Raw genomic sequence first — 112895 nt, 5'->3', positions numbered from 1 at the left:
TGATCGAGGTGCTGGGCGGCAGCAGCAGCGATGCGCCGGCGCGGCGCAAGGCCGCGTGGCTGGAGCCGCTGTAGCAGCGGGCTCGCCGGGAAGACGGGGCGGGCGCCGCCCCGGGTGATCGGGCGTGCCGCGCGGGCGGCACGCCGTCGTGCAGCAGCCGTTACGCCTCTTCCGCCCAGGACATCCCGTCGCGCGCGAGCAGCGCCGACGATGCCGCGGGCCCGAACGTGCCGGCCGTGTACAGCCGCGGCCGGTCGCCGAGCTGCTTCCAGCCGTCGAGGATCGGCTCGACCCACGACCATGCGGCTTCGAGCTCGTCGCGGCGCATGAAGTGCGTGAGGCGGCCGCGGATCACGTCGATCAGCAGCCGTTCGTACGCTTCCGCGCGCCGCTCCGGAATCGCCTGCTGCAGGTCGAGGTTCAGGTTGACCGGCACCATGTTCATCCCGCTGCCCGGTTCCTTCGCGAGCATCTGCAGCTGGATCGACTCTTCCGGCTGGAGCTGGATCACGAGGCGGTTGCTGTAGTGGCGCGGGCCGGTCGGGATGATCGAGAACGGCATGTCCGCGAACTCGATCACGATTTCCGACTGCCGGCGCTGCAGCCGCTTGCCCGTGCGCAGGAAGAACGGCACGTTCGCCCAGCGCCAGTTGTTGATGTGCGCGCGCAGCGCGACGAAGGTTTCCGCGCGGCTGTCGGCCGGCACGTTGTCTTCCTCGAGATAGCCTTTCACCGGCTGGCCGTCGACCGCGCCGGCCGTGTACTGGCCGCGCACGGTGTCGCGCGCGACGTCGGACAGCGACATCGGGCGCAGCGAGCGCAGCACCTTCAGCTTCTCGTCGCGCACCGCGTCCGGGTCGAGCGACACGGGCGGCTCCATCGCGACGATGCACAGCAGCTGCAGCAGGTGGTTCTGCACCATGTCGCGCAGCGCGCCCGTATGGTCGTAGAAGCCCGCGCGGCTGCCGACGCCCACCGTTTCCGCCACCGTGATCTGCACGCTGCGGATGCTCGGCGCCTGCCACAGCGGCCCGAAGATCGGGTTGCCGAAGCGCAGGACCATCAGGTTCTGCACGGTTTCCTTGCCGAGGTAGTGGTCGATCCGATAGATCTGCGATTCCTCGAAGTGCTTGCCGACCGCATTGTTGATCGCCTTCGCGGACGCGAGATCGTGGCCCAGCGGCTTTTCGAGGACGACGCGCGAGCGCGCGTCGACGAGGTGCGCGGCCGACAGGTTGTCGCAGATCGTCGTAAACAGCTCCGGCGACGTCGACAGGTAGAACACGCGGATCGCATCGCCGCGCGCCGCTTCGGCGAGCCGCAGGTAGTCTTCCGGCGCATTCACGTCGATCAGCACGTACTTGAAGAGATCGAGGAAGCGGCTCCACGCATCGGCGTCGAACGCCTTCTCGTCGATGAACGGGCGCGACTGCTCTTCCATGAACGTGCGATAGCCGTCGATGCCCCAGTCGCGGCGGCCGACGGCGATGATGCGCGTCTCGGACGGAAGGTTGCAGTGCAGGTGCGCCATGTACAGCGCGGGCAACAGCTTGCGGGCGGCCAGGTCGCCGCCGCCGCCGAAAATGATCATGTCGACGGGCCGGTCGGCCGCGGTCTGGGTAGGCTGATTCGTCATGGGAGGTTCGCGGTTTGAAACGGTGAACGTGAAACGAACGTCGAGGGCATCGGGCCAGGTTGCGCCGCCGCCGGTACGGCAAAACCCTAATAGTGCACCGTTTTGATGGATTGCGTATGCGTTCGGCCAGATGTAACAGCGCTTGCCTTTCACATGATCGCCTGATTATGATTGAGCGCTCACTCATTAAAGGAATCGAACGTGGCCCGACCGCGCAGTCCCGACAAGCACGATGCCATCCTCGCCGCCGCCGCCCGCGCGCTCGCGGAGGACGGCGCGACTGCGACGACCGCACGCATCGCCCGGCTCGCCGGCGTGGCGGAAGGCACGGTGTTCACGTACTTCGAGACCAAGGATGCGTTGCTGAACGCGCTGTATCTCAGCCTGAAGGCCGACATGCGCGAAGCGATGATGGCCGGGTTTCCGGAACACGCGCCGGTCGAGCAGGCCGTGCGGCATGCGTGGAACGGCTATGTGTCGTGGGGCGCCGCGAATCCGGACGGGCGGCGCGCGCTGCAGCAGCTCGGCGTGAGCGGGCGTATCGACGATGCGCATCGCGCGGCCGGCGCCGAAGGCTTCAGCGGGATCAGCACGCTGCTGCGCGAGCAGGTCGCCGCGACGGGCGCGCTGGACCGCGACGACGCGCATGCGTTCTGCTCGGCATTGTTCATGTCGATCGCGGAAACGGCGATGGAGTCGATCGCGCGCGATCCGGCGCGGGCCGATGCGTACCGGGAAGCCGGGTTTCGCGCGTTGTGGGCCGTGTTGCACGCGGTGTGAGTCAAGGATTGCCGTCGTGGCGGCGCGTGCGGTTGCGCGCGTCGCGACAGTGGCCGGCAGCGGGTGTCAGGCAGGGCGATGCAGGTCATGAACGACCGAATCGTCGTCCATATTAATGAGTGAGTAATCATTCATTTTTGTGATTTCACCATGATCAAGGAGTGGAAAATGTCGAAAGTCTGGTTGGTAACGGGGGCCGCGCGCGGCCTGGGGCGAGCGATTTCGGAAGCGGTGCTGGCGGCAGGCGACCGGCTGGTGGCCGGTGCACGCGATCCCGCACGGCTGGCCGATCTGGCCGAGCGGTACGGCGACCGGCTGCTGCCGGTCGCGCTCGACGTCACCGACGAAGCGGCGGCCGCGCAGGCCGTCGCGGCGGCACATGCGGCGTTCGGCCGTATCGACGTGCTGGTGAACAACGCGGGATACGGCCACACGGCGCCGTTCGAGCAGATGGGCACCAGCGATTTTCGCGATCAGATCGAAACGAACCTGTTCGGCGTGATCAACCTCACGCGTGCGGTGCTGCCGACGCTGCGCGCGCAGCGCGCGGGACACATCTTCCAGGTGTCGTCGGTCGGCGGCCGCACGTCGACGGCCGGGCTGTCCGCGTATCAGGCCGCGAAGTGGGCGGTCGGCGGGTTCAGCGACGTGCTCGCGAAGGAAGTCGCGCCGTTCGGCGTGCGCGTGTGCACGCTCGAGCCGGGCGGGATGCGCACCGAATGGGCCGCGCAGGCGAAGCGCGGCGTCGACGACTTGCTGCCCGACTATCAGCCGTCGGTCGGGAAGATTCTCGACCTGCTCGGTGCGTATGGCGGCCACGAGATCGGCGATCCCGCGCGGATTGCGGCGCTGATCGTCGACTTGTCACGCCGCGACGACGTGCCGATGCGCTTGCTGCTCGGCGGCGATGCACTGTTCGTCTGCGAGCAGGCGGAACAGCAGCGCGCGGAAGAAGCGGCGCGGTGGCGCGATGCGACGCTGTCGACGCAGTTTCCGGATGCGAAGCTGCCGGGCGGGCTGGATGCGCTGAAGGACATCGGGTAAGCGTGGCAGCCCGGATCGCACGGAAGGCCGGCGCGGCGATGTGCGCCGGCCTTCCGTCCCGATGGCGTCACGGTTTCCGCTGCCGGGCGCTCAGCGGCCCAGCGCGTAAAACTCGGCGTTGGGCCGCATGTTCGTCACGTTCGCGATGCGGTTGGACATCCCGAAGAACGCCGAGATTGCCGTAATGTCCCAGATGTCTTCTTCGGCGAAGCCGTGCGACTTCAGCGTGTCGAAGTCCGTCTCGCCCACCTGGTGCGCGGCCTGCGAAACCTTCATCGCGAAGTCCAGCATCGCCTTCTGCCGCGCGGTGATGTCGGCCTTGCGGTAGTTGGCGGCGACCTGGTCGGCGATCAGCGGATCCTTCGCGCGAATGCGCAGGATCGCCCCGTGCGCGATCACGCAGTACTGGCACTGGTTCACGCTGCTGGTGGCCACGACGATCATTTCGCGCTCGGCCTTGCTGAGATTGCCCGGCTTGTCCATCAGCGCGTCGTGGTACGCCATGAAGGCGCGGAACTCGTCCGGGCGATGCGCGAGGGTGAGGAACACGTTCGGGATGAAGCCCGACTTTTCCTGGACGGCCGCGATGCGTTCGCGAATGTCGTCGGGCAGGTCTTCGAGGGCCGGCACCGGGAAGCGGCTGACGGGTGCGTTGTCCGAAACAGTCATGAGGTCTCCTGAGAAAGTGACATGGCCGCCGTGGCGGGCGTCACGCGTTGACGTCGACGACGATGCGGCCGCGCACCTTGCCGTCGATCAGTTCCGCTGCCAGCGGGATGGCATCGGCCAGGCCGACCTGACGGCCGATGGCGCCCAGCTTTTCGACATCGAGATCGGATGCGAGCCGGCGCCATGCGTCCAGGCGGTCGGCGCGCGGGCACATCACGCTGTCGATGCCGACGAGCGTGACGCCGCGCAGGATGAAAGGTGCGACGGTGGCGGGGAAGTCCATGCCGGCGGCGAGGCCGCAGGCCGTCACCACACCGCGATAGCGCGTGGTCGCGCACACGTTGGCGAGCACATGGCCGCCCGCGACGTCGACCGCGCCGGCCCAGCGTTCCTTGCCGAGCGGCTTGCCGGGCGCGCTGAATTGCGCGCGATCGAGGATCTCCGCCGCACCGAGCTGCCGCAGGTAGTCGGCATCGGCCGGGCGGCCCGTCACGGCGGCGACGCGATAGCCGAGCCGCGCGAGGATCGCGATGGCGACGCTGCCGACACCGCCAGCCGCGCCGGTCACGACGATCTCGCCGTCGTCCGGGCGCACGCCATGCCGTTCCAGCGCCATCACGCACAGCATCGCGGTGTAGCCGGCCGTGCCGATGGCCATCGCCTGCTGCGGCGAAAAGGCAGACGGCAGCGGCACCAGCCAGTCGCCGTCGACACGCGCCTTCTGCGCGAGGCCGCCCCAGTGCGTTTCGCCGACGCCCCAGCCGTTGAGCACGACGCGGTCGCCGGGGCGGTAGTCCGGGTGCGTGCTGTGTTCGACTTCGCCGACCAGATCGATGCCCGGCACCATCGGGAACTTGCGCACCACCGGGATCCTGCCGGTGATCGCGAGCCCGTCCTTGTAGTTCAGCGTCGAATAGCCGACACGGATCGTCACGTTGCCGGCAGGCAACTGCGCGTCGTCCAGCGTCTGCAGCCGCGCGTGCTGGCCGGTTTCGTCCTTGTCGATCACGATGCCCTGGAACATCCGTCCTCCTTTTTAGACCGATCGTCTAGTCAATGGTAAAAAAACTCAGCGGCGAGGCAATCCATTGAAGAAAAACTGCGCGAACAGCGCGAGCGGCATGTCGTTGCGTTCGAGCTTCGCGCGCAGCACCGCGCCTTCCCAGCCGATCCAGAAGAACGCGGCCAGCGCGGCAGGGTCGGCCGATTCGGCCAGTTCGCCTGCCTGCTGCGCGGCGGCCAGGCATTCGGCCAGGCGGCGCTGCCAGTCTTCGAACGTGGCGCGCAGACGCGCGCGGAAACTTTCGGGCAGCGTGCCCATTTCCTGCCCGAGATTGCCGATCAGGCAGCCGCGGCTGTACGCGTAGCGGGCCATGGCGTCGCGGGCATCGTCGACGAAGGCACGCACGCGCGCCAGCGGCGCGTGCCCGGCCTGGCTGAAATGGCGGTCCAGCTTGCGGGCGAAGAACTCCGCGTAGCGGTCGATCAGCGCCAGGCCGAACGCTTCCTTGCTGTCGAAGTAGTGATAGAAGGAGCCCTTGGGCACGCCGGCGCGCCCGAGGATCTCGTCGAGCCCGGTGGCCGAAAAGCCTTTTTCGGTGAGGATCTCCAGCCCGGTGCGCAACAGCACGTCACGCGTGGCGACGAGATCGTCGTGCTGCTTGGGCGGCCTGCCGCGGCGACGCGGCGGATCGGTTCGAGTGTCCATGCGCGAATAATAGACCGTTCGTCTCAAAAATCAATGGCCGACATGCCGATCGCGTTGGGCGAGGTCGGTCCGGCAACTGTTGCCCGTATTAACCCTGATTAAAAAATCTTATCGCGGTGAAAAATTCCGCATCTTATTGAACCGATATCGGCTCGATATAGTGGCTCGCTTTCCCGCACGCGCCTTCGGCGTGCGCAGACAAACGGCAGGAGCCCCTTGATGACCACCGATACCCGATTCACCGAAGTCGAGGATCTGATGCCCGCCGCCGGCGGGCTGCGCGAGATCCGTCACCACATCCACCACCATCCCGAGCTGGCGTACGAAGAGCACGACACGGCCGCGCTCGTCGCGGACAAGCTCGAGCAATGGGGCTGGCAGGTGACGCGCGGGGTCGGCAAGACGGGCGTCGTCGGCACGCTGCGCGTGGGCGACGGCACGCGCAGTATCGGCATTCGCGCCGACATGGATGCGCTGCCGATCGTCGAGGCGACCGGCCTGCCGTATGCGAGCGGCACGCACGGCAAGATGCACGCGTGCGGCCACGACGGCCATACGACGATGCTGCTCGGCGCCGCGCAGCATCTCGCGAAAACGCGCCACTTCTCGGGCACCGTGCACCTGTATTTCCAGCCGGCGGAAGAGCACGGCGTCGACAGCGGCGCGAAGAAGATGATCGACGACGGCCTGTTCGAACGCTTCCCGTGCGACGCCGTGTTCGGCATGCACAACCATCCGGGCGCGGCGCCCGGCGTGTTCCTCACGCGGCGCGGCCCGTTCATGTCGGCCGGCGACAAGGCGATCATCACGATCGAAGGCGTCGGCGGCCATGCGGCGCGGCCGCATTTGACGGTCGACCCGGTCGTCGTCGCGGCGAGCATCGTGATGGCGCTGCAGACGATCGTCGCGCGCAACGTCGATCCCTCGCAGCCGGCGGTCGTCACGGTCGGCTCGATGCACGCGGGCACCGCGAACAACGTGATTCCGAACGGCGCGCGCCTCGAGCTGAGCGTGCGTTCGTTCAGCCCGGACGTGCGCGCGCTGCTCAAGCGCCGCATTACCGAGCTGGCCGAAACGCAGGCCGCGAGCTACGGCGCGACCGCCAATGTCGAGTACATCGAAGGCTATCCGGTCGTCGTCAATACGGATGCCGAAACGGATTTCGCCGCGCAGGTCGCGCGCGAGCTCGTCGGCGATGCGCACGTGGTCGAGCAGACCGACCTGCTGATGGGCAGCGAGGATTTCGCATTCATGCTGCAGCAGCGGCCGGGCTCGTTCGTGCGGCTCGGCAACGGCGAAGGCGAGGACGGCTGCATGGTGCACAACCCGAAATACGACTTCAACGATCGCAACCTGCCGATCGGCGCGGCGTTCTGGACGCGCCTCGTGGAGCGTTACCTCGGGCAGTGATCGTGGCGGTGGCGCGCGGCCGGCGCTTCCGGCCGCAATGAGAGGAGACGACAACGATGCAGAAAGACCATCTCGCGCTGCACCCCGCGTCGACGGGGGCCGCCGCAACCAGCGCGCCGGGCGCGCCTGCCGTCACGCGGCGCGGTGCGATCGCCGCGGCCGTGATCGGCAACTGGCTGGAGTTCTTCGATTTCACCGTGTACGGGTTCTTCGCGGTGCTGATCGGCAAGCTGTTCTTCCCGTCGAGCGACGCGACCACGTCGCTGCTGCTGTCGGTCGCGACGTTCGCCGCCGGCTTCTTCACGCGGCCGCTCGGCAGCGTCGTGCTCGGCGTCTATGCGGACCGCAAGGGACGCAAGGCCGCGCTGAACCTGACGATCATGCTGATGGCGCTCGGCACGGGCCTGATCGCGATCGCGCCGACCTATGCGCAGGTCGGCGTGGCCGCGCCGTTGCTCGTCGTGTTCGCGCGGCTGCTGCAGGGCTTCTCGCAGGGCGGCGAATTCGGCGCGGCGACGACGACGCTGCTCGAACAGGGCGGCACGTCGCGCCGCGCGTTCCGTGCCAGCTGGCAGCTCGCGACGCAGGGCGGCGCCGCGCTGATGGGCTCGGGCTTCGCGGCGCTGCTGTCGAACACCATGACGAAGGATGCGCTCGAAAGCTGGGGCTGGCGGCTGCCGTTCCTCGTCGGCGTGCTGATCGCGCCGGTCGGTATGTACCTGCGCCGCCGGCTCGCGGACGACGCGCCCGGCGAAAGCCATCACGGGATCGAGCGCGGCGTGCTGCACGAGCTGTTCTCGAAGCACGCGCGCACGGTGTTGCTGCTGATGCTCACGGTGATGGGCGGCACGGTGTCGACCTACATCCTGACGTTCTACATGCCGACCTACGCGATCCATACGCTCGGGCTGCCGATGAAGCTGTCGATGTTCGTCGGCGTCGCGTCGGGCTGCGTGATGCTGGTCACGTGCCCGCTGTTCGGCTGGCTGTCGGACACGCTCGGCAGCCGGCGCCTGCCGATCTTCGTCGGCCGCGGCGTGCTGGTCCTGCTGCTGTTCCCGGCGTTCTGGCTGATGAACCATCATCCGACGCTGTCGGTGATCCTGCCGCTGACCGCACTGATGCTGCTGTTCTATTCGCTCGGCTCGGCGTCGGAAATGGCGCTGATGTGCGAATCGCTGCCGCGCCACGTGCGGGCGACCGGCATCTCGATCGCGTATGCGCTCGCGGTGACGATCTTCGGCGGCACCGCGCAGCTGATCGCGACCTGGCTCGTGAAGACGACCGGCAGCAAGCTCGCGCCGGCCGGCTACGTGGCCGCGTGCGTGGTGCTGTCGCTGATCGCGGTCGCGATGCTGCGCGAGACGGCCCAGGAGTCGCTGGACTGACGCGTGATGCGGGCGGCGGGGCGCGCTCGTGCGCTTACCGCCCGCGCACCATCCTCAGGTATGACGCGAGCATCGTCGCGAGTTCCTGCGCGGCGGGCGTCAGCGGCACGGCCGCGCGTTGCAGCAGGCAAATGTCCTGCGATTCGGCCTGCTCGCGCACGGGCACCTTCGCGAGCGCGCCGGCGTACGGCCCGTGCCGCGTGATCGCTTCGGTTTCGAGCGCGAGGGAATCGGTCTGCGTGACGATCTGCAGCGTCTCGAACATCCCTTCGACGGTGGCGAGAATCTTCGGCGGCGGCTGGCCATGCGCATCGAAGTACGCGAGCAGCCGGTTGACGACCGGGTCGGCGCTCAGGTTCGGCGAGCGGGTGGACACCCATGCGTAACCGGCCAGCTCCGCGAGCGATTGCGCGTGCATTGCCGGATGCCCGTTGCGGCAGACGACCACCGGTGCCGACGCACGCAGCGGCGTGACCGTGAGATCGGTCGTGTCGGTCTGCTTCGCGACCAGCGCGATCGCGAAATCAACCGCGCTTTCGCGCAGCCAGCCGACCATCATCCGCGACGTGCCGGTGCGCAGGTGCACGTCGACCTTGTCGAAGCGCGCGCGAAACGCGGTCAGCACGGGCGCGAACGCATCGATCAGCGGTTCGGCCACGAGGCCGAGCGTGACGGTGCCTTCGTACGCGCCGCTCAACTGACGGATTTCCCGCTCGACCTGCTCGCATTCGCCGAGGATCGAACCGGAGCGCGCGAGCAGCCGCTGGCCGACGGCCGTCGGCACGATCCCGCGATTGGTGCGCGTGAACAGCGTCGCGCCGAGCGTCGCCTCGAGGCTCTGCAGCTGCTGCGTGACGCCGCTTTGCGCGAGATCGAGCGCGCGTGCGGCGGCGCGCAGGCTGCCGTGCTCGACGACGGCCTGGAAGATGCGGAGCTGGGACAGCGTGAACGCCATGGATGAGCGCGAAGCCGGTGATCGGAAATACCGATCATGATAAGGCAGTCGATGGTTCCGGCGGCGGCGCGTGCCGCCTACGATCGCAGGCAGTCCGGCTCATGCCGTTTGCCCTGCTTCCTGCCCTCCGTCGACCATGAAACGTTGCCTCGTCCCGCTGGTTTCCCTGTGCCTTGGCCTGGCGGCCACGTCCGCGTCTGCGCTCGACGCGCACGTGGTGCGCCTCGGCATCGATCCGACCTATCCGCCGATGGATGCGAAGGCGCCCGACGGCAGCCTGAAGGGCTTCGACGTCGATCTCGGCAACGAGATCTGCCGCCGCGCGCAGTTGCGCTGCCAGTGGGTCGAGCTCGAGTTCTCCGGGATGATCCCTGCGCTGCAGGCGCGCAAGATCGACGCGATCCTGTCGTCGATGGCGATCACGGAGAAGCGCGAGAAGCAGATCCTGTTCTCGTCGAAGCTGTTTCGCTTCAAGTCGCGGCTCGTCGCGCGGCCCGAGAGCCGGCTCGGCAGCACGACCGCGTCGCTGGCCGGCAAGCGCGTCGGCGTGCAGTCGGGCACGCAGTTCGAATCGTGGGCGCTCGCGCACTGGGCGCCGGCCGGCGTCAGCGTGGTGCCGTACAAGAGCCAGGACGACGTGTTCGCCGATCTCGTGAACGGCCGGCTCGACGCGGCGCTGCTCGGCACGGTGGAAGCCGACTACGGGTTCCTGCGCCAGCCGCGCGGCAAGGGCTTCGCATTCGTCGGCGCGCCGCTCGACATGGGCGATCGCGGCGTCGGCATCGGCATGCGGCAGTCGGATACGGCGCTGAAGGCGTCGATCGACGGCGCGATCGCATCGATGCTGAAGGACGGCACGTATGGCCGGATCGCGAAGCAGTACTTCGATTTCAATCCGTACGGCGACTGAGCGTCGTGCAGGCCGATTTCCCCGATTCCTCCGATTCCTCCGATTCACCCGATTCACCCGATTCACCCGATTCACCCGTTTTCATCCGTTCGAGACCGTCGATGCAGATTCGCACCACACCGCTCCTGTCGCCGTCGATCGGCACGCAGCGCACGCTGACGAGCTTTCATTTCGGGCCGGCCGATGCCGGCCGCAAGATCTACCTGCAGGCCGCGCTGCACGCGGACGAGACGCCCGCGATGCTCGCGGCGTTCGTGCTGAAGCAGCGTCTCGCGCAGCTCGATGCCGAAGGCCGGCTCACGGCCGAGATCGTGCTCGTGCCGGTGTCGAACCCGGTCGGCCTCAATCATCATCTGCTCGGGCAGTTCATCGGCCGCTTCGACCTGGCGAGCGGCCGCAACTTCAATCGCGGCTTCCTGCCGCTCGCGGAGATCGCCGCGCGCTCGCGCGACCGGCTCGGCGACGACGGCGAGCGCAATCGCGCGATCGTGCGCGAATGCGTCGGCGCGGCGCTCGACGATATCGCGCCGCGCACCGAATTCGATGCGCTGCAGCTTGCGCTGCTGAAGCTGTCGCACGACGCCGACGTCGTGATCGACCTGCATTGCTCGCTCGAAGCGGTGATGCATGTGTACACGAGCGCTACCGCCTGGCCGGACATCGAGCCGCTCGCGCGTTATCTCGGCGCGGAAGTATCGCTGCTCGCCGAGGATTCGGGCGGGCACGCATTCGACGATGCGCATCACCTGCTGTGGTCGCGGTTGCGGCAGCATCTGCCGGAAGGCACGCCGATGGCGGCCGGCGCCGTGGCCGTGACGGTCGAGTGCCGCGGCCAGCGCGACGTGACGTATGAACATGCGCAGCGCGATGCCGGCGCGCTCGTCGACTATCTCGTCTGGCGCGGCGCGGTGCAAGGCGAACGCACGCCGCTGCCGCCGCTGGCCGCGCCGGCCACGCCGCTCGCGGGCAGCGAGCAGTTCTACGCGCCGGTGAGCGGGATTCTCGTGCACCGCGCGGCGATCGGCGCGACGATCCGCGCCGGCGATCCGCTGTTCGACATCGTCGATCCGCTGACGGATGCGATCACGACGATCTCGAGCGCGACCGACGGCGTGTTCTACATGCGCCGTGCGATCCGCTTCGTGACCGCCGGCGCACCGCTCGGCCGCGTGACGGGCACGGTGCCGGTGCGCACGGGGATGTTACTTGGGGCGTGAGCGGCGCGCGTGGAACCTGACCCGTACGAAACCGGCGAGAAATGTCGGGTTCCTCAAATAATCAATCGCCGCATGATGTCGGCTTGCGCCGGGTCGGCCGATTTCCCGCAGCCGGCGAGGCGGGCTGCATTGTCGGTGGGGACAATCATGATCTGCCGCGATTCCCCGCCGCCCGCTTGCCGGCCTTGCCGCGCGCCGTTGTCCTGCCGTTGCGCCCGCCCGCGTTCGAAAACATCTTCATGTCCCGCAGGATGCCGCGCAGCAGCGTATCGGCTGCCACCCCGAGCGTGCGGCCGGCCTTGACCAGCAGCCGCGCGTTGGCTGCCTCGAGCAGCGGATGGGCGACGGGAAGGGCGACGAGTTCTCCCGCCTCCAGTTCCTGATACGCGGCGAACGCGGCGAGCAGCGTGACGCCGCTGTTGCGCTTGACGAAGTGGCGCAGCACGGCGAGCGAGTTGGTGGTGAGCGTCGGGTGGAGCTGGATGTTCTCCGCGTAGGCGAGCATCTGCACTGCCTGTCCGAGACCGAACGCCGGCGGCATCAGCGCGAGTGGATATTCGGCGAGTTCGCGTACCGCGACTGGCCGGCCCCGCACGGCGAGCGGGTGCCCGGGATGCACGAGCGCCACCACGGGCTGCGGCGCGGTGGCGACGTACTCGATATCCGGATGCGCCGGGGGATTGTAGGCGAGGCCGATATGCGCGCGGCTCTCGGCGACTTCCTGGAGCAATTTGCTGACCGGCAGGAGATCGACGGTGACGTCGAGCTTCGGATAGCGCGCGCAGAAATCGGTGAGCACCTCGTCCATCAGGCAGTCGATATAGCCTTCGCTGGTGGCGATGCGGATCTGGCCGTGTTGCAGGCCGTGCAGCGCCTGCAGGCGGTCTTCGAACAGTTCCTGCTGGGAGCGGCAGCCGTGCCAGTACTCGAGCAGGTGCGCCGCGGCTTCGGTCGGCTGCACGCCGCGAGGCTGGCGCTCGAACAACGGGGCCCCGATTTCTTCCTCGAGCAAGCGGATCTGCCGCGTGATGACGGACGGTGACGTGTTGATGCTGTCGGCCGCGCCGCGGATGGAGCCGTGCGTCAGGACTTCATGGAAATAGCGCAGGCGGCGCTGGTTCAGTTCGCGCATGGTGTCGGTCCGTTGGCCGGTGAAGTGTTGCTCGTTGAGCAACGATAACTCGCTTAGGTTGCTCTTGCGCTGCTTTTTCGTCTCCTCGACGATTCGAACGGAGTCGAACATCGATGCGGGATTTGAAGCAATACGCCCTAAAGGAGAGCGCATGTCCGCCATTCCATCCCCTCAAGCCCCGGTCGCGCCCGACAGCCCGGCGCATCAGGCCCTGTACCGCAAACTGAACTGGCGCCTGCTGCCTTTTCTGCTGCTCTGCTACACGTTCGCCTATCTCGATCGCGTGAATATCGGGTTCGCCAAGCTTTCGATGCAGAGCGACCTGGGTATTTCCGATGCGGTGTACGGGCTGGGCGCGGGCATCTTCTTTCTCGGCTATGTGCTGTTCGAGATTCCGAGCAACCTGCTGCTGCCGCGGATCGGCGCACGCAAGACCATCAGCCGGATCATGGTGCTGTGGGGCCTGACGTCGGCCGGCATGATGTTCGTCCATGACGAGACCACGTTCTACGCGATGCGCTTCCTGCTCGGCGTGTTCGAGGCCGGCTTCGCGCCCGGGATGATCTTTTACCTGACCTACTGGTATGGCCAGCGCCGCATGGCCGGCGTGATGGCGGTCGTCATGCTCGCCGGCCCGATCGGCGGCGCCTTCGGTTCGCCGCTGTCGGCATGGCTGATGACCGGGCTGGCCGGTGCCCACGGCCTGGCAGGCTGGCAGTGGATGTTCGTCGTCGAAGGCCTGCCGTGCGTGCTGTTCGGCGTGCTCGCACTCAAGGTCCTGTCCGACCGGCCGGCCGACGCGAAGTGGCTGACCGACGACGAGAAGCGGATGCTCGCCGCCGAGCTGCACACCCCCGGCGCCGGTCATCGCTCGTTCGGACAGGTGTTGCGCGACCCGCGCGTGTACCTGCTGGCGTTCGCCTATTTCACGATCATCTGCGGGATCTACGCGGTGAGTTTCTGGCTGCCGTCGATCCTCAAGGCCGACGGCGTGACCGATACGATGCAGATCGGGCTGTACTCGATGATCCCGTACGTCTGCGCCGCGATCGCGATGGTCGTCATCGGCCGCCGGTCGGACCGCCGCGGCGAGCGCCGTTTCCACAGCGCGGTGCCGGCCCTGATCGGCGCGATCGCGCTGGCCGTGGCGACGACGGCCAACGGCAATCTCGTCATTTCACTGGTCGGCATGACGATCGCCACGTCGATGATCTGGGCCGCGTACACGGTGTTCTGGGCGATTCCGTCGCAATACCTGAAGGGCGACGCCGCCGCGGGCGGCATCGCGTTGATCAATACGATCGGCCTGATCGGCGGCTTCCTGAGCCCGACCATCATCGGTGCGATCCACTCGGCGACGGGCAGCATGGCAGCCGGCCTGCTGGTCATGGTCGCGCTGCTGGTCGCGGGCGCCGCGGTGCTCGTGGCGAACCGGCTTCCCGCGCCGCACGACGCATTGGCGACGGCGTGACGTCGCGCTCGCGCAAGCGTCCGCGACATCCATCGCGGTGCGGGACTGACGGCGCTTTGTGCCGGTGCATTGACTCATTACTTCCGGAGACACGTTTTTGAACACGCGCATTTTAATCGCCGGCTTTCAGCATGAAACCAATACGTTCGCGCCGTCGAAAGCCGCTTACGCAAACTTCGAGCGCGGCGAGGGCTTCCCGGCCATGGTGCGGGGCGACGACGTGCTCGCGCTGCGCGACGTCAACATTCCCGCGGGCGGATTCATCGTCGCGGCGGAACGGCGCGGCTGGACCCTGCTGCCGGTCATCTGGGCGGGCGCAAGCCCGTCGGCCCACGTGACCGAGGACGCGTTCGAGCGCATTGCCGGCGAAATCCTTGCGGCGGTTCGCAACGGAGGCTACGACGCCGTGTACCTCGACCTGCACGGCGCGATGGTCGCGGAGCATGCCGACGACGGCGAAGGCACGTTGCTGGAGCGCGTGCGCGCCGCGGTCGGCCCGGCCGTGCCGGTGGTCGCGTCGCTCGACCTGCATGCCAACGTCACCGCGAGGATGCTGCACGAGGCCGACGCGCTGGTCGCCTTCCGCACCTATCCGCATGTCGACATGGCCGAGACCGGCGAACGCGCGGCCGTGCTGCTCGAGCGCCTGCTCGTCTCGCGGGCGGCGGGCGGTCGCCCGCTGCATCGCGCGGCGCGCCGGCTGCCGTTCCTGATCCCGATCAACGGCATGTGCACGCTGCTCGAACCTTCGCGCGGCATGTATGCGCAGCTCGCGGCGCTGGAAACCGGGGCCGTGGCGTCGTTGTCGTTTGCGCCGGGTTTTCCGGCGGCCGATTTCCCGGAATGCGGCCCGGTCATCTGGGGTTACGGCGACGACGCCGTGTCGGCCGAGGCAGCCGTGCAGGCACTCTACGATAGGATGCTGGCGGACGAGGCCGCGTGGCAGGTGCCGTTCCTGTCGCCCGATGCCGCCGTGCTCGAAGCGATGCGGCTTGCCGAGGGGGCCGGCAAGCCGGTCGTCATCGCCGATACGCAGGACAACCCCGGCGCGGGCGGCGACTCGAACACGACGGGCATGCTGCGGGCGTTGCTGCGCAACGGCGCACGCGATGCGGCGATCGGCCTGATCTGGGATCCGGCGGCCGCGGCGGCGGCCCATCGCGCCGGGGTCGGTGCGTTCATCGAGGTGGCGCTCGGCGGTGTCTCCGGCGTGCCCGGCGACGAGCCGTACCACGCGCGTTTCGAGGTCGTGAACCTGTCCGACGGCATCTGCCGGTATGACGGCCCGATGATGAACGGCATGCGCGCGGATATCGGGCCGGTTGCCTGCCTGTGGATCGATGGCGTGCTGATCGTGGTGAGCAGCGGCAAGGCGCAGATGCTCGACCGCAATCTCTATCGCGTGGGCGGCGTCGAGCCGGAAGCGATGCGCATCCTCGTCAACAAAAGCTCCGTGCACTTTCGCGCCGATTTCCAGGGCATCGCCCACGCGGTGCTCGTTGCCGCGGCGCCGGGCCCGATGACAGCCGATCCGGCCGAGTTGCCATGGACCCGGCTGGCTCCGGGCATCCGGATGAAGCCGGCAGGAGCGGCATTCACCGGCAACGGTTGAAGCGCGGCACGCCGTCGACGCGTGGCCGGGCGGGCGCGATGTGCGCACCCGGCCACGTCGCTCAACCGCGCCGTGCAACCAGCTCCGATACCGTCTGCGCGGCCTGCTGCAGCGGCCCGAGAAACTCCTTCACCATCTGCTTCGCGGTATGCCGCTGCGCGTTGCCGCTGATGTTCATCGCCGCGATGATCTGCCCGCGCCGGTTGCGGATCGGCGCGGACAGCGACATCAGGCCCACTTCGAGTTCCTGGTCGACCACGGCCCAGCCCTGCTGGCGCACCTGCGCGATGGTCGCCTTCAGCTCGCCGAGATCCGTGATCGTGCGCGGCGTATGCGCGCGGATGCCGCTCTGCGCGAGCGTTTCGTCGAGCGCCGCGTCGTCGAGCGCGGACAGCAGCACGCGGCCCATCGACGTGCAGTACGCGGGCAGCCGGCTGCCGATCGACAGGTTGATCGTCATGATCTTGTGCGTCGGCACGCGCAGCACGTAGACGATCTCGGTGCGGTCGAGCACGGCCGCCGAGCAGCTTTCGTGGATCTGTGCCGACAACTGCTCCATCACCGGATCGGCGAGATTCCAGAACGGCATCGACGTGAGATACGCGAAGCCGAGCTCGAGGATCTTCGGCGTGAGCCGGAACAGCCGGCCGTCGGCTTCGACGTAGCCGAGCGTCTGCAGCGTGAGCAGGATCCGGCGCGCGCCCGCGCGCGTGAGCCCGGTGGCCGATGCGACCTCGGTGAGTGTCTGCTCGGGGCGTGCCGCGTCGAACGCGCGGATCACCGCGAGGCCGCGTGCGAACGACTGTACATAGGAGTCGCCGGGTTTCGTCTGAGTGTCTTCGGTTGTCATGAGCGCCTGGAATGTCGTGCAGCCGAGAAGATAGCGCATGGGGCCTGACACGCCAACCGCGCGGCGGACCGCGCGCTTGACAGGTCGTCCCTGCACTCCCTATGATGCGTTGAACGTTCGATACACGATCTTATGTTCGTATATAGAACATTTAAGCGCATCCCGGCGGGCAATGCAAGGGGCGCGCCCTGTTCATTTCCCAGCCTTCATGGGACCGGAGACACTGATGACCGAAGCTTTTCTGTGTGATGCGATCCGTACGCCGATCGGGCGTTACGGCGGCGCACTGTCCGGCGTGCGCGCCGACGATCTGGGCGCGGTGCCGCTCAAGGCGCTCGTCGAGCGCAACCGCGACGTCGACTGGACGGCGATCGACGACGTGATCTACGGCTGCGCGAACCAGGCCGGCGAGGACAACCGTAACGTCGCGCGCATGTCGGCGCTGCTCGCGGGCCTGCCGCAGGGCGTGCCGGGTTCGACGATCAACCGCCTGTGCGGTTCCGGGATGGATGCGGTCGGCGTGGCCGCGCGCGCGATCAAGTCGGGTGAAGCCGCGCTGATGGTTGCGGGCGGTGTCGAGAGCATGACGCGCGCGCCGTTCGTGATGGGCAAGGCCGCCAGCGCGTTCGCGCGTCAGGCCGACATTTACGATACGACGATCGGCTGGCGCTTCGTCAATCCGCTGATGAAACAGCTGCACGGCGTCGACTCGATGCCGGAGACGGCCGAGAACGTCGCGGTCGACTACAACATCAGCCGTGCGGATCAGGACCTGTTCGCACTGCGCAGCCAGCAAAAGGCCGCGCGGGCGCAGCAGGACGGCACGCTGGCCGATGAAATCGTGTCGGTCACGATTCCGCAGAAGAAGGGCGACCCGGTGGTCGTGTCGCGCGACGAACATCCGCGCGAGACGTCGCTCGAGACGCTCGCGAAGCTGAAGGGCGTCGTGCGCCCGGACGGCTCGGTGACGGCCGGCAACGCGTCGGGCGTCAACGACGGCGCCGCCGCGCTGCTGCTCGCGAACGAAGAAACCGCGAAGCGCTTCGGCCTGACGCCGCGTGCACGCGTGCTCGGGATCGCGACGGCTGGTGTGGCACCGCGCGTGATGGGCATCGGCCCGGCGCCGGCCACGCAGAAGCTGCTCGCGCGGCTCGGGATGACGATCGACCAGTTCGACGTGATCGAGCTGAACGAGGCATTCGCGTCGCAGGGCCTCGCGGTGCTGCGCATGCTGGGTGTCGCCGACGACGATCCGCGCGTGAATCCGAACGGCGGCGCGATCGCGCTCGGCCATCCGCTCGGCGCATCGGGCGCGCGTCTCGTGACGACCGCGATGTACCAGCTGCATCGCACGAACGGCCGCTTTGCGCTGTGCACGATGTGCATCGGCGTGGGTCAGGGCATCGCGATCGCGATCGAACGCGTCTGATCAGTGTGACGAGGTGAAGCGGCCGGACCTGTGCCGCTTGACTGCTGTTGCGCTTCGCAACGATGGGCGGCACGAGGATTCCCGTGCCGCCCATCGTCGTTAACCGGCTTCCGATAGCTGCCCGAGGCGCGCGTCGAGCGCGCCGATCTCGGTGTCCGCGAACACCTCGATGCCATGCTCGCGCAGCAACGCCGCCGTGACCCCGGTGCCCGCATGCCGCCGGTTCCCGAAACTCCCGTCGTAAATGAACGTGCTGCCGCACGACGGACTGCCGTCTGCGAGGATCGCGAAGCGGCAATCGTGCGCCTGCGCGATGGCCAGCGCGGTGTGCGCGCCGGAAACGAACGGCGCCGTCACGTCGGTGCCGTTCACGTCGACGATGCGTGCCCTGCCCGACAGAACCTGCGCTCCCGATTCGCCGCCGGCGATTTCGGCGGGCGGGCGCGGCACGCTGAAGCCGCCCGCCAGTTCCGGGCAGACGGGCACGAGACGCCCTTCACGCTGCCACCGTTCGAGCGCGTCGTGCGCGGCGGTCTTCGCCGAGCCGTTGTAACGGACCGGATGGCCGATCACGCACATGCTGACGAGAATCTTCGGCGTGGCTTGCGGTTGCGGGTCGTTCTTCAATGTCGTGCTCCGTGATGGCGGATGGCGGTTGAGGCAGAGCGGGAAATTCTACGCTTCACCCGCGTGCCGGGCGGTCAGGCCGCCGGTCCTTCCAGATGAATGTCCTCGGGCTCGAGCGCGTAAAGCTCGGGGTCGGGCGCCGGGCTGACCGTGAAGCCGAGCCGCAGGTAGAAGTCGATCGTGCGCTGCGACGGCGTGGCCGACACGTACAGGCGTTCGGCGCCCATCGCGCGCGCCTGCGCCCGGGCCGCGTGATAGAGCTGTTCGCCGAGCCCGCAGCCGCGCCAGTCGTGGCTCACGTGCAGGAACTTCAGTTGCAGCATGTCGCGTCGCGGGCCGAGCGGCCGGCTGTCGACGACGACCGCCGCGACGAGCCTCGCGCCGTCGAACCTGCCGAGAAACCAGCCGCCGCGATCATGGCAGTCGAGCAGGATCGGCGTGTAGTGGTCGGCTTCGCCGTCGGGCCAGCCGGCTACGTCGTAGAACTCCGGCACGCGGCGCAGCGTGCCGTCGCGCAGCACGTACAGGTGCTCGATGATCTCGCGCCGGTCGATGGTCCACACGAGCGGCACGTCGTCGCGCGCAAGGAGGCGGGCGGACAGCGCGTCGCGTTCGGCGGCTGTGCGGCGCATCATGCGGCCACCCGGTGCGCGGCGATCGCGTACATCAGCGGCAGGCGCGGCATGCCGTCGGGCGGCACCATCCGGTGGCCTTCGAGCTCGCGCATGCCGTCGAAACCCTTCCAGCCGTTCGCGTACGGATATTCGTTCAGGCGGTCGATCGCGAGCCCGGCCGACACGAGCGCATTCACCACGTCGCCGATGCCCCACATGAACTCGTAGCTCGGATGCGGGTTCGCGAAATCGACGACGCCCGGATGGTCGTGCTGCGTGCCGAGCCCCGTGCCGGAAGCCGCGACGTAATCGCCGACACCTGCGGGCTCCTCGGTCGCGTCGCCCTTGAAGTAGTCGTAGTGCGGCTGCCAGTGTTCGTCGAAATACAGCGCGAAAGGATGGAACTCGACCATCGCGAAGCGGCCGCCCGGCGCGAGCAGCGCGGCGATGCCGCGCGCCCATGCGGCCAGGTCCGACAGCCAGCAGATCGCGCCGTACGACGTGAACACGCGATCGAAGCGCTCGCCGCGCGCGGCGGCGTCGGGCATCCAGTCGAGCACGTCGGCGCGCTCGAACCGTGCGGGCAGCCCCGCATCGGCCGACAGTTGCCGCGCGAACGCGATCGCCTCGTCGGAGATGTCGACGCCGGTTGCGTCCGCGCCGTCGCGCACGAGGCTCAGCGTGTCCTGTCCCGCGTTGCATTGCAGATGCAGGAGCCTCAGGCCCGCGAGATCGCCGAGCAGTTCGCGCTCTTCCGGAAACAGCGTCGAGCCGCCGTTGCGGAAAAACGCGGCCTGATCGCCTTTGTGGCTGTTATGCGCGACCGTCGCCGTATTCCAGGACAGCCGATTCAGTTCGTGCAATGCCTTTTTCATTGAATTCGAATTACGGTGGAATGGGGCCGGATAGGCCAAATTGTCTCGCCGCGTGCAACGGATGCCGGCATTGTCAAGCGGTACGGGGCTTTGTGACAAGCGGATAAACGCGCGCGGAGATTATCGCCGGATTATTTGATCGAAATCATGGCAATGGCCCGATTGCATATTTTATGCGCGACAGGATTAAGGTTTTCCGACGAATTGCCGACAGTAAGGACGAGACCGTCGTAAAGCGATCAACCGTTTTTCGGCTACTGAGCGTGATATCAACGCGGCGCGGACAACAGATCCGCCTTTCGGAGCCTTGCATGCGCAATAACCAGCCCGTTACCCAACAGGAATTCGATTTTCCCGACGACGTCACGCTGATGTCGACGACCGATGCCGACAGCTATATCACCTACGCGAACACGACGTTCGCGCAGGTAAGCGGCTTCTCGAACGAGGAGCTGGTCGGCCAGCCGCACAATGCCGTGCGCCACCCCGACATGCCGCGCGAGGCGTTCGCCGACATGTGGGCGACACTCAAGCGCGGCGAGCCGTGGACCGCGCTCGTGAAGAACCGCCGCAAGAACGGCGATCACTACTGGGTGCGTGCGAACGCGATTCCGGTGATGCGCAACGGCGAGCCGCAGGGCTACATGTCGGTGCGCACGAAGGCGCCGAGCGACGAGACCGCGGCCGCCGACGCGCTGTATCGCGCGTTTCGCGAAGGCAAGGCCGGCCAGCGCCGGTTTCACAAGGGGCTCGTGATCCGCACCGGGCTGCTGCGCATCGCGTCGCTGCCGCAGACGATGTCGGTGCGCGCGCGCATTCATTCGGCGCTGTGCGTGCTGGCGCCGGCGGTCGTCGGCGCGGGCTGGGCATGCGGGCTGTCCGGCGGCGGGCTCGCGGTGTTTGCCGGCGTGACGGCCGGCGTGGCGGCCGCAGCGGGCTGGTGGCTCGACGCGCAGATCGTGCAACCACTGAAGCGGCTGCACGAGCAGGCGCTGAACGTCGCGACGGGTGAAAGCCGGCGCGGCGTGCGGATGAACCGCGTCGACGAGATCGGCATGACGCTGCGCACGATCAACCAGCTCGGGCTGATGTTCCGCTGGCTTGTCGACGACGTCAGCGAACAGGTGCACAACGTGCAGCGCGCGAGCAACGAGATCGCGCAGGGCAACAACGACCTGAGCGCACGCACCGAGCAGGCCGCATCGAGCGTGCAGGAGACGGCCGCCTCGATGGCCGAGATGACGGCGACCGTGTCGAGCAATGCGGAGACGGCGCTGCAGGCGAATCAGCTGTCGGTTTCCGCGAGCGACGCGGCCGAGCGCGGCGGGCAGGTGGTGAGCGAGGTCGTCACGACGATGAGCGACATCACCGACAGCTCGCGCAGAATCGCCGACATCATCGGCGTGATAGACGGCATTGCATTCCAGACCAACATTCTTGCGCTGAACGCGGCGGTCGAAGCCGCGCGTGCGGGCGAGCAGGGGCGCGGTTTCGCGGTGGTCGCGGGCGAGGTGCGCGCGCTCGCGCAGCGCAGTGCGAACGCGGCGAAGGAGATCAAGACGCTAATCGGCGCGAGCGTCGAGCGGGTCGAGTCGGGCGCGCGGCGCGTGGACGAGGCGGGCAGGACGATGGAGGATATCGTCACGCAGGTGAAGCGCGTGTCGGACCTGATCGCGGAGATCAGCTCGTCGACGGCCGAGCAGAGCACGGGTGTCGCGCAGGTGGATCAGGCGGTCGTGCACCTGGACAACATCACGCAGCAGAACGCGGCGCTCGTCGAGCAGAGCACGGCGGCGTCGGAGAGCCTGAAGCAGCAGGCGACGCGGCTGGTGGATGCGGTGAACGTGTTTCGGTGAGGGTCGGGGCGCGCACGCAATGTGCGCGCCCGATCAATGCATCATGGTTGACGCGTGCGATGCGCGTTCAGGTTTTTCGATTCAATTGGAATGCGCCAACGGATCGACGTTCCTGTTTCGGATTTTGTATTCACGCATTGAATTGAATAGCCGGAACGGAACGCGATAAATGGCGAAAAGACCGGAAAGCTGTCACTCGACTCAATTTATCTGTAGATCGACTGATGAGAAAGGCGGTGCGCCGCGGAATCAACGTATCCGATTTCAAATCATTCACGCTTGTCATCGGTCACCTTGGAGTCGGTGCTATTGCGAGCAACCGGGTAGGGTGAATGCGAATACACGGTGCCCGGATCGCGAGCGCTACACCACATCGAAGCGTCATTCGTGCCGCACGGCCAGTGGGAGTCAGTTGGATCGCGACGCGAACCTCGCTAGGCAATTGCGGTTCGCGGCGCGTCAGGTACGGCGACACCAACCGGCTGCGAACTCCCGAGCAGCATCAAAGCCGCTGTCAGTGGCGTTGAAGGGCGAATCACAAGAGCTTGGACAAACCTAAGAGCACGGTTGAGCAGGCTAGCGCCATCTTTTTTTTGTCCTGTTCCGACTTCGCAATGGACATCCGCTTGTTGAGACTTAGGACAGGTCCAATTTTTGGTCTGCGCTAAATTCGATTCGACAAAAAAGATTAAATGCTTCGGTGGCGCTTTATGCTAAATAGTTTTCGAATCGTATCGTTAAACAATTTTTTGAATAAGATTTTTATCATAAAAATATTGTGTCACATAAGTTGTCAAATACTGTTTCTCGTGACGCCATTTTTCATCTCAATATATAAATTTCAGCATCAAGCTGAATGGGTTTGATATTCTTAGTGCGATAAATTTCGAATGAAATTATTTTTATTGAGATTTCGGTTGGGATGAAATTGAATTCGGGCCGAGAATAATGAGATTGCCGTCGTGCAGATAGCAGCAATACTTCGTACCTTTGCATCCGCTCCGGTCGACTGGAGCACGCGACCGGTCGCTTTTCATTTCGGGAAAGAGCAACGCGCAGCCGGTCGTCTGAAGGCTGTCCGTCTCGCTGACGTCCGTGAACGGATGATGGCGGGCACTTGCGATTCCACGCGTGACGATCCGTCGTCCCGGTTGTTTCTCGAACGGCCAGTGTCGGTGTGCCTTACGAGCGACACGACCGGCGAACTGCCGGCTGGCTATGCCGGCCAGTTCGACACGCTGGCGGTGCAGCTCATCGATGAGCATGGTTGAGACCATGACCGACTCGTTTCTCGATCCTCGGCCGGTAGCGGCTACGCACGCCGATGGCACGGCCACGACAGCCGGCGCTCCCGACGCAACGGCATCGCGGTCCGCCCCGCCGCCTATCATCGTTGGCCGAACCCAAGGGCCGACGTTGTTCGACAAGGACAAGCGGCTCATCTGCGTCAAGCAACTGCCTTTGCCCGGCGTCGTCATCTTCGTCCACGGCGTCAACTCCGAGGGCGAATGGTTCAAGGCGTCCGAAGAGGGATTGTGCAAAGGCCTGAATCGTCGGCTGGGACGACTGGACGACCAGATGAAGTATCACGGTGTCGACGCCGGGCAGTTGACGCCTGCGAGGTACACCGAGAGCGTGACGCCGGAGGGGTTTCTCAATCCGAAGCTTTGGGCGGGAAACTATGTCAAATCTGATCCATCGTTTTCGCCCGTCATCCATTTTCGGTGGGGCTACAAGGCGACGCTGGATGAACTGAAGGAATACGGCGACAAGATCTTTCTCAACGAGAAGGATTATTGGGGAGGTGGCCCGTTTACCAATGGCTGTTCGAGCTTGCCCGATCTTTGGCACGGCGGCCTCGACGATCGAGCCATGGGCTGGATAACCGTGCAGGGCATCAACCCGACCAACCGGCCGCTGTATCGCGCGCCGCCGCGTGCGTATGGCGTGCTTGCCGCATTGCGGCTTGCCAAACTGATCGAGTCGATTCGAAAGATGCGCGCCGACGTGCCGATCACCGTCGTGTGCCACAGCCAGGGGAATATCGTCGGCCTCACGGGCGCGTTCTTCGGTGACGCGTTACCGGAAGTGGAAGATCCATGTGGGTGCGAGGGGCGATGCGTCGCGGATGCCTATGTGCTGGCCAACGCTCCTTATAGCCTGGCGAATAGTGAAGGCCCGCACAAATCCGACACGTTCATGGATACCTGGTCGCAACGTGCGACGAAGGATGCTGCGGGCAATCGTGGTCGACAGACCTACGCGGCGCGCACTCAAACGCTCCGCACTTTCTTGTCCCTGATCGGCAATCGCGCTGCCCATGAACCGTCGCCCGACACGGTCGATGCCGACATGGCGAATCACCGGGTATCGCCGACGAGCAACAAGTCGTATACCGCACTGGCCGACCGTGCGCGCCACGGCCTGAACGGATCGACGTACGGGCGCGTCACTGCATATTGCTGTCCGCACGATCAGGTGATCTCGGCGATCACCGTGCAGGGTATCGGTTGGCGCGGCATCGGCAAGCACGAACTGACGGATATCGGCGTACACGGCGTCCTGACGCAACGCGTGTTCGCTTCCGGTTTCGATGTCGGTGTGCAGGAGCGCTACCGCTATTGGGAAGACGACTGGCGGTACGGCAAGAAAGGCACGAAGAGGGGCTTCTGGTATCCGCCCTCGCCGCCGGCGAAGTTCAATCTGGTCGGTGCGCTCAAGGGGAATGAGTCGGTCTGGGGGATGGCGGCAACGCTGTTCTCGGCGCCGATCATGTTCGTCGCGACCGGGTTCAGTTCGGCAATGAACATGTTTCGCGTGAACGCCGATCCGCCGAAGGGTTGGGAGGTATTGGCGGACGCACCGGCGCTGGACGAGACGTTTCCGCCACAGGCGTTGAGGTTCGACAAGCCGATTCTGACCGAGGATGGCGAAGCAACCAGTACCTTCAACGAAGGCAACGATCCACTATCCGCATGGCGCGATGCGAGCAAGGCCGATGCGGACAAACAGGCCGACGATCCTTACGACCAATACAAGGCGAAGACCATGGACGGCGACGCTCACGGCACGGCCGAAAGTGAAGCCGGGCAGCGTTACGAGGACCGCGCCCTGCTGCGGATGGAGGCTCGCCGAACGTTGAACACGGAGTGGGTCGACAGCGATGGTCACGTCATCGGTGAGGACGGCAAAAGCGCTCTATCTGAAGGCTACAAGGAATGGCGCGACAAGCAGATCGTGGATTGGCTTGATCGCGGTACGACGAACAGCCCGACGAACCACTCGACGACGATGACCAACCCGGAGCATGCGGAAAAAGCGCTGGCGTATGACGTGGCGATTGGTCCGTGTTACCTGACGCCTGAACAAATGAAAGCGCTTCGAATTGAGGCAGACTGGCGAATGGGCAAAGGGATTTCCGACGGCAGTCTGGTAAATAAGTACTACGACTATTTTTCGCGCGGCGATATTGACCAACTTCCTATGCACCAGTGGATTCATATCGAAAACAGTGAAGGAAAGATGCCCACTTCAATCGTGGACGACCGCGAAGGCCAGTTCTATCTCAAGGTTGGGGGTTCGGGATGAGAGCAATCATCGCAACATGGCCGCGACGCATTGCCGTCACGGTCGTGGCATGGATAATCGCGACCCTGCTGATGGCCACTCTAATGGCATATGTAGAACAACCGGACCCGGCACACTTGAAAACAGGAGATTGGATGAAACGATTCGTAGTCGTGCCCGGCTTACTAGCGCTAATGGTGTTTTTACTCACCACGGCCATGACGCGTACCGCGCAAGCGGTGCCGCCGCCCGCTGCAGCGACTACCGCAGTCACTCACTCTGAAGTACCCGCAAGACCCTTCGTTGCACAGGTCGTCGGCCTGATTTGGCTAAATCCGTTGCAACGCAAAGACTATTCAACAGAGTGGCAAACGCTGTGGACGCAAGGGCTTGTTGCACCAAACAAAAACGACGACATGATGCGTACCGACCCGAAGTCGTTTACGACACTCCAATCAGTCGCTGGGATTGCCGACGGAAATGAAGGTACGGAGACATTCAAGGGTTTCTATCACAAATATATGTACGAATTCCCGCTTCTGTTACGTTCACGCTATGCGACAAACCCGAAGTATTTCTACACAGTGAGCCCTGATGATCGAAAAGACTGGCGGGAGCTGGCCGGTATTCGCGTAGAGCTTGCCATTCCTGAGCGGCTTGACGCGTCTGATTCTCAAAGCTACTTGCAAGACTCGATTCGAAAGACGTTTTCCATCGGTAATCCACATTTTCCGAAGGTATGGAGCCACAGCACACCCCCAGATGTGCAGATCACGCAAGGCGGCGCAAGCGCTGGCTTCACGTCGCTGAACAACGCGCTGGACTACCTGCAGGCGAACCCCGACAAGAGCGTATGGGTGATGAATTGGGACGCGCCGAGTTTCCCGCCCACCGATGCCCAGATCAACGAGAACCTCGTCGTGTTGTTCCTCGCTGGTCCGACCTTCAACACCGAGCGCGAACCACTCGCGTGGATCGGCAGGACTGCGACCGGCAACACCGATGCGTTTTCGCAAAAGACCGGTACAACACGAACGGTGCAAGCATGGAAGGCAACCATCGACCAGGCAGCACGCAACGCAGGGATCGCGACCCCAGATATCAAGTACGTCGTTCATGACGCCGGTGCCGGCAGCGATGTCGCATCGGCTCGTCTTGTCGGACTGTCGCAGACATTGACTGAAATCCTGCCCGAATACGACCACAAGAATCAGACGTTCAACACGGCAGCATTGCTCGGCGACATGGGAACCGGTAGCGCATTGACGGACGTCGTGCTGGCGATCGGCCGGATCAATCACTTCGGCGGTAACGCGTTGGTTGCTGGCACGACGGACCCGAAACATCCAGTCGCTGTCGTAGTGACGCCCCCGTCGAAACTCACACCGATCGATCCGGACAAGGACTGGTTTCGCGCGCGCGGCGAAAACAACGCTTACCTGCCGTGGTGGGGGCGTCGTCACGACACCAACTACGGGATGCAGGGCTATTCGTGGTGATGGCGGGGGACGTCGCACACAGGTTGCGCGCGGACCGCTCCTGAACGGGATCGAAGCGAAACGCTCGATTCAGCAGCTTGCCGCGGAACGAGCAATGAGGCGTGAACGAAATTCGCGAACGGTGTGACGTTCCGCCTGGGCGGCAGCGAATTCGCATATGGGGAACCGGAAGACTTCGAAAGTAGCACTGCGAGATGACGCGGGCACAACGGAGAGGGACGCCGGCCCGCGTCGGACCGCCCGGTTCCGGCCGGGCGGTCAGGGCCTGTCGCCGAAGCGGCAGGCCCTGAACCGTCAGACGGCCAGGCAGAGGTACTTGATCACGACGTAGTCGTCGATGCCGTAGTGCGAGCCTTCGCGGCCGAGGCCCGATTGCTTGACGCCGCCGAACGGCGCGACTTCGTTCGAGATCAGCCCCGTGTTCACGCCGACCATCCCGTATTCGAGCGCTTCCGCCACCTTCCACACGCGGCCGATGTCGCGGCTGAAGAAGTAGGCGGCCAGGCCGAACTCGGTGTCGTTCGCGAGACCGATCACTTCTTCGTCGCTGCCGAACTTGAACAGCGGCGCGAGCGGCCCGAACGTCTCTTCCTTCGCGACCTTCATCGCCGGCGTGACGCCCGTCAGCACGGTCGGCTCGAAGAAGCCGTGGCCGAGCGCGTGGCGCTTGCCGCCCGTCACGACGGTCGCACCCTTCGCGAGTGCATCCTCGATGTGCGCCTCGACCTTCAGCACGGCCGCTTCGTTGATCAGCGGTCCTTGCGTGACGCCCGGCTCCGTGCCGCGGCCGACCTTCAGCTGGCCGACGGCTGCCGCGAGCTTCTGCGCGAACTGGTCGTACACGGCTTCATGCACGTAGAAGCGGTTCGTGCACACGCAGGTCTGGCCGCTGTTGCGGTACTTCGACGCGATCGCGCCCTGCACGGCCGCATCGAGGTCGGCGTCGTCGAACACGATGAACGGCGCGTTGCCGCCGAGCTCCAGCGACACCTTCTTGACCGTCGCCGCGCATTGCGCCATCAGCAGGCGGCCGACCGGCGTCGAGCCGGTGAACGACAGCTTGCGCACGATCGGGTTCGACGTCAGTTCGCCGCCGATCGCCTTCGGGTCGCCCGTGACGACGCTGAACACGCCGGCCGGCACGCCCGCGCGCTCGGCCAGCACGGCCATCGCGAGTGCGGAGAACGGCGTCGCTTCCGCCGGCTTCACGACGATCGGGCAGCCTGCCGCGAGTGCCGGGCCGACCTTGCGCGTGATCATCGCCGCCGGGAAATTCCACGGCGTGATTGCCGCGCACACGCCGATCGCTTCCTTCGTCACGACGATGCGCTTGTCGCTCGCCGGCGTCGGGATCGTGTCGCCGTACACGCGCTTGCCTTCTTCCGCGAACCACTCGAGGAACGATGCGGCGTAGCCGATCTCGCCCTTCGCTTCGGCCAGCGACTTGCCTTGCTCGGTCGTCAGGATCAGCGCGAGGTCGTCGGCGTTTTCCATCATCAGGTCGTGCCACTTGCGCAGGATGACCGCGCGTTCCTTCGCGGTCTTCTTGCGCCACGCCGGCCATGCGGCGTTCGCGGCGTCGATCGCGTGACGCGTCTCGGCCGTGCCCATTGCCGGCACGGTGCCGAGCAGGCCGCCCGTCGCCGGGTTGCGGACTTCGAACGTCTCGCCGTTCGTTGCGCCTTGCCATTCGCCATTGACGTACGCCTGCTGGCGGAACAGCGACGGATCTTTCAGTGCCAGGGTTTCCTGAACGGTGCTCATATGCATCGCCTGCTTTGAAAAGGACGGATAAGGACGGAAGAAAACGGCCGCTGCCGTCTTCACGACGGCGGCGGCGCATTCAGTTGACGTGGACGGGAACTCAGGCCGGCACGCCGACCGTTTCCTTCAGCACTTCCTCGAGGACCACGAGCGCTTCGTCGAACACGGCCTGCGTGATCGTCAGCGGGAACAGGAAGCGCACGACGTTCGAGTACACGCCGCACACGAGCAGCAGCAGGCCGCGCTCGAGCGCACGCGTCTGCACACGCTTCGTGAACTCGGCATCCGGCTCGCCCGAACCCGGCTTCAGAAACTCGACCGCGATCATCGCGCCCGGGCCGCGCACGTCGGCGATCTGCGGCACGTCGGCCTGCAGCGAATTCAGCTTCGCCTTCAGCACGTCGCCGAGTTGCGTCGCGCGGTCGCACAGCTTCTCTTCGTCGATGATCTCGAGCACCGCATGTGCCGATGCGACGGCCAGCGGGTTGCCCGCGTACGTGCCGCCGAGGCCGCCGGGCGCTGCCGCGTCCATCACGTCCGCACGGCCGACGACGCCCGACAGCGGCATGCCGCCTGCCAGGCTCTTCGCCATCGTGATCAGGTCGGCCAGCACGTCGTAGTGCTGCATCGCGAACAGCTTGCCGGTACGCGCGAAGCCCGTCTGGACTTCGTCGGCGATCAGCAGGATGCCGTGTTCGTTACAGATCTTGCGCAGGGCGCGCACGAATTCGGCCGGCGCCGGGTTGAAGCCGCCTTCGCCCTGGACCGGTTCGAAGATGATCGCGGCAACGCGCTTCGGATCGATGTCGGCCTTGAACAGCATCTCGATCGCCTTGATCGAGTCGGCCGTCGTCACGCCGTGCACCGCGTTCGGGTACGGGGCGTGGAACACGTCGCCCGGGAACGGGCCGAAGTTCAGCTTGTACGGGGCGACCTTGCCGGTCAGCGCCATGCCCATCATCGTGCGGCCGTGGAAGCCGCCCGAGAACGCGATGACGCCCGGGCGGCCGGTCGCTGCACGCGCGATCTTGATCGCGTTCTCGACGGCTTCGGCGCCGGTCGTGAAGAACGCGGTCTTCTTCGGGAAGTCGCCCGGCGCGCGGTCGTTGATCTTCTCGGCCAGTTCGACGTACGACGCGTACGGGACGATCTGGTAAGCGGTGTGCGTGAAGTTGTTCAGTTGATCCGCGATCGCCTTGACGATCTTCGGGTGGCGGTGGCCCGTGTTCAGCACCGCGATGCCGGCGGCGAAATCGATGAAGCGGCGGCCTTCGACATCCCACAGTTCCGCGTTCTCGGCGCGGGCTGCGTAGAAATCGCACATCACGCCGACGCCGCGCGGGGTGGCGGCGTTCTTGCGGGCCTGCAGGTCGGCATTCTTCACGGTCATCTCCTTGATGTTCTTTCCGGTGAGTAGAAAATCGGGCGCCTTGGCAGCCCATGCAGGGGACTATAATCACATTTGGCTCTGACAATCAGAGCCATTTCAATAAATATTCAGGAGCCAATCATGCGCGCGAGCGTGTTGTCGGACTGGCTGGCGCAGCGCCTCGTGCGCGGCGGCGAGCAGCCGATCTACCGGCAGCTTCACCGGCTGCTGCAACAGGCGATCCTGTCGCGCGAACTGCCGGCCGGCACGCGCGTGCCGTCGTCGCGGCTGCTGGCCGCCGAGCTCGGAATCGCGCGCAACACGGTCACGCAGGTTTACGAACAGCTTGCGCTCGAAGGCTATGTGAACTCGGCGACCGGCCGCGGCACGTTCGTCGCCGACAGCGCGCCGGACGAGATCGTCGGCGCAACGCCCGACGCGGCGGCCGGCCCGGCCGTCGTGGTGCCGTCCACGCGGCGGCTGTCGGCGCGGGGTTCGCGGCTGGTCGACGGCGCCGGCGTATCGAAGCGCCAGGGCGGCGCGTTCATGCCGGGCGTGCCCGATGTGTCGCGATTTCCGGCACGCGTATGGACGCGGCTGCACAACAAGTACTGGCGGCGCCTGCGCCCCGACCTGCTGACCTACGCGCCGGGCGGCGGGCTCGCGCTGCTGCGCGAGACGCTGGCCGACTACCTGCGCACGTCGCGCTCGGTGCGCTGCACGCCCGAGCAGATCGTGATCACCACCGGCATCCACCAGTCGATCGACCTCGCGGTGCGGCTGCTGACCGATCCGGGCGACGCGATCTGGACCGAGGACCCGTGCTACTGGGGCGTGCGCAGCGTGCTGAACGTGTCGGGGCTGACCACGCGGCCGATTCCGGTCGACGACGAAGGCATTGCGCCGTCGGCCGCCGATCTCGCCGAACCGCCGAAGCTGATGCTCGTCACGCCGTCGCACCAGTATCCGCTCGGGATGGTGATGAGCCTCGCGCGGCGCCGGATGCTGCTCGAATACGCGCGCCAGCACGGCTGCTGGATCATCGAGGACGATTACGACAGCGAATTCCGCTACGGCAGCCGGCCGCTTGCGTCGCTGCAGGGCCTTGATACGGCCGGGCAGGTGATCTATGTCGGCAGTTTCGGCAAGACGCTGTTCCCGGGGCTGCGGGTCGGCTATCTCGTCGCGCCGGAGCCGCTCGCGGAAAGCTTCGCGACCGCGAGCGCCGAGCTGTATCGCGAAGGGCAGTTGCTGCAGCAGGCCGTGCTCGCCGAATTCATCGCGGAGGGGCACTTCGTGTCGCATATCCGCAAGATGCGCACGCTGTACGGGCAGCGCCGCGAGGTGCTGCTCGACGCGGTCGCGCACCGCTACGGCGACACGCTGCAGGCGCTCGGCAGCGATGCGGGGCTGCATCTCGTCACGCAGCTGCCGGAGGGCGTCGACGATCGCGCGGTTGCGCAGGCCGCGCTCGAACGCAACATCGTCGTGCGGCCGCTGTCCGGTTACTACGCGGATCGCGCGCGCGCGGCGTCGGGGTTGCTGCTCGGCTATGCGTGCGTGCCGGAGGACGAGATCGCGACCGCGTTTGCGACGCTCGCCGAGGCGATCGACGAGCGGGCGTTCGGCAAGGTGATCGAGGTGGCCTGAGCGGCACATGCCGCTGCCGTATCGCGCGGGTATGGCCGTCGTTGTACCCGGGCCGGGCCATGCGCTCCGCATCGCGGAGAGCATGTACGTGACGTAGCGCCGCCGAACCTCAATACCCGATCCACACCGCGAACGTCAGCGCGACGCACGACAGCGCGAGCAGGATCGCGAACAGCGGCAGCACGAAGCGGATCCACGCGCCGAAATCGACGCGCGCGGTCGCGAGATAGGCGAGCAGCATGCCGGACGTCGGCGTGACGAGATTCGTCAGCCCGCCGCCGAGCACGAACGCGAGCACCGACGTCTGGCCGCTCACACCGGACAGCTGCGCGATCGGCCCGATGATCGGCATGCTCACCGCGGCCTTGCCCGACACCGATGGAATGAACACGTCGAGCACCATCTGCACGCCCATCAGCCCGTTCGCGACCCACACCGGCGACTGCCCGTCCGCGAGCCGCGTGAAGAAATTGATCAGCGTGTCGAGCACGAGGCTGTTCTGCAGCAGCAGTTCGACCGACGCGGCGAGCCCCATCAGCAGCGCCGCGAGCATCATGTTCTTCATCCCGTCGACGAATGCATCGGCCGCGCTGCGCGAATCGAGCCGGCCGATCGCGGCCGTCGCGATGCTCACGGCCGCGTAGAACGCCGCGAGTTCGACGTTGCCCCATTTCAGTTCGCGCGTGCCGTAGATCAGCATCGCGACGGCCGCGGCGAACACGACGAGCGTCGCCTTGTGGCGCAGCGACAGCTTCGCGGCCGCGTGCGCGCTGTGACCGGCGGCCGTTTGCCCGGCGCGATAGCCGGTGTTGCGCACATGGCGCAGCAGGTACAGGATGCCGATCGTCAGGAATACGACGAATACGGCCGCGCGCAGCGCGACGCCGCTGAACAGCGGCACGCCGACGAGCGGTTGCGCGACGGCGAGCGCGAGCGGGTTCGTGACCGACGCGATGTAGCCGATCTTCGCGGCGAGCGCGACGAGCGCGACCGCGTACAGGTCGGAGAGCCCCAGGCGCCGCGCGATCACGACGACCATCGGAATGATCACGAGGTACTCGGAGATGAAGCCGAGCAGCGTGCTGCCGAGCCCGATCAGGATCATCAGCATCGGCGTCAGTAGGTACGCGTTGTTGCCGGTCAACTGCAGCAGCCGGTCGATGCCCGCATCGACGACGCCCGTGCGGCGCATCACGCCGAACATCCCGCCGACGAACATCACCATCACGATCAGCGGCGCGTTCTTCAGCAGCCCCTGAGGCACCACGACGAACGCGGATACGAGGCTCGCCGGCATGGCCTGTGCGGGCGTGCTGTGGCTGACGGCCGGCGCGACGAGCGTCGACAGGTCGGTCGTCTTCGGCACCACGTGATAGGTGCCCGGCACGACGAGCCGGCCGTTGCGCTCGAAGTGACCGGAGTCGACGATCCACGTGAGCGCGATCGCGGCGGCCAGTACCCACAGCATCATCACGACCGGGTGCAGCATCTTGCCGTGCGGATGCGGTGCGTGGCCGGCGGGGGCGGCCGGATCGTCGGCCGCGCGCGCGGCGGGGTCGGCGCCGTGCGCGCCGGCCGGGTTCGGGGAAGAGGCGGACATCGGATCCTCGTCGAAGAAGGAGCGGGCCGTCAGGCCGGTTGCAGCGCGGCGCGCGCCGGGACGTAGCCGAGTTCGGCGGAAATGGCGTGGCTGCACGCCTGCAGGCGTTCGAGATAGTCGGGGATGTCGGCGTGGCTCACGCGCACCTCGGGGCCCGTCACGCTGACGGATGCAACCGTCGCGCCCGTCAGGTCGCGCACCGGCACCGCGATCCCGACCGCGCCGGGCGTCACCTCGCCGCTGCTGACCGCGTAGCCCTTGCGCGCGACTGCGTCGAGTTCGCCGGCCAGCTTCGCCGGATCGTCGGCCTGCCCGTTCCGGCGCAGTTGCGCGAGATATTCGTCGCGCACGGCTTCCGGCGCGAACGCGAGCAACACCTTGCCCGACGCGCCGAAATTGACCGGCCGGCGGTTGCCGACCGCGCCGACGGTGCGCACCGCGTGCGTCGTTTCGCAGCGCGCGACGCATACCGATTCGAGCCCTTCGCGCACGCGCAGCACGATCGTTTCGTTGATCGCCTGGTTGAGCGCGAGCATGTGCCGGTGCGCGGCGCGCACGAGCGCGTTCTGCTGCGACGCGGCCACGCCGATCACGAACGCCTGCGGGCCGAGCGCATAGGTGGACGTGCGCGCGTCCTGCACGACGAAACGGTGCAGTTCGAGCGTGCACAGCATCCGGTACGTGCGCGATTTGTTGATGCCGAGCTGCGACGCCAGTTCGGTCACGCCGAGGTTCGGATGCTCGGCCACGTAGGTCAGCAGCTTCAGCGCGCTGTCGACGGCGTCGACGATGTAGGTCGTCATGCGGCGTCTCCCGGCGAGGCGATGCGTGCGCGCACGTAACCGGCGAGCGCGTCGAGGTATCCATCGACCGAGCGTTTCAGCGCGGCGAAGCCATCGTTTTTGGCGAACGCGGCTTCGTCCATGTACAGCGCACGGTTGAATTCGATCTGGATGCTGTGGCGCTGCTGCGCCGGGTCGGCAAGCGCGGTCAGCAGGTCGCCGCCCTGGTACGGGTCGTTGATCTGCACGCGGTAGCCGGCGCTGGCGAACCATTGCGCGGTCCACGCGGTGAACGCCGGGTCGGCGGTCGTGCCGCGCCGGTCGCTGACGACGACGTCCGGCCGCAGCGCACCCGCGTCGACGTTCATCGCGTTGCCGCGCGACTTCATCGAGTGGCAGTCGATGTGCCACAGCGCGCGGTGCGCGGCATGCAGCGGCGCGGCGATGCCGGCGAGCGCGCGGCGGTAAGGCAGGTAGTACGCGTCGATCCGGTGGCGCACTTCAGCGAGCGACAGCTTGCGGTCGTACAGCGGCACGCCGGGCAGCGCGTCGCGCCGGATCAACCCCATTCCGCGCTGCGTGTACGGCTGCGGCGCAAGCGGCGCGGGCCACGGCTCGGCGAGCAGCGTTTCGTCGATATCGGTTTCCGCACGGTTCGGATCGATGTAGGCGCGCGGGAACGTCGCGCCGAGCAGCGTGCCGCCGCGTGCGGGGGTGCCGGCCCACAGTTCGTCGATATACGCGTCCCACGTCGTGCGGATCGCGTCGTCGGGCGCGACGGTCGAGAAGTCGGGCGGATACGCGATGCCGCTGTGCGGCGAATCGACGACGATCGGCAGCGCGGGCGCCGTCGGTTGCGCGACGAAATACGCGGGCGGTGTGCCGGCGGCCGCGTTGTTGCAATTAAACGTCACCATGGGGATCAGGTTCTTTACCTAGTTTCTCGAAGTGTCTCGTTCGTTTGTTTTAATGATTAAAACAGCGTATCAATATTTCACAACGGCAGAAAATTGCGGTCAAGGGCTTTTTTCAAAGCCGGATCTGCATGCTCTGATCGGCCTGTAATGCCCGCCGTTATTGGATTTGTTTCATTCTTCGAAACGCCTTGAGAATCGGAGGATGTGACCTTCGCGTTCTATTTTTGGCATGACTTGACGCTGTAAATCGTCGAAATCAACAATTAATAAGACGATGTTTTATTCAATAAAACAAGTCATGGGCGATTTAAATCGCTCCCCATATTTAGTCGACAAAAAGGGGTCGGAGATGAAGCGGAAGGAAATGGCGGTCGCGCTGGCAGGCATCGCAATCGCGGCAGGCGCGACGCATGCGCACGCGCAATCGAGCGTGACGCTGTATGGCGTCGTCGATTCGGGGATCACCTACACGAACAACCAGAACGGTCATGCCGCGTGGCAGGCGACCGGCGGCAACGAGCAGGGCACGCGCTGGGGGCTGCTCGGCAAGGAGGATCTCGGCGGCGGCACGCGCGCGGTGTTCCGGCTCGAGAACGGCTTCAACATCGAGACCGGCACCGCGAGCCAGGGCGGCCGGCTGTTCGGGCGGCGCGCGTACGTGGGGCTGGACAACGACCGCTGGGGCACGCTGACGATGGGCCGCCAGTACAACGCGGCTCAGGAAGTGCTGGAGCCGCTGCAGATCGGTGCGACCACCGCGCTCACGCAGTACGCGCTGCATCCGTTCGACACCGACGACCTGAACAACACGTTCCGCACCAACAACGCGGTGCAGTACCAGACGCCCACGTGGTACGGGCTGCGCGCGGTCGGCCTGTACGGCTTCTCGAATTCGACGTCGTTCGCCGAAAACCGCGTGTGGAGCCTCGGCGCGAGCTACGAGAACGGGCCGCTGCAGCTTGGCGCCGCGTACGTGCGTGTCGATCATCCGGCACTCGACACGACCGGCGCGGCCGCGTCCGACAATTACTACACGTTCGTCAAGGGCGTGACGCGCCAGCAGATCTGGGGCGCGGGCGGCGCGTATGCGTGGGGCGCCGCGACCTTCGGGCTGCTGTACACCAGTTCGCTGTTCAACCTGCAGACGGGCGGTGCGATGCGCTTCAACAACTACGAGGGCAGCGTGCGCTACCTGATGACACCCGCGCTGCAGTTCGCGCTCGGCGAAACCTACACGCAGGTGCTCGCGTCGCAGGGGCCCAAGCCGAGTGCGCACTACCTGCAGACCAGCGCCGGTGCGCAGTATTTCCTGTCGAAGCGCACCGATATCTACGTGAATGCGTTCTACCAGCGCGCGTCGTCGAACGCCGTGGCCGCGATCGAAGGGATCTCGAATCCGTCGAGCACACGTACGCAGATCGTCGCGGTGACCGGCATCCGCCACAAGTTCTGACGCGGCGGCAGGCCGCGGGCGCGCGCTGTCCGCTTACAGCCGGATCAGCGCCGCGCCCGCAACCACCAGCGCGCACGCGGCGAGCCGCTGCACGCCCGGCCGCTCGCGCATCGCGAACCAGGCGATCGCGACCGCGAAGATCGAGCTCGTTTCGCGCAGCGCCGATACCGTCGCCACCGGCAGGTGCCGGTACGCAAGGATCACGATCCCGTAGGCGGCGAGCGAGATCGTGCCGGCGATCGCGCCCTGCACGAGCGCGGTGCGCGACGCGAACACCGCGCGCGGGCCGCCGCGCAGCGCGCAGACGAGCACGAGCTGCGGCACGCTCCACAGCAGGTACACCCACGCGATGTAGCCGAGCGCGCTGCCGGAGATGCGCGAGCCGATCCCGTCGCAGATCGAATACGCGGCGATGAACACGCCTGTGAGCAGCGCATACGGCACGCCTTCGCCGGAGAACCGGAAGCCGCGCCGCAGCGCGAGCGACATGATGCCGAACGACACGAGCGCGATGCCCGCGAAGCCGAACGGCGTCGGCCGCTCGTGCAGCAACGCGAGCGCCAGCACCGACACGAGCAGCGGCGAGATGCCGCGCGCGATCGGATAGATCTGCCCGAATTCGCCGCTGCGGTACGCACGCGCCAGCGTGAAGCAGTACGCGACCTCGAGCGCGGCCGATGCGGCGATGTACGGCCACGCGGCGGGCGCCGGCGCGGGCAGCAGCGCGGCGCCGGCGACGCCGAACGCGAGATACGGCAGCGACATCGTGCCGAGTTGCACGAGCCGGTCTTCACTGACGTGGAGGAAGGCATTCCAGATCGCGTGCAGCAGCGCGGAGCACAGCACGAGGCCGATGAACAGGTGATCCATGAACGGAAGTGAGGACGGGAGCGGGGGAGGAGCAGCGCCGTCAATTATGTGGGTATCCGGCGCGTTCGCGCGGAATTGTCGATAATGGAACGTTGTTATTCACCGGATGCCGACGATGACCGAAGCCACCCAAGCCCAGCCTGCCGTTCCGCGCCTCACGAGCCTGTCGCACGGGGGCGGCTGCGGCTGCAAGATCGCGCCGGGCGTACTGTCCGAGCTGCTGAAGCGCGCGACGCCGCCCGCGCTGTTCCCGGACCTGCTGGTCGGCACCGAGACGTCCGACGACGCGGCCGTCTACCGGCTCAACGACGAGCAGGCGATCGTCGCGACCACCGATTTCTTCATGCCGATCGTCGACGATCCGTTCGACTTCGGCCGCATCGCGGCGACCAACGCGCTGTCCGACGTCTATGCGATGGGCGGCAAGCCGATCCTCGCGCTCGCGCTGGTCGGCATGCCGATCAACGTGCTGCCGCACGAGACGATCGCGGCCGTGTTGCGCGGCGGCGAATCGGTGTGCGCGGATGCCGGCATTCCGGTCGCGGGCGGCCATTCGATCGATTCGGTCGAGCCGATCTACGGGCTCGCGGCGATCGGCGTCGTGCATCCGTCGCGCGTGAAGCGCAATGCGGCCGCGCGCGCGGGCGACGTGCTCGTGCTCGGCAAGCCGCTCGGCGTCGGCGTGCTGTCGGCCGCGCTGAAGAAGAACCAGCTCGATGCCGACGGTTACGCGCAGATGGTCGCGACGACCACCAAGCTGAACCGGCCGGGCGCCGAGCTGGCTGCGCTGCCGGGCGTGCATGCGCTGACCGACGTCACGGGCTTCGGGCTGCTCGGCCATGCGCTCGAGCTGGCGCGCGGCGCGCAGCTCACCGCGCGCGTGCACTATGCGTCGCTGCCGTGGCTTGCCGGTGTCGAGGCGTTCGTCACCGACGGCGTGTTCACCGGCGCGTCGGGCCGCAACTGGGCCGCATACGGCACCGACGTGCGGCTCGCCGACGGCCTGCCCCCCGTCGCGCAGGCGTTGCTGACCGATCCGCAGACGTCAGGCGGCTTGCTGGTTGCGTGCGCACCGGAAACCGTCGATGAAGTGCTCGCCTGCTTCCGTGCCGACGGTTTCGACCGCGCGGTCGTAATCGGCGAGATGGTTGACGGGCCCTCGCGCGTCGACGTCGCCTGACGCCGGATTCACACACCGGATCGTTTTGACGTCGCTAGAATCGATGCCTTCCATGAAGGCATCGACGACCGATGAACGACTTCCTGTTCGGGCTGATGATCGCGCTGTCGGTCGGGCCCGTCGCGCTGATGATCGCGAACTACGGCATGCGCGCCGGCACGGCGGCCGGCGTGCGCGCCGCAATCGGCGTGGCCGCGGCGGACGGCTGCTATGCAGTCGTCGCGTTCACGATCGGCGCGATGCTCGCGAGCACGCTCGCGTCGCATCTGTCGCTGTTCCGTATGGTTGGTGCATGCGTGTTGCTCGCAATGGGCATGCGGATGCTGTGGCAGGCGCTGCGTGACCGGCGCCGCACGCTCGACGGCGATGCCCTGCCGCCGCCGGGCGATCGCCCGTTCATGTCGATGTTCTTCGTCACGCTCGCGAACCCGCTGACGATCCTGCTGTTCTACGGCTATGCAACGGCTGCCGCCGGTGCACACCGGCACTGGTTGCCCGGTGCCGCGTGCGTGTTTGCGGGCAGCCTGGCGGGGCAGCTCGTGTTCGCGTTCGGCGGCAGCGCGATCGGTCGCTTCGTGAAGTCGCCGGGGTGGCTCGCGGCGAGCCATGCGGCCGCCGCGCTGGTCGTGCTCGGTTACGGCGTCGCGGGGTTGATGCGCGTGTAGTACCGCAGGAAACGACCGACGTTGCACGTGGCGACAAACCCGATAGCATTCCTGATGTTTGCAATGCAGCGGCGCATGCGCGAATTCCATCACGCAACACGCATCCATTCGCACGAAACACCGCTCGCCGTTTCGTAGCCGGGTTCCGCATTGCGTACGCCCGTTCTATACTCCCTCGCGCAGTCTCCGAGAGCCGTTCTCACCCAACATCACCGAAACAAGGAACGCCGATGCTGACTCGCTCCATTCTTTCCGCTGCTGCATTTTCGCTCGCAGCCTGCGCGACCGCGCCGTCGATCGCGCAGGACAACCGGGGCAACAACGCGGGCAACACTGCATTCTCCGAGACCGGTGCACAGGGCCGCCCGGTCAAGGTCATGATCATCACGATGTTCGGGCCGGAGGGCCAGGCATGGCTCGACCGGATCGGCCCGTGGCGCGACATCGCCGTGCCCGGCCTGTCGCCCGACTATCCGGCCGTTCACTGCAACAAGCAGGACGTGTGCGTGGTCACGACCGGCATGGGCTATGCGAATGCGTCGGCGACGATCATGGCGCTTACGTTCTCGCAGCGCTTCGATCTGCGCCGCACGTATTTCCTGATCTCCGGCATCGCGGGCGTCGACCCCGCGCAAGGCACGGTCGGTTCGGCCGCGTGGTCGAAATACCTCGTCGATTTCAGCCTGCAGTGGGAGCTCGATGCGCGCGAGATTCCGGCCGGCTGGAACACGGGCTTTCTCGGCATCAATACGAAGAGCCCGAACGACAAGCCGCCGCTCGACTATCGCACCGAAGTCTTCCAGCTCAATCCGCAGCTGACCGACGCCGCGGTCGCGTTGTCGCGCAACGTCGTGCTCGCCGACAGCGCGCAGGCGCAGGCCGCGCGCGCGAAGTTCACGTATGCGCCGGCGAACCGCCCGCCGACGGTGATCCAGTGCGACACGTCATCGGGCAACACGTGGTTCTCGGGCACGCTGATCGGCGAGCGCGCGCGCCAGTGGACGAAGATCCTGACCGACGGCAAGGGCACGTACTGCATGACCGCGCAGGAAGACAACGCGACGTATGAAGCGCTCAAGCGCGCGGCCGGCGTGAAGCGGGTCGACCTGTCGCGCGTCGCCGTGTTGCGTACGGGGTCCGATTTCGACCGGCCATACGCGGGGCAGACGAGTGCCGACAACCTGCTGAACTACGCGGACCAGGGCGGTTTCGCCCCGGCGACCGAAAACCTGTACCGCGCGGGCAATCCGCTCGTGCAGGACATCGTCACGCACTGGGGCGAATGGCGCGACGGCGTGCCGCGTCGTTGAGGGCCGGACGATGACTCAGCCGGCGCTCAATGCGAGTGCGGGGCCGAACGGAACGGCGTCCAGACCGGCGTGGTGTCGTCCCAGTGATCGAGCGGCGAAGGAAGGTGGTCGTTCATCATGTGCTCCTGCAGCTAACTGACTCAGCGAGTCGTCGATTGGTGTGTCGCGACGCCGCGCACGGGGCAACCCGCTGCGCGGCGTTGCGCGTTTACCGGCCCCCGCCGGCGAGTTGGTTGCTTTCCGGCATCGGGCGATACGGGCCTTGTGCGAGTTCGAGCCCTTGCGGATACGAATTCGCCTTGCGCAGGTACGCGAGCGTGCCGTCCTTGCGCGCTTGCTCGACTTCCGCGCTCACTTCGGCACGCGTACGCGGGCCGTAGTGCTGCGCGTACCACGACGTGTTGCCGTAGTCGCCGGCGTGCGGCGTGCCCGAATCGGCGAAGGCCGGTGCGGACACGGCGAGCGTGAGGGCCAGGGCGGAGAGAAGGTTGCGGCGGTTCATGACATAACTCCTGTGTCGATATGAGTTAGCGCTTCAGCGCTTACTCAGATCCCATGTCGGAGCTGGCGCTTCGGCGCTTACTCCGGTCCCGTCAGGCGGGATCTGTTCGATGCGCAACGAGGTGCGCGACAGGGTTTACTCTAGGTATCTGCTCCGTCGCGATAAATGCGGCAGACGCGAATTGATTTGTCGTCGCAAAGGAACAATCGACATCCGCATGGACGGCAGGGTTATGCGGAAATCGCCGGCAGCCCCGTGCGGCGGGGCTCGCACGGATGCGACAGCCACCCGCGACGGCGCACGCGGGCGATTGCTGCGCGCGGCACAAAGGTTTGCTGCGGAATCGGGAAGGATCGGAAGCGCCGCGCGGAACGGCGGCTTGAAGACGTGAGGAGGCGGGGAGACGCGCGGGCCTGGCGGCCCGCGCAGGCAGGTCAGACGATTACGCGACCCACTCGTTGATGACCGGCGTATCGAGCGCCGGCGCGCGTTCGGCTTCCTCGAACGTGCGCTTGCTGCACGTCGCGTCGAGGCTGCCCTTGCCGCTCAGCAGCGGGCAGCGGTCGAACACTTCGGCCACCCAGTCGACGAACACGCGCACCTTCGGCGACAGGTGACGGCTGTGCGGATACACGACCGAGATCGGCATCGGCAGCGGCTTGACGCCGGGCAGCACTTCCTTGAGCCGGCCTTCGCGCAGGTGCGGCAGCACCATGAACAGCGGCGGCTGAATCAGCCCGAAGCCTTCGATCCCGCAGGTCACGTACGCATCCGCGTCGTTCACCGACACGATGCTGTCCATCTTCACCTCGACTTCCTTGCCTTCGCTGAGGAACGTCCAGTCGATCGTGCGGCCGGTGCGGCTCGAGAAATAGTTGACGGCCTTGTGCTGGCCGAGATCCTCGATCGTCTGCGGCTCGCCGAAGCGTTCGAGATAGTCGGGCGCGGCGACCGTCACGCCTTCGAACAGGCCGACGCGGCGCGCGACGAGCGACGAATCCTGCAGCGCGCCGACGCGGATCACGCAGTCGACGCCTTCCTGCAGCAGGTCGACCGGCCGGTCGGACAAGCCGAGCTGCAGGTCGATGTCCGGATAGCGCGTATGAAATTCGCACAGCGACGGAATCACGAGCAGCCGCCCGATCGAGCCCGGCATGTCGATACGCAACTTTCCGTGCGGCTTCCGGTTGTTGGCCTGGAAGCTTGCTTCGGTTTCCTCGACGTCCGCGAGGATCCGCACGCATCGTTCGTAGTACGCGGCGCCGTCCGGCGTGAGCGACAGCCGGCGCGTGGTCCGGTGCATCAAACGCACGCCGAGGAAGGCTTCGAGATTCTGGATGATCGTCGTGACGGACGCCCGCGGCAAGCTGAGCGTTTCTGCTGCCTTGGTGAAGCTGCTTGTATCGACGACGCGAGTAAACACCTGCATGGCCTGAAGCCGGTCCATCACAACCTCCGCAATCTAATGAGCCTCCGGAACGACAAGGCTGCGCTACCTCGTGGGTAAACGCAGCCTCGGATTGTTCGGGGGCGTTGAATTGTGTTGCCGGATTATAGGCATTTATCCCAATGTCTGCCGGACCCAGAATTCGTTCCATCTCGAAATGGATGCTGCATCGTCATGGACGCTTCTGAATTCAGCAAATTCCTGAAAGCCGCGCTGCCCGCGCAAGCCTTGGCAGGCGCGGCGCTGACGGTCGCCGAAGTGGAAATTCCCGGCTACGCGCAGGACATCGTGCTGCGCCTCTACCGCCGCCCGGACAAGACCGGGTTGCCAGTAGTGCTTTATTTCCACGGCGGCGGTTTCGTCCGCGGTTCGCTCGAAGACGCGGATTTCGCCGCGCGTTTTTTAGCAGAACGCTTACCAGCTCTCGTAGTGTCGGTCGACTATTCGCTCGCGCCGGCCTTTCCTTTTCCGGCCGCGCCGGAGGATGCGTATCGCGCCGCCGTGTGGGCCGCGACACGCGCCCGCGCGTTCGGCGGCAACCCGAAGAAGATCGGGGTCGCGGGCCACGACGCGGGCGGCCAGCTCGCGAACTGTCTCGCCTTCATCGCACGTGACCGCGGTGAAGTGTCGATCGTCGCGCAGGCGCTGTTCGGGCCGATGCTCGACCCGAGCATGACGCGCATCGGCGACGCCGAACGTCTCGCCTCCGACATCACCGCGCGCGAATGCGCGGCCTGTTATCGCGCGTATCTGCCGCAGGCGGCGCAGCGCATCCACCCGTACGCGGCGCCGCTCGAATCGGTGCGCCTCGCGGGGCTGCCGCCGACGCTCGTCGTCACCGCGCAGAACGACGTGCTGCACGTCGAAGCGGAGAAATATGCGAGCTGCCTGATCTCGTCGGGCGTGCTCACGCAGGTGATCCGCTACCCGGACATCACGCACGCGACGCTCGCCACGCACGAAGCCGCATTCGAGGAAGCCGTGCGCTTCTTCCAGTGCCGCTTCCAGGCGCGCCAGCCGAACCCATAACCAAAACCAATCCACGTTTACTGGAGATCCACATGGCCATCCTACGCACCTCCCGTTCGCGAATCGCCACCGCGGCGATCGTGACGCTCGCCGTCGTCGGCCTCGGCACGTTCGGCGCGATGCGCGTCAATGCGAACGCGCCCGAGAAAGCGGCAGCGCCGCTGCCCGAAGTCGACGTCGCGACCGTCGTCCCGCAGACCGTGACCGACTGGCAAAGCTACTCGGGCCGCCTCGAGGCGGTCGAGAAAGTCGACGTGCGCCCGCAGGTATCGGGCACGATCGTCGCGGTGAACTTCAAGGACGGCGCGCTCGTGAAGAAGGGCGACGTGCTGTTCGTGATCGACCCGCGCCCGTACCAGGCCGAAACCGATCGCGCGGCCGCGCAGCTCGCCGCCGCCCAGGCGCGCAACGGCTATGCGCAGACGGATTGGCAGCGCGCGCAGCGGCTGATCGGCGACAACGCGATCGCGAAGCGCGACTACGACGAGAAGCAGAACGCGGCGCGTGAGGCGGCGGCGAACCTGAAGGCTGCTGACGCCGCGCTGGAAACGGCGCGCATCAACCTCGGCTATACGCGGATCACCGCGCCCGTGTCGGGCCGCGTGTCGCGCGCGGAAATCACGCTCGGCAACGTCGTGTCGGCCGGCGCGTCGGCCGCGCCGCTGACGACGCTGGTGTCGGTATCGCCGATCTACGCATCGTTCGACGCGGACGAACAGACCTATTTGCAATACATCAACGGCGCGCGCAGCGGCCGCAAGGTGCCGGTCGAGCTGGGCCTCGCGAACGAGACCGGCTATTCGCGCAGCGGCGAGATCGACTCGGTCGACAACCGGCTCGATACGTCGTCGGGCACGATCCGCGTGCGCGCACGCTTCGACAACGCCGACGGCGCGCTCGTCCCGGGCCTGTACGCACGCGTGAAGGTGGGCGGCAGCGCGCCGCACGAGGCATTGCTCGTCGACGATGCGGCGATCAACACCGACCAGGACAAGAAGTTCGTGTTCGTCGTCGACCAGCAGGGCCGCGTGTCGTACCGCGAAGTGCAGCAGGGGATGCAGCACGGCAACCGCCGCGTGATCGTGAGCGGGCTGGCGGCCGGCGATCGCGTGGTCGTGAACGGCACGCAGCGCGTGCGCCCTGGCGAGCAGGTGAAGCCGCACATGGTCCCGATGACGGGCGGCGATGCGCCGTCCGCGCCGCTCGCGAACAACGCGAAGCCGGCCGCACCGGCGAAGGCGGATTCGTAAGCGGCCCGCCGCTTCGCATCCGCGTTCAACCAGACAGAGCCACACATGAACATTTCCAAATTCTTTATCGACCGGCCGATCTTTGCAGGAGTCCTATCGGTGATCATCCTGCTCGGCGGGGTGATCGCGATGTTCCTGCTGCCGATTTCGGAATATCCGGAAGTCGTGCCGCCTTCCGTGATCGTGAAGGCGCAGTACCCGGGCGCGAACCCGAAAGTGATCGCCGAGACCGTCGCGTCGCCGCTCGAGGAGCAGATCAACGGCGTCGAGGACATGCTCTACATGCAGTCGCAGGCGAACAGCGACGGCAACATGACGATTACCGTCACGTTCAAGCTCGGCACCGATCCGGACAAGGCCACGCAGCTCGTGCAGAACCGCGTGAACCAGGCGCTGCCGCGCTTGCCGGAAGACGTGCAGCGGCTCGGCATCACGACGGTGAAGAGCTCGCCGACGCTGACGATGGTGGTCCACCTGATCTCGCCGGACAACCGCTACGACATGACCTACCTGCGCAACTACGCGCTGATCAACGTGAAGGATCGCCTGTCGCGGATCCAGGGCGTCGGCCAGGTGCAGCTGTGGGGTTCGGGCGACTACGCGATGCGCGTGTGGCTCGATCCGCAGAAGGTCGCGCAGCGCGGGCTGTCGGCCGAGGACGTGGTGCAGTCGATCCGCGAGCAGAACGTGCAGGTCGCGGCCGGCGTGATCGGCGCATCGCCGTCGCTGCCGGGCACGCCGCTGCAACTGTCGGTGAACGCGCGCGGCCGTCTGCAGACGGAAGACGAATTCGGCGACATCGTCGTGAAGACGACGCCGGACGGCGGCGTCACGCGCCTGCGCGACATCGCGCGGATCGAGCTCGATGCGTCCGAATACGGGCTGCGCTCGCTGCTCGACAACAAGCCGGCCGTCGCGATGGCGATCAACCAGTCGCCGGGCGCGAACTCGCTGCAGATTTCGGACGAAGTGCGCAAGACGATGGCCGAGCTGAAGCAGGACATGCCGGCGGGCATCGACTACAAGATCGTCTATGACCCGACGCAGTTCGTGCGCTCGTCGATCAAGGCCGTCGTGCACACGCTGCTCGAAGCGATCGCGCTGGTCGTGATCGTCGTGATCGTGTTCCTGCAGACCTGGCGTGCGTCGCTGATTCCGCTGATTGCGGTGCCGGTGTCGATCATCGGCACGTTCTCGCTGCTGCTGGCGTTCGGGTATTCGATCAACGCGTTGTCATTGTTCGGGATGGTGCTCGCGATCGGGATCGTGGTCGACGATGCGATCGTCGTGGTCGAGAACGTCGAGCGGAACATCGAGAGCGGGATGAACGCGCGGCAGGCCACCTACAAGGCGATGCAGGAAGTGAGCGGGCCGATCATCGCGATCGCGCTGACGCTCGTCGCCGTGTTCGTGCCGCTCGCGTTCATGTCGGGCCTGACCGGCCAGTTCTACAAGCAGTTCGCGATGACCATCGCGATCTCGACGGTGATCTCGGCGTTCAACTCGCTGACGCTGTCGCCGGCGCTGTCCGCGATCCTGCTGAAGGGCCATGGCGACAAGGAGGACTGGCTCACGCGCGTGATGAACCGCGTGCTCGGCGGTTTCTTCCGCGGCTTCAACAAGGTGTTCCATCGCGGCGCGGAGAACTACGGCCGCGGCGTGCGCGGCGTGCTGTCGCGCAAGACGCTGATGCTCGGCGTGTACCTCGTGCTGGTGGGCGCGACCGTGCTCGTGTCGAAGGTCGTGCCGGGCGGCTTCGTGCCCGCGCAGGACAAGGAATACCTGATCGCGTTCGCGCAGTTGCCGAACGGTGCATCGCTCGATCGCACCGAGAAGGTGATCCGCGACATGGGTTCGATCGCGCTGAAGCAGCCGGGCGTCGAGAGCGCGGTGGCGTTCCCGGGGCTGTCGGTGAACGGTTTCACCAACAGCTCGAGCGCGGGCATCGTGTTCGTCACGCTGAAGCCGTTCTCGGAACGGCATGGCAAGGCGCTGTCGGCCGGCGCGATCGCGGGTGCGCTGAACCAGCAGTACAGCACGATGAAGGACTCGTTCGTGGCGGTGTTCCCGCCGCCGCCGGTGCTGGGCCTCGGTACGCTCGGCGGGTTCAAGATGCAGATCGAGGATCGCGGTGCGGTCGGCTATGCGCGGCTCGCGGATGCGACCAACGACTTCATCAAGCGCGCGCAGCAGGCGCCTGAACTCGGCCCGCTGTTCACGAGTTACCAGATCAACGTGCCGCAGCTCAACGTCGATCTCGACCGCGTGAAGGCGAAGCAGCTCGGCGTGCCGGTCACGGACGTGTTCAACACGATGCAGGTGTATCTCGGCTCGCTGTACGTGAACGACTTCAACCGCTTCGGGCGCGTGTACCAGGTGCGCGTGCAGGCCGATGCGCCGTTCCGCCAGCGCGCGGACGACATCCTGCAACTGAAGACGCGCAACGACAAGGGCGAGATGGTGCCGCTGTCGTCGCTCGTCACGGTGACGCCGACGTTCGGCCCGGAAATGGTCGTGCGCTACAACGGCTACACGGCGGCCGACATCAACGGCGGACCGGCGCCGGGTTTCTCGTCGGGGCAGGCGCAGGCCGCGATCGAGCGCATCGCGCACGAAACGCTGCCGCGCGGCGTGCGGTTCGAGTGGACCGACCTCACGTACCAGCAGATTCTTGCGGGCGATTCGGCGATGTATGTGTTCCCGATCAGCGTGCTGCTCGTGTTCCTCGTGCTCGCCGCGCTGTATGAAAGCCTGACGCTGCCGCTCGCGGTGATCCTGATCGTGCCGATGAGCATTCTGTCGGCGCTGACGGGCGTGTGGCTCACGCAGGGCGACAACAACATCTTCACGCAGATCGGTCTGATGGTGCTGGTGGGGTTGTCGGCGAAGAACGCGATCCTGATCGTCGAATTCGCACGCGAGCTCGAACACGACGGCAGGACGCCGCTCGAGGCCGCGATCGAGGCGAGCCGGCTGCGGCTGCGCCCGATCCTGATGACGTCGATCGCGTTCATCATGGGTGTCGTGCCGCTCGTCACGTCGACGGGGGCCGGTTCGGAAATGCGCCATGCGATGGGTGTCGCGGTGTTCTTCGGGATGCTCGGCGTGACGCTGTTCGGGCTGATGCTGACGCCGGTGTTCTACGTCGTGCTGCGGACGCTCGCGGGCGGCAAGATCCACGTCGCCGGCAAGGACTCGGCGGGTTACGGCGTGACGACTCCGGGCGTGCCTGCATCGGATGCTTGAGGACAACAACATGAACAACTTGCACAACACGAACGGCCTGATGCGTTTCGCGAAGGTGGCGGCCGCGAGCACCCTGCTCGCGACGCTGCTCGCCGCGTGCGCGGTGGGCCCCGACTACAAGCGCCCGGATGCCGCGGCGCCGGCCGCGTTCAAGGAAGCGCCGACGCTCGCCGCCGGCGAGCAGGCCGGCACGTGGAAGACGGCCGAGCCCGCGGACAGCGAACATCGCGGCGAATGGTGGAAAGTGTTCGGCGACCCGGTGCTCGATTCGCTCGAGACGCAGGCGCTCGCCGCGAACCAGAACCTGAAGGCCGCGGCCGCGCGTGTCGAGGAAGCGCGTGCGGCGACGCGTACGGCGCGTTCGCAGTGGTTCCCGCAGGTCGGCGCCGGTTTCGGGCCGACGCGCCAGGGGCTGTCGTCGGCGTCGCAGTTCCAGCCGCAGGGCACGGGCCCGACCAACGCGACGCTGTGGCGTGCGCAGGGCACGGTGTCGTACGAGGCCGACCTGTTCGGCCGCGTCGGCCGCAACGTCGAGGCGTCGCGTGCCGACCAGGCGCAGAGCGAAGCGCTGTTCCGTTCGGTGCAGCTCGCGCTGCAGGCGGACGTCGCGCAGAACTACTTCGAACTGCGCCAGCTCGATTCGGACCAGGACCTATACCGCCGCACGGTGGAGCTGCGCGATCAGGCACTGAAGCTCGTGCAGCGCCGCTTCAACGAAGGCGACATCAGCGAGCTCGACGTATCGCGTGCGAAGAACGAGCTGGCGAGCGCACAGGCCGATGCGGTCGGCGTCGCGCGCCGGCGCGCGGCGTCCGAGCATGCGCTCGCGATCCTGCTCGGCAAGGCACCGGCGGATTTCGGGTTCAAGGAAACGCCGATCGTGCCGGTCGCGGTGAAGATTCCGCCGGGCCTGCCGTCCGCGTTGCTCGAACGCCGTCCGGACGTGTCGGCGGCCGAGCGGGCGATGGCGGCCGCGAACGCGCGGATCGGCCTCGCGAAGTCCGCGTACTTCCCGAAGCTCGATATCACCGGAGCGTTCGGCTATGAGGCGTCGACGCTCGGCAACCTGTTCCTGTGGTCGAGCCGCACGTTCCTGCTCGGGCCGTTCGCGGGCACCGCGCTGACGTTGCCGCTGTTCGACGGCGGGCGCCGGGCGGCCGGCGTGCAGCAGGCGCGCGCGCAGTACGACGAGCAGGTCGCGAACTACCGGCAGCAGGTACTCGTCGCGTTCCGCGAGGTCGAGGACAATCTTTCCGACCTGCGTCTGCTCGACGACCAGATCCGCGCGCAGGATGCAGCCGTCAATGCGTCGCGCCGTGCGGCGACGCTGTCGCGCACGCAGTACCAGGAAGGCGAGGTCGCCTATCTCGACGTGATCGACAGCGAGCGTTCGGTGCTGCAGTCGCAACTGCAGGCGAACCAGCTCACTGGCGCGCAGGCCGTGTCGACCGTCAACCTGATCCGCGCGCTCGGCGGCGGCTGGGGTGCGGCGCCGACGGCGGTCGGCGATGCGGCGGCCGTCAAGGCGGAGGTCGCCGCGCGCTGAAACAGCGGCCCGCCAAGGGCCGTTCACGCAGGTGGCCGAACGAAGCAGAACCCCGGTCCGTGGCAACGCGGATCGGGGTTTTTTATGGGCCGCTTGCTATGGCTGCTGCTCGGGCCGTACGTCCGTACGCTCGGCGATGACCACCGCATACCGGCCGACCGCATCGGCGATGCGCTGCGCCAGTTCGGGATCGCGCACCGCGCGTGCGAGCGTGACGCCGCCCGACAGCAGCGCGAGGAACGCGATCGCGCGGTCGTCGTCGGGCGTGTCGCCGAGCCCGGACGACACTTCGTCGACGATCTGCCGCAACGCCTTTGCGTATGCGTCGCGCGTGTCGTCGTCGGCGCGCATCACTTCGGGCGACAGGCTCGGCAGCGCACAGCTTTCGCCGAGTGCGCAGGTGCGCCGGGGCCCGAGGTAGAACGACACGAACGGGCGCCGCCAGCGCGCGCCATGCTCGGCCTTGAACGTCGCGACGCCTTGCCGGAGCTGGTCGAGGCCGTCGAGCACGACGTTGCGGAACGCCTCGCCTTTCGATTTGAAATGTCCGTAGAACGCGCCGTTGGTGACGCCGGCCGCCTTCGTCAGCGGACCGATGCCGGAGCCGCCATAGCCCTCCTGGCGGAACAGGCGGCTCGCGGCTTCGAGGATGCGCGTGCGGGTTTCGTGCTTGTGCTCGACGGAATAACGCATGACAGGCTCGCTTCAGAGCGATCGCTCTTTATTGCTTGCATAGAGAGCGATCGGTGTCTAATGTATAGAGAGTGACTGATATTTATATCACGTCACGATTCCGATGACCTGACCTGGAGAAAGTGCGATGCCGATTACGCTGACAGTATCCGAAGGGGTTTTCACGCCGGACGACGAGGGGCCGGTGTTTGCCGAGTTGACCGATGCGCTGCTGGACGTCGAGGGATTGGCCGGGAACGGCTTCCTGGCGCCGAACGTGGTGGGCACGCTCAACGTGCTGCCGCGTAACCGGACCTTCGTGCATGGGCGCGCGGAGCCTGCCGCGTTCGTCGAGCTGAAGCTGCCTGCGGTGGCGCTTGCGGCGCCCGACAAGCAGCGGCAATTCGTCGAACGGGCGACCGAGATCGTGCTGCATCGCGCGGGCGGGCGGCTGACGCCGGCGCAAGTGTGGGTGAATGTCGTGCATGCGGTCGACGGCGGATGGGGCATTGCCGGACGGCGATATGACAACGCTGCGCTGGTCGATTCGATTCAGGGTGCGGCGGCTGCCTCGCATTAACCGCAACTAACGGTCAAGCCGTCGGGCGTTGACCGACGGAGTGGCGGCGATTGCCGCCACTCCGGTTACTTGTCGTTGCCTGCAGCCCGCAGCGCGCGCGCCAGCTCGCTCGCGGCCTTGCCGAGCCCCGTGTGCTTCGGGCGGCGCAGATACACGGGCAGCGGCAGCCCGTTGCGGATATTCGCGAACACGAGCGGCGCAAGTTCGCCAGCGGCGACGTAGCGGCCGATCATCGATTCCGGCAAATTTGCCCAGCCATGCCCGGCTTTCACGAGCGCGATCGCGGTCGCCATGTCGGTCACCTTCCACGTGCGGTTACCGATCAGCGGCCGCACGTCGGTCAGCGGCCGTTCGGGATCGGCGATCACGATCTGCCGGAAGCCCGACAGGCGCTCGATCGCCTCGGGCTGTGCGCATTCGGCGATCGCCGGATGGCTCGGTGCGGCAACCGCGACGAGCGTTTCGGTCCACAGCGCATGAATCTGTTCCTGCGGATGCAGATCGAGCCCGCCGTACGCGACACAGAGATCGATGGCCGATCGATGCAGCGCGTCGACGATCACGTCCTGCGGCGCCGTGACGATGCTGATCGCGAGTGCCGGATATTTCGCGGCCACGGCTGTCAGCGCACGCGCGACCGGCGCACCGTCGAGTTCAGCGGCAAGCCCGAGCCGCAGCGTGTCCTCGACGCCTTCCGACAGGTGCTGCGCATGCGCACGCAGCGCGTGCAGCCGTTCGGCGATCGAGCGCGCGTCGGGCAGCAGCGCGGCCATCGCCGCGGTCGGCGTCGGTTCGCGCGTGCCGCGGTCGAACAGCACGAGGTCGAGTTCGGCCTCGAGGTTCGCGATCGCCATGCTGATGGCCGACGGCGTGCGGCCGAGCGCGCGCGCCGCGGCCGAGAACGAGCCCTTTTCGATGACGGTCAGCAGCATGTCGATGTGGTCGCTGGTCAGCATGCGGGGCCTCCTGTCAGAAAAATTGAAAGGACCTGACTTTTGCGGACAGAGGCCCGCTGATAGTCTCGCCACCTTGTTCGAGATGAAGGTGGATGGTCATGCAAGGGTGGAAGAGACGCATAGTGTATGTCGTGATGTTCGAGTTGCTCGGCATCCTGGTCGCGTCGTCGGTGCTCGGCATGCTGAGCGGCGCGAGCGCCGCGACGAGCGGCCTGCTGGGCGTGATGATCTCGACGACGGGCGTCGTCGTCAATTTTCTGTACAACCTCGCGTTCGAGGCATGGGAGCGACGCAGCGCGGCGACCACGCGCTCGGTCGGGCGCCGCGTGATGCATGCGATCGGATTCCAGGTCGCGCTCGTGACGTTCCTGATTCCGCTGATTGCGTGGTGGCTCGACGTGTCGTTGCGTCAGGCGTTCCTGTACGACGCGGTGCTGATCGTGTTCTTCCCGATCTTCACGTTCACGTACAACTGGGCGTTCGACAGCGTGTTCGGGTTGCCGGATTCGGTCACGCGCAACGCGCAGCCCGAGCCGGCCGTGTGGTAAGCCGCGCTGGCGGGAGGGTGTGACAACGAACGGCGGACGTCTATGCGTCCGCCGTTTTTCGTTGATGCGTCGCATGCCATCGATACCGGGCGCATGACGAAAGAAATTGTAGAGGACTTCTAATGTCGTAATCGTCTGGTTTTTTGTCGCATCTTAACAAAACTGTCCGATTTCCCTTTCTAGAATCCGACAGATCGATGACACGCGCGGCGGGCAGGAGGGGGCCGTCGACGCGCCGCGCGCCTGGTTCGGAACCGTATTGCGGCTCCGAGGCCGCGCATCGCCCGCACGCGGCGCATGCCGCCTGCATGACCATCCCCGTCCGGCCAGAAAAACGAGGAGGGATTGCCGATGTCGCGTATCGATCGCCGTACGTTCCTGACCCGCTCGGCGCAAGCGGCCGGCGCTGCCGCGCTCGCGGCGGCGTTGCCCGAAAGCATTCGCCGCGCGCTTGCCGTCGAGCCGGCCCGCGTGACCGGAACGATCCGGGACGTGGAGCACATCGTCGTGCTGATGCAGGAAAACCGCGCATTCGACCATTACTTCGGCACGTTCCCGGGCGTGCGCGGCTTCAACGATCCGCGCGCGGTCGCACGTCCCGACGGCAAGGCCGTCTGGTATCAGAACTACAAGGGGCGCGACTACGTGCCCTGGCACCTCGACACGTCGAAGACGTGGGCGCAGTGGATGATGCCGGAGAACCACGAGTGGGATGCGTTCCACAAGCTGTGGAACGAAGGGCGCAACGACCAGTGGATGGCCGTGCAGTGGCCCGATGCGATGGGCTACTTCAAGCGCGCCGACCTGCCGTACTACTACCCGCTCGCGAGCGCGTTCACGATCTGCGACGCGTACCACCAGTCGATGATGGGGCCGACCAATCCGAACCGGCTCTACCTGATGACGGGGCGCGCGTCGCCGAACGCGGACGGCAGCCAGGTCGCGATGTCGAACTGGATGGGCGACCGTTCGGGCACGGTGTCGTGGAAGACCTTCCCCGAGCGGCTGCAGCAGGCCGGCATCGACTGGCGCGTGTATCAGGAAGGCGGCGTCGGCTCGTTCAACGTCGCGTGGAATTTCCTGTCGAGCCGCTACTGGATCGACAACACCAACAACTACGACTGCAACGCGCTCGCGTGGTTTTCGCAGTACAAGTCGGCTTCGTCGAGCTCGCCGCTGAACCAGCGCGGGCTGACCGCGCGCGGCATCTCGTCGCTGCGCGACGACGTGCTCGCGAACCGGCTGCCGCAGGTGTCGTGGATCGTGCCGCCGTTCTCGTCGTCCGAGCATCCGTGGTGGGGGCCGTCGTTCGGCGAGGAATTCGTGTCGCGGATTCTCGATGCGCTCACGTCGAACCCCGACGTATGGGCGAAGACCGTATTCCTGATCTGCTACGACGAAGGCGACGGCCGCTTCGATCACGTGACGGCGCCCGTGCCGCCGTGGAAGGCCGGCAAGGGGCTGTCGACGGTCAGCGTCGAAGGCGAGATCGAGCAGCAGTCGGGCTTGCCGATCGGGCTCGGCACGCGCGTGCCGCTGCTCGCGATTTCGCCGTGGTCGAAGGGCGGGTGGACCTGCTCGGAAGTGTTCGATCACACGTCGGTGATCCGTTTCATCGAGAAGCGTTTCGGTGACGATCATCCGGACGTCTACGAATCGAACATCACGCCGTGGCGTCGCGCGGTGTGCGGCGACCTGACGTCGGCGTTCGACTTCGCGGGCGATGCGGATCGCACGGTGCCGCCGGCGGCGCTCGACCTGACCGCGACGAAGGCGCAGCTCGACAACGCGTACTGGGTGCAGTACTACCTCGCGAAGCCGAGCTATCCGTCGAGCTACCCGGCTGAGAACGCACCGCTGCCGGTGCAGGAACCGGGGCAGCGCAAGCTGCGCGCGGTACCGTACGAGCTGTTCGTCGAAGCCGCGCTCGATACGCGCGCGGGCGTGCTGAACGTGAGCTTCGCGAACAGCGGCAAGGCCGTGCCCGGCAACGCGGCCGGCACGTCGGCCGCGGTGTTCCATGTACACGACGCGATCGCGCAGAACGGCCCGCGCTTCTACACGATCCAGAGCGGCCGCGTGCTGAGCGACCAGTGGTGGCCGGTGCGCGACACGCAGGGGCGCTACGACCTCGCCGCGTATGGGCCGAACGGCTTTTTCCGCCACTTCAAGGGTGGCGCGACGACGAGCGCGCCGCTGCTCGACGTGACGGTCGCGTATCGCCCGGATGGCAATCTCGTCGTGCGGATGCGCAACGCGGGCCGCACGCCGCTGGTCGCGACGCTCGCGGATAACGGCTACGGCGCCGCGCCGCGTTCGGGCACGGTCGCGGCGGGCGCCACCGTCGACACGGTGCTGAACCTGTCGGCAAGCGGCGGCTGGTACGACTTCAGCGTGACGATCGATGCAGATGCCGGTTATCTGCGCACACTGGCCGGCCATGTCGAAACCGGTGCGGCGAGCGTGACCGATCCGCTCTTCGCGCACGTCACAGGAACCGCATGATGAACCGAACCGTCATCGTATGGGGCACGGTCGCACTGGCGGCAGGCGCCGTCGCGTCGGCCGTCGTGCTGTGGAGCGGCCGCCCGGGCGGCGCGCCGCACGCTTCTTCCACCGTTGTCAGCCAGGAATCCGCCATGACGAATCAAGCGGCCGCGTCGCCGGTCAATTTTCGCGCGCAGCTCGACGGCTATGCGCACGAACGCGATGCGCTGAATGCGGCCGACCGCCAGGTGCGCGCGCGTTCGTTGCTCGCGCAACTGCGTGCGGATGCCGATGCGGGCAAGCTCGATCCGCGCGAGGCGTCGGGCCTGGCGGACCTGCTGTTGCAGGATGCGGAACCGGACGCCGCCGCACGCCAGGCTGCGAGCGATGCGTTGCGCGAGCACCTGCGCGATCTTGCGATGGGCGAGCGGCCGGCTTCGCCCGCACGCGAGCGACAGGATGCCGACTATGTCGCGCAGAGCCGCAAGATCATCGACGAGGTGGTGCGTACGGTGCCGGACCGCGAGCAGCAGCGCGTGGCGCTCGAGACGCGGCTGGCGGAATTGCGCAGGCAGATCTACGGGACGGACGCGCCGGTGACACACGGCGGTTGACGAGACGCGATGCGGAGCGTATCCGCATCGTCGTTGAACAGCGAGGCGATCGGGCGGCGCGGAAGCCGCCCGGACACTTACGCGGCGATGAACGCGTGCACGTAGCGATTGAACACGGCGGGGCTTGCAGCGTTCATCCCGTGCGACGCGCCGGCGACGGTTTGCCGTTGCGCGTTGCCGATCCACTGCGACAGCGTATCGACGTTGTGGCGGAACATCTTCGGGCTGCGCTGGCCGTCGATCAGCAGCGTGCGGCATGCGATATCGCCGGCCGTGTGCTGCGAATACGCGGGCAGCGGGTCGCGCAGCTGCTTCGGCAGCGTGCTCGCGTTGTCGATCGCCATCGTACGGAAGCGCGACGTGCTTTTCTTCCATGCGCCCGGCAGGCTCACGGAATCGACGAACATTTCGAGGCCGGATTCGACGTCGCCTTGCCCGATCAGGTTCACGGCCTTCGTGCGCAGCGCGAGCGCGGCGGCCGGCAGCGCGGCTTCGCGCACGCCCGGCTGTTGCAGCGGGCCGCCCGGATCGGCGAGCGTCAGCGTATCGACGAGGTGCGGATGCCGGCGTGCGACGTTGAATGCGACGCTGCCGCCACGCGAATGGCCGACCAGATGCACGGGGCCGAGATCGAGTGCGTCGATGAATTCGGCGAGCTCGTCGACGTGGTTCTGCCAGCTGAATTCGTCCTGGATACCTGCTTCGACGGCCGGCCAGTAGTGGCTGAGGCTCGGTGCGATGCAGCGGTAGTGGGCCGACAGCGCGGCGAGTTGCGGATCCCAGTAGCGGTAGTCGCACAGCGAGCCGTGCACGAACACCATCGGCGCACCGCTGCCCCGCTCGACATACGGCAGGCTGATGCCTGACGAAAGCGTCGCAAATTGCAGGTCGGGGTTCGCGAGCACGGACGGCTCGATTCGCATGTTCATGGCTGAAAGACTCAAAGGTGCGTCAACACGACGCAACTATGCATCACGGCGACCTGCAAGGAAAACGCATAATTTTCATCGTGACGATCAATTTTATTGATGGCTGTGACGGAAACGCTTGTCGGAAGGAGGGCGGAGACCCCCATATGACCTTGATGCGCCGGCCAGCGGCACGCTTCCAGTGCTTCTTCAAGACGTGCAGCAGCGTCCGGCTCGACAATAGCAGTGCCGCCGGGCATGCCGCGAACTGGATGATCGCGGCTTACAAATGTGAAAGTCAGGCGTCGCCACCGGGAGCGCAGTGGCGGTCAGTCGTGCAATGGTGGCGAAATGAGGGGGCTTCATGGCGCGGCGCCTGGTCCGAGGGGCAGGGGTACAGTCGCCTGCACATCGTCCATTCGAGCTTTCGAGAAACCGGTCTGGCCCCCGGCCACACTGTTGATCGGTCGGGACGACATTCGCGCATGACGTGGCCTGCATGACAGACACGAAGCACGAGATTCTAGCGGTAGCTCGCCAACGTATGCAGATGCTCGCCTAGTTCGCCTGTCTGAGTTGCGGCATTGACGTGATGGAAGTAGCGATACCAACCGCTATCGTGGATGCCCTGGAGTAAAGCGTCCCGAGCGGTCGCATCGGGGAAGCGCCAGATGCCGACGAAACGGTGATGCGTAGAGCGTGGGACGTCGGGGTCGACTTCGCTCAACGCCAGCATCTCGATACCTAGCGTACCGAGTGCAGTCATGCCTTTGGCAATGCCGTCAAGGAATACACGACGGTGATCGCCTGACAAAATCTCCCAGGCCGGCGAGGGCGAATAAAGTTCCACCAGGTAATGCGACATGTGGAGCTCCCTATCAAATGCGTTGCCGACGCCCCGTTAGCTCGGTGTTGGTTTGGACGCCGGTGTTGCCCGAGATTTTCACAAGCAACGTGGCAAGTTGCTCGCGCTCCTTTAATGTCAGGTTGGCAAACAAGCTGCCGATCCACCGGCTGTGCTGATCAAATATTTTCGTGGCGAGCTGCTTGCCTTTGCGCGTTAAACGAATCAGAAGCGCGCGGCGATCCTTTAGGTCAGCCGTGCGTTCGATCAACGCATCTTTCTCCAATCCGTCAAGTAAGCCTGTCACGGTCGCACGCGTCACCCCTGCCTGTTCGGCCAGCACGTTGGGCGCCAGCCCGTCGCCTGCCGCATCAAGCAAGAAGAGGATTACAAAACGACCTTCGGACAGGCCATGAGGCGCGAGCAGCGACGCGCAGTCACGATCAATGGCCGTGGACAGAGAAAGCAACTGGAAGCACAAGCGAATTCCGTCAAGGTTCGGGACATTGCGGCGTGTCGCTTCATGCAACAGCGCCAGATATTTCTGTTCCATATATATGATGGTAGCGTGCCTTATTACAAGGTGCCTAACTTTATAGGGCGTGATGCAGGTGGTCAAGTTGTGAGGGGCATGTACGCGGTGGTTTGCTGCCGTAGGCACAGTCTCTGATGCTCGACGAATGTGCGCGCTCATTTGGGCATTCGCTGAAGACACAGAACTCGTCTTGTGAAGTCCACGCAGATCTTCAATAGACGCGGCGCTTGACAAGGTCGGGTACCGTTGAGAATATAGTTAGATGCCATACAATCTGTTGACGAACTATATGGCTCATAGAAAGCATGGAGACGCGATCCGCCTTCGTCGCCCGTTGGCACGGGTTGACGATCGACGCCTATCGATGGGCGGATTGCCGATGGAGTGGCTATTGGCCAGGAGGGCCAGGTGTTGCAATTGAAGAATGAGCGGGGTGCGGCTCGGCCGGACGTCAACGCATACATACGGAGAGACCGCGTCACGTCGCGACATACCTTGGTGCGTCGTTTGATTCCTGCGGGTATGTACCGCAGGGAGATGGTGCGACGATGGGTGATTGACGAGGCGGAGCTTGACGGCATCACGATTGGTCTTGCCGCGAATTTTCCGCAACGGGAGCAAGCGTTTCGCTTGGTGCACGACGCCTATGTGACGCGAGGCATCACGGTTCCCACGCAATCCGGGATGAAGTTCTCGCCCCATCATGTTTTGCCGGGTAAACATAAGCGTTAGCCAGTTATCAAGGAGATTGTCATCATGTCACTGTCGGCTCAAATCGATGTGCTCAAGGCCGGAATGGCCGATACGGTGCCAGCGGAGGCACTGCAGGCGATGGGTAAGGCCGCTGCGGATCTCGCAGCCTCGGGGATTGCGGAAACAGCATTGAAGGCAGGCGCGCGCGCCCCGGTCTTTGAACTCCCCGATGCTGAGGGTCGCGCTGTGCGATTGAACGAATTGCTCAAGGACGGACCGGTTGTCCTGACCTTCTACCGGGGACAATGGTGCCCGTTCTGCAACTTGACCTTGGCGGCGCTTCAGCGTGCGCTTCCGGAAATCCGGGAGGCAGGTGCAACCTTGGTCGCGGTTTCGCCGCAGACCCCGCACTCGACGGCGGCCACGGTGAAGGCAGGCGCGATCGCCTTTCCGGTGCTGAGCGATACGGGGAACCACATCGCGCGATCCTTCGGCCTTGTGTTTTCGCTTGCCTTCGACATACGGCCGATTTATCGGGATCTTGGCGTCGATCTGCCGGACTTCAATGGGGATGCGAGCTACGAGCTTCCACTTGCCGCAACGTATGTCATCGGCAAGGACGGAAGTGTCGCGTATGCCTTTGTCGACAGCGACTATACCCGCCGACTGGAACCTGCAGAGATCGTGCGCATCGTCAAGGCGCTCTGATCAATCGAGGGGGAACGCTTTCATTACCGCTATCAATAAAATAAGGACTCTTACATATGGCAAGAATCGTCATTATCGGTTCTGGCGTGTCTGGCAATCTGCCGTGCTGTTGGTCGTGCGCCCTGCAATGCGATATTGGCTTTCGCGCGTCCTGGCCGCGGAACGGCATTTAAGTACGGGGGCGATTGCCTGGATACTCCTGGCGCTACTCGTTTCGGCGTCGATCACGAGTAACCTGGGTATTTTCGCGATCATCGGCGGTTTTGTGATAGGTGTTGCACTGCATGACAACCGGCAATTTGTGACGCACTGGAACGAGCGGGTAAGCGGCTTCGTACACGTGTTTTTTATCCCCGTGTTCTTTGCTTATACGGGGCTGCGAACCGACGTGGGGTCCCTGGCGACACTGCATGACTGGGTGGTTTGTGGCTTGGTATGCCTGCTCGCGTTCGTTGCGAAGTTCGGTGGAACCTATATCGCTAGTCGAATCATGGGGGAAAGCCGACGGAGCGCGGCGGCGATCGGTGTTTCGATGAATACGCGTGCATTGATGGAGCTGATCGCGTTGAACATTGGTTACGACCTTGGCGTGCTCCCCAAGCAGACCTTCACGATGCTCGTCATCATGGCCATTACGAGTACCTTTATCGCGACGCCGTTGATACGTTGGCTGATGCAGGATCAACGACGTCCGGTTGACGATCGATCGACGACTGCGCTAGTAGCGGAAACGATCGCGCGTAACACCGGAAATGGTGACAGTGCCGGTTTAAGACGGCACCCTTGACGCGCGAGATCTTGGAAACCCTGACACATTGAATTTTGAGGCTGTAGCCAGCAGATGATGCAGGCAGAGACTGTCACGAGTGCCTCGTTTTGCTAGCGTTTCTAAACCACTGAGCGCTACCCGCATTTCAGCGCACCGTCAACGCGGGCGTGGTCTGAAGCTCGACGGGAAGGTCGTTGTCGGCGGCGAACTGCATCGCGAAGTCGAATGCGTCGGCGCACGCGTCGCGCAATTCGTCCGACACGAACAGGCATTTGACGTTGCCGTCGACGACGGGCATCGCGAGCCGCGACAGCGCGCACGGATAGCCGGGCCGCCGTTCGCCGACGAACAGCGTGATGACGCCCGCGAGGCGCTCGGGCCAGTCGCTCGGGCGGAAGGTTTTCTGCGCGCGCGTAACGCCGCGGATCAGGTGGCCCGTGATGCGGCCGTGTTCGGTGACTTCGATGCGATCCATGCTGTTGTGCGTATCCTCGTTCGCGTCATTCGCCGCCGTCGGCCGCTGTGTCGCCGCGCGCGGGAATCCGCAGGTTGCGCAGCTTGTGATAGAGCGTTTTCTTCGGCATCCCGAGCGCGACGCTTGCGTCCGCAACGTTGCCGTTGTGACGCTGCAGCATGTCCTCGATCAGCATCCGTTCGAAATACGCGAGCTGTTCCGCGAGCGTGTCGCCGACGGCCGGTGCATCGCCGGACGACAGCAGGCTGTCGCCGGTCAGCCCGAGCACGAAACGGTCGGCCACGTTCTGCAGTTCGCGCACGTTGCCGGGCCATGCATGCGTCATCAGTTCGGATACCTGCGCAGCCGTGACGACCGGCGCCGGCTGTCCGAAGCGCCGCGCGGCCGCGAGCACGAAGTGCTCGAACAGCAGCGGCACGTCCTCGCGCCGCTCGCGCAGCGGCGGCAGCTCGATCTGCGCGACGTTGAGGCGATACAAGAGGTCCGCGCGAAAGCGTCCGTCGGCCGCGAGTTCGGCGAGATCGGCCTTCGAGGCAGCCACCACGCGGCAGTCGACCGGAATCAGTTCGTTCGCACCCAGCCGCTCGACCACGCGCTCCTGCAGCACGCGCAGCATCTTGATCTGCAGCGAAACCGGCATCGTCTCGATTTCGTCGAGGAACAGCGTGCCGCCATCCGCCCATTCGACCTTGCCGATGCGCTTCTTGATCGCGCCGGTGAACGCGCCGGCTTCATGGCCGAACAGTTCGCTCTCGAAGACCTGCTCGGGCAGGCCGCCGCAGTTCAGCGCGACGAAATGCGCGTCGCGCCGGCCGCCGAAGTCGTGCAGGCTGCGTGCGATCAGCTCCTTGCCGGTGCCGGTTTCGCCGGTGATCAGCACCGACACCGACGTGTCGGCGAGGCGCAGGATCCGCTTGCGCACGTCGGCCATCGCGGGCGACTTGCCGAGCACGTACGCCTCGATGCCCTGCCAGTTGTTCAGCGCCGCGCGCAGCCCCTGCACCTCGAGCGTCAGGCGGCGCTTCTCGACCGCGCGCGCGACGCGGCCGGCGATCACGTCCGACGAAAACGGCTTCTCGATGAAGTCGTACGCGCCGACCTGCATTGCGCCGACGGCCGTCGAGATGTCCGCGTGGCCGCTGATCAGCACGACCGGGATCTGCGCATCGAGGGCCATCACGCGGTCGAGCAACTGCAGCCCGTCGATGCCCGGCATCCGCACGTCCGACACGATCACCACCGGCGCGCCGGGCGCGACGTGCGTGAGCGCGTCGGCAGCGGACGCGAAGGCGTCGACCGGGAACCCGGCGAGCGCGACGGCCTGCTCGACGCCGATCCGGACGTTTTCATCGTCCTCGACGACCAGCACGCGAATCTCATCTTCCATGCTCTATCCTTTGTTGCGGCGTCGCCGCCGCGAATTCGATACTGAACTGCGCGCCGCCTTCGTCGCGGTTCGTCGCGGCGATCTTCGCGCCGAACGCCTCGACGATGCGCGACGTGATCGCGAGGCCGAGCCCGAGACCCTGGCCGCGCGGCTTGGTCGTGACGAACGGCTCGAACAGGTGCGGCAGCACGTCGGGCGCGATGCCGGCGCCGCTGTCGGCCACCGTGAAGCGCACGCGGCCGACGTCGTCCGGCCCGCTGGCCGCGATGACGATGCGGCGCACCGGCGCGTCGTGCACCGCGTCGAGCGCATTGCCGAGCAGGTTCACGATCACCTGCTGCAACTGGCTCGATTCGGCCGAGACGGTCGTGCCGGGCGCGATGTTCACGTCGAGCCGCACGCTTTCGTCGCGGATCCGCGCGTCGTAGATCAATCGCGCATGCGCGACGGCCTCGTTCAGCGACACCGCGACGCGCTCGACATCGGGCTTGCGCGCGAAGGTCTTCAGCTCGCCGGTGAGCACGGCCATGCTGTCGACCAGCTTGCCGATCCGCTCGAGATTCGCGAGCGCCGGCGCCGGCTGCCCGCGCTCGAAGAACGTGCGCGCGTTGTCGCATAGCGTGCGGATCGCGACGAGCGGCTGGTTCAGCTCGTGCGTGAGGCCGGCGGCCATCTGCCCGAGCACCGCGAGCTTGCCCGCGTGCACGACTTCCTGTTGCGATGCGCGCAGCCGCTGTTCGGTGCGTTCGCGCTCGACGATCTCGCGCTGCATCCGCTCGTTCGCGGCCGTCAGCGCGGCCGTGCGCTGCTCGACGGTCAGTTCGAGCCGGTCGTTCGCGAGGCGCAGCGCGTCCTGCGCATTCAGCCGCGCGACGATCGCCCGGCGGCGCTGGATCGCGTAACCGGCCAGCAGCGCGGCGATCAGGAACGCGCCGGTGACGAACACGAACGCCGTCTGCTGCTGGCGCCGTGCGCCCGCGATGTCGAGCAGCACCATCAGCGAATCGCCGGCCTGCGGTGCGGGGCGCGACATCACGAGATAGCGCGTGGCGCGGCCGGCGTGGCGCAGATCGGGGAAGGTGCCGAACCACGCGGCCGAGCTGCGGTCGCCGATGCGGCGATACGGCAGCGCGTCGACGGTGCGGCCCGCGTATTGGCGCGACGCCTGGATGTCGCGCTGCTGCTGCGCGGTGATCGGGCGCAGCGCGGTGAATTTCCATGCGGGCTCGGTCGAGATCACGACCACGCCGTTGCTGTCGACGACCATTGCGGCGACGCCCGGCGCGCGCCACGCCGATTCGAGCGGATCGACGCTGATCTTCACGGCGGCCACGCCGATCGGCACGCCGTCGTCGCGCACGGCGCTTGCGAAGTAGACGCCCGGCACGCCGGTGTTGGTGCCGATCCCGAAGAAGCGGCCGCTGCCGCGCGCGAGCGCGTCCTTGAAGTACGGCCGGTACGACACGTTGGTGCCGACGAAGCTGATCGTCTCGTTCCAGTTGCTGGCGGCGATCACCTCGCCTTGCAGGTCGATCACGTCGACCGCGCCGCTGCCCGCGTCGCGGTTCACGGCTTCGAGGTAGGTGTTCACCGAGTGCACGAGTGCGGGCGCATCGTGCGGCGCGGCCTTCAGCATCGCGCGCACGCCGTCCTGGCGCGCGACGAGGCCGGGCAGGATCTCGAAGCGGCCGAGCTCGCTCTTGAGGCTCGACGCATACAGGTCGAGCCGGTGCGCGCCGGTTTCCTCGAGCGCGTCGATCGCGCGTTCCCACGCGAAATCGACGGCCGCACCGGCCACGCCGACATACAGCACGGCGGCCGATGCCCAGCCCCACCACGGGATTCCCTTGAAGCCTTTTTGCACGTTCGCCCTCATCGAAGCCCGCTGCCGCCTGTCCGCTATCGGCCGTCCGCTACCGGCCCTCCGCAACTGCTCGCCGTAACGATGCCCGCCGTAACGATGCGTGCCGTAACGATGCGCGCCGCGCGCCGGCAAGGCCGGCGGCGGCGCGTGCGAAGCAGCCTGCGCGACGGTGCGCGCGGCCGCGCATTATCCGAAGTGCGTGACCAGGATCAGCGTCACCGTGACGACGATTGCGCCGCCGATCCGCGTGGCGATCTGCGCGAACGGCATCAGCTGCATCCGGTTCGCGGCGGTCAGGATCGCGACGTCGCCGGTGCCGCCTTGCCCGCTGTGGCAGGCGTTCACGATTGCGGTGTCGATAGGGTACATCTTCAGCAGGCGGCCGACCACGAAACCGGTGCCCATCAGCGTCGCGACGGTCGACACGATCGTGACCACGTTGACGATCGTGAAGGCGGCGGTCAGCTTGTCCCACGGCGTCATCGCGACGCCGATCGCGAACAGCAGCGGATACGTGACGGCGGTCGAGAAGAACTTGTAGACGACGAATGCGCCTTCCTGCAGCGGCGGCGACACCGCGCGTGCGAGCTTCACCAGCACCGCGAGGAACAGCATCGCGACCGGTGCGGGCAGGCCGAACAGCTTGTGCGCCATCAGGCCGACGAGGTACAGCGTGATCGCCGTGATGCCGGCGCCCGCGATGTGCGTGACGTCGACGTGGCCGCGGATCTCTTCGTTCTCCGGCGTCATGTCGCCGCTTTCGCCGACCTGCAGGCGGCCGTTGCCGGTCAGGTGCGGCAGGCGCTTGCCGAGCATGTCGAGCGCGCCCGACAGGATGATCGCGGTCAGGCTGCCGAGCATCACCGGCGGCAGCACCATCGCGAACATCTCGCCCTGCGGCAGGTGCATCAGTTCCGAATAGCCGATCGACAGCGGAATCGCGCCTTCGCCGACGCCACCGGCCATGATCGGCACGACGATATACAACAGCGTGTGGCGTGCGCCGAGGCCGAGCGCGGTGCCGACGGCCGTGCCGACGATCGCCGCGGCGACCGAGCCGGCCGCGAGCGGGACGAAGATCTTCACGAAGCCCTGGATCAGTACGCGGCGATCCATGCTCAGGATGCTGCCGACGATGATCGACGCGATGAACAGGTACAGGAAGTTGGTCGACTTCGTGAATTCGACCGTCAGGTTCAGCACCGGCTTCGGCAGCACGTGGTAGTACGTGAGCGCCGACGGCACGAAGGTCGCGAAGATCGCGGCCGCGCCGATGTTGCGCAGGAGCGGCAGGCGCTTGCCGAGTTCGGCGCAGGTGAAGCCGAAGAACGCGAGCACGGCGATCGCCATCGAGATCTCGCCAGGTACCTTGCCCGTCACCGAGAAGCCGACGATCAGCGCGAACAGGATCACGTAGACCGGCAGCGGAATGATGCCGATGCGGATTTCCATGAGCTTCCACCAGCCTTCCGGCCAGAAGCGCTCGCGCGGGGTGGCGACGGCGTCGGAAACCGGCTCCGGATGGGACGGGGTATGGATAGAGGTCTGCAAGACGTGTCTCCTGATGTTGGAATGCCTGCTTTGCTTCGCGGCATCGTGTGCCGTCTATTACGCAACCCCCGTGCCAGGAATCCGGCCTGCCGGAATATTTTCAATGCCTTGATTTATAAGGGATTTGTTTCGTCTGCGGAAAGGATTGCCCGGCGGGATGGCCGAGATCTCGGAATTCGCCCGGTGCCCCGGGCCGAGATTTCGGCCAGACGGCCGGCCGGACGCCCGGTCTGGCCTCCGATTCGCCCGGCCGGCCGCTCGGACGCCCGCCATATCGCCGCGCGCGATTTTCTTCGCACAATCGCTTCGTAGACCGCCCCTGCGCCGCTCTCTATCATCGGCTGATCCTTTTCCGACGCGACGACGACTGTCCGGAGAACGCCTGCGCGTTCGCCGCGGCGTCGCTCATCCGTCGATACCGTCTTTGGACAGGAGAGTGGTTTCATGCTGCATCCCGTTTTTTCCGCCCGCTTTTCCGCCGGCCGCGCGGCCCGCGTGCTGATGGCCGCGCTGCTCGGCGTCGTGCTGCTGAACGGCGCGCGCGCCGACACCGCGCCGCTGAAGGTCGGCATCTCGACCAGCCCGCAGATCGAAGCACTGAAAATCGCCGCGAAGGAGGCGAAAGAGCAGGGGCTCGACGTCAAGATCGTCGAGTTCACCGACTGGAATACGCCGAACGCGGCGCTCGCGAACAAGGACATCGACGTCAACTACTTCCAGCACATCCCGTTTCTCGAGAACGCGAAGAAGCAGGGCGGCTACAACTTCATCTCGATCGCGCCCGGCACGATCATGAAGATCGGCCTCTATTCGAAGAAGGTGAAAAGCTTCGCCGAGCTGAAGGACGGCGCGCGCGTCGCGATCGCGAACGATCCGGTCAACGGCGGGCGCGGGCTGTTGCTGCTGCAGCGCGCGGGGCTCATCACGCTGAAGCCGGGCACCGATTACCGTGCGACCACGCACGACATCGTCGCCAACCCGAAGCACCTGAAGATCATCCCGCTCGAAGCGTCGCAGCTCGCGCGTTCGCTCGACGACGTCGATCTCGCGCAGGGCTACCCGAGCTTCATCAAGCTCGCCGGCACGACCGACCCGAACAGCGCACTGCTGTTCGACGGCACCGAGAACAAGAGCTTCGCGATCCAGTGGGTCGTGCGGCCCGAGAGCGCGAACGATCCGCGCATTCGCAAGTTCATCGCGATCTACCAGCACTCGCCGGCCGTGCGCCGTGCGCTCGACAACGCATTCGGCTCGCTGTACGCGATCGCGTGGTGACGGAGGCCAGCATGACGACGGCGAACCGCAAGAAGATCCTGCTCAACGCGTTCAACATGAACTGCGTCGGGCACATCAACCACGGGCTGTGGACGCATCCGCGCGACCGCTCCGCGCACTACACCGATCTCGACTACTGGGCCGATCTCGCGAAGACGCTCGAGCGCGGCAAGTTCGACGGGATCTTTCTCGCGGACATCGTCGGCGTGTACGACGTGTTCGGCGGCGGCCCCGATGCCGCGCTGCGCGAATCGGTGCAGGTGCCCGTCAACGATCCGCTGCTGCTCGTGCCCGCGATGGCGCAGGTCACGCGGCATCTCGGCTTCGGCGTGACCGCGAACCTGACCTACGAACCGCCTTACCTGTTCGCACGCCGCATGTCGACGCTCGATCATCTGACGAAAGGCCGCGTGGGCTGGAACATCGTCACCGGTTACCTCGACAGCGCCGCGCGCGGGATGGGCCTCGCGCAGCAGATCGGCCACGACGACCGCTACGAGCGCGCGGACGACTACATGGACGTCGTCTACAAGCTGTGGGAACTGAGCTGGGACGACGATGCGGTGATCCGCGACGCGCAGGCGCGCGTGTTCGCGCAGCCGGGCAAGGTGCGGCGCGTGAAGCACGACGGGCCGTTCTATTCGATCGACGCGATTCATCTCAGCGAGCCGTCGCTGCAGCGCACGCCGGTGCTGTACCAGGCCGGTTCGTCCGCGCGCGGCGTCGAGTTCGCGGGCCGTCATGCGGAATGCGTGTTCGTGAACGGGCAAAGCAAGGCGGCCGCACGCGCGGCAGCGCTCGACATTCGCGCGGCGGCTGCACGGCAGGGGCGCGACCCGGCATCGATCAAGATCTTCGCGGGCGTCAGCGTCGTGACGGCCGAGACCGAACGGCTCGCACGAGAGAAGTTCGACGAATACCGGCGCTATGCGAGCCCCGAAGCCGGCCTCGCGCATTTCGCGAGCTCGACCGGCATCGACTTTGCGCAGTACGGCCTGGACGAGCCGATTTCGTACGTGAAGACCGATTCGATCCAGTCGGCCGTCGACGCGATCTCGCGCAAGAGCACGACCGGTACGTGGACCGTGCGCCGGATGCTCGAACAGATGTCGCTCGGCGGCCGCTATGCGCCGATCGTCGGCTCGCCGTCACAGGTCGCGGACGAGCTGCAGTCGTGGATCGACGAGACCGGCATCGACGGCTTCAACCTGACGCGCACCGTGATGCCCGAGTCGTTCGCGGATTTCGTCGACTGGGTCGTGCCGGAACTGCAGAACCGCGGTGTCTACAAGGAAGACTACGATCCCGCGCCGACGCTGCGCGAGAAGCTGTTCGGCGCCGGCCCGCGCCTGCCTGCGTGGCACACCGGCGCGCAGCACCGGCCGGCAGCCGTATCCGAACCCGCGCATCCCGCGCATGCCTGAACGTGACGGAGCGAAGCGATGACGCAATTGTTCGATACGCTGGGTTTCATCGAGCCGTCGGCCGTGCTTGCCGGCGCCGCCGTAACGGCGCATGAGGAAGCGGGCGCGTTGGCCGCCGGCGGCGTGGCCGTGTCGCTGGAGCAGGTCGGCAAGGTATTCGCGACGCCGCGCGGCCAGGCCGCCGCACTGCGCGACGTGACGCTCGATGTGCGGCGCGGCGAGGTGTTCGGGATCATCGGCCGCAGCGGCGCCGGGAAATCGACGCTGCTGCGGCTCGTGAACGGGCTGGAGCGGCCGAGTTCGGGCCGCGTGCGCGTGCAGGGTGTCGACGTCGGCGCGCTCGACGAGGACGGGCTCGTTGCGCTGCGCCGCCGCACCGGCATGGTGTTCCAGCATTTCAACCTGCTGTCCGCGAAGACGGTGTTCGAAAATGTCGCGCTGCCGCTGAAGATCGCCGGCGTGCCGAAGGCCGAGCGCGTGCGCAAGGTCGAGGCGCTGCTCGATCTCGTCGGGCTCGCCGCGAAGCGCGACGCATACCCGGCGAGCCTGTCGGGCGGGCAGAAGCAGCGCGTCGGCATTGCCCGCGCGCTGGTGCACGATCCCGAGGTGCTGCTGTGCGACGAGGCGACGTCGGCGCTCGACCCCGAGACGACGCAATCGATCCTCGCGCTGCTCGCCGACATCAACCGCCGCCTCGGGCTGACGATCGTGCTGATCACGCACGAGATGGAAGTGATCCGTGCGGTGTGCGACACCGTTGCGGTCATCGAACAGGGTGAAGTCGTCGAAACGGGCCCCGTGTGGCGCGTGTTCGGCGATCCGCGCCACGGCGCGACGCGCGCGCTGCTCAGCACGCTGCAGCACGACCTGCCGGCCGAGCTGGCCGCGCGCGTGCAGCCGCTGCCCGAGCAGGCCGCGCTGCCGGACGGCGCGCAGGTCGTGCTCGACGTCCGCTATACGGGTGAAAGCGGCGGCGAGCCGGACGTCGGCGCGCTTGCGGCGGCGCTCGGCGGCTCGGTGCGATTCCTGCACGGCGGGATCGAGCGCATTCAAGGCCATGCGCAGGGGCGGCTCGTGATCGCGGCCGCGCCCGGTGTGGACGATACCGGCACGCAGCACGCGCGCGGCGCCGTTGCCGCGCTGCTCGATCGCGCACGCCGCCATGCGAATCACGCGGAGGTGCTCGGCTATGTTTGAGCTCTGGTGGCCCGAACTGCTCGACGCGATCCGCGACACGCTGTCGATGGTCGCCGCGTCGGCCGTGATCGCGGCGCTGATCGGCATCCCGCTCGCGGTGATCCTCGTCACCACCGCGCCGGGCGGCATCTACGCGCGGCGCGGCGTGAACGCGGTGCTCGGCGCGCTCGTCAACGTGTTCCGCTCGACGCCGTTCATCATCCTGCTCGTCGCGCTGCTGCCGTTCACGCGCGTGCTGATCGGCACGACGATCGGCGTGTGGGCGGCCGTCGTGCCGCTGTCGATCGCCGCGATCCCGTTCTTCGCGCGGATCGCCGAAGTGAGCCTGCGCGAAGTCGATCGCGGGCTGATCGAGGCCGCGCTCGCGATGGGCGCGAAGCGCCGCCACATCGTGTGGCACGTGCTGCTGCCGGAGGCGCTGCCCGGCATGCTCGGCGGCTTCACGATCACCGTCGTCGCGCTGATCGGCTCGACCGCGATGGCGGGCGCCGTCGGCGCGGGCGGGCTCGGCGATCTCGCGATCCGCTACGGCTATCAACGTTTCGACACCACCGTCATGGCGACCGTGATCGTGATCCTGATCGCGCTCGTCTCGGCCGTGCAAATCACGGGCGACCGCCTGGTCCGACGCGTGACCCGGCGCACCTGAGCGACGCCACGAGCGTCCGCTCGTTTCATTCCTGATCCTGAGAGAACGATACCCATGACCTTGCCCATCGGCGCGCCGCGCGAATGGACCGGAGAATTCGAGGAAGCGCTGTTTCTCGACGTGGCGCGACGCTATCGTCCGGGCTTCCCGGCCAAGCTCGCCACACCGCCGCGCGAGCCGCGCAACGACGACGAGCTGGCCGCCGTCGCCGACTACTACACGAAGATGGCGTCGCACGACCTGTTCATCGTGCAGGTCGTCGCGAAGGCGATCGACACGCTGTTCCGCGACGATCCGCATTTCCAGCTGATCCTGTCGCGCCAGCTCGGCGACGACGGCGCGCACGCCGTGATCGGCCGCGAACGCGTGACCGAACTGACGGGGCGCGATCCGCTGCCGGAAGTCGACCGGCTCGTCGCCGCGCACTGGGCGCGCATCGGCGACATCGCGGTGCGCGACCTCGCGGGTTTTCTCGCGTTCGAATGGCATTACGAGCTGCATATCCTCGCGAAGCTGTGGATCCAGCGCAAGACCGGCCGCATCGGCGACAGCGCGATGCGCGAGCACGGCGAGAACCGGATCCGGCCGGACGAGGAATGGCATCGCGTGCAGATCGTCCAGTGGTGGTTCGACACGCTGAAGGCGTTGCCGCCCGCCGAGCGCGACGCGCTGATCGATCGCGTGATCGCGGCCGAAGAGGAAACGCAGGCGCGGCTCGACGGGTATCTGCACGACGAGTACGCGCACACCGCGCACGTGTTCGGCGCGGATATCGCCGAATACCGCGCGATCTATGACGACTGGCGGCGCGAGATCCTGGCGCGGCTGACCGGCCGACGGATCGATGCGCTGGTGCCGCTGTCGGGCGAAACCGTTGAACAGGACGCTGTCGCATGAACGATCCCCGCGGCCCGGCGACCTTCGCGCCGGATCCCGACACACCGGCCGTCGATCGCGAGGCGCTGGCGCGCGCGATCGACGCGCTGCGCGTGACCGCCGCCGCGCGCGACCGCGCGGGCGGCCACGCGGCGCAGGAGAAACAGTGGCTTGCCGATGCGGGCCTGCTGACGCTCGCGGTGCCGCGCGCGTTCGGCGGGCAGGAAGCGGCGTGGCCCGCGATCTACGACGCGATCCGGCAGGTCGCGCGCGTCGACAGCGCGCTCGCGCATCTCGTCGGGTTCCAGTGCCTGCAGGTCGTGAGCGTCGACGTGTGGGGCAGCGCCGCGCAGCGCGAACGCTACCTGCGCGGCACCGTCGACGCGCGCTGGTGGTGGGGCAATGCGGTCAATCCGCTCGACACGCGGCTCGTGGCGACGGCGACGCCCGACGGCGGCTACCGGCTCGACGGCGTGAAGGGCTTCTGCTCCGGCACGCGCGGCTCGCAGCGGATGACGGTGTCCGCGCATGATCCGGCAACCGGTCGCACCGTGTTCGGCGTCGTGCCGACCGACCGTCCGGGGATCACGGTCAACGAGGACTGGGATCCGGTCGGCCAGCGCCAGACCGACAGCGGCAGCGTGCGCTTCGACGGCGTGACGCTCGCGCCGGACGAGGTGCTGCACCGGTCCGAGGCGCCGCCGACGCCGCGCGCGACGCTGCGCACGCTCGTGTCGCAACTCGTGCTGACGAACCTGTTCGTCGGGCTGGCGGAAGGCGCGCTGGCCGAGGCGCGCGATTACGTGCGGCAGCATGGCCGCCCGTGGATACACGCGGACGTCGCGCAGGCGGAAGACGATCCGTACACGCTGCAGCGCTTCGGCGACATGCGCGTGCGGGCGATTGCCGCGGCAGTATTGGCCGATCGCGCGGCCGAGGCGTTGCAGCGCGCGTGGTCGCGGCAGGACGCGCTGACGGCCGACGAACGCGCCGAAGTGGCGCTTGCGGTATCGGAAGCGAAGATCGTCGCGCAGCGCGCGGCGCTCGACAACGGCGAAGCGCTGTTCGATGCGTGCGGCGCGCGCGCGACGGCCGCGTCGCTCGGCCTCGACCGCTTCTGGCGCAATGCGCGCACGCATACGCTGCACGATCCGCTCGACTACCGGCTGCGCGATGTCGGCCGGTTTGCGCTGACCGCGGAACTACCGCCGGCGTCGCTCTATACGTAAGCGAGCGCGCGTTCCGTCATTGATCGCCGGGCGGCGGGCCGTCCGGCGCGACGGTAGCGGTAGCGGGCGCAGGCCCGGCGGCCAGCGGTGAGCTGCTGTCCGTCCCGGCGCGCTTGTACGACGCGAGTTCGTTCGAATAGCGTGCCGTCCGCACGCCGTTCGTGTCGTAGTACTCTTCGACCGACTTGACCCAGCGGCCGACCGCCGGCACGTACCAGAACGCCTTGTAGGTCTTGCCGGTCCCTTCCGCCGTCCCGTTGTTGTGGCTTTGCATCACGATCGTCGACCCGCCCGCGTTGCGGGACACGCCGGACGTGACCGACTGTCCCGGCGCGGCTTGCGCCTTCCACGTGCCTTCTGCCTCGATCTTGATCGCGTCGAACTTGCCGCCCGTCACGGTGACGGTTTCGGGGCCGACGACCTTGTAACGCGTGTCGTACGCTTCCGACGCATGCTGCGGATTCGGGTGCGATTCGCTGTACTTGATCGTCCAGGTCTTGCCGGCCGTCAGCGGAAACGCCAGCGGGCGGTTCACGACGGTTTCGGTGCCGTTGACGCTGCGCGAACGGCTCCAGTCCGAGTCAACGATCAGTTCGCGCGGCGCCTGCGTCGCGCCGCTTTGCTGCGTTTCGACGTAGATGTGGTCGGACGTGGTGCGCTGCACGGAAATCTGGTCGCGCGTCTGGCGCCAGCCGTTCGGGCCGATTTCGACGGTATTGATGTAGGTCCAGGTATCGCCCGGCTTCAGCGCCGGGGCCGCGATCGACTGGGCCAGCACGATGCCGGGCAGCATCGCGCAGAGTGACAACACGGCAAGGTTTTTCTTTTTCATGATGGGGTGTGGGCAGCCTGCGGTCTCGCCGCAGAGCTTATCAAGCACACCTTTCATTCGGCATGACATGCGCGGTGCCGCCGCCGCCTTCCGCTCGCGTCGAACCGGTGCCCGGCGGGATCGGGAATCGCGCGCCGTGCAAGCGGCATGCTGGACGCGCGGAATGATATGTTATATCGTTGCGATACAATATATCATTCTCTCCTCAACGTCCTCTTCCGGAATCGCCCGATGAGTACCGCACTGCCTCCCTCCACGCGGCTTCCCGTGACCGTCCTGTCCGGCTTCCTCGGCGCGGGCAAGACGACACTGCTCAACCACATCCTCAACAATCGCGAGGGCCGGCGCGTCGCGGTCATCGTCAACGACATGTCCGAGGTCAACATCGATGCCGCGCTCGTCCGCGACGGTGGCGCGGGCCTGTCGCGCACCGACGAGAAGCTGGTCGAGATGAGCAACGGCTGCATCTGCTGCACGCTGCGCGAGGATCTGCTGATCGAGGTCGATCGGCTCGCGCGCGAAGGGCGCTTCGACCAGCTCGTGATCGAATCGACCGGCATCTCGGAGCCGCTGCCGGTGGCCGAGACGTTCACGTTCGAAGGCGAGGACGGCCGCAGTCTCGGCGAAGTCGCGCGGCTCGACACGATGGTGACGGTGGTCGACGCATTCAATTTCCTGCGCGATTACGCGTCGCGCGACAGCCTGCAGTCGCGCGGCGAATCGATGGGCGACGAGGATGCGCGCACGGTCGTCGATCTGCTGATCGACCAGATCGAGTTCTGCGACGTGATCGTGGTCAACAAGATCGACCTGATCGACGCCAGTGCGCGCGAGCGGCTGATCGCGCTGCTGCGCGGGCTGAACCCGCGTGCGCGGATCGAGATCGCCGAATTCGGCAAGGTGCCGCTCGAGCGCGTGCTCGATACGGGCCTGTTCGATTTCGACGAGGCGTCGCGCGCGCCGGGCTGGTTGCGGGAGATGCGCGGCATGCATACGCCGGAAACCGACGAATACGGGATCCGCAGCTTCGTCTATCGCGCGCGGCGGCCGTTCCATCCGCAGCGCTTCTTCGATCTCGTCGAAAGCGAATGGCCGGGCGTCGTCCGCTCGAAAGGGTTCTTCTGGCTGGCCACGCATCCGACCGTCGCCGGGTCGTGGTCGCAGGCCGGCGCGGTCGCGCGGCACGGGCCGGCCGGCCACTGGTGGGCGGCCGTGCCGCCCGAGCGCTGGCCGCAGGACGCCGAAGCCGTCGCGCAGATCCGCGCGCGCTGGGACGAGCGCGTCGGCGACGCGCGCCAGGAGCTCGTGCTGATCGGCATGGACATGGACGAGCCCGCGCTGCGCGGGCGCTTCGACGCGTGTCTCCTGACCGACGCCGAGATGGCCACCGGCCCCGAGCACTGGACCACGTGGGACAGCCCGTTTCGCGACTGGCCCTGACCTGAACGCGCGCTTCCTGCATCGATCCGGATGGAGAAGGCGCGCCACCGGAATCCGAGCATGAATGCAGTCCTTCCCGATGTTTCCCTGACCGATGCGGCGCCGGGCCGCCGCCCGCTCGAATGGGTCGGCATGCAGGGCATCGACCTGCCCGTGACGGTGGCCGAACCCGGCTGCCGGCGCGACGTGCATGCGCGCGCCGACGTCCAGGTCGATCTGCCTGCGCCGGATGTGAAAGGCATTCACATGTCGCGGCTCTACTGGCTGCTCGACTGGCTCGCCGACGGCGAAGCGCTGTCACCGGCCGGTCTGCGGCGCGTGCTGCGTGCGATGGTCGACAGCCATCGCGACTGCGACACGCGCAGCGCGCGTGTGCGGCTGCGCTTCGATCTGCTGGCCCGCCGCACGGCGCTCGTGACCGAGGGGCTGGCCGGGTGGAAGGCGTACCCGGTTCAGGTCGATGCGACGCTTGCGGGCGACGCGTTCGAGTTGCGCGCGCAAGTGACGGTTGCCTATTCGTCGACGTGTCCGTGCTCGGCCGCGTTGTCGCGGCATTGGATCGAACAGGCGTTCCTGACGGCGTTCGAGCGCGAGGCTCGTGTCGAGCCGGCGGCGGTTGCCGCATGGCTGAAACAGCATGCGACGCTGGCCACGCCGCACAGCCAGCGCAGCGAAGCCGTCGTCAGCGTGGCGCTGCCCGCCGATGGCGCGACGCTGGGGCTGATCGACCTGATCGATCGCATCGAGCACGCGCTCGGCACGCCGGTGCAGACGGCCGTCAAGCGCGCGGACGAGCAGGCGTTCGCGGTGCTGAACGGCGGGAACCTGATGTTCGTCGAGGACGCCGCGCGCCGGGTACAGGCTGCGCTGGAAAGTCGTCACGCACACCCGCGCGTTCACGTGCGCCATCTGGAAAGCCTGCATCCGCACGATGCGGTGGCCTGGGCCGCACCGGTTCGCGAAGGCGCCGACGCATGCTGATCCGCAAGCTGTTCCGGTTCGAGAATGCGCACGTCGTGCGCGGCTGCAGCACGCGGCGCTGCTCGCATTCGATCCACGGTCATTCGTACCGCGTCGAGCTGCTGCTCGAAGCGCATGCGCTGGATCACGGGCAGATGATCTACGACTTCGGGCTGCTCAAGGGCGACGTGCGCGACCTGATCGATGCGTTCGACCATGCGGTGACGCTGTGGTCGAACGACGATCCGCGCTACGTCGAAAGCATGCGCAGGCATTCCGAACGCTGGGTGTCGCTGCCCGTGTCGCCGAGCGCCGAGCAGTTCTCGCGTGTGCTGTTCCGGCTCGTCGATGCCGCGTTGTCGTGCACCCGCATGTCGAACGGCGAAGCCGACGTGCGGCTGCATTCGGTCATCGTTCACGAGACCGAGACCGGCTACGCGCAGTGTTTCCGTGACGACGCATTCAACCCGCGCATGGGTCGCATCGACCTCGATGCGATCGTGTTCGCACCGGCCATCGTCGCGCAGTGGCGCGATCCGGGCCTGTTCGAGCGGCTCAGGCGCGGCCATCTCGTTTCCCAGAAGGAATCCTCATGATCCGCAAGAACCCGCGCGGCGACCTGCCGCAGATTCATCCGAACGCGTTCGTCGATCCGACCGCCATCCTGTGCGGGCTCGTGATCGTCGAGGAGAACGTGTTCATCGGTCCGTACGCGGTGATCCGCGCCGACGAAACGGATGCCGACGGCCAGATCGCGCCGATCGTGATCGGCGCGCATTCGAACATCCAGGACGGCGTCGTGATCCATTCGAAGTCGGGCGCGAGCGTGACGATCGGCCGTCATACGTCGATTGCGCATCGCGCGATCGTCCACGGGCCGTGCAAGGTCGGCGACGGCGTGTTCGTCGGGTTCAACAGCGTGCTGTTCAACTGCACGATCGACGACGGCTGCGTCGTGCGCTACAACGCGGTCGTCGACGGCTGTCACCTGCCGCCCGGCTTTTACGTGCGTTCGACCGAGCGCATCGGGCCGGAAACCGATCTTGCCGCGTTGCCGCAGGTCACGGCCGACGCGAGCGATTTCTCCGAGGACGTCGCGCGCACGAACAATGCGCTGGTGCTCGGCTACAAGCACATCCAGAACGAGTTCTGAGTCATGGGCGAGTGGATGCGACGTGAAGCAACCGACGTGCCGAAGCGCCGCCACGTCGACCTGCTCGTGCATGGCGGCGCGGTGATGACGCCCAACGGCGCCGAACGGATCGACGTCGCGTGCGCGGATGGCCGCGTCGTCGCGCTGGGTGCACTGCAGGGCACCTGGAGTGCCGACGTCGTGCTCGATGCGCGTGGACTGCATGTGCTGCCGGGCGTCGTCGACAGCCAGGTGCATTTTCGCGAACCGGGGCTGACGCACAAGGAGACCATCGAGGCCGGCACGCGCGGCGCGGTGCTCGGCGGCGTCACGACGATCTTCGAGATGCCCAACACGCATCCGCTGACGTTGAGCGGGCAGGATCTGCAGGCGAAGCTGGACCTTGCACGCGGCCGTGCGTGGTGCGACTACGCGTTCTACATCGGCGGCTCGGCCGTGAACGCCGAACGGCTGCCGGACCTCGAGCGCCTGCCCGGCTGCGCGGGCGTGAAGGTGTTCATGGGGAGTTCGTTCGGCGATCTGCTGGCCGACGACGAAACCGTGTTGCGCCGGATCCTGCGCAACGGGCGGCGGCGCATGGCCGTGCATGCGGAGGACGAGGCGCGGCTGCGCGAGCGCAAGGCGATCGTGGAAGCGAGCGGCGACGTGCGCGACCATCCGCGCTGGCGCGACGAGGAAAGCGCGCTGAGCGCGACGCGGCGCATCGTCGGGCTGGCTGCCGAGACCGGCCGCCGGCTGCACGTGCTGCATGTGTCCACGGCGGACGAGATGGCGTTTCTTGCGCAACATCGGCGGCGCGTGACGGTCGAAGTCACGCCGCACCACCTGAGCCTGCATGCGCCCGATTGCTACGAGCGGCTCGGCACGTTCGCGCAGATGAATCCGCCCGTGCGCGAACGGCATCATCGGGATGCGCTGTGGCGGGCCGTCCGCGATGGCGTGGTCGACGTGATCGGCAGCGATCATGCGCCGCATACGCGTGACGAAAAACGCCGCCCGTATCCGCAGTCGCCAAGCGGGATGACCGGCGTGCAGACGCTGTTGCCGCTGCTGCTCGACCACGTGCATGCGGGCCGGTTGAGCCTCGAACGGCTGGTCGACCTGACCAGCGCCGGGCCGGCGCGCATTTTCGGCATCGAAGGGAAGGGGCGCATCGCGCCGGGCTACGACGCCGATTTCAGCATCGTCGACCTGCGCGCGCGGCGGATCATTCGCGACGACTGGATCGCCAGCGTGAGCGGCTGGACGCCTTACGACGGATGCGCGGTCACGGGCTGGCCCGTGCATACGGTTGTGCGCGGGCAGGTCGTCGTGAGAGACGGTGCGCTGAACGGGCAGCCGGCCGGGGAGGCCGTGACGTTTCTGGACACCTAGATCGGCAGGCGAACCGTCTGCTTGATGCGCTTCAGCGGAATCTCGGTCTCGACGTTGCGGACGCCTTCGATCTGCGTGAGCGTCTCCATCTGGAAGCGTTGGTAATCGTCGAGATCCCGCGCGATCACGCGCAGCAGATAGTCGTAGCTGCCGGCCATCAGGTGGCATTCGAGCACTTCGGGCGCCTGCTCCATCTCGCGCGCGAAGCGTTCGACGGTCGTCTTGTCCTGGCGCTCGAGCGTGACGCGCACGAACGCGGTGAATCGCAGGTCGACGGCGGCGGGATTCAGCAGCGCGACATACGCGTCGATCACGCCCTGTTCCTCGAGCAGATGCACGCGGCGCAGGCAGGGGGTGGCCGACAGCCCGGCCTGTTGCGCGAGTTCGGCATTGGTCTGGCTCGAATTCTGTTGCAGCGCACGCAGAATGCGCCGGTCGATCGCGTCCAGTTTGGTTGACATTTTTGACTATCGAATCCGTTGATACTGGAGAATAGCTCCAAATCACCTATCTCAAGTAGCCAAATTCGCATCCAATCTCCACGGAAGGGCGCCGATAATCTGACCACCGGCCGGGCGATTCCCGCCCGTCGGCGATCCCGTTCAGGAGCTCTCCCATGTCGCATCTATCCTGGCTACCGTTCATCGCAACGTCGCTTCTGATCATCGTCACGCCGGGCCAGGACATGGTTCTCGTGATGTCGCGCACGCTGTCCGGCGGCACGCGCGCGGGCCTCGTGACGGCCGCGGGCGTCAGCGTCGGTCTGCTCGTGCATACGATGCTCGCGACGCTCGGGCTGGGCGCGCTGCTTCAGGCATCCGAATGGCTGTTTACGGCGCTGAAGGTGATCGGCGCGGTGTACCTGCTGTATCTCGGCATCACGCTGTTGCGCTCGTCGGGTGAACGGACGCTCGCGAGCAGCGGCAACGGCGGTGCGCAGGCATCGCGGCTTCGCACGTTCGCGCAAGGCGCGTTGTCCAACGTGTCGAATCCGAAGGTCGCGCTTTTCTATCTGGCGTTCCTGCCGCAATTCGTGCCGGCGGGCGCCGCACATCCGATGCTGTCGCTGTTCGTGCTGGGCGCGACGTTTGCCGGCCTGACGTTTCTCGTCAAGGGGCCCGTCGCGTTGTTCGCCGGCCTGCTGTCGGCGTCGATCCGCCGCAACCCGCGCATCCTGACGCGCATGCATCGCGTCAGCGGCGTGGTCCTGCTGGGGCTTGGTGTGAAGCTGGCGCTCGAGCGCCGCTGATCGCCGTTACCTCGACGCGTGCCGCCGGCGCGATGGCGCCGACAGCACGCGTTACTGTGCCGGCGATGCGTCCGCCAGCGCCCGCATCGCGTCCACCGTGTCCGGATTCGCCGGAAAGAACGCCTCGATCGCGAGTTCCGACAGCGTCACGTCGACCGGCGTGCCGAACACCGTCGTCGTGCTGAAGAACGTCAGTTCGCCGGCCGCGGTGCGCAGCCGCAGCGGCACGGCGATATCCGCGAAATCGGCGCGCGCCGGCGGGTCGTCGGGCTGGCCGGCCGGCGCCGGATACGCGGCGAGCTCGTCGCGCAGCGCATGCAACGTGCGGTCGCCGCTCGCATCGATCTGCCGTTGCAGCCGATGCAGGATGTGCGCGCGCCATTCATGCCAGTTGACGATCTGCGGCGCGAGGCCGTCCGGATGCAGGCTCAGCCGCAGCACGTTGACGGGCGGCTGCAGCAGCGCCGGATCGGCCTGCGCGACCAGCGCGCCGAGCATCCGGTTCGCGGCGAGTAGCGTCCAGTGGCGGTCCACTGCGAGCGCCGGGTACGGCTCGTGGCCGCGCAGCACCGCTTCGACCGCGTGGCGCGCGGCATCGAGCTGCGGGTCCGAAAACGGCCGTTCGCGAAACAGCGGCGCGAAACCGGCCGCGACGAGCAGCGCATTGCGTTCGCGCAGCGGCACGTCGAGGCGCTCGGCGAGATGCAGCACCATGTCGCGGCTCGGCTGCGCGCGACCCGATTCGACGAAGCTGAGGTGGCGCGCGGACACTTCCGCGTCGAGCGCGAGCGCCATCTGGCTCAGGCGCCGGCGTTGCCGCCACGTGCGCAGCAGCGGGCCGATGCCGGACGCGCGGCCGGCGGACGGAGTGGGCGAATGGAGGGCGGCGGTCGGGTTCATGATGCCGATGATAGGCAATCCCGCGCGCCTTGGGCATTACCTGCCAGGTAAGCATCGCGCTGCTCCCCGGGCGCGGGCGAGTCGCGGCGCTGCGTTACCATGACGACCGTGCCAACTGAGAGGCGGCACCGGGCCCGCGAGACCACGCATGGGCCGGTTGCCGTGCACATTCACAACAAGGCATTCCAGGGGAATCCAACAATGAAAAAACTTGCCGTCCGGCTCGCCTGCGTGGCGACGCTCGCACTTGCCGCGACCAGCGGCCACGCGCAGACCGAAGCTGCGCAGGTGGAAATGAGGGCCGCTGCCGCGGCTGCCAACGAAGCGGTCGTGAAAGGGCCGACCGACATCGACGTGAAACACGAAGCCGTGCTGAAGCTGAAGGCCGGCGAGTCGTTCGTGCCGGCCGCGGAAGCCGGCCGCTACCTGCGCTCGATGGGCAACTCGATCGACGAATCGAAACTGGTCGGCCTCGTGCTGCCCGACGACCCCGACGCCGACTGGATTTCCGTCGTGTCGTTCGAGCCGAGCGGCTATATCCGCGACGACGACGCAAAGGACTGGAAGCCCGACGAACTGCTGAAAAGCCTGCAGTCCGGCACCGAGGAAGACAACCCCGGGCGCAAGGAGCGCGGCCTGCCGGAAACCGAAGTGGTCGGCTGGGCGAAGGCTCCCGCGTACGACGCGGCCACGCACCGGCTCGTGTGGTCCGCGATCATCCGCGACAAGGGCGCGGCGCCGAACGCCGAGAACGACGGCGTGAACTACCGGACGCTCGTGCTCGGCCGCGACGGCTACCTGTCGCTGACGATGGCGTCGACGCTTGCCGACCTGCCGAAATACAAGGCGTCGGCCGACGACCTGCTGTCGAACATCCGCTTCAACGACGGCAAGCGCTACGCCGACTTCAACAAGTCGACCGACCACGTTGCCGAGTACGGCCTCGCGGCGCTGATCGTCGGCGTCGGCGCGAAGAAGCTCGGCCTGCTCGCGCTGATCGGCGCGTTCGCGGTGAAGTTCTTCAAGATCGGCGCGGTCGCGCTGCTGGCCGGCGGCGCGGCGCTCAAGCGCTTCTTCGGGCGCAAGCCGAAGCCGGCCGCGGTGCCGGCCGTCGCCGACGCGTCCGACGCAGCCGTCACGGAGCGCAAGGAATGACGAAGCTGTTGCTGCTGATCTTCGGCGGCCTCAAGCTTGGCAAGGTGCTCGTGTCGGCGGGCACCATGCTCGCGTCGATCGCGGTCTATGCGCTGTTCTACGGCTGGCGGTTCGCGGCCGGTTTCGTCGCGCTGCTGCTGGTGCACGAGGCCGGTCACTACATTGCCGCGCAGCGGCGCGGGCTCGACGTCGGGCTGCCGACCTTCATTCCGTTCGTCGGCGCGTGGATCCAGTTGAAGGAGCTGCCGCACGATGCGGAAACCGAGGCGTACGTCGGGCTGGCCGGGCCGTTTGTCGGCACGCTCGGCGCGCTGGCCTGCTACGCGGCCGCGCGCCACTACGACAGCAACCTGTTGCTCGCGCTGTCGTATACGGGTTTCTTCCTGAACCTGTTCAATATGATTCCGCTGTCGCCGTTCGACGGCGGACGGATCACTGCTGTGCTGTCGCCGCGCATCTGGTTCGCGGGCGTACCCGTGCTGATTGCGCTGTTCGTGTATCGCCCGAGCCCGCTGCTGATCGTGATGGCGATCCTCGCGCTGCCGCAACTGCGGCGCGCATGGCGCTTCGATCCCGACGCGCCGGAGAACCGCGTGTACTACGCGACGTCGGTCGAGACGAAGACGACCTACGCACTCTGCTACGTTGGCCTGCTCGCGTTTCTTGCGCTGATGACGTCCGGCGTGCACGACATGCTGAGCGTCGCGCATTCGTCGACCTGATGCAAGAACGGCGGCCGCGTGAAAGCGGCCGCCGTTCCTTGGGAGGTCGATCCTCAGGCGTCGCGATGACGCAATTCGACGCGTTTGATGTCCTTCACGATCACGAGATAGCTGAACACGGTGACGAGCGCATTCAGCCCGACGAACACGAGCGCGCCGTTGAACGAGCCGCTCGCGCCGACGAGGTAGCCGATCGCGATCGGCGCGACGATGCCCGCGGTATTGCCGAACATGTTGAACAGGCTGCCCGACAACCCGATCGCTTCCTTCGGCGCGGTGTCGGCGACGACGGCCCAGCCGAGCGAGCCGATTCCCTTGCCGAAGAACGACACGGCCATCAGCACGATCACGAGCACTTCGCTGTCGACATAGTTGCAGCCGATGATCGCCATCGACAGCGCCATCCCGCCGACGATCGGAATCTTGCGCGCGAGCGTCAGCGACACGCCGCGCCGGATCAAACCATCCGACAGCAACCCGCCGAGTACGCCGCCGAGGAACCCGCAGATCGCGGGCAGCGACGTCATGAAGCCCGCCTTCAGCAGCGACATCCCGCGTGCCTGCACGAGGTAGATCGGGAACCAGGTGAGGAAGAAGTACGTGAGCACGTTCACGCAGTACTGGCCGAGGTACACGCCGATCAGCATCCGGTTCGACAGCAACTGGCGCACGTAGTACCAGCCGGCGACGCGGCTGCCCTCCGCGCGCGTGCCGTCGGCGCCGCGCACCGTGGAGCGCACGAGCCCGCCGCCCTGTTCGATATGGTCGAGTTCCGCACGGTTCACGGCCGGATGGTCGGCCGGGTCTTTCATGACGCGCAGCCACAGGCACGCGAGCGCGATGCCGGCCAGGCCGAGCCACAGGTACACCTGGTGCCAGCCGTACGCATGCGTGAGCCATGCCATCAGCGGCGAGAACACGACGGCCGCGAAGTACTGCGCGGCATTGAAGATCGCCGACGCGGTGCCGCGCTCGGCGGTCGGGAACCAGTTTGCGACGACTTTTGCATTGGCGGGGAACGCGGGCGCTTCGGCGATGCCGACCGCGAAGCGCATCGCGAACAGCGCGGCGACCGCGAACGCGGCGCTGCCGCCGAGGCCGATCGTGCTTTGCAGCAGCGTGAACGCCGACCACAGGAAGATGCTCGCCGCGTACACGCGCCGCGCGCCGAAGCGGTCGAGCAGCCAGCCGCTCGGCAGTTGCGCGAGCACGTATGCCCAGCTGAACGCCGAGAAGATGTAGCCCATCGTCACCGGATCGATGCCGAATGCCTTGCGGATCGGCGTGCCGGTGATCGACAGCGTCGCGCGGTCCGCATAGTTGAGCGTCGTGACGACGAACAGCATCGCCAGGATCCAGTAACGCACGGCGGTCCGGCGCGCGGTGCGCGCGAGGTCGAGCGGAAGATCGCGAGGGGTGGTTTGATTAGGCACTTTAATGTACGTCGTCGTATGACATGAGCCGAAGTTTATGAGCAATGCCCGGACGCAGAAACCTCGGGTTTTCCCTCTGGAAGATCCCGTGAGACGGTTAATATTTCGCGGTTAGACTGACCGGGTAAGGATCTCGAGCCTATCGGCAGTTGCCCGGCCGGTGGTCCAAAACATGAAATGATGTCGGCAGACATCGTATCTGTTGGGCTACAATGGGCAATCCATTCCCGAACCACGGAGCACACCCCATGCAACTGACAGGAGAGATGCTGATCGGCGCCGACGCAGTGGCCGGCTCGGCCGGAACCTTGCGCGCGTTCGACCCGACGAAGGGCGCGCCGATCGACGCGCCGGCATTCGGCGTCGCGACGCAGGCCGATGTCGACCGCGCGTGCGAACTCGCGCGCGACGCGTTCGATGCGTACCGCGCGCAGCCGCTCGCGGCCCGCGCGGCGTTTCTCGACGCGATCGCCGATGAAATCGTCGCGCTCGGCGACGCGCTGATCGAGCGCGCGCACGCCGAAACGGGCCTGCCCGTCGCGCGGCTGCAGGGCGAGCGCGGCCGCACCGTCGGCCAGCTCCGGCTGTTCGCACGCGTCGTGCGCGACGGGCGCTTCCTCGCCGCGTCCATCGATCCCGCGCAGCCCGCGCGCACGCCGCTGCCGCGTTCGGACCTGCGCTTGCAGAAAGTCGCGCTCGGGCCCGTCGTCGTGTTCGGCGCGAGCAACTTCCCGCTCGCATTCTCGGTGGCCGGCGGCGATACCGCGTCGGCACTCGCGGCCGGCTGCCCGGTGATCGTGAAGGCGCACGAGGCGCACCTCGGCACGTCCGAACTGGTCGGCCGCGCGATTCGCGCCGCCGTCGCGAAAACCGGCATGCCGGCAGGCGTGTTCTCGCTGCTGGTGGGCCCCGGCCGCGTGATCGGCGCGGCACTCGTCAGCCATCCGGCGGTCCAGGCTGTCGGCTTCACCGGTTCGCGGCAGGGGGGCATGGCGCTTGTGCACCTCGCGAATGCGCGTCCGCAGCCGATTCCCGTCTACGCGGAAATGAGCAGCATCAACCCGGTCGTGCTGTTCCCGGCCGCGCTTGCCGCGCGCGGCGACGCGATCGCGACGGGCTTCGTCGATTCGCTGACGCTCGGCGTCGGCCAGTTCTGTACGAACCCGGGCCTCGTGCTGGCGATCGACGGCCCCGATCTCGACCGCTTCGAAACCGTCGCCGCGCAGGCGCTCGCGAAGAAGCCGGCCGGCGTGATGCTCACGCGCGGCATTGCCGATGCGTACCGCAACGGCCGCGGCAAGCTGGCCGAACTGGCGGGCGTGCGCGAAGTCGGCGCGGGCGAGGCGGCGCAGACCGAATGCCAGGCGGGCGGCGCGCTGTACGAAGTCGCCGCGCAGGCGTTCCTGGCCGAGCAGGCGTTCAGCCACGAGGTGTTCGGGCCGGCGTCGCTGATCGTGCGTTGCCGCGATCTCGACGAAGTCGCGCGCGTGCTCGACGCGCTCGAAGGCCAGCTGACCGCCACGCTGCAGATGGACGCCGACGACAAGCCGCTCGCACGCCGTCTGCTGCCGATCCTCGAACGCAAGGCCGGGCGTCTGCTCGTCAACGGCTATCCGACCGGCGTCGAGGTGTGCGATGCGATGGTGCATGGCGGCCCGTTCCCCGCGACGTCGAACCCGGCCGTCACGTCGGTCGGCGCAACGGCGATCGAGCGTTTCCTGCGGCCCGTGTGCTACCAGGATTTCCCGGACGACCTGCTGCCCGACGGGTTGCAGGACGGCAATCCGCTGGCGATTCCGCGTCTGCGGGACGGGAAGGCGGAATAACGGGAGGCAGCCCGTCGCCGAGCGCCGGGCTGCTCGCCGGATGAGCGAAAGCGGAGGCGGCCGGCAGGTCGCCTCCGCTTTTTTCAGGGTGCCTTTCGCGTCGCCGGAATTTCTCCTACAGTAGCGATGCCTCGGGCCGCCCGGCCCGCAGGCGAGCCTGAGAGACCGACAAAAGACAACGAGGGAACCCTCCAATGAACATCAACAAGCGTGGCGATCACCTGTTCGCGGCCGGATTGTGGAAAGCGATCGGCGACGTCGCGACATCCGTGCGCACCCAGATCGGCCAGTACAGCGAAGGGCGCGTGCTCGCGAACGCGCTGCAGGAATTCCAGCGCGACCTCGGCGGCAGCGAATTCGACGTAACGATCAACCAGGGGCGGCTCGTCATGGGCGCCGACGCGCATTCGCTCGTGTTCGGACAGGCTGTCCGCCGTTTCCGGCAGGACATGGAAGCGCTGGTGTTCGCGCTTCAGTACCGGCGCGGCATCGACGAACGCGACCCGGGCCTGCGCACCGAGGCGCTGATGCAGGCGAACAGCCAGCTCGCGACCGCGAAGCAGTCGGCGACGATCACGGTCGGCCGTTTCTTCGATGCGGTCGTCGACCGCGACGTGCTCGGGCAGATCCTCGACGGCGAATCGAAATCGCGCGCACGGACGGGCGCGCAGGGCCAGATCGCGGCGACACGGGTGAAGCTGGGGAACGTGCGCTACCGGATCGTCGGGATCATCGCGCAGATGTGACGGCGACGGCATGCATCGCGGCGGATGCGTGCGTCATTGCGGAAAAGAAAGGGAAGGCAACAAACGATCGCGGCCGGCGAGTGCCGGCCGCGATGCAGGATTGCCGGCCGCGCCGCCGGCGAACCTCGCTTACTGCGGGCCCATCTTCTTGATCAGCACGTCGAGCTCGGCCGCTTCCGCGTCGGTGAGGTCGATGAGCGGCGCACGCACCGGTCCCGCGTCGTGGCCGACGAGCTTCGCGCCCGCCTTGACGATGCTGACCGCATAGCCCGCGCGGCGGTTGCGGATCTTCAGGTACGGCAGGAAGAAATCGTCGATCAGGCGGCCGACCGTCGCGTGGTCGTCCTTTGCGATCGCTTCGTAGAATTCCATTGCCGTCTTCGGGATGAAGTTGAACACGGCCGACGAGTACACCGGCACGCCGAGCGCCTTGTACGCGGCGGCATAGACTTCCGCCGTCGGCAGGCCGCCGAGGTACGCGAACCGGTCGCCGAGGCGGCGGCGGATCGTGACCATGCTCTCGATCTCGCCGACGCCGTCCTTGAAGCCGATCAAGTTCGGGCAACGGTCGGCGAGGCGCTCGAGCATGTCGGCGTTCAGCTTCGAATTCGCGCGGTTGTACACCACCACACCGATCTTCAGCGCGCGGCACACCTGCTCGACGTGCTCGGCGATCCCTTCCTGGCTCGCTTCGGTCAGGTAGTGCGGCATCAGCAGCACGCCGCTTGCGCCGAGGCGCTCGGCTTCCTGCGCATATTCGATCGCGACGCGCGTCGCGCCGCCCGCGCCGGCGAGGATCGGCACCTTGCCCTTGCAGGTTTCCGTCGCGACGCGGATCACGTCCGAATACTCGCGCTGCGTGAGCGAGAAGAATTCGCCGGTGCCGCCGGCCGCGAACAGCGCGCTCGCGCCGTACGGCGCCAGCCATTCCAGGCGCTCGGCGTAGGTGGTCGGGCGGAAGCTGCCGTCGGCGTCGAAATCCGTCAGCGGAAACGACAGCAGGCCGTGGGAGATGATCTGTTTGAGTTCTTGCGGTGAAGTCATGGTTGGGGTCGTCCGTCTAGCGCGAGTGCTGGGTTCGTCGGGAACGGCATACGAGCCGAATTGGCGATGTCGTTGTATGTCATCGTACAACGAGGGGAAGGGTGGCGCAAGCGGTTTGCTGGCCGATCAAGGGTAGGGTCTTTCCGGATAAGGGTTTACGCAGCATCGCCGGTTGAGGTTGAATGTCGTATGATGACTAACAATATGGCCGATTGCCTTCAGGAATTGCAATGACTGCTTCCCCTCTCTACATCCGCGTGCACCCGGACGACAACGTTGCGATCGTCGTCAACGACGGCGGCCTGCCCGAAGGTGCGACGTTCGCCGACGGGCTGACGCTGTGCGAAGGCGTGCCGCAAGGGCACAAGGTCGCGCTCGTCGATCTCGCGGCCGGCGACCCGGTCGTCCGCTACAACGTGGTGATCGGCTACGCGCTGACCGACCTGCGGCGCGGCAGCTGGGTCAACGAGCGCACGATGCGCATGCCCGAGCCGCCGGGGCTCGACGACCTGCCGCTCGCGACGCGTGCCGCGCCGCCGCTCGAGCCGCTCGAAGGCTATACGTTCGAGGGCTTCCGCAACGCCGACGGCTCGGTCGGCACGCGCAACATCCTCGCGATCACGACGACCGTGCAGTGCGTGTCGGGCGTCGTCGAGCATGCGGTGAAGCGGATCAAGGACGAACTGCTGCCGCGCTACCCGAACGTCGACGATGTGGTCGGGCTCGAGCACACGTACGGCTGCGGCGTCGCGATCGACGCGCCCGACGCCGACATCCCGATCCGCACGCTGCGCAACATCAGCCTGAATCCGAACTTCGGCGGCGAAGTGATGACCGTGAGCCTCGGCTGCGAGAAGCTGCAGCCCGAGCGCCTGTTGCCGCCCGGCGCGATTCCGGTGACCGCCGACGGCGCGGCCGGCAACGGCGGCGTCGTGTGCCTGCAGGACGCCGCGCACGTCGGCTTCAACTCGATGATCGACTCGATCATGAAGATGGCCGAAGCGCATCTCGAGCGGCTGAACCGCCGCCGCCGCGAGACGTGCCCGGCGTCTGATCTCGTCGTCGGCGTGCAGTGCGGCGGCAGCGACGCGTTTTCGGGGCTCACCGCGAACCCGGCCGTCGGCTTCGCGGCCGACCTGCTCGTGCGGGCCGGCGCGACGATCATGTTCTCGGAAGTGACCGAAGTGCGCGACGGCGTCGCGCAGCTCACGTCGCGTGCGGCGAACGAGGACGTTGCGCGCGAGATCATCCGCGAGATGGACTGGTACGACCGCTACCTGCAGCGCGGCCGCGTCGACCGCAGCGCGAACACGACGCCCGGCAACAAGAAGGGCGGCCTGTCGAACATCGTCGAGAAGGCGATGGGGTCGATCGTGAAGTCGGGCAGCGCGCCGATCGCCGGCGTCGTGCGTCCCGGCGATCGCGCGCGGCAGAAGGGGCTGCTGTACGCGGCGACGCCCGCGAGCGATTTCATCTGCGGCACGCTGCAGCTCGCGGCCGGGATGAACCTGCACATCTTCACGACGGGCCGCGGCACGCCGTATGGCCTCGCGCAGGTACCGGTGATCAAGGTTGCGACGCGCAGCGATCTCGCGCGCCGCTGGCACGACCTGATGGATCTCGACGCGGGGCAGATCGCGACCGGCGCGGCGACGATCGAGGACACGGGCTGGGAACTGTTCCGGCTGATGCTCGACGTCGCGAGCGGCAAGCGCCGCACGTGGGCCGAGCAATGGAAGCTCGCGAATGCGCTGACGCTGTTCAATCCGGCGCCGGTGACCTGATACGCGCCGGCGTGGCAGCAGGACGGTGCGGGCGCCTTCGGGCGCCCGTTTTCATTGCGGCGCGCCGCCGCGGCCGCCGATCGTCACTCGATGCCGATCGGCAGCGACAGCCCCACCTTCACGCGCGACATCACCACCATCGTCTCGAAGTGACGGATGTTGTGGTGCTGCCGGAACACGCGCGTGGAAAATTCTTCGTAATGGTCGATGTCGCGCATCGCGATCATCAGCACGAAATCGGCGCGGCCCGTCACCACGTAGCACTGCATGACTTCCGGCAGCGATTTCAGGAACCGCTTGAATTCGTCGAGCAGGTCGACGCGTTCGCGCTCCACCTGGACGAGCACGAGCATGGTCAGCGGGAGGCCGACCTTGTTCGGATCGACGACGGAAACGTCCTGCTGGATATAGCGCTCGTCGCGCAGCCGCTTCACGCGGCGCAGGCACGCGGGCGGGCTCAGACCGATCTCGGCGGCGAGCGCCTGGTTGGTGATCTGGTTGTCGTGCTGGAGACGGGCGAGGATCCGCAGATCGAAGTCGTCGAGCGGCGCGGCAATGGAATTCATCGGATTTCCTTTCGGGAGAAAAAACGAAACAAATTCACGCATGGAGCCGTGTGATGTTTATCGGATTTCGTAGCGGCTGCCGATAATCGTAGCATCCGTCAACGACGAAGCTGCGAGGAAATCATCATGCGTTCCCGACGTCTGCTGCTGGCGCTTGCGCCGCTTGTGCTGGCCGTTCCCGCGTTCGGCGCGGATACGGTCGTGGTGGGTTTTGCCGGCGCGCTCACGGGCGCCCAGGCACATTTCGGCGAGGACAGCGCGCGGGGCATCCGGCTCGCGATCGACGAAATCAACGCGGGCCATCCAAGCGTCGCCGGGCATCCGGTCACGTTCGCGCTCGACGCGCAGGACGATCAGGCCGACCCGAAGGTCGCGACGACGGTTGCGCAGCGTTTCGTCGACACGCACGTCAGCGCCGTGATCGGCCACCAGAATTCGGGGACGTCGATCGCCGTCGCGCGGCTCTACGCGACGGCGAACATCGCGGAACTGACGCCGTCGGCGACCAATCCGGCGTTCACGCGTCTTGGCTATCGCACCACGTTCCGGTTGCTCGCGAACGACGACTTTCTCGGGCAGGCTGTCGCCCGCTATGCGGTCGGGCAGTTGCATGCGCGCCGCATCGGCGTCGTCGACGATCGAACGGCGTACGGGCAAGGCATCGCAGATGTCTTCGTCGGCGCGCTCGGAACCTCCGGCGCAACCGTCGTTGCGCGCGAATACACGACCGACAAGGCGTTCGACTTCGGCGCACCGCTGACGCTGCTCAAGGGCAACGCGCCCGATGCGATCTTCTTCGGCGGCATGGATACGCAGGGCGGTCCGATGCTCAGGCAGATGAGGAAGTTGCGGATGGCCGCGCCGCTGCTGGGCGGCGACGGCCTGTGCACGCACGAGATCCTGAAGCTGGCCGGCGACGCGCTCGACGGCAACCTCGTGTGCGCGGACGGCGGCCGGAGCCTTGCGAAGATGCCGGGCGGCCCGGCCTTCGCGGCACGCTTCACGCAGAAATACGGCGCCCCCGTGCAGCTTTACGCGCCCTATGCGTACGACGCGATGATGGCCGTCTACCACGCGGTCCTGCTCGCGCAGTCCACCGATCCCGCGAAGATCGTCGATGCGCTGCATCGTGTCGACTTCCAGGGCGTGACCGGCCGGATTGCATTCGACGCGAACGGCGAACTGCGCAATCCGGCGGCAACGATTTCGACGTTCAAAGGCGGCAACAAGGTGACTTTGTCGGAGGTAGTCAAATGAATACGCGAATTCTTCCCGTGGGGACGGCATCGTTGCGCGCCGTCGCACGGCCGGTCGACGACGTTGCCGCTCCCGCGGTGCGCGAAGCGGCAGGCGCACTGCGCGCCGCGCTGCGTGCGTTTCGCGACGAACACGGCTTCGGTCGCGCGGTGGCCGCGCCGCAGATCGGCATCGGGCAGCGGATGATCGCGCTCGCGCTGGATGGCTGGCCCGACGTGATCGTGAACCCCGAGATCGTGTGGCGCAGCGACGCGCGGATGACGCTGTGGGACGACTGCATGTGCTTTCCGGATCTGTTCGTGCGCGTCGAGCGCCATGCGTCGGTGAGCGTGCGCTACACGACACTGGACGGCGAGCCGCATCAGCGCGACGCACTGTCACCGGCCGAATCGGAGCTGATGCAGCACGAAATCGATCATCTCGACGGCAAGCTGTCGTTCGATCGTGCGGCCGGGCCGAATGCGGTCGTGCATCGCAGCGTGTTCGATGCCGATTCTCCGTCGTTCGCCGCGCAGGTCGACTACACGCCGAACGCTCCCGGGGAGACGCACATGGCACCGCATGGCATTCCGTCCGTCGAGGCTCCCGCGTTTCCGCAGGGCGCCGCCTACATGAACGGCCGCTTCATCCCGATCGCCGATGCGCGGGTATCGGTGCTCGACTGGGGTTTCCTGCATTCCGATGTCACGTACGACACCGTGCACGTATGGAACGGCCGCTTCTTCCGGCTCGACCAGCACATCGCGCGGTTCAGGCGCTCGCTTGCGAGGCTGCGGCTGAACGTGTCGCTGAGCGACGATGCGCTTCGCGACATCCTCGTCGAATGCGTGCGCCGCTCGGGCCTGCGCAATGCGTACGTCGAGATGCTGTGTACGCGCGGGGTATCGCCCACCTTCAGTCGCGACCCGCGCGACGCCGTGAACCAGTTCATCGCGTTCGCGGTGCCGTACGGTTCGGTTGCGAACGAGCGGCAACTGCGCGAGGGCCTGCACCTGCACCTGATCGACGACGTGCGGCGGATTCCCCCGGAATCGGTCGATCCGCAGATCAAGAATTACCACTGGCTCGACCTCGTCGCGGGGCTGCTGAAGGGCTATGACGCGGGTGCGGAGTCGGTCTTGCTGAGATGCACGGACGGCAGCATCGCGGAAGGGCCCGGGTTCAACGTGTTCGTCGTGCACGACGGCCGGCTGCGGACGCCCGACCGCGGCGTGCTGCACGGCATCACGCGGCAAAGCGTGTTCGAGCTGGCGGCGTCGATGGGCATCGACGCGCAGGCCGCGCGCATCGACGACGCGCAACTGCGCGACGCGGACGAAGTGTTCATCACATCGACGGCCGGCGGGATCATGCCCGTCACGCGGCTGAACGGCGCGGCGATCGGCGACGGCCGGCCGGGCCCGTTGACGCGCCGGCTGTTCGACGCGTACTGGGCGAAGCACGAGGATCCGGCGTGGAGCCTGGCGGTGGACGGCGCGACCGGCTGATCGCGGCGGCTCGGGCGCGATTTCCTTACCTGTCACGTAATCGACCGCCCGCGCGAGCCCGGCGACGATAGCGGCACGCGAACCCGAAACGTTCGCGGCCTCGTCCCCTCATCGACACAAGGAGCCTCGCCATGAACACCGCCCAATCCGCTTCGTCCGTTCACGCCGACCTGATCGACCGCTACTTTGACGTATGGAACGAATCCGACGCCGCGCGCCGCCGCGCGCTGATCGATGCGACCTACGCAAGCGACGCGGCGTATCGCGATCCGCTGATGGCCGGCGACGGCCACGCAGGCATCGACACGATGATTGCCGCCGTGCAGGAGCGCTTCCCGGCATACCGCTTCCGCCGCACGACCGACGTCGACGCATTCGGCCAGTACTTGCGGTTCTCGTGGGCACTCGTGTCGCCCGACGGCGCGCCGATCGTGAAGGGCTCGGACTTCGGCACCGTCGACGCATCGGGCCGCCTCGCGTCGGTCACGGGTTTCATCGATGAAATGCCGGCCGCGGCGTCGTGACGCGAGCGGTGCATGCACAACAGCGGCCGGGATCGGGTAACGTTATGCGGTTTGTTCCTGATCCCGGAGACTAGCCGACATGCTGAAGAATCTCGACCCGCTGCTGCACGCCGACATCCTGCACACGCTGCGCGCGATGGGCCACGGTGACGAAATTGCGATCTGCGACGCGAATTTCCCGGCGGAATCCGTCGCGGAGCACACGGTGGTCGGCCGCGCGCTGCGGATCGACGGCGCCGATTCGGCGCGCGTCGTGCGAGCGGTGCTGTCCGTGCTGCCGCTCGACACGTTCGTCGACACGCCCGCATGGCGGATGGAAGTCGTCGGCGACGCGGCCGCGGTGCCGCCCGTGCAGCGCGAGGTGCAGGCCGAGATCGATCGCGCGGAAGGGCGCGCGGTGCCGCTCGCGGGCATCGACCGTTTCGCGTTCTACGAACGCGCGCAACAGGCGTACGCGGTGATCGTCACCGGCGAGCTGCGCGGCTACGGCTGCTTCATCTTCAAGAAAGGCGTGCTGTTGAGCGACGCGGGCTGAACGTCCGCGTCGACACCTTTTTCGTGCCGCCGCCAGCGGGCCGCGCGGCGGCCGCCGTGTAAAGATTTGCTACAACCTTTTTCTTGGACACGGCCGCAAGACCCTCTATGCTGGCCCATTTGCCGCGGGCCCCGCAGGGTTGCGCGGCCCGAGCTTCACGGGCGCGCCCCGTGCGGCCGGCCGAATTGCATACGAGGAGAGAGGCATGACGCGTTCCGTCGATTCCGGCGTCATTTTTTTCGCACGCCTGGCGCTGGCGGCGTTGTTCCTGTGGGGCGGCATCATGAAGCTGCTCGGCTACAGCGACTTCGTCGCGTATCTGCACGGGATGAACGTGCCCTATCAACAGGTCGTTGCGCCGATCGTCGTCGCGATCGAGGGGCTGGGCGGTCTGCTGCTGATCGTGGGCTACAAGGTTCGCCCGCTCGCGTTGGTGATGGCGGTCTACACGATCGCGACTGCAATGGTCGGGCACAATTTCTGGGACGCGACGAACGCCGCCGTCCAGCACGACATGGTGATCCACTTCTGGAAGAACGTGGCGATCGCCGGCGGCTTCCTGCTGCTGTTCGTCACCGGGGCCGGCGGCGCGAGCATCGACGCGCTGCGCCGGCCCAGTTCGTCGTACGGCGTGCTGCGTTGAACTGAGCCGATTCGCGCCGTCGTGCTGAAGCAAGACAAAAGGGCCGAATCCCGCACGTCGCGGGATTCGGCCCTTTGTTCATGAGGCCGGCGCGTGCGCGCCGACGTTCAGTGCGTGTCTTTCACGTCCTTCGCATCTTTCGAGAACTGCACGGCGATCGCGCCGAGCACGCAGATCACCGCGACATACACGACCGGTGCGAGCGGATTCGACTTCATCATCAGCGACACGATCACCGGCGTGAGGCCGCCGAAGATCGCATAGGCGACGTTGTACGAGAACGAGATGCCCGAGAAGCGCACGACCGCCGGGAAGCTCTTGACCATCACGAACGGCACCGCGCCGATCGTGCCGACCATGAAGCCCGCGATCCCGTAGTAGAGCGGCAGCGTCGACGCGTCGGCCGCGACCTGCACGAACAGCAGGTAGTAGCACGCGGCGAGCCCGATGCCGCCGATGCCGAGCACGCGCTTCGCGCCGATCATGCCCGCGAGCGAACCGGCGGTGATGCAGCCGGCCGTCAGGCACAGCGTCGCGACGCTGTTCGCGAACAGCGTCGTCGCGGGCGTCAGGTGGAACTGCTTTTGCAGCAGCGCGGGCGTCATCAGGATCACGACGACGATCGCGGCCGACAGCATCCACGTGAGCAGCATCGACACGATCACCGCGCGGCCGTGGTCGCGCAGCACGGCCTTCAGCGGAATCTCGGCCGCGAGCGCCTTCTTCGCCTTCATCTCGGCGAACACCGGCGTTTCGTGCAGCCAGCGGCGCAGGTACACGGAGAACAGCCCGAACACGCCGCCGAGCAGGAACGGGATGCGCCACGCGAACGCGCCGACTTCGGCGGCCGAGTAGCGGCTGTTGATGCCGGCCGCGACGAGCGAGCCGAGCAGGATGCCGGCCGTGAGGCCTGCGGTCAGCGTGCCGCATGCGTAGCCGATGTGGCGCGACGGCACGTGCTCGGACACGAACACCCACGCGCCCGGCACTTCGCCGCCGACCGCCGCGCCCTGCAGCACGCGGAACAGCAGCAGCAACACCGGCGCGAGGATGCCGATCGTGTCGTAGGTCGGCAGCAGGCCCATCAGCAGCGTCGGTACCGACATCATCAGCACGCTCAGCGTGAACATCCGCTTGCGGCCGAACAGGTCGCCGAAGTGCGCCATGATCACGCCGCCGAGCGGGCGCGCGAGATAGCCGGCCGCGAAGATGCCGAACGTCTGCAGCTGGCGCAGCCAGTCGGGAATGTCGTGCGGGAAGAAGAGTTGTCCTATCGCCGGCGCGAAGAACACGAAGATGATGAAGTCGTAGAACTCGAGGGCGCCGCCGAGTGCGGCAAGGCCAAGGGTCTTGTAGTCGCTGCGCGTGAGCGCGCGTTCGGCGGCGCGAGGCACGCCGCTCAATTCGGAAGCTTGCATGGTCAGGACGATCGGTTTTCGAATGTTGTTGTCGGTGCTGCGTCTCCAGGGCCCGCTATCGGCATGGACTGACAAGGCGCGGCTTGCATCGTCGAAGCGTGCCGCGTGCCGGGTGAGGCACGAAACACGCGCCGCCGCACCGGGATGGGGCGCGGCGGAGACGAAGCGTCAAAGCGGGTTGGGGGATTCTACAGGAGCGCGAAATGCCTGCGCGCGAGTGCGCGCCGAGGACGGCTTCGGACCAGGCAGCCGAAGCGTGCGCGGCGCGGGCGGCCGGTGAGCCGCCCGTGGGCCGTGCGAGAAGCGTGTGCGTATCAGCCGGTTCAGTTGCCGGCGATCGTATCGACCGGCTTGAACGCGCCGTGCTCGACCTTGTAGATCGTCACCGGTGCATCCCTCAGGTCGCCCTTCGGGTCGTACGCGATGCTCGGCGCCGACACGCCCTTGACCGACACCTTGCCGAGATACGGCGTGTACACCTTCGGATCGGTCGAGTTCGCGTCCTTCATCGCGGTGAGCAGCGCGATCGTGCCGTCATACGAGTAAGGCGAGTAGGTGATCACGTCTTCGTTGAAGCGCGCCTTGTAGCGTGCCGCGTAGCCGGAGAAGCCCGGCATCTTTTCCTTCGGCAGCCCGCCCATGTAGACGATCGCGCCCTCGGCCGCTTCGCCGCCGACCTTCAGGAACGTCGGCGAGCGCGACATCTCGCCCGTCACGAATGCCGCCTTCATCCCGAGCTGGCGCATCTTGCGGATCATCGGCGACGATTGCGCGTCGCCGCCGCCGTAGAAGATTGCGTCCGGATTGACGCCCTTCAGGTTGGTCAGGATCGCGGAAAAGTCGAGCGCCTTGTCGTTCGTGAAGTCGCGCTTGACGATCGTGCCGCCCGCCGCTTCCACCGCTTTCGCGAATTCGTCGGCGATGCCCTGGCCATAGGCCGTGCGGTCGTCGATGATCGCGATGCGCTTGAAGCGCAGCGTCTTCACCGCGTACGTGCCGACGATGCGGCCGGCCTGTGCGTCGCTCGTCAGCAGCCGGTAGGTCGTCTTGTAGCCGCGCGCCGTGTATTGCGGCGACGTCGCCATCGAGATCTGCGGCAGCCCGGCGCGGTCGTACAGGTCGGAGGCCGGAATGCTGGTGCCCGAGTTGAAGTGGCCGATGATCCCGCGGACGTTGTCGTCGATCAGCCGCTGCGCGACGGTCGTGCCGGTGCGCGGGTCGGCCTGGTCGTCCTGCGAATCGAGCTGGAACGTGACGGGCTTGCCGCCGATCGTCGGATGCGTCGCGTTGAAATCGGCGATCGCGAGCTGCACGCCCTTCTGCATGTCCGTGCCGTAATTCGACTGCGGGCCGGTCAGCGGTGCGGCGAAACCGATCTTGACGACGTCGGCGGCGATGGCGTGCGCGCCCGACAGTGCGCAGGCAGCGGCCAGCGCGACGTGCGATACCTTCAGCTTCACTTTCACTTCCCCTTGATGGCGTGGTTGGGCCGCCGCCGGCCTGCGGGCCGGCGCCGGTAAACCGGGCGAGACGGTTTGGTCGGCCGGCCGACGCAATGGCCGTTCAGGCGCGCCGCGTGCTGCCCGCGCTGTGCCGGAATCGGCGTGCGCGAAGGCAGATGCCGCGGGCCGTGCGTGCCGATTGCTGCAGCGGCGGGACGTCGTCTCGTGACCGTGAAGCGAAGTCTAGATAGCGAAAATGCGGGCGTCTTGCGCGTTCGGTGCGCAGCCGGCGACGATATCGGCATATCGTCGATAACCCTGATATATGCCGAAATCGTCACGCCGAATGCGCAATCGCGCCAAGACGCGGGGCGTCCGCATTTTTAGCATGGTGGATTCGGGTGCATGATGCCGCCTGTGTCGAAGCGCTGCGCCGGCAGCGGCGAAAGCGGAACGGCCGCCGGCCGCGCATGCGCTGCGCGGTGGTTGTGTGCGCAACCTGTGTGGTCGGCCGACGGCGTCGATCGGGATGCGCGGCATGCCCGGCCGACACCGCCAGCTTGCCTGCCCCGCGCTCGGCGCGACGCGATCGAAGGGGCGCTTCTATAATCGACGCCATCTGCCACTCGCTTCGCGGTTGCCGGGATGACGACCTTGCTTGCCGTACCGCCCATGAGCCTGTCCGAAACGTTGCGCTACCAGCCCGACAACGCCGATCTCGGCGCGATGCTTGCGCATTTCCGCCTGCTTGAACCCGTGTTCGACGCGCTGCCGGACGTCGCGTTCTTCGTGAAGGACGCGAGCGGCCGCTACGCGATCGTCAATCGCACGCTGGCGATGCGCTGCGGCTACAAGGACAAGCGCGACCTGCTCGGCAAGACGGCCGACGAAGTGTTTCCGCGCCGCTTCGGCCGCAGCTATTTCGAGCAGGACATGGCGACGATCAACGCCGGCCAGCAACTGATGGACCAGCTCGAGCTGCACCTGTATCCGGGCCGCCAGCCGGGCTGGTGCCTGACCTGCAAGGAGCCGCTGCGCGACGCCGCGGGCAGGGTGGTCGGCCTCGCGGGCATCTCGCGCGACCTGAAGGCGCACGAGGGATCGCATCCGGCGTACAGCCGGCTCGCCGACGTGGTCCAGCACATCCAGGATCACTACGTACAGCCGCTGAACCTGAAGCACCTCGCGCAGATGGCCGGGATGTCGGTCGCGCAGCTCGAGCGCTACTTCCACAAGGTGTTCCACCTGACGCCGCGCCAGGTGCTGCTGAAGACGCGGCTCGACGCGGCCACCGCGCTGCTCGTCACGCACGACAAGGTCACCGACGTCGCGGCGCTATGCGGCTATACGGATCACAGCGCGTTCACGCGCCAGTTCAAGGCGACGGTCGGCGTGACGCCGACGGAATACCGGTTGATGCTGCAGGAGCGGGCGGGGTAACGCGATTCGCCGGCCGGGCCGGCGCATCGCAGGGATCGGGGTACTGCGGGTGCTGCGGGGATACGGGGAAGCCGTGAAAACGGCGGCTCAGCGGTAGCCGAGCCCTTTCAGGACGGCGGTGCCGTCTTCGGTCAGCCGGAAGCTCGGGGCCGTATCGGGGTCGAGCTTGACCATCTCGACGAGACCGGCTTCCTGCAACGCGGGCAGTTCGGGTTTGGCGTTCGCGCCGATCGGTGCATGCAGCAGCACGAGCAGCGTCGCGATTTCATGATGACTGAGCAGGCGGCGCAGCATCGTCTTCTTTGCAGGGGGCGCGGCCGGGCGGCCCGCGGGTGCTTCTACGGCGCTCATCGCTTTCCTCCTTTTCTAGATAAACCATCGGGTACTGGTTGCGGATGGTGCCGTCGAAGACTTAAGCGATTCTTAAAACCGTGGCGGGCGACGGGATGCTGCACTGCGGTACGGGTTACCGGATGTAACGCCATACGCGGCGCGGCTTGCGGCCCGATCGCGGCGAGCCGCGCGGGCGGGTCCGCGGCGCCGTGATTCACCACGATGGTGCGTGCGGGGTGCAGCCTTTTGCATCAGCCGCGGATCACGCCCATGCTCGCGGCCCGCGACTCCGATTCACATCCTTCCCTTATTTCCTGCGCTGCGCCTGCGCAGCGAGCCGCACGGCCGCGTTCGTCGCGCCGTAGCCGTCGTATGCGCCGCGCCGCTCGACGATCTCGAGCGAGAAGCGGTTGTCGACCAGTTCCGTATACGCGTGCAGGAATTCGCCGCCGTGCTCGTCCCGGTCGTACAGCAGGTGGTGCGCGCTCAGCGTGTCGATCAGGTCGTCCGGCAGCGCGTAGCGCGCGGCGAGATCGTCGTAGTAATTGGGCGGAATGCGCAGGAACGGCACGCCGTCGGCCGCGAATGCGGCGACCGTCTTCACGATGTCGTCCGTGCGGAACGCGACGTGGTTCAGCCCCGTGCCGTGGTAGCGGTCGAGCGACTCGGCGACGGCCGTATGGCGGTCGACCGATGCGTTCAGCGCGATCCGCACCGAGCCGTCGGCGCTGCGCACCGCGCGACTGCGCATCAGCCCGTACGGATCGGGCACGAGCCAGCTGCGCTCGGCCTCGAAGCCGAACGCCGTCTTGAAGAACAGGATCCACGTGTCGAGCGCATCGGCCGGCAGCGCGAGGCACACGTGGTCGATGCCCGTCAGCGGGCCGACTTCGCTCGGGCCGTCGATGTCGGTCAGCACGAAGTCCGATTCGTACAGCGTCGGCGCGTTCGGCGCTTCGTCGACGAAATATTCGAGGCTGCCGTCCGGCGCCTGCACGCTCGGCAGCACGCGCTCGTTCGGCCCGACGCGGCCCGAGAACGGCGCATAGCCGAAGCCGGCCGCGCGTTCGAACGCCACCTTCGCGTCGTCGACGCGGAATGCCGACGCGCACAGCGACAGCCCGTGCTGCTGGAAGAACGCATCGGCGAACGAGTCGCGCTCGGCGTTCAGCACGATCGACGCGGCGCCGTGCTGGAACAGCGTCACGTCCTTCGAGCGATGCCGGCCGGCGAGCCGGAAGCGCATCCGGCCGAGCCATTCGGCGACGGTCGCCGCCGCCTGGGCGTCGACCGCGAATTCGATGAACTGGAATCCGACGTGCGCGGGCGGCGCCGGCGGCGCGAACAGCGGCTGGCCGGCGGCCGGCGCGCGGCCGTCCTGCGCGAGCCGCGTGCGGGTCAACTCTTCCAGATAGAGCAGCGAGCGATGGCCGTCGGCGGCTGTGATCGCGGTCGGCGCCGCGCGGAAGCCGTCGTTGAAGATTTCGAGCGACAGCGGCCCCGTATAGCCCGACTCGATCACCCGCGCGGTGAACCGTGCGAGGTCGAAGTCGCCCTGGCCCGGGAACGAGCGGTAGTGGCGGCTCCATTCGAGCACGTCCATCGCGAGCTTCGGCGCATCGGCGATCTGCACGAACGCGATCCGGTCGCCGGGGATGTCGGCGATCGCATCCGGCGAATCGTCGAGCGACAGCGTGTGGAAGCTGTCGAGCGCGAGGCCGAGGTGCGGGCTGTTCACCGCATTCACGAGTGTCCATGCATGGCCGTACCGCTTCGCGACGCGGCCCCACGCGAGCGCTTCGTACGCGGCGACCACGCCGGCCTCCCGCGCCGCTTCGGCGAGTGCGCCGAGCTGGTCGACGAGCAGCCCGTCGTCGGCGATCGTGTCGGCCGACACATTGCTGCAGACGAGGATGCGGTCGGTGCCGAGCGCATGCATCACGTCGAACTTGCGCTTGATCCGGTCGAGGTTGCGCGCGAGCTGGGCCGCGCTGACGCCCTCGAAGTCGCGAAACGGCTGGAACAGCACGATGTCGAGGCCGAGATCGGCGGCCATGCGCCGGACGTCGGCCGGCGATCCGTCGAAGTAAACGAGGTCGTTTTCGAAGATTTCGACGCCGTCGAAGCCCGCTGCCTGGATGGCGGCGAGCTTCTCGGCGAGCGTGCCGGACAGTGACACGGTGGCAATCGAACGCTGCATGGCGATTCCTGCGGATGAGCGGGGCATGGCGTCGATCGAACCGGCCCTGAATGAACCAGTCATTGAGTCCCGGCGCACGCCATATCCCGAATTTACTGGGCTAGTGGTGCGTATTGTACAAACTAACTAGGTGGTACAAATTAGCGAAAACCCGAAAAGACAGCCCGCATTCACGAGCGCACACTAGCGCCAAATTCCGATGTTTTCGGGGCGGCGCCGGTCCTGGTCCGCCCCTGTTTCAGGAGCAGAATCACCATGAGCAAGCACAAGGTGCTGGTGCTGAACGGCCCGAACCTGAACCTGCTGGGGACCCGCGAGCCCCACATCTACGGCGCGGAAACGCTAGCCGACGTCGAGCAGCGCTGCTGCACGGCAGGCGAGGCGCTCGGGCTGGAGATCGAGTTCCGCCAGTCGAACGCCGAGCATCAACTGATCGACTGGCTGCATGCCGCGCGCCTCGACACGGACGGTATCGTGATCAACCCGGCCGCCTATACGCATACGTCGGTCGCGCTGGCCGACGCGCTTTCCGCGATCGCGAAGCCGGTGATCGAAGTGCATATCTCGAACGTGCATCGCCGCGAGGCGTTTCGCCACCATTCGTATGTGTCGGCGGTCGCCGAAGCCGTGATCTGCGGCTGCGGCACCGAAGGCTACGTGTTCGCACTGCAGCGTCTGGCGACGCTGTTCGCGCAGGGAGCCGCACGATGAGCCGCCCGTCGTTTCTGATCGGCCTGATCGGCCAGGGCATCGGCGGTTCGCTGTCGCCCGCGATGCACGAGGAAGAAGGCTTCCGCCAGGGCTTCGGCTACGTGTACCGGCGCATCGATCTCGATGCGCTCGGCGTGACCGTCGACGCACTGCCGCAACTGCTCGATGCCGCGCAGCGGATGGGCTACAACGGGCTGAACATCACGCACCCGTGCAAGCAGCGCGTGATCGAACACCTCGACGCGCTGTCGGACGACGCGCGCGCGCTCGGCGCGGTGAACACCGTGCTGTTCAAGGACGGCAAGCGGATCGGCCACAACACCGACTGGTCGGGCTTCGCGAAATCGTTCCGCCGCGGGTTGCCCGACGCGTCGCTCGAGCGTGTCGTCCAGCTCGGTGCGGGCGGCGCGGGCGCGGCCGTGGCCCATGCGGCGCTGCAGATGGGCGCAGCCGGACTGACGATTTTCGATGTCGACGGCACGCGTGCCACCTCGCTCGCGGCTGAACTCCAGCAACGTTTCCCCGCGGCACGGGTCGTGCCGGGCGGCGATCTCGCGGCCGCGATGCGCGCCGCGACGGGCCTGATCCACGCAACGCCGACCGGCATGGCCAAGCATCCGGGCCTGCCGCTGCCGGCCGAGCTGCTCCATGCGGGCATGTGGGTGTCCGACATCGTGTATTTCCCGCTCGAAACCGAACTGATCCACGCCGCGCGCGCGGCCGGCTGCGCCACGCTGCCGGGCGGCGGGATGGCCGTCTACCAGGCCGTCGACGCGTTCGAGATCTTCACCGGACGCACGCCCGACGCCGAGCGGATGTTCGATCACTTTCAGTCGCTCGTCGGGCGCTGACCCCTTACAGAAAGAGAGACCAGGAGACGACCATGCAGCACACCACCCATACGAGCGCCGCGCCGGCGCAGGCGTCCGGCACCGTCCGGCGCACCTCGGCGCGCTACAAGATTCTCGCGTTGCTCGCGATCGGCACGATGATCAACTATCTCGACCGTACGGTGCTGGGGGTGGCTGCGCCGCAGCTCACCAAGGAGCTCGGCATCAACGCGGCCGTGATGGGCATCATGTTTTCCGCGTTTTCGTGGACGTACGTGGCCGCGCAGGTGCCGGGCGGCCTCTTTCTCGACCGTTTCGGCAGCAAGGTCACCTATTACTGGTCGATGACGCTGTGGTCGCTGTGCACGTTCCTGCAGGGCTTCGTGCCCGGCGTCGCAACGCTGCTCGCCTGCCGTCTCGGCCTCGGCGTCGCGGAGGCGCCGTGCTTCCCGACCAACAGCCGCGTCGTCGCGACGTGGTTCCCGCAGAACGAACGTGCGATGGCGACGGGTACCTACACCGTCGGCGAGTACATCGGCCTCGCGTTCTTCAGCCCGGTGCTGTTCGCGCTGATGGGGGCGTTCGGCTGGCGCTCGCTGTTCTGGGTCGTCGGTGCGGTCGGGATCGTGTTCGGCCTGGTCTGGTGGAAGTTCTATTACGAGCCGCGCAATCATCCGGGCGCGAATTCGGAGGAGCTGGCCTATATCGAGGCGGGCGGCGGCCTGGTGCACGGCGTGCGCAAGGACGGTGACAAAGCTGGCAAGGGCGCGAAGGGCGAGCAGAAGTCGTTCAGCTGGGCGATGGCCGGCAAACTGCTGAAGAAGCGCCAGCTCGCGGGCATCTGCCTCGGCCAGTTCGCCGGCAACTCGACGCTCGTGTTCTTCCTGACCTGGTTCCCGACCTACCTCGCAACCGAGCGCCACATGGGCTGGCTGAAGATCGGCTTCTTCGCGGTGATGCCGTTCATCGCCGCGTCGGTCGGCGTGATGTTCGGCGGGATCTTCTCCGACTGGCTGCTCCGCCGCGGCAAGTCCGCGAACCTCGCGCGCAAGCTGCCGATCATCGCGGGCCTGCTGCTCGCGTCGACGATCATTCTCGCGAACTACGTGAAGAGCAACGAAGCCGTGATCGCGATCATGTCGGTTGCGTTCTTCGCGCAGGGCATGGCCGCGCTCGGCTGGACGCTCGTGTCGGACATCGCGCCGGACGGCCTGCTCGGCGTGACGGGCGGCATCTTCAACTTCGCGGCGAACCTCGCGGGCATCGTCACGCCGCTGGTCGTCGGCTTCATCGTCGCGTCGACCGGCTCGTTCGTCGGCGCGCTCGTGTTCATCGGCGTGATCGCGCTGGTCGGTGCGCTGTCGTACATCTTCGTCGTCGGCGACATCAAGCGGATCGAACTGTAAGCACCGGCTCCACGCACATCCAGTGCGTTAGCCCGGCGGCCAACCGGCTGCCGGGCCTTTTTGTTTGCGGCGCCGGCTGGCATGCCGGCCGGCGCATTGCGCTTACGCGCGTTGCACGGCGATGCCGAGCGATTCGACCGCCTGCGCGATCGCCGCGACCGCGCGCCGGATATCGCCCGAATCGATTGCGCCGATGCAGCCGACGCGGAACGTCTCGAGCTGCGTGAGCTTGCCCGGATACAGGATGAAGCCGGCATCGCGCACCGCGTCGTAGAAGCGGCGGAAATCGTAGGCCGGATGGTCGGGCGCATGGAACGTGACGATCACCGGCGCCTGCACGCTCGTGTCGAGGAACGGCACGAAGCCGAGCGCACGCATCGATTCGACCAGCGTCCGGCAGTTGTCCGCGTAGCGCGCGCCGCGCGCCGGCTGGCCGCCTTCGGCGAGGTACTGGTCGAGCGCGGCGCGCAGCGCGGCGATCACGTGCGTCGGCGGCGTGAAGCGCCACTGGCCCGTCTTGCGCAGGTACGCGTACTGGTCGTGAAGATCGAGCGCGAGCGACGGCGAGTTGCCTTCGCATGCGTCGAGCGCATCGCGCCGCACGATCGCGAACCCCATCCCCGGCACGCCTTCGAGGCATTTGCCGCTCGCCGAGACCAGCGCATCGATGCCGCTGTCCGCGAGCGCGATCGGCAACGCGCCGAACGAACTCATCGCGTCGACGATCAGCCGCTTGCCGTGGCGCCGGCACGCGGCCGCGATCGCATCGAGCGGATTCAGGATCCCGGCGCTCGTTTCCAGATGCACGAGCGCGACGTGCGTGATGCGCGGCTCGCGCGCGAACGCGGCCTCGACCGCCGCCGCGTCGACGGCCGCGTCCTCGCCGAACGGCAGCGCGATCGCGTCGATGCCGAGCCGGCCGAGGATCTTCAGGATGCGTGCGCAATACGCGCCGTTGTCGGGTACGAGCACGACGCCGTCGCGCGGCACCAGCGTACCGAGCGCGGCTTCGACCGAGAACGTGCCGCTGCCCTGCATCGGCACGCACACGTACTCGTCGCCCCCTTTCGCGATCGTGACGAGGTCGGCGCAGACGCTGGCCGTCAGTTGATTGAAAGCGGCGTCCCACGAACCCCAGTCATGTTGCATTGCGTGGCGGGTTGTGGCGGACGTGGTGAGCGGGCCGGGCGTGAGCAGAATCGGGTCGGGCATGGTTTTTCTCCAGCAGAGGTCGAACGAAACGCCGGGCGGCATTTCTGAATGACTTGCATGATATTGGCAAAATGTGTCATTTTTTGGAAATTGTGGCATTCGTCACGGGTTTGTCATCGAACGCTGTGATCCTTCGGTTGCCGCGCGAAACCAACCGCAGCGCGGTAGCGCGGCGGGCCGTCGTTCGGCCTGCCCGGAGATAACAGAGAGCCGGATCGTGCCCCGGCCGTTTGGTGTTCCGCCTACGGAGAAGTCAGATGACACTGCAGAAACCCTCGCGCGCCGCTGCCGGCGCGTTCCGCAAGCTCGCGCTGGCCGCCTGCGCCGCCGGTCTGCTGCAAGGTGCCGCGATGCCGGCGCATGCGGCAAACGCGGTCGTGCTGTACACGGCGGACGGTCTCGAGAACCTCTATCGCGATGTGCTGCCGGCCTTCGAGAAGAAGGAAGGCGTCAAGGTCAACATCGTGACGGCAGGTAGCGGCGAGGTCGTGAACCGCGCGAACATCGAGAAGAATTCGCCGAAGGCCGACGTGATCGTCACGCTGCCGCCGTTCATCCAGCAAGCCGGCCAGATGGGCCTGCTGCAGCCGTACCAGAGCGTGAACTACAAGAACGTGCCGGCCATCGCGAAGGCCGAGGACGGCACGTGGGCGACGTTCGTGAACAACTACTTCTCGTTCGCGATCAACCCGGACGTCGTGAAGAACCAGCCGAAGACGTTCGCCGACCTGCTGTCGCCGACCTATGCGGGCAAGGTCGCTTACTCGAACCCGGCCACGGCCGGCGACGGGATGGCCGTGCTGATCCTGACGACGTCGCTGATGGGCGAGGACAAGGCATTCGACTACCTCGCGAAGCTGTCGCAGAGCGTGAAATTCCACACGAAGGGCACGGGCTACCTGAACGTGCTGCTGTCGCGTAACGAGATCAGCGTCGCGAACGGCGACCTGCAGATGGACCTCGACGACGCCGAGCACGGCGCGCTGTCCGTCAAGCCGATCTTCCTGGCCGCGAAGGACGGCGACCAGCCGACCACGTTCCAGCTCCCGTACGGCATCGGCCTGATCAAGAGCGGCCCGAACCAGGACGTGGGCAAGAAGCTGATCGACTACCTGATGTCGACGGAAGTGCAGGCGAAGGTGCCGGACATGTACGGCATCCCGGGCCGCACGGACGTGCCGCTGGCCGGCAAGAACGGCGAAGCGGTCAAGAAGGCGATCGCGGGCGTGAAGCTGATCCCGGTCGACTGGACCCAGGTGATGGCGAAGAAGCCGGTGTGGATCGAGCGCTGGAAGAAGGACGTGATCGGCAGCTCGGGCAAGCAGCTCGACGTCGTCAAGCCGAAGTGATCGGCACACGCCGCCTGTATTAGTGAGCGAGAGGATGAACCCGGTGGAAACCACCCTGACCCATCCCGGCGCATTCGGCGCCGCCGAACCGCACGCGACGCTGCGGTCCGGCGCGCCGGGCGGCGTGCAGATCGAACACCTGAGCGTGCGCTACGGCGCACGCACGGTGCTGGAAGATCTGTCGCTGTCGATCGGTGCCGGTGAATTTCTGACCGTGCTCGGCAAGAGCGGCTGCGGCAAGACCACGCTGCTGCGCTTCATCGCCGGGTTCGTGAAGGCCGATGGCCTGACCGGCACGCTGACCGTTGCCGGGCGCGACCTGACCTATGCGCCGCCGCACAAGCGCAATCTTGGTCTGCTGTTCCAGAATTACGCGCTGTTCCCGCACCTGTCGGTGTTCGAGAACGTCGCATTCGGGCTGCGCGCACGCGGCATGGCGTCGTCGGAAGTGACGCGCCGCGTCGCCGACGCGCTGAAGCTCGTGCAGCTCGGCGATGCGGGCCATCATCTGCCCGCGCAGCTGTCTGGCGGGATGCAGCAGCGCGTCGCGCTGGCACGCGCGCTCGTGATCGAGCCGGACGTGCTGCTGCTCGACGAGCCGCTGTCGGCGCTCGACGCCAACCTGCGCGCATCGGTGCGCAGCGAACTGAAGGCGCTGCACGAGCGCCTGCCGAACCTGACCGTCGTCTGTGTGACGCACGACCGCGACGACGCGCTCGTGCTGTCCGACCGCGCGCTGCTGATGCGCGACGGCCACATCGCGCAGCTCGGCACGCCGCAGCAGTTGTACGACGCGCCGCGGGACGGCTACGTCGCACGCTATCTCGGCCCGGCGAACCTGCTGCCGCCGCACGTGATCTTCCCGGTCGGCGATCCGCGCCACGACGTACGCGACAAGGTCGCATGCGTGCGCCCCGAGCGCCTGACCGTGATGCCGCCATCGGCCGGTGGCCTGCACGGTACGGTGGCATCCGTCGAATGGCAGGGCGCGGACCTGTCGATCGCGGTCGTGATCGACGCGGCGCCCGGCGAGCCCGTGCGCGTCACGATGCAACGCGGCCGCGGCGCGGCCCCCGAGCGCGGTGCGCGCGTGTCCCTGCAATGCGAGGCAGACGATGTCGTCCTTATCGAGCCCTGAAGCCGGCCTGCCGCCGCACGTGCTCGCGTCGGCCGCCGCGCACGCCGCCGCCGCACGGCGCCGCAAGCGCAGGGGCGACCTGCACCTGGCCGCGCTCGCGATCGTCGTGCTCGGCCCGCTCGTCGTCTATCCGCTGGTGCGGCTCGTGCTGCTGAGCGTGTCGGGCGATCACGGGTTGAGTTTCGCCGCGTACCGGACCTTCTTCGGCAACCCCGACACGCGCAGCGTGCTGATGACGACGCTCGGCGTGCTGTTCGCGAGCGCCGGCACCGCATCGGTGCTCGGCGTGCTGCTGGCCGCGCTGCTGTTCTTCAAGCCGTTCCCGGGCGCATCGCTCGTCACGCGCTTCCTGGAACTCTACGTCGCGTTCCCGTCGTTCCTCGTCGCGTTCACGCTGATCTTCCTGTACGGCTCGCAAGGGTCGATCAGCATTGCGCTGCAGCACCTGTTCCATCTGGAGAATCCGCCGCTCGATTTCCTGTTCGGCATCGGCGGCGTGATTCTCGCGCAGACCGTGTTCTATACGCCGTTCGTCGTGCGGCCGACGCTTGCATCGTTCGCGACGCTCGACCTGCGTCTGATCGAAGCCGCGCGCAGCCTCGGCGCGCCCGGCTGGATGCTCGCGCGTCGCGTCGTGCTGCCGATCGCGTGGCCGGGCATCGCCGCCGGCACCGTGCTGTGCTTCCTGCTGACGCTGAACGAGTTCGGGATTCTGCTGGTGCTCGGCAGCGCGCGGCTCGTCACGCTGCCGGTCGCGATCTACAGCAGCGCGACCGTCGATCTCGACCTGCCGACCGCGTCGGCCGGCGCGGTCGTGATGCTGGCGTTGTCGCTGGCGCTGTATGCGGTTTATCGCCGGGTGAACCGGCGTGCGACGGGAGGGAACGATGTCCGCTGAATTTCGTATCGGGCAAGCCGTGCCGCGCCACCAGATCGGCTGGAGCGACGCGCTGCTCAAGCATGCGTCGCGCGCCGCGCTCGCGCTGGCCGCATTCGCGTGCTTCTGGTTGTTCGTGCTGCCGGTCGTCGTCGTCGCGCTGTCGAGCGTGTCGACGCAATGGTCGGGCACGATTTTGCCGGCCGGCTACAGCCTGCGCTGGTTCGAGCGGCTCGGGTCGCCGGAATACGACGCGCTGCTGACGAGCCTCGAAATCGGCTTCGGCGTGTCGGCGATCGGCACGGTCCTCGGGCTGTGGCTCGCACTGGCGCTCGAAGGGCGCGACCGTCGCGGCCTCGGCGCGGTGGTCGACGCGCTCGTGATGGTGCCGAACGGCGTGCCGAGCGTCGTGCTCGGGCTCGCGGTGCTGATCGCGTATCACCAGAAGCCGTTCGACCTGTCGAGTTCGGCGGCGATCGTCGTGTTCGTGCAACTCGCGCTGATTCTGCCGTTCTGCTATCGCTGCGCGGCCGCCGCGCTGCGTCCGGAACTGACCGTGCTGCGCGAAGCCGCGGCGAGCCTCGGTGCGCCGCCCGCGATGGTGCTGCGCCGCGTGCTGCTGCCGCAACTCGTGCCGGCGTTGCGCGCGAGCCTCGCGCTCGGCTTCGCGCTGTCGCTCGGCGAGCTCGGTGCGACGCTGACGGTCTATCCGCCGGGCTTCGCGACCGTGCCGATCGTCGTGATCGGCCAGGTGGAGCGCGGCTATTACCTTCCGGCATCGGCGCTGTCGCTGCTGATGCTCGGCGCGTCGCTCGCGGCGCTGCTGCTGATCGCGGCGCGCGTGCCGCGCGGCAAGCGGGCGGCATCATGAACGCCGCGTTCGCATTGCGCCATCCCGGTGACGCGGCACCCGCCGGCGCGTCGACCGGGCTCGCGGGTCGCTCGGTCGACGTCAACGGCCGACGCTACCGGCTGCCGGTCGAGCCGACCGTCGTCGTCTGCGTCGACGGCTGCGAGTACGACTATCTCGAACGGGCGGTGGAAGCGGGCGTCGCGCCGTTCATCGGCAGGATGATCGCGGAAGGCACGGCGTGGCGCGGCGATTGCGTCGTACCGACCTTCACCAACCCGAACAACCTGTCGATCGTCTGCGGCGTGCCGCCGTCGGTCCACGGGATCTGCGGCAACTATTTCTGGGATCCGGCCGCCGACGGCGGGCGCGGTGCCGAAGTGATGATGAACGACCCGGCCTACCTGCGTGCCGGCACGCTGCTCGCGGCGGCGTCCGACGCCGGTGCGCGGGTGGCCGTCGTGACCGCGAAGGACAAGCTGCGCCGGCTGCTCGGCTGGCAGATGCACGGCATCTGCTTCTCCGCGGAGAAGGCGGCGCAGGCGAATCTCGCGGAAAACGGGATCGTCGACGTGCTCGACTGGGTCGGCCTGCCGTCGCCGGACGTCTACAGCGCAGCGTTGTCGGAATTCGTGTTCGCAGCCGGCGTGCGGCTCGCGCAGACCCGGCAAGTCGACCTGATGTACCTGTCGACTACCGACTACGTGCAGCACAAGTGCGAGCCGGGCAGTGCGGGCGCGAACGCGTTCTACGCGATGATGGACGGTTACCTCGCGCAGCTCGACGCGCTCGGCTGGGCGATCGGCCTGACCGCCGATCACGGGATGAACGCGAAGCACGACCCGGCGACGGGGCGCCCGAACGTGATCTATCTGCAGGACGCCTTCGACGGCTGGTACGGCGCGCAGGCTGCGCGCGTGATCCTGCCGATCACCGATCCGTACGTCGTGCATCACGGCGCGCTCGGCTCGTTTGCGACCATCTACCTGGCGCCGGGCGTCGACCGGGCCGAGGCGATGTGGCGCGTCGGCGGCCTCGACGGCGTCGAGCTCGTGCTCGACAACGCGGAAGCCGCTGCCCGTTTCGAGTTGCCGGCCGACCGGATCGGCGATCTCGTCGTGATCGGCCGCCGCGACATGACGCTCGGCACGCGCGAGCGCGAACACGATCTGTCAGGCCTCACGGTGCCGCTGCGTTCGCACGGCGGCGTGTCGGAGCAGGAAGTGCCGCTGCTGTTCAACCGGCGTATCGAGCGGGACGATCCCGCGCGTCGCCCGCGCAACTTCGACGTGTTCGATTTCGTGCTGAACCGGGTCACGACATGATGGCGCATCCCCGGCAAGACCATCCGTCCTTTCGCGCAGAAGCGCTGCGCTGGTGCGGCACGCGCGCGACGCGCGAACGCACGCTCGACGTCACCGACCCGTACACGGGCACGCGTGTCGGGACCGCGCCGCTCGCGAGCGTCGACGACGTGCGCGCGGCGTTCGATTACGCGATGGCCTACCGGCCGAAGCTCACCCGCTACGAGCGCTCACAGATCCTCGAACGTGCGGCTGCGCTGCTGCGCGAGCGCACCGAGGAAGCGTCCGACCTGATCACGCTCGAATCGGGGCTGTCGAAGCAGGATTCCCGCTACGAGATCGGCCGTGTCGCCGACGTGCTGAAGTTCGCGGCAGTCGAGGCATTACGCGACGATTCGCAAAGTTTCTCGTGCGACCTGACGCCTCACGGCAAGGCGCGGCGCGTGTTTTCGCAGCGGCAGCCGCTCGATGGCGTGATCGTCGCCATCACGCCGTTCAATCATCCGATGAACCAGGTGGCGCACAAGATCGCGCCGGCGATCGCGACCAACAACCGCGTGATCGTGAAGCCGTCGGAGAAGGTGCCGTTGTCGGCGTTCTATCTGGCCGACCTGCTGTATGAAGCAGGATTGCCGGAGCCGATGCTGCAGGTGCTGACGGGCGACCCGGCGGAGATCGCGGACGAACTCGTCACGCATCCGCATGCGTCGCTGATCACCTTTACGGGCGGCGTCGCGATCGGCAAGGCGATTGCCGCGCGGGCCGGCTACCGGCGCATCGTGCTGGAACTGGGCGGCAACGATCCGCTGATCGTGCTCGATGACGCCGATCTCGAACGTGCGGCGTCGCTGGCGGTGCTCGGCTCGTACCGGAATTCGGGCCAGCGCTGTACGGCCGTCAAGCGGATGCTGGTGCAGCGTTCGATCGCACCCGCATTCACCGAATTGCTGGTCGAGAAGACGCGCGCATGGAACTACGGCGATCCGTTCGATCCCGCCAATGAAATGGGCACGGTGATCGACGAGGCGGCGGCGCGGCTGTTCGAGGCGCGCGTGGACGAGGCGGTCGCACAGGGCGCGCGCCTGCTGACCGGCAACGTGCGGCGCGGCGCGTTGTATTCGCCGACCGTGCTCGACAACGTCGATCCGTCGATGACGATCGTGCGCGAGGAGACCTTCGGGCCGGTGTCGCCGGTGATGACGTTCGATACGATCGACGATGCGATCCGGATCAGCAACGGGACGGCGTTCGGGCTGTCGTCGGGGGTGTGTACCGACAGCACGTCGGCGGTCGTGCGGTTCGTGAACGAACTGAACGTCGGCACGGTGAATGTATGGGAAGTGCCCGGATACCGGATCGAGCTGTCGCCGTTCGGCGGGATCAAGGATTCCGGGCTCGGTTACAAGGAAGGCGTTCAGGAGGCGATGAAGAGCTTCACGAACCTGAAGACGTTTTCGCTGCCTTGGGAGTAAACGAATGGCATTGACGGTGGAAGAGATCCACGGGCTGTACCGGGAGCATGGCCATGTGGCCTATAGCGGAGAGCCGGTCACGCAGCTCGAGCATGCGTTGCAGAGCGCCTTGCTGGCGGAAGAGGCGGGCGCCGGCGAAGCATTGGTCGCGGCGGCATTCCTGCACGACCTCGGCCATCTGCTGAATCGCCAGGGCGAGACGCCGAGTGCGCGCGGGATCGACGATCTGCATCAGTATTACGTGCTGCCGTTTCTGCGGCCGCTGTTTTCCGACGCGGTGCTGGAGCCGATCCGGCTGCACGTCGATGCGAAGCGCTGCCTGTGCCGCACGGACGCCGGCTACTTCGAGAGCCTGTCGCCGGACTCGGTGCGCAGTCTCGCGCTGCAGGGCGGCATCTTCAGCGAAGAGGAAACGACGGCATTCCTGCAGCGCCCGTTCGCGGAGGACGCGCTGCGTCTGCGCCGCTGGGACGACACGGCGAAAGAGGAAGGAAAAGTGACGCCGGATCTCGATCACTATATGGAGATCGTCGCGCGCCAGGTGCGCACGGACTGACGGTTTGGCCGCCTCTATATAAGGCCCCGCACGCGGCAGCGTGCGGGGCCTTATATTTTTTGCGAAACCCCTTGCGCGATTGTCGGGAGCTGCATAGAATCACGCCTCTTTCGCGCTAACGGAAACGCAGCGCGGGAGGGAAGGGAAGCGGTGCTGTTGAGGTCCGGTGGTAGCGGCCTCGGCGGTACAGGAAGTTGAGCCCGGCAGTCGCAACGATGTAGTAAAAAAGTTGTTGACGAGCTGCGAAACACGGTTCATAATCTCGCTTCTCTGCTGCTGAAAACGCAGCGCTGCTGAGAAACGCGAAGTTCCTCGCAGAATGCTCTTTAAAAATTAACAGCCGATAAGTGTGGGCGCTTGATGGAAGCGAGCTGATCCTCGGATCAGATAGCGAAAGTATCAAGAGTCTCACACTAAAGTAAGTCAGGTTTATGAAGTGATTCATATTCCTGTCAGCTTTGAGTGAGCGACCGGTTCTTAACCGAACCGAAAACAGTAACAGGTTTAAACTGAAGAGTTTGATCCTGGCTCAGATTGAACGCTGGCGGCATGCCTTACACATGCAAGTCGAACGGCAGCACGGGTGCTTGCACCTGGTGGCGAGTGGCGAACGGGTGAGTAATACATCGGAACATGTCCTGTAGTGGGGGATAGCCC

The 112895-nt window shown here is 66.7% G+C and carries 102 protein-coding genes and 1 rRNA gene (1 of these 103 running past the window's edge); 63 read left to right on the top strand and 40 right to left on the bottom strand.

Translation table 11 applies throughout. The features are described from left to right. Positions 1-74, top strand: the final stretch of a protein-coding gene (locus BLA15945_RS26140) for a LysR family transcriptional regulator (RefSeq protein ID WP_059238730.1). It extends 865 nt beyond the left edge of the window; only the last 74 of its 939 coding nucleotides appear in the window; the start codon falls outside the window, past its left edge; it ends in the stop codon at positions 72-74. 86 nt (positions 75-160) lie between these two features. On the opposite strand, the gene zwf is transcribed toward BLA15945_RS26140, so the two are convergent. Beyond that, positions 161-1636, bottom strand: a complete 1476-nt coding sequence (gene zwf / locus BLA15945_RS26135) for a glucose-6-phosphate dehydrogenase (protein ID WP_174993752.1) — start codon at positions 1634-1636, stop codon at positions 161-163. Positions 1637-1837: 201 nt separating this feature from the next. Between zwf and BLA15945_RS26130 the strand changes: the two genes are divergently transcribed. After that, positions 1838-2416, top strand: a complete 579-nt coding sequence (locus tag BLA15945_RS26130) for a TetR/AcrR family transcriptional regulator (RefSeq protein WP_174993751.1) — start codon at positions 1838-1840, stop codon at positions 2414-2416. A gap of 168 nt (positions 2417-2584) precedes the next feature. Next, positions 2585-3460: an SDR family NAD(P)-dependent oxidoreductase gene (locus BLA15945_RS26125; RefSeq protein WP_174993750.1), complete on the top strand. Its 876-nt coding sequence runs from the start codon at positions 2585-2587 to the stop codon at positions 3458-3460. Between the two features lie 90 nt (positions 3461-3550). Here BLA15945_RS26125 and BLA15945_RS26120 read toward each other — a convergent pair whose 3' ends face one another. Genes BLA15945_RS26120 through acuR form a run of 3 tightly spaced genes read right to left on the bottom strand, consistent with a single transcriptional unit; the run spans position 3551 to position 5837 of the window. Beyond that, a complete protein-coding gene (locus BLA15945_RS26120) occupies positions 3551-4129 on the bottom strand; it encodes a peroxidase-related enzyme (RefSeq protein WP_174993749.1) in 579 nt (192 codons plus the stop codon). 40 nt (positions 4130-4169) lie between these two features. After that, entirely contained in the window at positions 4170-5153 is a 984-nt protein-coding gene (gene acuI / locus BLA15945_RS26115; protein WP_059238740.1) for an acrylyl-CoA reductase (NADPH), read from the bottom strand. A 45-nt stretch (positions 5154-5198) separates the two neighbouring features. Further along, positions 5199-5837: an acrylate utilization transcriptional regulator AcuR gene (gene acuR, locus BLA15945_RS26110; protein ID WP_174993748.1), complete on the bottom strand. Its 639-nt coding sequence runs from the start codon at positions 5835-5837 to the stop codon at positions 5199-5201. 219 nt (positions 5838-6056) lie between these two features. On the opposite strand from acuR, the gene BLA15945_RS26105 reads away from it, so the two are divergent. Both BLA15945_RS26105 and BLA15945_RS26100 read left to right on the top strand, forming a co-directional pair. After that, positions 6057-7247 (top strand): M20 aminoacylase family protein, encoded by a 1191-nt coding sequence (locus BLA15945_RS26105; protein WP_059238744.1) that lies wholly within the window; start codon positions 6057-6059, stop codon positions 7245-7247. 56 nt (positions 7248-7303) lie between these two features. Beyond that, complete coding sequence (locus BLA15945_RS26100) at positions 7304-8635, top strand: MFS transporter (protein ID WP_174993747.1); 1332 nt, start codon at positions 7304-7306, stop codon at positions 8633-8635. Positions 8636-8669: 34 nt separating this feature from the next. On the opposite strand, the gene BLA15945_RS26095 is transcribed toward BLA15945_RS26100, so the two are convergent. Next, entirely contained in the window at positions 8670-9590 is a 921-nt protein-coding gene (locus BLA15945_RS26095; RefSeq protein WP_059238747.1) for a LysR family transcriptional regulator, read from the bottom strand. Positions 9591-9726: 136 nt separating this feature from the next. Between BLA15945_RS26095 and BLA15945_RS26090 the strand changes: the two genes are divergently transcribed. Then, positions 9727-10500 carry a transporter substrate-binding domain-containing protein gene (locus BLA15945_RS26090; RefSeq protein WP_174993746.1) on the top strand — a complete coding sequence of 258 codons (774 nt, stop codon included), beginning with the start codon at positions 9727-9729 and terminating at the stop codon, positions 10498-10500. 101 nt (positions 10501-10601) lie between these two features. Continuing rightward, on the top strand, positions 10602-11717 hold the full coding sequence (locus tag BLA15945_RS26085; RefSeq protein WP_174993745.1) for a succinylglutamate desuccinylase/aspartoacylase family protein: 1116 nt from the start codon (positions 10602-10604) through the stop codon (positions 11715-11717). A gap of 145 nt (positions 11718-11862) precedes the next feature. Here BLA15945_RS26085 and BLA15945_RS26080 read toward each other — a convergent pair whose 3' ends face one another. Further along, entirely contained in the window at positions 11863-12849 is a 987-nt protein-coding gene (locus BLA15945_RS26080) for a LysR family transcriptional regulator (protein WP_059240888.1), read from the bottom strand. A 151-nt stretch (positions 12850-13000) separates the two neighbouring features. Between BLA15945_RS26080 and BLA15945_RS26075 the strand changes: the two genes are divergently transcribed. Continuing rightward, complete coding sequence (locus tag BLA15945_RS26075) at positions 13001-14320, top strand: MFS transporter (protein WP_059238750.1); 1320 nt, start codon at positions 13001-13003, stop codon at positions 14318-14320. 97 nt (positions 14321-14417) lie between these two features. After that, positions 14418-15932, top strand: a complete 1515-nt coding sequence (locus BLA15945_RS26070; protein ID WP_174993744.1) for a M81 family metallopeptidase — start codon at positions 14418-14420, stop codon at positions 15930-15932. A 61-nt stretch (positions 15933-15993) separates the two neighbouring features. Here the strand turns inward: BLA15945_RS26070 and BLA15945_RS26065 are convergent, their stop codons facing one another. After that, positions 15994-16782, bottom strand: a complete 789-nt coding sequence (locus tag BLA15945_RS26065) for an IclR family transcriptional regulator (protein WP_059240889.1) — start codon at positions 16780-16782, stop codon at positions 15994-15996. 226 nt (positions 16783-17008) lie between these two features. On the opposite strand from BLA15945_RS26065, the gene pcaF reads away from it, so the two are divergent. Continuing rightward, on the top strand, positions 17009-18211 hold the full coding sequence (gene pcaF, locus BLA15945_RS26060) for a 3-oxoadipyl-CoA thiolase (RefSeq protein ID WP_059238754.1): 1203 nt from the start codon (positions 17009-17011) through the stop codon (positions 18209-18211). A gap of 99 nt (positions 18212-18310) precedes the next feature. On the opposite strand, the gene BLA15945_RS26055 is transcribed toward pcaF, so the two are convergent. The 3 genes from BLA15945_RS26055 to BLA15945_RS26045 form a co-directional block, all read right to left on the bottom strand. After that, entirely contained in the window at positions 18311-18790 is a 480-nt protein-coding gene (locus BLA15945_RS26055) for a DUF523 domain-containing protein (RefSeq protein WP_407045115.1), read from the bottom strand. 122 nt (positions 18791-18912) lie between these two features. Next, a complete protein-coding gene (locus tag BLA15945_RS26050) occupies positions 18913-19473 on the bottom strand; it encodes a GNAT family N-acetyltransferase (protein ID WP_174993742.1) in 561 nt (186 codons plus the stop codon). Beyond that, on the bottom strand, positions 19470-20327 hold the full coding sequence (locus BLA15945_RS26045; RefSeq protein ID WP_174993741.1) for a class I SAM-dependent methyltransferase: 858 nt from the start codon (positions 20325-20327) through the stop codon (positions 19470-19472). Before BLA15945_RS26045 ends, BLA15945_RS26050 begins: the two co-directional genes overlap by 4 nt. Before the next feature lie 311 nt (positions 20328-20638). Here BLA15945_RS26045 and BLA15945_RS26040 point away from each other — a divergent pair, with 311 nt between their 5' ends. Then, complete coding sequence (locus BLA15945_RS26040; protein ID WP_174993740.1) at positions 20639-22183, top strand: methyl-accepting chemotaxis protein; 1545 nt, start codon at positions 20639-20641, stop codon at positions 22181-22183. 902 nt (positions 22184-23085) lie between these two features. Here BLA15945_RS26040 and BLA15945_RS26035 read toward each other — a convergent pair. Beyond that, positions 23086-23460, bottom strand: a complete 375-nt coding sequence (locus BLA15945_RS26035) for a hypothetical protein (RefSeq protein ID WP_174993739.1) — start codon at positions 23458-23460, stop codon at positions 23086-23088. Here BLA15945_RS26035 and BLA15945_RS26030 point away from each other — a divergent pair. Both BLA15945_RS26030 and BLA15945_RS26025 read left to right on the top strand, forming a co-directional pair. Further along, complete coding sequence (locus BLA15945_RS26030) at positions 23459-25771, top strand: T6SS effector phospholipase Tle3 domain-containing protein (RefSeq protein WP_174993738.1); 2313 nt, start codon at positions 23459-23461, stop codon at positions 25769-25771. The genes BLA15945_RS26035 and BLA15945_RS26030 overlap by 2 nt on opposite strands. A gap of 134 nt (positions 25772-25905) precedes the next feature. Further along, positions 25906-27249, top strand: coding sequence for a virulence factor (locus BLA15945_RS26025; protein ID WP_233464299.1), 1344 nt, complete (start codon positions 25906-25908; stop codon positions 27247-27249). Between the two features lie 294 nt (positions 27250-27543). Here the strand turns inward: BLA15945_RS26025 and gabD are convergent, their stop codons facing one another. Continuing rightward, positions 27544-29013: an NADP-dependent succinate-semialdehyde dehydrogenase gene (gene gabD, locus BLA15945_RS26020; protein ID WP_174993736.1), complete on the bottom strand. Its 1470-nt coding sequence runs from the start codon at positions 29011-29013 to the stop codon at positions 27544-27546. Positions 29014-29113: 100 nt separating this feature from the next. Next, the gene (locus BLA15945_RS26015; RefSeq protein ID WP_174993735.1) at positions 29114-30403 is read right to left on the bottom strand and encodes a 4-aminobutyrate--2-oxoglutarate transaminase; all 1290 of its coding nucleotides are present in this window, start codon (positions 30401-30403) and stop codon (positions 29114-29116) included. A 120-nt stretch (positions 30404-30523) separates the two neighbouring features. Here BLA15945_RS26015 and pdxR point away from each other — a divergent pair, with 120 nt between their 5' ends. Then, positions 30524-32032, top strand: a complete 1509-nt coding sequence (gene pdxR / locus BLA15945_RS26010) for a MocR-like pyridoxine biosynthesis transcription factor PdxR (protein WP_174993734.1) — start codon at positions 30524-30526, stop codon at positions 32030-32032. Positions 32033-32141: 109 nt separating this feature from the next. On the opposite strand, the gene BLA15945_RS26005 is transcribed toward pdxR, so the two are convergent. The 3 genes from BLA15945_RS26005 to BLA15945_RS25995 are packed head-to-tail and all read right to left on the bottom strand — an operon-like array spanning position 32142 to position 35331. Next, on the bottom strand, positions 32142-33632 hold the full coding sequence (locus BLA15945_RS26005; protein ID WP_059238769.1) for a YfcC family protein: 1491 nt from the start codon (positions 33630-33632) through the stop codon (positions 32142-32144). 29 nt (positions 33633-33661) lie between these two features. Further along, a complete protein-coding gene (locus BLA15945_RS26000; protein ID WP_059238771.1) occupies positions 33662-34435 on the bottom strand; it encodes an IclR family transcriptional regulator in 774 nt (257 codons plus the stop codon). Continuing rightward, positions 34432-35331, bottom strand: coding sequence for an N-formylglutamate amidohydrolase (locus BLA15945_RS25995; protein WP_174993733.1), 900 nt, complete (start codon positions 35329-35331; stop codon positions 34432-34434). The genes BLA15945_RS26000 and BLA15945_RS25995 overlap by 4 nt, the downstream gene beginning before the upstream one ends. 349 nt (positions 35332-35680) lie before the next feature. Between BLA15945_RS25995 and BLA15945_RS25990 the strand changes: the two genes are divergently transcribed. After that, positions 35681-36784, top strand: a complete 1104-nt coding sequence (locus BLA15945_RS25990) for a porin (RefSeq protein ID WP_174993732.1) — start codon at positions 35681-35683, stop codon at positions 36782-36784. Positions 36785-36817: 33 nt separating this feature from the next. On the opposite strand, the gene BLA15945_RS25985 is transcribed toward BLA15945_RS25990, so the two are convergent. Continuing rightward, positions 36818-37654 carry a DMT family transporter gene (locus BLA15945_RS25985; RefSeq protein ID WP_174993731.1) on the bottom strand — a complete coding sequence of 279 codons (837 nt, stop codon included), beginning with the start codon at positions 37652-37654 and terminating at the stop codon, positions 36818-36820. A gap of 115 nt (positions 37655-37769) precedes the next feature. Here BLA15945_RS25985 and selD point away from each other — a divergent pair, with 115 nt between their 5' ends. From selD to BLA15945_RS25970, 3 genes are all read left to right on the top strand, one after another. Then, a complete protein-coding gene (gene selD / locus BLA15945_RS25980) occupies positions 37770-38834 on the top strand; it encodes a selenide, water dikinase SelD (RefSeq protein WP_081052058.1) in 1065 nt (354 codons plus the stop codon). A gap of 71 nt (positions 38835-38905) precedes the next feature. Continuing rightward, on the top strand, positions 38906-39499 hold the full coding sequence (locus tag BLA15945_RS25975; RefSeq protein ID WP_174993730.1) for a LysE family translocator: 594 nt from the start codon (positions 38906-38908) through the stop codon (positions 39497-39499). Between the two features lie 230 nt (positions 39500-39729). Beyond that, positions 39730-40809 (top strand): purine-nucleoside phosphorylase, encoded by a 1080-nt coding sequence (locus BLA15945_RS25970; RefSeq protein WP_174993729.1) that lies wholly within the window; start codon positions 39730-39732, stop codon positions 40807-40809. Between the two features lie 208 nt (positions 40810-41017). Here the strand turns inward: BLA15945_RS25970 and BLA15945_RS25965 are convergent, their stop codons facing one another. Then, entirely contained in the window at positions 41018-41311 is a 294-nt protein-coding gene (locus tag BLA15945_RS25965; protein ID WP_059238786.1) for a DUF4148 domain-containing protein, read from the bottom strand. A gap of 442 nt (positions 41312-41753) precedes the next feature. Further along, positions 41754-42758, bottom strand: a complete 1005-nt coding sequence (ceoR, locus tag BLA15945_RS25960; RefSeq protein ID WP_059238788.1) for a putative multidrug efflux transcriptional regulator CeoR — start codon at positions 42756-42758, stop codon at positions 41754-41756. A 174-nt stretch (positions 42759-42932) separates the two neighbouring features. Between ceoR and BLA15945_RS25955 the strand changes: the two genes are divergently transcribed. From BLA15945_RS25955 to opcM, 4 genes are read left to right on the top strand one after another with little or no spacing between them, the layout of a single operon-like run. Beyond that, positions 42933-43787, top strand: a complete 855-nt coding sequence (locus tag BLA15945_RS25955; RefSeq protein ID WP_059238790.1) for an alpha/beta hydrolase — start codon at positions 42933-42935, stop codon at positions 43785-43787. A 32-nt stretch (positions 43788-43819) separates the two neighbouring features. Continuing rightward, complete coding sequence (gene ceoA, locus BLA15945_RS25950; RefSeq protein ID WP_059238792.1) at positions 43820-45037, top strand: multidrug efflux RND transporter periplasmic adaptor subunit CeoA; 1218 nt, start codon at positions 43820-43822, stop codon at positions 45035-45037. A gap of 45 nt (positions 45038-45082) precedes the next feature. Next, complete coding sequence (ceoB, locus tag BLA15945_RS25945) at positions 45083-48283, top strand: multidrug efflux RND transporter permease subunit CeoB (protein WP_174993728.1); 3201 nt, start codon at positions 45083-45085, stop codon at positions 48281-48283. A gap of 10 nt (positions 48284-48293) precedes the next feature. Next, the gene (opcM, locus tag BLA15945_RS25940; RefSeq protein WP_059240893.1) at positions 48294-49829 is read left to right on the top strand and encodes a multidrug efflux transporter outer membrane subunit OpcM; all 1536 of its coding nucleotides are present in this window, start codon (positions 48294-48296) and stop codon (positions 49827-49829) included. Positions 49830-49925: 96 nt separating this feature from the next. On the opposite strand, the gene BLA15945_RS25935 is transcribed toward opcM, so the two are convergent. Then, positions 49926-50522: a TetR/AcrR family transcriptional regulator gene (locus tag BLA15945_RS25935; RefSeq protein ID WP_059238795.1), complete on the bottom strand. Its 597-nt coding sequence runs from the start codon at positions 50520-50522 to the stop codon at positions 49926-49928. Between the two features lie 127 nt (positions 50523-50649). On the opposite strand from BLA15945_RS25935, the gene BLA15945_RS25930 reads away from it, so the two are divergent. Then, on the top strand, positions 50650-51081 hold the full coding sequence (locus BLA15945_RS25930) for a Tautomerase enzyme (protein ID WP_174993727.1): 432 nt from the start codon (positions 50650-50652) through the stop codon (positions 51079-51081). Between the two features lie 65 nt (positions 51082-51146). On the opposite strand, the gene BLA15945_RS25925 is transcribed toward BLA15945_RS25930, so the two are convergent. Then, entirely contained in the window at positions 51147-52037 is an 891-nt protein-coding gene (locus BLA15945_RS25925; protein ID WP_174993726.1) for a LysR family transcriptional regulator, read from the bottom strand. Between the two features lie 98 nt (positions 52038-52135). On the opposite strand from BLA15945_RS25925, the gene BLA15945_RS25920 reads away from it, so the two are divergent. The 3 genes from BLA15945_RS25920 (at position 52136) to plcR (ending at position 55686) form a co-directional block, all read left to right on the top strand. After that, complete coding sequence (locus tag BLA15945_RS25920) at positions 52136-52585, top strand: PACE efflux transporter (protein ID WP_174993725.1); 450 nt, start codon at positions 52136-52138, stop codon at positions 52583-52585. A gap of 351 nt (positions 52586-52936) precedes the next feature. Beyond that, positions 52937-55090, top strand: coding sequence for a phosphocholine-specific phospholipase C (locus BLA15945_RS25915; protein WP_174993724.1), 2154 nt, complete (start codon positions 52937-52939; stop codon positions 55088-55090). Beyond that, positions 55090-55686 (top strand): phospholipase C accessory protein PlcR, encoded by a 597-nt coding sequence (gene plcR, locus BLA15945_RS25910; RefSeq protein WP_174993723.1) that lies wholly within the window; start codon positions 55090-55092, stop codon positions 55684-55686. Before BLA15945_RS25915 ends, plcR begins: the two co-directional genes overlap by 1 nt. Before the next feature lie 77 nt (positions 55687-55763). On the opposite strand, the gene BLA15945_RS25905 is transcribed toward plcR, so the two are convergent. The 4 genes from BLA15945_RS25905 to BLA15945_RS25890 all read right to left on the bottom strand — a co-directional run bounded on the left by BLA15945_RS25905 (position 55764) and on the right by BLA15945_RS25890 (position 57997). After that, positions 55764-56615: an alpha/beta fold hydrolase gene (locus tag BLA15945_RS25905; protein ID WP_174993722.1), complete on the bottom strand. Its 852-nt coding sequence runs from the start codon at positions 56613-56615 to the stop codon at positions 55764-55766. An 11-nt stretch (positions 56616-56626) separates the two neighbouring features. Then, positions 56627-56854 (bottom strand): hypothetical protein, encoded by a 228-nt coding sequence (locus BLA15945_RS25900; RefSeq protein WP_174993721.1) that lies wholly within the window; start codon positions 56852-56854, stop codon positions 56627-56629. A gap of 263 nt (positions 56855-57117) precedes the next feature. Continuing rightward, the gene (locus tag BLA15945_RS25895; RefSeq protein ID WP_174993720.1) at positions 57118-57459 is read right to left on the bottom strand and encodes a DUF6616 family protein; all 342 of its coding nucleotides are present in this window, start codon (positions 57457-57459) and stop codon (positions 57118-57120) included. 13 nt (positions 57460-57472) lie between these two features. Then, positions 57473-57997: a MarR family winged helix-turn-helix transcriptional regulator gene (locus BLA15945_RS25890; protein ID WP_174993764.1), complete on the bottom strand. Its 525-nt coding sequence runs from the start codon at positions 57995-57997 to the stop codon at positions 57473-57475. 384 nt (positions 57998-58381) lie between these two features. Here BLA15945_RS25890 and BLA15945_RS25885 point away from each other — a divergent pair, with 384 nt between their 5' ends. The 3 genes from BLA15945_RS25885 to BLA15945_RS25875 all read left to right on the top strand — a co-directional run bounded on the left by BLA15945_RS25885 (position 58382) and on the right by BLA15945_RS25875 (position 60161). Beyond that, entirely contained in the window at positions 58382-58705 is a 324-nt protein-coding gene (locus BLA15945_RS25885; RefSeq protein ID WP_174993719.1) for a hypothetical protein, read from the top strand. Between the two features lie 24 nt (positions 58706-58729). Next, positions 58730-59374, top strand: coding sequence for a peroxiredoxin-like family protein (locus BLA15945_RS25880; protein ID WP_174993718.1), 645 nt, complete (start codon positions 58730-58732; stop codon positions 59372-59374). 103 nt (positions 59375-59477) lie between these two features. Then, positions 59478-60161 carry a cation:proton antiporter gene (locus tag BLA15945_RS25875; RefSeq protein ID WP_217468169.1) on the top strand — a complete coding sequence of 228 codons (684 nt, stop codon included), beginning with the start codon at positions 59478-59480 and terminating at the stop codon, positions 60159-60161. A gap of 127 nt (positions 60162-60288) precedes the next feature. Here the strand turns inward: BLA15945_RS25875 and BLA15945_RS25870 are convergent, their stop codons facing one another. The 4 genes from BLA15945_RS25870 to BLA15945_RS25855 form a co-directional block, all read right to left on the bottom strand. Continuing rightward, positions 60289-60618: a DUF3579 domain-containing protein gene (locus tag BLA15945_RS25870; RefSeq protein ID WP_174993717.1), complete on the bottom strand. Its 330-nt coding sequence runs from the start codon at positions 60616-60618 to the stop codon at positions 60289-60291. A gap of 25 nt (positions 60619-60643) precedes the next feature. Beyond that, positions 60644-62005, bottom strand: a complete 1362-nt coding sequence (locus BLA15945_RS25865; protein ID WP_059238807.1) for a sigma-54-dependent transcriptional regulator — start codon at positions 62003-62005, stop codon at positions 60644-60646. Further along, on the bottom strand, positions 61995-63881 hold the full coding sequence (locus tag BLA15945_RS25860; RefSeq protein WP_174993716.1) for a sensor histidine kinase: 1887 nt from the start codon (positions 63879-63881) through the stop codon (positions 61995-61997). The genes BLA15945_RS25865 and BLA15945_RS25860 overlap by 11 nt, the downstream gene beginning before the upstream one ends. A 174-nt stretch (positions 63882-64055) precedes the next feature. After that, positions 64056-65420 (bottom strand): 2-hydroxycarboxylate transporter family protein, encoded by a 1365-nt coding sequence (locus BLA15945_RS25855; RefSeq protein WP_174993715.1) that lies wholly within the window; start codon positions 65418-65420, stop codon positions 64056-64058. A 444-nt stretch (positions 65421-65864) separates the two neighbouring features. Between BLA15945_RS25855 and BLA15945_RS25850 the strand changes: the two genes are divergently transcribed. Genes BLA15945_RS25850 through BLA15945_RS25825 form a run of 6 tightly spaced genes read left to right on the top strand, consistent with a single transcriptional unit; the run spans position 65865 to position 72070 of the window. Then, positions 65865-66695: a MetQ/NlpA family ABC transporter substrate-binding protein gene (locus BLA15945_RS25850; protein ID WP_059238813.1), complete on the top strand. Its 831-nt coding sequence runs from the start codon at positions 65865-65867 to the stop codon at positions 66693-66695. A gap of 11 nt (positions 66696-66706) precedes the next feature. Then, the gene (locus tag BLA15945_RS25845) at positions 66707-68119 is read left to right on the top strand and encodes an LLM class flavin-dependent oxidoreductase (protein ID WP_059240895.1); all 1413 of its coding nucleotides are present in this window, start codon (positions 66707-66709) and stop codon (positions 68117-68119) included. Between the two features lie 18 nt (positions 68120-68137). Beyond that, entirely contained in the window at positions 68138-69316 is a 1179-nt protein-coding gene (locus tag BLA15945_RS25840; protein WP_174993714.1) for a methionine ABC transporter ATP-binding protein, read from the top strand. Beyond that, positions 69309-69965, top strand: coding sequence for a methionine ABC transporter permease (locus BLA15945_RS25835; RefSeq protein ID WP_152849614.1), 657 nt, complete (start codon positions 69309-69311; stop codon positions 69963-69965). The genes BLA15945_RS25840 and BLA15945_RS25835 overlap by 8 nt, the downstream gene beginning before the upstream one ends. Positions 69966-70019: 54 nt before the next feature. Beyond that, positions 70020-70862, top strand: a complete 843-nt coding sequence (locus tag BLA15945_RS25830; protein WP_174993713.1) for a hypothetical protein — start codon at positions 70020-70022, stop codon at positions 70860-70862. Then, positions 70859-72070 carry an acyl-CoA dehydrogenase family protein gene (locus tag BLA15945_RS25825; RefSeq protein ID WP_174993712.1) on the top strand — a complete coding sequence of 404 codons (1212 nt, stop codon included), beginning with the start codon at positions 70859-70861 and terminating at the stop codon, positions 72068-72070. The genes BLA15945_RS25830 and BLA15945_RS25825 overlap by 4 nt, the downstream gene beginning before the upstream one ends. 16 nt (positions 72071-72086) lie before the next feature. Here BLA15945_RS25825 and BLA15945_RS25820 read toward each other — a convergent pair whose 3' ends face one another. Beyond that, entirely contained in the window at positions 72087-72902 is an 816-nt protein-coding gene (locus BLA15945_RS25820) for a hypothetical protein (protein ID WP_174993711.1), read from the bottom strand. Positions 72903-73133: 231 nt separating this feature from the next. On the opposite strand from BLA15945_RS25820, the gene zigA reads away from it, so the two are divergent. From zigA to BLA15945_RS25795, 5 genes are read left to right on the top strand one after another with little or no spacing between them, the layout of a single operon-like run. Then, positions 73134-74342: a zinc metallochaperone GTPase ZigA gene (gene zigA / locus BLA15945_RS25815; RefSeq protein WP_174993710.1), complete on the top strand. Its 1209-nt coding sequence runs from the start codon at positions 73134-73136 to the stop codon at positions 74340-74342. 60 nt (positions 74343-74402) lie between these two features. Next, positions 74403-75323, top strand: a complete 921-nt coding sequence (gene folE2 / locus BLA15945_RS25810; RefSeq protein ID WP_174993709.1) for a GTP cyclohydrolase FolE2 — start codon at positions 74403-74405, stop codon at positions 75321-75323. Next, complete coding sequence (locus BLA15945_RS25805; protein ID WP_174993708.1) at positions 75317-75898, top strand: 6-pyruvoyl trahydropterin synthase family protein; 582 nt, start codon at positions 75317-75319, stop codon at positions 75896-75898. Before folE2 ends, BLA15945_RS25805 begins: the two co-directional genes overlap by 7 nt. Further along, positions 75895-76455: a gamma carbonic anhydrase family protein gene (locus BLA15945_RS25800; protein WP_059238830.1), complete on the top strand. Its 561-nt coding sequence runs from the start codon at positions 75895-75897 to the stop codon at positions 76453-76455. Before BLA15945_RS25805 ends, BLA15945_RS25800 begins: the two co-directional genes overlap by 4 nt. A 3-nt stretch (positions 76456-76458) precedes the next feature. After that, the gene (locus tag BLA15945_RS25795) at positions 76459-77829 is read left to right on the top strand and encodes a dihydroorotase (RefSeq protein ID WP_174993707.1); all 1371 of its coding nucleotides are present in this window, start codon (positions 76459-76461) and stop codon (positions 77827-77829) included. On the opposite strand, the gene BLA15945_RS25790 is transcribed toward BLA15945_RS25795, so the two are convergent. Beyond that, a complete protein-coding gene (locus BLA15945_RS25790; protein WP_174993706.1) occupies positions 77826-78290 on the bottom strand; it encodes an Lrp/AsnC family transcriptional regulator in 465 nt (154 codons plus the stop codon). The genes BLA15945_RS25795 and BLA15945_RS25790 overlap by 4 nt on opposite strands. A gap of 155 nt (positions 78291-78445) precedes the next feature. Between BLA15945_RS25790 and BLA15945_RS25785 the strand changes: the two genes are divergently transcribed. Then, positions 78446-79078 carry a LysE family translocator gene (locus BLA15945_RS25785; RefSeq protein WP_174993705.1) on the top strand — a complete coding sequence of 211 codons (633 nt, stop codon included), beginning with the start codon at positions 78446-78448 and terminating at the stop codon, positions 79076-79078. A 51-nt stretch (positions 79079-79129) separates the two neighbouring features. Here the strand turns inward: BLA15945_RS25785 and BLA15945_RS25780 are convergent, their stop codons facing one another. After that, on the bottom strand, positions 79130-79978 hold the full coding sequence (locus BLA15945_RS25780; RefSeq protein WP_174993762.1) for a helix-turn-helix domain-containing protein: 849 nt from the start codon (positions 79976-79978) through the stop codon (positions 79130-79132). A gap of 201 nt (positions 79979-80179) precedes the next feature. Here BLA15945_RS25780 and BLA15945_RS25775 point away from each other — a divergent pair, with 201 nt between their 5' ends. Further along, the gene (locus BLA15945_RS25775; protein ID WP_059238839.1) at positions 80180-81133 is read left to right on the top strand and encodes a DUF2167 domain-containing protein; all 954 of its coding nucleotides are present in this window, start codon (positions 80180-80182) and stop codon (positions 81131-81133) included. Continuing rightward, positions 81130-81855, top strand: coding sequence for a site-2 protease family protein (locus BLA15945_RS25770; protein WP_174993704.1), 726 nt, complete (start codon positions 81130-81132; stop codon positions 81853-81855). Before BLA15945_RS25775 ends, BLA15945_RS25770 begins: the two co-directional genes overlap by 4 nt. 53 nt (positions 81856-81908) lie before the next feature. Here BLA15945_RS25770 and BLA15945_RS25765 read toward each other — a convergent pair whose 3' ends face one another. After that, positions 81909-83288: an MFS transporter gene (locus tag BLA15945_RS25765; RefSeq protein WP_174993703.1), complete on the bottom strand. Its 1380-nt coding sequence runs from the start codon at positions 83286-83288 to the stop codon at positions 81909-81911. Between the two features lie 248 nt (positions 83289-83536). Here BLA15945_RS25765 and BLA15945_RS25760 point away from each other — a divergent pair, with 248 nt between their 5' ends. Further along, entirely contained in the window at positions 83537-85114 is a 1578-nt protein-coding gene (locus BLA15945_RS25760; RefSeq protein ID WP_174993702.1) for an aldehyde dehydrogenase (NADP(+)), read from the top strand. A gap of 194 nt (positions 85115-85308) precedes the next feature. Beyond that, positions 85309-85860, top strand: coding sequence for a hypothetical protein (locus BLA15945_RS25755; RefSeq protein WP_174993701.1), 552 nt, complete (start codon positions 85309-85311; stop codon positions 85858-85860). 129 nt (positions 85861-85989) lie between these two features. On the opposite strand, the gene kdgD is transcribed toward BLA15945_RS25755, so the two are convergent. Further along, complete coding sequence (gene kdgD, locus BLA15945_RS25750) at positions 85990-86904, bottom strand: 5-dehydro-4-deoxyglucarate dehydratase (protein ID WP_174993700.1); 915 nt, start codon at positions 86902-86904, stop codon at positions 85990-85992. 230 nt (positions 86905-87134) lie between these two features. Between kdgD and garD the strand changes: the two genes are divergently transcribed. After that, complete coding sequence (garD, locus tag BLA15945_RS25745) at positions 87135-88688, top strand: galactarate dehydratase (protein ID WP_059238852.1); 1554 nt, start codon at positions 87135-87137, stop codon at positions 88686-88688. 83 nt (positions 88689-88771) lie between these two features. Here the strand turns inward: garD and BLA15945_RS25740 are convergent, their stop codons facing one another. Next, entirely contained in the window at positions 88772-89254 is a 483-nt protein-coding gene (locus tag BLA15945_RS25740) for an Lrp/AsnC family transcriptional regulator (RefSeq protein WP_059238854.1), read from the bottom strand. A 126-nt stretch (positions 89255-89380) separates the two neighbouring features. Between BLA15945_RS25740 and BLA15945_RS25735 the strand changes: the two genes are divergently transcribed. The 5 genes from BLA15945_RS25735 (at position 89381) to BLA15945_RS25715 (ending at position 93700) form a co-directional block, all read left to right on the top strand. Then, positions 89381-90511, top strand: a complete 1131-nt coding sequence (locus BLA15945_RS25735) for a branched-chain amino acid ABC transporter substrate-binding protein (RefSeq protein WP_059238857.1) — start codon at positions 89381-89383, stop codon at positions 90509-90511. Then, positions 90508-91998: an aminotransferase class IV gene (locus BLA15945_RS25730; RefSeq protein WP_174993699.1), complete on the top strand. Its 1491-nt coding sequence runs from the start codon at positions 90508-90510 to the stop codon at positions 91996-91998. The genes BLA15945_RS25735 and BLA15945_RS25730 overlap by 4 nt, the downstream gene beginning before the upstream one ends. A 131-nt stretch (positions 91999-92129) precedes the next feature. Then, positions 92130-92522, top strand: a complete 393-nt coding sequence (locus BLA15945_RS25725) for a nuclear transport factor 2 family protein (protein ID WP_174993698.1) — start codon at positions 92130-92132, stop codon at positions 92520-92522. A gap of 79 nt (positions 92523-92601) precedes the next feature. Continuing rightward, the gene (locus BLA15945_RS25720) at positions 92602-93057 is read left to right on the top strand and encodes an RbsD/FucU family protein (RefSeq protein ID WP_021159305.1); all 456 of its coding nucleotides are present in this window, start codon (positions 92602-92604) and stop codon (positions 93055-93057) included. Positions 93058-93262: 205 nt separating this feature from the next. Further along, on the top strand, positions 93263-93700 hold the full coding sequence (locus BLA15945_RS25715) for a DoxX family protein (protein ID WP_059238860.1): 438 nt from the start codon (positions 93263-93265) through the stop codon (positions 93698-93700). A gap of 107 nt (positions 93701-93807) precedes the next feature. On the opposite strand, the gene BLA15945_RS25710 is transcribed toward BLA15945_RS25715, so the two are convergent. Beyond that, positions 93808-95118 (bottom strand): MFS transporter, encoded by a 1311-nt coding sequence (locus BLA15945_RS25710; RefSeq protein WP_174993697.1) that lies wholly within the window; start codon positions 95116-95118, stop codon positions 93808-93810. A 323-nt stretch (positions 95119-95441) separates the two neighbouring features. Continuing rightward, complete coding sequence (locus BLA15945_RS25705; RefSeq protein ID WP_059240898.1) at positions 95442-96578, bottom strand: branched-chain amino acid ABC transporter substrate-binding protein; 1137 nt, start codon at positions 96576-96578, stop codon at positions 95442-95444. Positions 96579-97205: 627 nt separating this feature from the next. Here BLA15945_RS25705 and BLA15945_RS25700 point away from each other — a divergent pair. Further along, positions 97206-98000 (top strand): AraC family transcriptional regulator, encoded by a 795-nt coding sequence (locus tag BLA15945_RS25700; RefSeq protein WP_059238864.1) that lies wholly within the window; start codon positions 97206-97208, stop codon positions 97998-98000. Positions 98001-98087: 87 nt separating this feature from the next. On the opposite strand, the gene BLA15945_RS25695 is transcribed toward BLA15945_RS25700, so the two are convergent. Together BLA15945_RS25695 and BLA15945_RS25690 are read right to left on the bottom strand one after the other, a co-directional pair. Beyond that, positions 98088-98351, bottom strand: coding sequence for a hypothetical protein (locus tag BLA15945_RS25695; protein ID WP_006489463.1), 264 nt, complete (start codon positions 98349-98351; stop codon positions 98088-98090). A 289-nt stretch (positions 98352-98640) separates the two neighbouring features. Further along, positions 98641-100533: a bifunctional sugar phosphate isomerase/epimerase/4-hydroxyphenylpyruvate dioxygenase family protein gene (locus BLA15945_RS25690; RefSeq protein ID WP_174993696.1), complete on the bottom strand. Its 1893-nt coding sequence runs from the start codon at positions 100531-100533 to the stop codon at positions 98641-98643. 255 nt (positions 100534-100788) lie between these two features. Here BLA15945_RS25690 and aroQ point away from each other — a divergent pair, with 255 nt between their 5' ends. Genes aroQ through BLA15945_RS25675 form a run of 3 tightly spaced genes read left to right on the top strand, consistent with a single transcriptional unit; the run spans position 100789 to position 103480 of the window. Then, on the top strand, positions 100789-101244 hold the full coding sequence (aroQ, locus tag BLA15945_RS25685; RefSeq protein ID WP_174993695.1) for a type II 3-dehydroquinate dehydratase: 456 nt from the start codon (positions 100789-100791) through the stop codon (positions 101242-101244). Next, positions 101241-102095, top strand: a complete 855-nt coding sequence (locus BLA15945_RS25680; RefSeq protein WP_174993694.1) for a shikimate dehydrogenase — start codon at positions 101241-101243, stop codon at positions 102093-102095. Before aroQ ends, BLA15945_RS25680 begins: the two co-directional genes overlap by 4 nt. 32 nt (positions 102096-102127) lie before the next feature. Continuing rightward, positions 102128-103480 (top strand): MFS transporter, encoded by a 1353-nt coding sequence (locus tag BLA15945_RS25675; RefSeq protein ID WP_059238871.1) that lies wholly within the window; start codon positions 102128-102130, stop codon positions 103478-103480. A 102-nt stretch (positions 103481-103582) separates the two neighbouring features. Here the strand turns inward: BLA15945_RS25675 and BLA15945_RS25670 are convergent, their stop codons facing one another. After that, positions 103583-104692 carry a 2-aminoethylphosphonate--pyruvate transaminase gene (locus tag BLA15945_RS25670; RefSeq protein ID WP_174993693.1) on the bottom strand — a complete coding sequence of 370 codons (1110 nt, stop codon included), beginning with the start codon at positions 104690-104692 and terminating at the stop codon, positions 103583-103585. A gap of 257 nt (positions 104693-104949) precedes the next feature. Between BLA15945_RS25670 and phnS the strand changes: the two genes are divergently transcribed. The 8 genes from phnS to BLA15945_RS25630 all read left to right on the top strand — a co-directional run. Further along, positions 104950-106041 carry a 2-aminoethylphosphonate ABC transporter substrate-binding protein gene (gene phnS / locus BLA15945_RS25665; protein ID WP_059238875.1) on the top strand — a complete coding sequence of 364 codons (1092 nt, stop codon included), beginning with the start codon at positions 104950-104952 and terminating at the stop codon, positions 106039-106041. 34 nt (positions 106042-106075) lie between these two features. Next, positions 106076-107179, top strand: coding sequence for a 2-aminoethylphosphonate ABC transport system ATP-binding subunit PhnT (gene phnT / locus BLA15945_RS25660; RefSeq protein WP_059238877.1), 1104 nt, complete (start codon positions 106076-106078; stop codon positions 107177-107179). Next, positions 107157-108077: a 2-aminoethylphosphonate ABC transporter permease subunit gene (gene phnU / locus BLA15945_RS25655; RefSeq protein WP_174993692.1), complete on the top strand. Its 921-nt coding sequence runs from the start codon at positions 107157-107159 to the stop codon at positions 108075-108077. Before phnT ends, phnU begins: the two co-directional genes overlap by 23 nt. After that, a complete protein-coding gene (phnV, locus tag BLA15945_RS25650; RefSeq protein ID WP_174993691.1) occupies positions 108067-108927 on the top strand; it encodes a 2-aminoethylphosphonate ABC transport system, membrane component PhnV in 861 nt (286 codons plus the stop codon). Before phnU ends, phnV begins: the two co-directional genes overlap by 11 nt. After that, positions 108924-110231, top strand: coding sequence for a phosphonoacetate hydrolase (phnA, locus tag BLA15945_RS25645; RefSeq protein WP_174993690.1), 1308 nt, complete (start codon positions 108924-108926; stop codon positions 110229-110231). The genes phnV and phnA overlap by 4 nt, the downstream gene beginning before the upstream one ends. Continuing rightward, entirely contained in the window at positions 110228-111682 is a 1455-nt protein-coding gene (phnY, locus tag BLA15945_RS25640; RefSeq protein ID WP_174993689.1) for a phosphonoacetaldehyde dehydrogenase, read from the top strand. The genes phnA and phnY overlap by 4 nt, the downstream gene beginning before the upstream one ends. 4 nt (positions 111683-111686) lie before the next feature. Then, positions 111687-112238, top strand: coding sequence for a phosphonate degradation HD-domain oxygenase (locus BLA15945_RS25635; RefSeq protein ID WP_059238889.1), 552 nt, complete (start codon positions 111687-111689; stop codon positions 112236-112238). A gap of 506 nt (positions 112239-112744) precedes the next feature. Continuing rightward, positions 112745-112895: ribosomal RNA gene (locus BLA15945_RS25630) — 16S ribosomal RNA — on the top strand; the annotation flags it as partial.

Source organism: Burkholderia arboris (assembly GCF_902499125.1).
GTDB lineage: Bacteria > Pseudomonadota > Gammaproteobacteria > Burkholderiales > Burkholderiaceae > Burkholderia > Burkholderia arboris.
Note: the sequence above shows the minus strand (reverse complement) of the source record. Positions and strands in the feature narration are given on the sequence as shown.

Excerpts from the sequence above, each read along its gene's own strand:
- BLA15945_RS25990 (WP_174993732.1), top strand. The coding sequence starts at position 35,681 with ATGAAGCGGAAGGAAATGGCGGTCGCGCTGGCAGGCATCGCAATCGCG.
- BLA15945_RS26105 (WP_059238744.1), top strand. The coding sequence starts at position 6,057 with ATGACCACCGATACCCGATTCACCGAAGTCGAGGATCTGATGCCCGCC.
- BLA15945_RS25825 (WP_174993712.1), top strand. The coding sequence starts at position 70,859 with ATGAACGATCCCCGCGGCCCGGCGACCTTCGCGCCGGATCCCGACACA.
- BLA15945_RS26050 (WP_174993742.1), bottom strand. The coding sequence starts at position 19,473 with ATGATGCGCCGCACAGCCGCCGAACGCGACGCGCTGTCCGCCCGCCTC.
- BLA15945_RS25850 (WP_059238813.1), top strand. The coding sequence starts at position 65,865 with ATGCTGCATCCCGTTTTTTCCGCCCGCTTTTCCGCCGGCCGCGCGGCC.
- BLA15945_RS25935 (WP_059238795.1), bottom strand. The coding sequence starts at position 50,522 with ATGCGTTATTCCGTCGAGCACAAGCACGAAACCCGCACGCGCATCCTC.
- BLA15945_RS25740 (WP_059238854.1), bottom strand. The coding sequence starts at position 89,254 with ATGAATTCCATTGCCGCGCCGCTCGACGACTTCGATCTGCGGATCCTC.
- BLA15945_RS25735 (WP_059238857.1), top strand. The coding sequence starts at position 89,381 with ATGCGTTCCCGACGTCTGCTGCTGGCGCTTGCGCCGCTTGTGCTGGCC.
- BLA15945_RS25770 (WP_174993704.1), top strand. The coding sequence starts at position 81,130 with ATGACGAAGCTGTTGCTGCTGATCTTCGGCGGCCTCAAGCTTGGCAAG.
- BLA15945_RS25920 (WP_174993725.1), top strand. The coding sequence starts at position 52,136 with ATGCAAGGGTGGAAGAGACGCATAGTGTATGTCGTGATGTTCGAGTTG.
- pdxR (WP_174993734.1), top strand. The coding sequence starts at position 30,524 with ATGCGCGCGAGCGTGTTGTCGGACTGGCTGGCGCAGCGCCTCGTGCGC.
- phnT (WP_059238877.1), top strand. The coding sequence starts at position 106,076 with ATGAACCCGGTGGAAACCACCCTGACCCATCCCGGCGCATTCGGCGCC.
- BLA15945_RS25900 (WP_174993721.1), bottom strand. The coding sequence starts at position 56,854 with ATGCCCGGCGGCACTGCTATTGTCGAGCCGGACGCTGCTGCACGTCTT.
- phnV (WP_174993691.1), top strand. The coding sequence starts at position 108,067 with ATGTCCGCTGAATTTCGTATCGGGCAAGCCGTGCCGCGCCACCAGATC.
- zigA (WP_174993710.1), top strand. The coding sequence starts at position 73,134 with ATGAGTACCGCACTGCCTCCCTCCACGCGGCTTCCCGTGACCGTCCTG.
- BLA15945_RS26035 (WP_174993739.1), bottom strand. The coding sequence starts at position 23,460 with ATGGTCTCAACCATGCTCATCGATGAGCTGCACCGCCAGCGTGTCGAA.
- BLA15945_RS25710 (WP_174993697.1), bottom strand. The coding sequence starts at position 95,118 with ATGCAAGCTTCCGAATTGAGCGGCGTGCCTCGCGCCGCCGAACGCGCG.
- BLA15945_RS25785 (WP_174993705.1), top strand. The coding sequence starts at position 78,446 with ATGTCGCATCTATCCTGGCTACCGTTCATCGCAACGTCGCTTCTGATC.
- BLA15945_RS25690 (WP_174993696.1), bottom strand. The coding sequence starts at position 100,533 with ATGCAGCGTTCGATTGCCACCGTGTCACTGTCCGGCACGCTCGCCGAG.
- BLA15945_RS26045 (WP_174993741.1), bottom strand. The coding sequence starts at position 20,327 with ATGAAAAAGGCATTGCACGAACTGAATCGGCTGTCCTGGAATACGGCG.
- selD (WP_081052058.1), top strand. The coding sequence starts at position 37,770 with ATGACCGAAGCCACCCAAGCCCAGCCTGCCGTTCCGCGCCTCACGAGC.
- BLA15945_RS26000 (WP_059238771.1), bottom strand. The coding sequence starts at position 34,435 with ATGACGACCTACATCGTCGACGCCGTCGACAGCGCGCTGAAGCTGCTG.
- BLA15945_RS26080 (WP_059240888.1), bottom strand. The coding sequence starts at position 12,849 with ATGCGCGAACTGAACCAGCGCCGCCTGCGCTATTTCCATGAAGTCCTG.
- BLA15945_RS25760 (WP_174993702.1), top strand. The coding sequence starts at position 83,537 with ATGCAACTGACAGGAGAGATGCTGATCGGCGCCGACGCAGTGGCCGGC.
- BLA15945_RS25675 (WP_059238871.1), top strand. The coding sequence starts at position 102,128 with ATGCAGCACACCACCCATACGAGCGCCGCGCCGGCGCAGGCGTCCGGC.
- BLA15945_RS25795 (WP_174993707.1), top strand. The coding sequence starts at position 76,459 with ATGGGCGAGTGGATGCGACGTGAAGCAACCGACGTGCCGAAGCGCCGC.
- kdgD (WP_174993700.1), bottom strand. The coding sequence starts at position 86,904 with ATGACTTCACCGCAAGAACTCAAACAGATCATCTCCCACGGCCTGCTG.
- BLA15945_RS25985 (WP_174993731.1), bottom strand. The coding sequence starts at position 37,654 with ATGGATCACCTGTTCATCGGCCTCGTGCTGTGCTCCGCGCTGCTGCAC.
- BLA15945_RS25780 (WP_174993762.1), bottom strand. The coding sequence starts at position 79,978 with ATGAACCCGACCGCCGCCCTCCATTCGCCCACTCCGTCCGCCGGCCGC.
- BLA15945_RS25840 (WP_174993714.1), top strand. The coding sequence starts at position 68,138 with ATGACGCAATTGTTCGATACGCTGGGTTTCATCGAGCCGTCGGCCGTG.
- BLA15945_RS25635 (WP_059238889.1), top strand. The coding sequence starts at position 111,687 with ATGGCATTGACGGTGGAAGAGATCCACGGGCTGTACCGGGAGCATGGC.
- BLA15945_RS26090 (WP_174993746.1), top strand. The coding sequence starts at position 9,727 with ATGAAACGTTGCCTCGTCCCGCTGGTTTCCCTGTGCCTTGGCCTGGCG.
- BLA15945_RS26005 (WP_059238769.1), bottom strand. The coding sequence starts at position 33,632 with ATGTCCGCCTCTTCCCCGAACCCGGCCGGCGCGCACGGCGCCGACCCC.
- BLA15945_RS25725 (WP_174993698.1), top strand. The coding sequence starts at position 92,130 with ATGAACACCGCCCAATCCGCTTCGTCCGTTCACGCCGACCTGATCGAC.
- BLA15945_RS25905 (WP_174993722.1), bottom strand. The coding sequence starts at position 56,615 with ATGAACATGCGAATCGAGCCGTCCGTGCTCGCGAACCCCGACCTGCAA.
- BLA15945_RS25860 (WP_174993716.1), bottom strand. The coding sequence starts at position 63,881 with ATGAGGGCGAACGTGCAAAAAGGCTTCAAGGGAATCCCGTGGTGGGGC.
- BLA15945_RS25805 (WP_174993708.1), top strand. The coding sequence starts at position 75,317 with ATGCTGATCCGCAAGCTGTTCCGGTTCGAGAATGCGCACGTCGTGCGC.
- BLA15945_RS26065 (WP_059240889.1), bottom strand. The coding sequence starts at position 16,782 with ATGACAACCGAAGACACTCAGACGAAACCCGGCGACTCCTATGTACAG.
- phnA (WP_174993690.1), top strand. The coding sequence starts at position 108,924 with ATGAACGCCGCGTTCGCATTGCGCCATCCCGGTGACGCGGCACCCGCC.
- BLA15945_RS25925 (WP_174993726.1), bottom strand. The coding sequence starts at position 52,037 with ATGCTGACCAGCGACCACATCGACATGCTGCTGACCGTCATCGAAAAG.
- BLA15945_RS25820 (WP_174993711.1), bottom strand. The coding sequence starts at position 72,902 with ATGAAAAAGAAAAACCTTGCCGTGTTGTCACTCTGCGCGATGCTGCCC.
- aroQ (WP_174993695.1), top strand. The coding sequence starts at position 100,789 with ATGAGCAAGCACAAGGTGCTGGTGCTGAACGGCCCGAACCTGAACCTG.
- BLA15945_RS25830 (WP_174993713.1), top strand. The coding sequence starts at position 70,020 with ATGACCTTGCCCATCGGCGCGCCGCGCGAATGGACCGGAGAATTCGAG.
- BLA15945_RS25680 (WP_174993694.1), top strand. The coding sequence starts at position 101,241 with ATGAGCCGCCCGTCGTTTCTGATCGGCCTGATCGGCCAGGGCATCGGC.
- garD (WP_059238852.1), top strand. The coding sequence starts at position 87,135 with ATGACTGCTTCCCCTCTCTACATCCGCGTGCACCCGGACGACAACGTT.
- acuI (WP_059238740.1), bottom strand. The coding sequence starts at position 5,153 with ATGTTCCAGGGCATCGTGATCGACAAGGACGAAACCGGCCAGCACGCG.
- BLA15945_RS25730 (WP_174993699.1), top strand. The coding sequence starts at position 90,508 with ATGAATACGCGAATTCTTCCCGTGGGGACGGCATCGTTGCGCGCCGTC.
- BLA15945_RS26085 (WP_174993745.1), top strand. The coding sequence starts at position 10,602 with ATGCAGATTCGCACCACACCGCTCCTGTCGCCGTCGATCGGCACGCAG.
- BLA15945_RS25970 (WP_174993729.1), top strand. The coding sequence starts at position 39,730 with ATGCTGACTCGCTCCATTCTTTCCGCTGCTGCATTTTCGCTCGCAGCC.
- zwf (WP_174993752.1), bottom strand. The coding sequence starts at position 1,636 with ATGACGAATCAGCCTACCCAGACCGCGGCCGACCGGCCCGTCGACATG.
- BLA15945_RS25895 (WP_174993720.1), bottom strand. The coding sequence starts at position 57,459 with ATGTCGCATTACCTGGTGGAACTTTATTCGCCCTCGCCGGCCTGGGAG.
- BLA15945_RS26120 (WP_174993749.1), bottom strand. The coding sequence starts at position 4,129 with ATGACTGTTTCGGACAACGCACCCGTCAGCCGCTTCCCGGTGCCGGCC.
- phnU (WP_174993692.1), top strand. The coding sequence starts at position 107,157 with ATGTCGTCCTTATCGAGCCCTGAAGCCGGCCTGCCGCCGCACGTGCTC.
- BLA15945_RS25835 (WP_152849614.1), top strand. The coding sequence starts at position 69,309 with ATGTTTGAGCTCTGGTGGCCCGAACTGCTCGACGCGATCCGCGACACG.
- BLA15945_RS26100 (WP_174993747.1), top strand. The coding sequence starts at position 7,304 with ATGCAGAAAGACCATCTCGCGCTGCACCCCGCGTCGACGGGGGCCGCC.
- opcM (WP_059240893.1), top strand. The coding sequence starts at position 48,294 with ATGAACAACTTGCACAACACGAACGGCCTGATGCGTTTCGCGAAGGTG.
- BLA15945_RS25845 (WP_059240895.1), top strand. The coding sequence starts at position 66,707 with ATGACGACGGCGAACCGCAAGAAGATCCTGCTCAACGCGTTCAACATG.
- BLA15945_RS25775 (WP_059238839.1), top strand. The coding sequence starts at position 80,180 with ATGAAAAAACTTGCCGTCCGGCTCGCCTGCGTGGCGACGCTCGCACTT.
- BLA15945_RS25715 (WP_059238860.1), top strand. The coding sequence starts at position 93,263 with ATGACGCGTTCCGTCGATTCCGGCGTCATTTTTTTCGCACGCCTGGCG.
- BLA15945_RS25755 (WP_174993701.1), top strand. The coding sequence starts at position 85,309 with ATGAACATCAACAAGCGTGGCGATCACCTGTTCGCGGCCGGATTGTGG.
- BLA15945_RS26040 (WP_174993740.1), top strand. The coding sequence starts at position 20,639 with ATGCGCAATAACCAGCCCGTTACCCAACAGGAATTCGATTTTCCCGAC.
- phnY (WP_174993689.1), top strand. The coding sequence starts at position 110,228 with ATGATGGCGCATCCCCGGCAAGACCATCCGTCCTTTCGCGCAGAAGCG.
- BLA15945_RS25975 (WP_174993730.1), top strand. The coding sequence starts at position 38,906 with ATGAACGACTTCCTGTTCGGGCTGATGATCGCGCTGTCGGTCGGGCCC.
- BLA15945_RS25790 (WP_174993706.1), bottom strand. The coding sequence starts at position 78,290 with ATGTCAACCAAACTGGACGCGATCGACCGGCGCATTCTGCGTGCGCTG.
- BLA15945_RS25800 (WP_059238830.1), top strand. The coding sequence starts at position 75,895 with ATGATCCGCAAGAACCCGCGCGGCGACCTGCCGCAGATTCATCCGAAC.
- BLA15945_RS25995 (WP_174993733.1), bottom strand. The coding sequence starts at position 35,331 with ATGGTGACGTTTAATTGCAACAACGCGGCCGCCGGCACACCGCCCGCG.
- BLA15945_RS25955 (WP_059238790.1), top strand. The coding sequence starts at position 42,933 with ATGGACGCTTCTGAATTCAGCAAATTCCTGAAAGCCGCGCTGCCCGCG.
- acuR (WP_174993748.1), bottom strand. The coding sequence starts at position 5,837 with ATGGACACTCGAACCGATCCGCCGCGTCGCCGCGGCAGGCCGCCCAAG.
- BLA15945_RS26095 (WP_059238747.1), bottom strand. The coding sequence starts at position 9,590 with ATGGCGTTCACGCTGTCCCAGCTCCGCATCTTCCAGGCCGTCGTCGAG.
- BLA15945_RS25930 (WP_174993727.1), top strand. The coding sequence starts at position 50,650 with ATGCCGATTACGCTGACAGTATCCGAAGGGGTTTTCACGCCGGACGAC.
- BLA15945_RS26125 (WP_174993750.1), top strand. The coding sequence starts at position 2,585 with ATGTCGAAAGTCTGGTTGGTAACGGGGGCCGCGCGCGGCCTGGGGCGA.
- BLA15945_RS25865 (WP_059238807.1), bottom strand. The coding sequence starts at position 62,005 with ATGGAAGATGAGATTCGCGTGCTGGTCGTCGAGGACGATGAAAACGTC.
- BLA15945_RS25720 (WP_021159305.1), top strand. The coding sequence starts at position 92,602 with ATGCTGAAGAATCTCGACCCGCTGCTGCACGCCGACATCCTGCACACG.
- phnS (WP_059238875.1), top strand. The coding sequence starts at position 104,950 with ATGACACTGCAGAAACCCTCGCGCGCCGCTGCCGGCGCGTTCCGCAAG.
- BLA15945_RS26025 (WP_233464299.1), top strand. The coding sequence starts at position 25,906 with ATGAAACGATTCGTAGTCGTGCCCGGCTTACTAGCGCTAATGGTGTTT.
- BLA15945_RS25965 (WP_059238786.1), bottom strand. The coding sequence starts at position 41,311 with ATGAACCGCCGCAACCTTCTCTCCGCCCTGGCCCTCACGCTCGCCGTG.
- ceoB (WP_174993728.1), top strand. The coding sequence starts at position 45,083 with ATGAACATTTCCAAATTCTTTATCGACCGGCCGATCTTTGCAGGAGTC.
- BLA15945_RS26055 (WP_407045115.1), bottom strand. The coding sequence starts at position 18,790 with ATGTGCGTGATCGGCCATCCGGTCCGTTACAACGGCTCGGCGAAGACC.
- BLA15945_RS25695 (WP_006489463.1), bottom strand. The coding sequence starts at position 98,351 with ATGAGCGCCGTAGAAGCACCCGCGGGCCGCCCGGCCGCGCCCCCTGCA.
- BLA15945_RS26015 (WP_174993735.1), bottom strand. The coding sequence starts at position 30,403 with ATGACCGTGAAGAATGCCGACCTGCAGGCCCGCAAGAACGCCGCCACC.
- BLA15945_RS25670 (WP_174993693.1), bottom strand. The coding sequence starts at position 104,692 with ATGCCCGACCCGATTCTGCTCACGCCCGGCCCGCTCACCACGTCCGCC.
- BLA15945_RS25870 (WP_174993717.1), bottom strand. The coding sequence starts at position 60,618 with ATGGATCGCATCGAAGTCACCGAACACGGCCGCATCACGGGCCACCTG.
- gabD (WP_174993736.1), bottom strand. The coding sequence starts at position 29,013 with ATGAGCACCGTTCAGGAAACCCTGGCACTGAAAGATCCGTCGCTGTTC.
- ceoA (WP_059238792.1), top strand. The coding sequence starts at position 43,820 with ATGGCCATCCTACGCACCTCCCGTTCGCGAATCGCCACCGCGGCGATC.
- pcaF (WP_059238754.1), top strand. The coding sequence starts at position 17,009 with ATGACCGAAGCTTTTCTGTGTGATGCGATCCGTACGCCGATCGGGCGT.
- ceoR (WP_059238788.1), bottom strand. The coding sequence starts at position 42,758 with ATGGACCGGCTTCAGGCCATGCAGGTGTTTACTCGCGTCGTCGATACA.
- BLA15945_RS25915 (WP_174993724.1), top strand. The coding sequence starts at position 52,937 with ATGTCGCGTATCGATCGCCGTACGTTCCTGACCCGCTCGGCGCAAGCG.
- BLA15945_RS26030 (WP_174993738.1), top strand. The coding sequence starts at position 23,459 with ATGACCGACTCGTTTCTCGATCCTCGGCCGGTAGCGGCTACGCACGCC.
- BLA15945_RS26075 (WP_059238750.1), top strand. The coding sequence starts at position 13,001 with ATGTCCGCCATTCCATCCCCTCAAGCCCCGGTCGCGCCCGACAGCCCG.
- plcR (WP_174993723.1), top strand. The coding sequence starts at position 55,090 with ATGAACCGAACCGTCATCGTATGGGGCACGGTCGCACTGGCGGCAGGC.
- BLA15945_RS25700 (WP_059238864.1), top strand. The coding sequence starts at position 97,206 with ATGACGACCTTGCTTGCCGTACCGCCCATGAGCCTGTCCGAAACGTTG.
- BLA15945_RS25880 (WP_174993718.1), top strand. The coding sequence starts at position 58,730 with ATGTCACTGTCGGCTCAAATCGATGTGCTCAAGGCCGGAATGGCCGAT.
- folE2 (WP_174993709.1), top strand. The coding sequence starts at position 74,403 with ATGAATGCAGTCCTTCCCGATGTTTCCCTGACCGATGCGGCGCCGGGC.